The 111,174-nt window shown below is 67.2% G+C and carries 113 protein-coding genes and 1 other RNA gene (2 of these 114 cut by a window edge); 54 read left to right on the top strand and 60 right to left on the bottom strand.

Going from position 1 to position 111,174, the window contains the following annotated elements; all coding sequences use genetic code 11:
- The 3 genes from Q9235_RS12700 to Q9235_RS12690 all read right to left on the bottom strand — a co-directional run.
- Positions 1 to 27, bottom strand: the 5' end (the start) of a protein-coding gene (locus tag Q9235_RS12700; RefSeq protein ID WP_306227790.1) for an ATP-binding protein. The gene continues 534 nt to the left of window position 1, outside the view; 27 of the gene's 561 nt are visible here — the first part of the coding sequence; it begins with the start codon at positions 25 to 27; its stop codon lies off the left edge, out of view.
- Positions 28 to 32: 5 nt separating this feature from the next.
- The gene (gene typA / locus Q9235_RS12695) at positions 33 to 1,856 is read right to left on the bottom strand and encodes a translational GTPase TypA (protein ID WP_306227788.1); all 1,824 of its coding nucleotides are present in this window, start codon (positions 1,854 to 1,856) and stop codon (positions 33 to 35) included.
- A gap of 154 nt (positions 1,857 to 2,010) precedes the next feature.
- Positions 2,011 to 3,312, bottom strand: coding sequence for a TAXI family TRAP transporter solute-binding subunit (locus Q9235_RS12690; protein ID WP_306227785.1), 1,302 nt, complete (start codon positions 3,310 to 3,312; stop codon positions 2,011 to 2,013).
- 101 nt (positions 3,313 to 3,413) lie between these two features.
- On the opposite strand from Q9235_RS12690, the gene Q9235_RS12685 reads away from it, so the two are divergent.
- The 3 genes from Q9235_RS12685 (at position 3,414) to Q9235_RS12675 (ending at position 7,297) form a co-directional block, all read left to right on the top strand.
- Positions 3,414 to 4,097, top strand: coding sequence for a phosphoribosylanthranilate isomerase (locus tag Q9235_RS12685; protein ID WP_306227783.1), 684 nt, complete (start codon positions 3,414 to 3,416; stop codon positions 4,095 to 4,097).
- Positions 4,094 to 5,311, top strand: coding sequence for a tryptophan synthase subunit beta (gene trpB, locus Q9235_RS12680; RefSeq protein WP_306227781.1), 1,218 nt, complete (start codon positions 4,094 to 4,096; stop codon positions 5,309 to 5,311). Before Q9235_RS12685 ends, trpB begins: the two co-directional genes overlap by 4 nt.
- A gap of 123 nt (positions 5,312 to 5,434) precedes the next feature.
- Entirely contained in the window at positions 5,435 to 7,297 is a 1,863-nt protein-coding gene (locus Q9235_RS12675) for a glycosyltransferase family 2 protein (protein WP_306227780.1), read from the top strand.
- Between the two features lie 57 nt (positions 7,298 to 7,354).
- Here the strand turns inward: Q9235_RS12675 and Q9235_RS12670 are convergent, their stop codons facing one another.
- The 7 genes from Q9235_RS12670 to Q9235_RS12640 all read right to left on the bottom strand — a co-directional run bounded on the left by Q9235_RS12670 (position 7,355) and on the right by Q9235_RS12640 (position 15,023).
- Entirely contained in the window at positions 7,355 to 7,954 is a 600-nt protein-coding gene (locus Q9235_RS12670; protein WP_306227779.1) for an SCO family protein, read from the bottom strand.
- A gap of 97 nt (positions 7,955 to 8,051) precedes the next feature.
- A complete protein-coding gene (locus Q9235_RS12665) occupies positions 8,052 to 8,228 on the bottom strand; it encodes a hypothetical protein (RefSeq protein WP_293797176.1) in 177 nt (58 codons plus the stop codon).
- 127 nt (positions 8,229 to 8,355) lie between these two features.
- A complete protein-coding gene (locus Q9235_RS12660) occupies positions 8,356 to 9,789 on the bottom strand; it encodes an amidohydrolase family protein (protein WP_306227777.1) in 1,434 nt (477 codons plus the stop codon).
- Between the two features lie 74 nt (positions 9,790 to 9,863).
- The gene (locus Q9235_RS12655) at positions 9,864 to 11,453 is read right to left on the bottom strand and encodes an ABC transporter substrate-binding protein (protein ID WP_306227775.1); all 1,590 of its coding nucleotides are present in this window, start codon (positions 11,451 to 11,453) and stop codon (positions 9,864 to 9,866) included.
- A 43-nt stretch (positions 11,454 to 11,496) separates the two neighbouring features.
- Positions 11,497 to 12,420 carry an ABC transporter permease gene (locus tag Q9235_RS12650; RefSeq protein ID WP_306227774.1) on the bottom strand — a complete coding sequence of 308 codons (924 nt, stop codon included), beginning with the start codon at positions 12,418 to 12,420 and terminating at the stop codon, positions 11,497 to 11,499.
- A complete protein-coding gene (locus tag Q9235_RS12645; protein ID WP_306227773.1) occupies positions 12,420 to 13,361 on the bottom strand; it encodes an ABC transporter permease in 942 nt (313 codons plus the stop codon). Before Q9235_RS12645 ends, Q9235_RS12650 begins: the two co-directional genes overlap by 1 nt.
- Positions 13,362 to 13,376: 15 nt before the next feature.
- Complete coding sequence (locus Q9235_RS12640) at positions 13,377 to 15,023, bottom strand: amidohydrolase (protein WP_306227771.1); 1,647 nt, start codon at positions 15,021 to 15,023, stop codon at positions 13,377 to 13,379.
- Between the two features lie 325 nt (positions 15,024 to 15,348).
- On the opposite strand from Q9235_RS12640, the gene Q9235_RS12635 reads away from it, so the two are divergent.
- The 6 genes from Q9235_RS12635 to Q9235_RS12610 all read left to right on the top strand — a co-directional run bounded on the left by Q9235_RS12635 (position 15,349) and on the right by Q9235_RS12610 (position 22,333).
- Positions 15,349 to 15,927 carry a cupin domain-containing protein gene (locus tag Q9235_RS12635; RefSeq protein ID WP_306227769.1) on the top strand — a complete coding sequence of 193 codons (579 nt, stop codon included), beginning with the start codon at positions 15,349 to 15,351 and terminating at the stop codon, positions 15,925 to 15,927.
- A 107-nt stretch (positions 15,928 to 16,034) separates the two neighbouring features.
- Positions 16,035 to 16,901, top strand: coding sequence for a helix-turn-helix transcriptional regulator (locus tag Q9235_RS12630; RefSeq protein ID WP_306227768.1), 867 nt, complete (start codon positions 16,035 to 16,037; stop codon positions 16,899 to 16,901).
- Positions 16,902 to 17,065: 164 nt separating this feature from the next.
- Complete coding sequence (locus Q9235_RS12625) at positions 17,066 to 19,258, top strand: TonB-dependent siderophore receptor (RefSeq protein ID WP_306227767.1); 2,193 nt, start codon at positions 17,066 to 17,068, stop codon at positions 19,256 to 19,258.
- A gap of 8 nt (positions 19,259 to 19,266) precedes the next feature.
- Positions 19,267 to 20,106, top strand: a complete 840-nt coding sequence (locus tag Q9235_RS12620) for an alpha/beta hydrolase (RefSeq protein ID WP_306227765.1) — start codon at positions 19,267 to 19,269, stop codon at positions 20,104 to 20,106.
- A complete protein-coding gene (locus Q9235_RS12615) occupies positions 20,103 to 21,215 on the top strand; it encodes an ABC transporter substrate-binding protein (protein ID WP_306227764.1) in 1,113 nt (370 codons plus the stop codon). Before Q9235_RS12620 ends, Q9235_RS12615 begins: the two co-directional genes overlap by 4 nt.
- An 11-nt stretch (positions 21,216 to 21,226) precedes the next feature.
- A complete protein-coding gene (locus Q9235_RS12610; protein WP_306227763.1) occupies positions 21,227 to 22,333 on the top strand; it encodes a siderophore-interacting protein in 1,107 nt (368 codons plus the stop codon).
- Here the strand turns inward: Q9235_RS12610 and tam are convergent, their stop codons facing one another.
- From tam to Q9235_RS12565, 9 genes are all read right to left on the bottom strand, one after another.
- The gene (gene tam / locus Q9235_RS12605; protein ID WP_306227762.1) at positions 22,334 to 23,119 is read right to left on the bottom strand and encodes a trans-aconitate 2-methyltransferase; all 786 of its coding nucleotides are present in this window, start codon (positions 23,117 to 23,119) and stop codon (positions 22,334 to 22,336) included.
- A 53-nt stretch (positions 23,120 to 23,172) separates the two neighbouring features.
- The gene (locus Q9235_RS12600; protein ID WP_306227761.1) at positions 23,173 to 23,967 is read right to left on the bottom strand and encodes a class I SAM-dependent methyltransferase; all 795 of its coding nucleotides are present in this window, start codon (positions 23,965 to 23,967) and stop codon (positions 23,173 to 23,175) included.
- A gap of 89 nt (positions 23,968 to 24,056) precedes the next feature.
- Positions 24,057 to 24,842 carry an ABC transporter ATP-binding protein gene (locus Q9235_RS12595; RefSeq protein WP_306227758.1) on the bottom strand — a complete coding sequence of 262 codons (786 nt, stop codon included), beginning with the start codon at positions 24,840 to 24,842 and terminating at the stop codon, positions 24,057 to 24,059.
- A gap of 3 nt (positions 24,843 to 24,845) precedes the next feature.
- Entirely contained in the window at positions 24,846 to 25,889 is a 1,044-nt protein-coding gene (locus Q9235_RS12590) for a FecCD family ABC transporter permease (RefSeq protein WP_306227757.1), read from the bottom strand.
- A gap of 35 nt (positions 25,890 to 25,924) precedes the next feature.
- Positions 25,925 to 27,061: an ABC transporter substrate-binding protein gene (locus tag Q9235_RS12585; RefSeq protein ID WP_306227755.1), complete on the bottom strand. Its 1,137-nt coding sequence runs from the start codon at positions 27,059 to 27,061 to the stop codon at positions 25,925 to 25,927.
- A 175-nt stretch (positions 27,062 to 27,236) separates the two neighbouring features.
- Positions 27,237 to 28,274 (bottom strand): phosphotransferase family protein, encoded by a 1,038-nt coding sequence (locus Q9235_RS12580; protein WP_306227754.1) that lies wholly within the window; start codon positions 28,272 to 28,274, stop codon positions 27,237 to 27,239.
- Positions 28,275 to 28,278: 4 nt separating this feature from the next.
- On the bottom strand, positions 28,279 to 29,496 hold the full coding sequence (locus Q9235_RS12575; protein ID WP_306227752.1) for an acyl-CoA dehydrogenase family protein: 1,218 nt from the start codon (positions 29,494 to 29,496) through the stop codon (positions 28,279 to 28,281).
- Between the two features lie 8 nt (positions 29,497 to 29,504).
- Complete coding sequence (locus Q9235_RS12570; RefSeq protein ID WP_306227751.1) at positions 29,505 to 30,251, bottom strand: SDR family NAD(P)-dependent oxidoreductase; 747 nt, start codon at positions 30,249 to 30,251, stop codon at positions 29,505 to 29,507.
- A 128-nt stretch (positions 30,252 to 30,379) separates the two neighbouring features.
- Positions 30,380 to 30,586, bottom strand: a complete 207-nt coding sequence (locus tag Q9235_RS12565; RefSeq protein ID WP_199086832.1) for a CsbD family protein — start codon at positions 30,584 to 30,586, stop codon at positions 30,380 to 30,382.
- A gap of 160 nt (positions 30,587 to 30,746) precedes the next feature.
- Here Q9235_RS12565 and Q9235_RS12560 point away from each other — a divergent pair, with 160 nt between their 5' ends.
- On the top strand, positions 30,747 to 31,082 hold the full coding sequence (locus Q9235_RS12560) for a GIY-YIG nuclease family protein (RefSeq protein ID WP_306227750.1): 336 nt from the start codon (positions 30,747 to 30,749) through the stop codon (positions 31,080 to 31,082).
- A 193-nt stretch (positions 31,083 to 31,275) separates the two neighbouring features.
- On the opposite strand, the gene lepA is transcribed toward Q9235_RS12560, so the two are convergent.
- Complete coding sequence (lepA, locus tag Q9235_RS12555) at positions 31,276 to 33,081, bottom strand: translation elongation factor 4 (RefSeq protein ID WP_306227748.1); 1,806 nt, start codon at positions 33,079 to 33,081, stop codon at positions 31,276 to 31,278.
- A gap of 242 nt (positions 33,082 to 33,323) precedes the next feature.
- Between lepA and Q9235_RS12550 the strand changes: the two genes are divergently transcribed.
- Together Q9235_RS12550 and Q9235_RS12545 are read left to right on the top strand one after the other, a co-directional pair.
- Complete coding sequence (locus tag Q9235_RS12550) at positions 33,324 to 33,923, top strand: helix-turn-helix domain-containing protein (RefSeq protein ID WP_306227746.1); 600 nt, start codon at positions 33,324 to 33,326, stop codon at positions 33,921 to 33,923.
- Positions 33,920 to 34,456, top strand: a complete 537-nt coding sequence (locus Q9235_RS12545) for a GNAT family N-acetyltransferase (protein WP_306227745.1) — start codon at positions 33,920 to 33,922, stop codon at positions 34,454 to 34,456. Before Q9235_RS12550 ends, Q9235_RS12545 begins: the two co-directional genes overlap by 4 nt.
- A gap of 147 nt (positions 34,457 to 34,603) precedes the next feature.
- Here Q9235_RS12545 and Q9235_RS12540 read toward each other — a convergent pair whose 3' ends face one another.
- Together Q9235_RS12540 and hrcA are read right to left on the bottom strand one after the other, a co-directional pair.
- The gene (locus tag Q9235_RS12540) at positions 34,604 to 34,852 is read right to left on the bottom strand and encodes a DUF3297 family protein (protein ID WP_257733185.1); all 249 of its coding nucleotides are present in this window, start codon (positions 34,850 to 34,852) and stop codon (positions 34,604 to 34,606) included.
- An 89-nt stretch (positions 34,853 to 34,941) separates the two neighbouring features.
- Positions 34,942 to 36,027 carry a heat-inducible transcriptional repressor HrcA gene (hrcA, locus tag Q9235_RS12535; RefSeq protein ID WP_306227743.1) on the bottom strand — a complete coding sequence of 362 codons (1,086 nt, stop codon included), beginning with the start codon at positions 36,025 to 36,027 and terminating at the stop codon, positions 34,942 to 34,944.
- Between the two features lie 153 nt (positions 36,028 to 36,180).
- On the opposite strand from hrcA, the gene rph reads away from it, so the two are divergent.
- From rph to Q9235_RS12510, 5 genes are all read left to right on the top strand, one after another.
- Complete coding sequence (gene rph / locus Q9235_RS12530; RefSeq protein WP_061970926.1) at positions 36,181 to 36,897, top strand: ribonuclease PH; 717 nt, start codon at positions 36,181 to 36,183, stop codon at positions 36,895 to 36,897.
- A gap of 134 nt (positions 36,898 to 37,031) precedes the next feature.
- Positions 37,032 to 37,679 (top strand): RdgB/HAM1 family non-canonical purine NTP pyrophosphatase, encoded by a 648-nt coding sequence (rdgB, locus tag Q9235_RS12525; RefSeq protein ID WP_306227741.1) that lies wholly within the window; start codon positions 37,032 to 37,034, stop codon positions 37,677 to 37,679.
- Entirely contained in the window at positions 37,676 to 38,875 is a 1,200-nt protein-coding gene (gene hemW, locus Q9235_RS12520) for a radical SAM family heme chaperone HemW (RefSeq protein WP_306227739.1), read from the top strand. Before rdgB ends, hemW begins: the two co-directional genes overlap by 4 nt.
- A gap of 57 nt (positions 38,876 to 38,932) precedes the next feature.
- Positions 38,933 to 39,166, top strand: a complete 234-nt coding sequence (locus Q9235_RS12515) for a type II toxin-antitoxin system Phd/YefM family antitoxin (RefSeq protein WP_306227738.1) — start codon at positions 38,933 to 38,935, stop codon at positions 39,164 to 39,166.
- The gene (locus Q9235_RS12510; protein WP_306227736.1) at positions 39,163 to 39,549 is read left to right on the top strand and encodes a type II toxin-antitoxin system VapC family toxin; all 387 of its coding nucleotides are present in this window, start codon (positions 39,163 to 39,165) and stop codon (positions 39,547 to 39,549) included. The genes Q9235_RS12515 and Q9235_RS12510 overlap by 4 nt, the downstream gene beginning before the upstream one ends.
- Before the next feature lie 6 nt (positions 39,550 to 39,555).
- Here the strand turns inward: Q9235_RS12510 and Q9235_RS12505 are convergent, their stop codons facing one another.
- From Q9235_RS12505 to ugpB, 6 genes are all read right to left on the bottom strand, one after another.
- Positions 39,556 to 40,635: a sn-glycerol-3-phosphate import ATP-binding protein UgpC gene (locus Q9235_RS12505; RefSeq protein WP_306227734.1), complete on the bottom strand. Its 1,080-nt coding sequence runs from the start codon at positions 40,633 to 40,635 to the stop codon at positions 39,556 to 39,558.
- A gap of 7 nt (positions 40,636 to 40,642) precedes the next feature.
- On the bottom strand, positions 40,643 to 41,491 hold the full coding sequence (ugpE, locus tag Q9235_RS12500; RefSeq protein WP_306227732.1) for a sn-glycerol-3-phosphate ABC transporter permease UgpE: 849 nt from the start codon (positions 41,489 to 41,491) through the stop codon (positions 40,643 to 40,645).
- Complete coding sequence (locus Q9235_RS12495; protein WP_306227730.1) at positions 41,491 to 42,249, bottom strand: creatininase family protein; 759 nt, start codon at positions 42,247 to 42,249, stop codon at positions 41,491 to 41,493. Before Q9235_RS12495 ends, ugpE begins: the two co-directional genes overlap by 1 nt.
- Positions 42,246 to 42,776 carry a hypothetical protein gene (locus Q9235_RS12490; protein ID WP_306227728.1) on the bottom strand — a complete coding sequence of 177 codons (531 nt, stop codon included), beginning with the start codon at positions 42,774 to 42,776 and terminating at the stop codon, positions 42,246 to 42,248. The genes Q9235_RS12495 and Q9235_RS12490 overlap by 4 nt, the downstream gene beginning before the upstream one ends.
- Positions 42,776 to 43,657 carry a sn-glycerol-3-phosphate ABC transporter permease UgpA gene (gene ugpA, locus Q9235_RS12485; protein ID WP_306227726.1) on the bottom strand — a complete coding sequence of 294 codons (882 nt, stop codon included), beginning with the start codon at positions 43,655 to 43,657 and terminating at the stop codon, positions 42,776 to 42,778. The genes Q9235_RS12490 and ugpA overlap by 1 nt, the downstream gene beginning before the upstream one ends.
- Before the next feature lie 76 nt (positions 43,658 to 43,733).
- Positions 43,734 to 45,059 (bottom strand): sn-glycerol-3-phosphate ABC transporter substrate-binding protein UgpB, encoded by a 1,326-nt coding sequence (gene ugpB / locus Q9235_RS12480; RefSeq protein ID WP_306227724.1) that lies wholly within the window; start codon positions 45,057 to 45,059, stop codon positions 43,734 to 43,736.
- A gap of 198 nt (positions 45,060 to 45,257) precedes the next feature.
- Here ugpB and Q9235_RS12475 point away from each other — a divergent pair, with 198 nt between their 5' ends.
- The gene (locus tag Q9235_RS12475; RefSeq protein WP_306227722.1) at positions 45,258 to 46,436 is read left to right on the top strand and encodes a fumarylacetoacetate hydrolase family protein; all 1,179 of its coding nucleotides are present in this window, start codon (positions 45,258 to 45,260) and stop codon (positions 46,434 to 46,436) included.
- A gap of 222 nt (positions 46,437 to 46,658) precedes the next feature.
- Positions 46,659 to 48,302 (top strand): hypothetical protein, encoded by a 1,644-nt coding sequence (locus Q9235_RS12470; RefSeq protein WP_306227718.1) that lies wholly within the window; start codon positions 46,659 to 46,661, stop codon positions 48,300 to 48,302.
- Positions 48,303 to 48,314: 12 nt separating this feature from the next.
- On the opposite strand, the gene Q9235_RS12465 is transcribed toward Q9235_RS12470, so the two are convergent.
- On the bottom strand, positions 48,315 to 49,211 hold the full coding sequence (locus Q9235_RS12465; protein WP_306228247.1) for a methylated-DNA--[protein]-cysteine S-methyltransferase: 897 nt from the start codon (positions 49,209 to 49,211) through the stop codon (positions 48,315 to 48,317).
- Positions 49,212 to 49,524: 313 nt separating this feature from the next.
- On the opposite strand from Q9235_RS12465, the gene Q9235_RS12460 reads away from it, so the two are divergent.
- Positions 49,525 to 50,145, top strand: coding sequence for a class I SAM-dependent DNA methyltransferase (locus tag Q9235_RS12460; RefSeq protein WP_306227715.1), 621 nt, complete (start codon positions 49,525 to 49,527; stop codon positions 50,143 to 50,145).
- Here the strand turns inward: Q9235_RS12460 and Q9235_RS12455 are convergent.
- Positions 50,130 to 50,672: a DUF2244 domain-containing protein gene (locus Q9235_RS12455; RefSeq protein ID WP_306227713.1), complete on the bottom strand. Its 543-nt coding sequence runs from the start codon at positions 50,670 to 50,672 to the stop codon at positions 50,130 to 50,132. The genes Q9235_RS12460 and Q9235_RS12455 overlap by 16 nt on opposite strands.
- 20 nt (positions 50,673 to 50,692) lie before the next feature.
- Here Q9235_RS12455 and nth point away from each other — a divergent pair, with 20 nt between their 5' ends.
- Positions 50,693 to 51,394 (top strand): endonuclease III, encoded by a 702-nt coding sequence (nth, locus tag Q9235_RS12450; protein WP_306227710.1) that lies wholly within the window; start codon positions 50,693 to 50,695, stop codon positions 51,392 to 51,394.
- Between the two features lie 132 nt (positions 51,395 to 51,526).
- Here the strand turns inward: nth and Q9235_RS12445 are convergent, their stop codons facing one another.
- From Q9235_RS12445 to Q9235_RS12400, 10 genes are all read right to left on the bottom strand, one after another.
- Positions 51,527 to 52,888, bottom strand: a complete 1,362-nt coding sequence (locus Q9235_RS12445; protein WP_306227707.1) for an esterase-like activity of phytase family protein — start codon at positions 52,886 to 52,888, stop codon at positions 51,527 to 51,529.
- A 196-nt stretch (positions 52,889 to 53,084) separates the two neighbouring features.
- Positions 53,085 to 54,029: a 2-hydroxyacid dehydrogenase gene (locus Q9235_RS12440; protein ID WP_306227704.1), complete on the bottom strand. Its 945-nt coding sequence runs from the start codon at positions 54,027 to 54,029 to the stop codon at positions 53,085 to 53,087.
- Positions 54,026 to 55,351 (bottom strand): thymidine phosphorylase, encoded by a 1,326-nt coding sequence (gene deoA / locus Q9235_RS12435; protein WP_306227701.1) that lies wholly within the window; start codon positions 55,349 to 55,351, stop codon positions 54,026 to 54,028. The genes Q9235_RS12440 and deoA overlap by 4 nt, the downstream gene beginning before the upstream one ends.
- Positions 55,351 to 56,112, bottom strand: a complete 762-nt coding sequence (deoC, locus tag Q9235_RS12430) for a deoxyribose-phosphate aldolase (RefSeq protein ID WP_306227698.1) — start codon at positions 56,110 to 56,112, stop codon at positions 55,351 to 55,353. The genes deoA and deoC overlap by 1 nt, the downstream gene beginning before the upstream one ends.
- A 3-nt stretch (positions 56,113 to 56,115) precedes the next feature.
- Entirely contained in the window at positions 56,116 to 56,925 is an 810-nt protein-coding gene (locus Q9235_RS12425) for a purine-nucleoside phosphorylase (RefSeq protein ID WP_306227695.1), read from the bottom strand.
- A 35-nt stretch (positions 56,926 to 56,960) separates the two neighbouring features.
- Entirely contained in the window at positions 56,961 to 57,371 is a 411-nt protein-coding gene (locus Q9235_RS12420) for a cytidine deaminase (RefSeq protein WP_306227693.1), read from the bottom strand.
- A 1-nt stretch (position 57,372) separates the two neighbouring features.
- A complete protein-coding gene (locus tag Q9235_RS12415) occupies positions 57,373 to 58,347 on the bottom strand; it encodes an ABC transporter permease (protein ID WP_306227690.1) in 975 nt (324 codons plus the stop codon).
- A gap of 163 nt (positions 58,348 to 58,510) precedes the next feature.
- Positions 58,511 to 59,611: an ABC transporter permease gene (locus Q9235_RS12410; RefSeq protein ID WP_306227687.1), complete on the bottom strand. Its 1,101-nt coding sequence runs from the start codon at positions 59,609 to 59,611 to the stop codon at positions 58,511 to 58,513.
- A complete protein-coding gene (locus tag Q9235_RS12405) occupies positions 59,608 to 61,137 on the bottom strand; it encodes an ABC transporter ATP-binding protein (protein ID WP_306227683.1) in 1,530 nt (509 codons plus the stop codon). The genes Q9235_RS12410 and Q9235_RS12405 overlap by 4 nt, the downstream gene beginning before the upstream one ends.
- A 16-nt stretch (positions 61,138 to 61,153) precedes the next feature.
- Positions 61,154 to 62,158 (bottom strand): BMP family lipoprotein, encoded by a 1,005-nt coding sequence (locus Q9235_RS12400; RefSeq protein WP_306227680.1) that lies wholly within the window; start codon positions 62,156 to 62,158, stop codon positions 61,154 to 61,156.
- Positions 62,159 to 62,329: 171 nt separating this feature from the next.
- On the opposite strand from Q9235_RS12400, the gene Q9235_RS12395 reads away from it, so the two are divergent.
- Entirely contained in the window at positions 62,330 to 63,121 is a 792-nt protein-coding gene (locus Q9235_RS12395) for a HesA/MoeB/ThiF family protein (protein WP_306227678.1), read from the top strand.
- Positions 63,122 to 63,168: 47 nt separating this feature from the next.
- The gene (locus tag Q9235_RS12390; protein WP_306227676.1) at positions 63,169 to 64,884 is read left to right on the top strand and encodes a hypothetical protein; all 1,716 of its coding nucleotides are present in this window, start codon (positions 63,169 to 63,171) and stop codon (positions 64,882 to 64,884) included.
- Here the strand turns inward: Q9235_RS12390 and gshB are convergent.
- The 3 genes from gshB to rsmI form a co-directional block, all read right to left on the bottom strand.
- Entirely contained in the window at positions 64,881 to 65,825 is a 945-nt protein-coding gene (gene gshB / locus Q9235_RS12385; RefSeq protein ID WP_306227673.1) for a glutathione synthase, read from the bottom strand. The genes Q9235_RS12390 and gshB overlap by 4 nt on opposite strands.
- Before the next feature lie 185 nt (positions 65,826 to 66,010).
- Entirely contained in the window at positions 66,011 to 66,406 is a 396-nt protein-coding gene (locus Q9235_RS12380; protein WP_306227670.1) for a YraN family protein, read from the bottom strand.
- The gene (gene rsmI, locus Q9235_RS12375; RefSeq protein ID WP_306227666.1) at positions 66,403 to 67,311 is read right to left on the bottom strand and encodes a 16S rRNA (cytidine(1402)-2'-O)-methyltransferase; all 909 of its coding nucleotides are present in this window, start codon (positions 67,309 to 67,311) and stop codon (positions 66,403 to 66,405) included. The genes Q9235_RS12380 and rsmI overlap by 4 nt, the downstream gene beginning before the upstream one ends.
- Before the next feature lie 185 nt (positions 67,312 to 67,496).
- Between rsmI and Q9235_RS12370 the strand changes: the two genes are divergently transcribed.
- Positions 67,497 to 68,705, top strand: a complete 1,209-nt coding sequence (locus tag Q9235_RS12370; protein WP_306227663.1) for a penicillin-binding protein activator — start codon at positions 67,497 to 67,499, stop codon at positions 68,703 to 68,705.
- Between the two features lie 146 nt (positions 68,706 to 68,851).
- Here Q9235_RS12370 and Q9235_RS12365 read toward each other — a convergent pair whose 3' ends face one another.
- From Q9235_RS12365 to Q9235_RS12345, 5 genes are all read right to left on the bottom strand, one after another.
- A complete protein-coding gene (locus tag Q9235_RS12365; RefSeq protein WP_306227661.1) occupies positions 68,852 to 69,487 on the bottom strand; it encodes a thioredoxin family protein in 636 nt (211 codons plus the stop codon).
- 29 nt (positions 69,488 to 69,516) lie between these two features.
- On the bottom strand, positions 69,517 to 71,682 hold the full coding sequence (locus Q9235_RS12360; protein ID WP_306227658.1) for a protein-disulfide reductase DsbD family protein: 2,166 nt from the start codon (positions 71,680 to 71,682) through the stop codon (positions 69,517 to 69,519).
- Between the two features lie 161 nt (positions 71,683 to 71,843).
- The gene (locus Q9235_RS12355; protein ID WP_306227656.1) at positions 71,844 to 72,620 is read right to left on the bottom strand and encodes an ABC transporter ATP-binding protein; all 777 of its coding nucleotides are present in this window, start codon (positions 72,618 to 72,620) and stop codon (positions 71,844 to 71,846) included.
- A complete protein-coding gene (locus tag Q9235_RS12350; RefSeq protein ID WP_422678370.1) occupies positions 72,596 to 73,279 on the bottom strand; it encodes an ABC transporter permease in 684 nt (227 codons plus the stop codon). Before Q9235_RS12350 ends, Q9235_RS12355 begins: the two co-directional genes overlap by 25 nt.
- 73 nt (positions 73,280 to 73,352) lie before the next feature.
- A complete protein-coding gene (locus Q9235_RS12345; RefSeq protein WP_306227651.1) occupies positions 73,353 to 74,378 on the bottom strand; it encodes an ABC transporter substrate-binding protein in 1,026 nt (341 codons plus the stop codon).
- Between the two features lie 160 nt (positions 74,379 to 74,538).
- Between Q9235_RS12345 and Q9235_RS12340 the strand changes: the two genes are divergently transcribed.
- The 6 genes from Q9235_RS12340 (at position 74,539) to Q9235_RS12315 (ending at position 78,810) form a co-directional block, all read left to right on the top strand.
- Positions 74,539 to 75,006, top strand: coding sequence for an Lrp/AsnC family transcriptional regulator (locus tag Q9235_RS12340; RefSeq protein WP_061970980.1), 468 nt, complete (start codon positions 74,539 to 74,541; stop codon positions 75,004 to 75,006).
- A 92-nt stretch (positions 75,007 to 75,098) separates the two neighbouring features.
- Positions 75,099 to 76,373, top strand: coding sequence for a phosphopantothenoylcysteine decarboxylase domain-containing protein (locus Q9235_RS12335; RefSeq protein WP_306227648.1), 1,275 nt, complete (start codon positions 75,099 to 75,101; stop codon positions 76,371 to 76,373).
- 3 nt (positions 76,374 to 76,376) lie between these two features.
- Positions 76,377 to 76,853, top strand: coding sequence for a dUTP diphosphatase (gene dut, locus Q9235_RS12330; RefSeq protein WP_306227647.1), 477 nt, complete (start codon positions 76,377 to 76,379; stop codon positions 76,851 to 76,853).
- Positions 76,850 to 77,302, top strand: coding sequence for an RrF2 family transcriptional regulator (locus Q9235_RS12325; protein WP_306227644.1), 453 nt, complete (start codon positions 76,850 to 76,852; stop codon positions 77,300 to 77,302). The genes dut and Q9235_RS12325 overlap by 4 nt, the downstream gene beginning before the upstream one ends.
- Before the next feature lie 87 nt (positions 77,303 to 77,389).
- The gene (cysK, locus tag Q9235_RS12320) at positions 77,390 to 78,361 is read left to right on the top strand and encodes a cysteine synthase A (RefSeq protein ID WP_306227642.1); all 972 of its coding nucleotides are present in this window, start codon (positions 77,390 to 77,392) and stop codon (positions 78,359 to 78,361) included.
- Entirely contained in the window at positions 78,358 to 78,810 is a 453-nt protein-coding gene (locus Q9235_RS12315; protein ID WP_306227639.1) for a GNAT family N-acetyltransferase, read from the top strand. Before cysK ends, Q9235_RS12315 begins: the two co-directional genes overlap by 4 nt.
- 8 nt (positions 78,811 to 78,818) lie before the next feature.
- Here Q9235_RS12315 and Q9235_RS12310 read toward each other — a convergent pair whose 3' ends face one another.
- From Q9235_RS12310 to Q9235_RS12300, 3 genes are all read right to left on the bottom strand, one after another.
- On the bottom strand, positions 78,819 to 79,688 hold the full coding sequence (locus tag Q9235_RS12310; protein ID WP_306227636.1) for a VOC family protein: 870 nt from the start codon (positions 79,686 to 79,688) through the stop codon (positions 78,819 to 78,821).
- Between the two features lie 115 nt (positions 79,689 to 79,803).
- Positions 79,804 to 81,039 carry an NAD(P)/FAD-dependent oxidoreductase gene (locus Q9235_RS12305; RefSeq protein ID WP_306227634.1) on the bottom strand — a complete coding sequence of 412 codons (1,236 nt, stop codon included), beginning with the start codon at positions 81,037 to 81,039 and terminating at the stop codon, positions 79,804 to 79,806.
- A complete protein-coding gene (locus Q9235_RS12300; protein WP_306227631.1) occupies positions 81,039 to 82,088 on the bottom strand; it encodes a YihY/virulence factor BrkB family protein in 1,050 nt (349 codons plus the stop codon). Before Q9235_RS12300 ends, Q9235_RS12305 begins: the two co-directional genes overlap by 1 nt.
- A 180-nt stretch (positions 82,089 to 82,268) precedes the next feature.
- On the opposite strand from Q9235_RS12300, the gene Q9235_RS12295 reads away from it, so the two are divergent.
- Complete coding sequence (locus Q9235_RS12295) at positions 82,269 to 82,964, top strand: outer membrane protein (protein ID WP_306227630.1); 696 nt, start codon at positions 82,269 to 82,271, stop codon at positions 82,962 to 82,964.
- Positions 82,965 to 82,971: 7 nt separating this feature from the next.
- On the opposite strand, the gene recR is transcribed toward Q9235_RS12295, so the two are convergent.
- The 4 genes from recR to ffs form a co-directional block, all read right to left on the bottom strand.
- On the bottom strand, positions 82,972 to 83,577 hold the full coding sequence (gene recR / locus Q9235_RS12290; RefSeq protein ID WP_306227629.1) for a recombination mediator RecR: 606 nt from the start codon (positions 83,575 to 83,577) through the stop codon (positions 82,972 to 82,974).
- 162 nt (positions 83,578 to 83,739) lie between these two features.
- Positions 83,740 to 84,060 (bottom strand): YbaB/EbfC family nucleoid-associated protein, encoded by a 321-nt coding sequence (locus Q9235_RS12285; protein WP_306227628.1) that lies wholly within the window; start codon positions 84,058 to 84,060, stop codon positions 83,740 to 83,742.
- A 21-nt stretch (positions 84,061 to 84,081) separates the two neighbouring features.
- Positions 84,082 to 85,953 carry a DNA polymerase III subunit gamma/tau gene (locus Q9235_RS12280; protein WP_306227626.1) on the bottom strand — a complete coding sequence of 624 codons (1,872 nt, stop codon included), beginning with the start codon at positions 85,951 to 85,953 and terminating at the stop codon, positions 84,082 to 84,084.
- Between the two features lie 87 nt (positions 85,954 to 86,040).
- Positions 86,041 to 86,137, bottom strand: an RNA gene (gene ffs / locus Q9235_RS12275) — signal recognition particle sRNA small type.
- Positions 86,138 to 86,380: 243 nt separating this feature from the next.
- On the opposite strand from ffs, the gene rpmH reads away from it, so the two are divergent.
- The 20 genes from rpmH (at position 86,381) to Q9235_RS12175 (ending at position 101,759) form a co-directional block, all read left to right on the top strand.
- Positions 86,381 to 86,515, top strand: coding sequence for a 50S ribosomal protein L34 (gene rpmH, locus Q9235_RS12270; RefSeq protein WP_038364779.1), 135 nt, complete (start codon positions 86,381 to 86,383; stop codon positions 86,513 to 86,515).
- A 54-nt stretch (positions 86,516 to 86,569) separates the two neighbouring features.
- A complete protein-coding gene (gene rnpA / locus Q9235_RS12265; protein ID WP_306227617.1) occupies positions 86,570 to 86,986 on the top strand; it encodes a ribonuclease P protein component in 417 nt (138 codons plus the stop codon).
- A gap of 47 nt (positions 86,987 to 87,033) precedes the next feature.
- A complete protein-coding gene (gene yidC, locus Q9235_RS12260; protein ID WP_306228246.1) occupies positions 87,034 to 88,893 on the top strand; it encodes a membrane protein insertase YidC in 1,860 nt (619 codons plus the stop codon).
- Between the two features lie 34 nt (positions 88,894 to 88,927).
- Positions 88,928 to 89,575: a CatB-related O-acetyltransferase gene (locus tag Q9235_RS12255; protein WP_422678330.1), complete on the top strand. Its 648-nt coding sequence runs from the start codon at positions 88,928 to 88,930 to the stop codon at positions 89,573 to 89,575.
- A 10-nt stretch (positions 89,576 to 89,585) separates the two neighbouring features.
- Complete coding sequence (gene yihA / locus Q9235_RS12250; protein ID WP_306227613.1) at positions 89,586 to 90,251, top strand: ribosome biogenesis GTP-binding protein YihA/YsxC; 666 nt, start codon at positions 89,586 to 89,588, stop codon at positions 90,249 to 90,251.
- Positions 90,252 to 90,257: 6 nt separating this feature from the next.
- On the top strand, positions 90,258 to 90,626 hold the full coding sequence (locus Q9235_RS12245) for a DUF423 domain-containing protein (RefSeq protein ID WP_306227611.1): 369 nt from the start codon (positions 90,258 to 90,260) through the stop codon (positions 90,624 to 90,626).
- Between the two features lie 85 nt (positions 90,627 to 90,711).
- Positions 90,712 to 91,608 (top strand): acetylglutamate kinase, encoded by an 897-nt coding sequence (argB, locus tag Q9235_RS12240; protein ID WP_306227610.1) that lies wholly within the window; start codon positions 90,712 to 90,714, stop codon positions 91,606 to 91,608.
- A gap of 203 nt (positions 91,609 to 91,811) precedes the next feature.
- Positions 91,812 to 92,552, top strand: a complete 741-nt coding sequence (locus Q9235_RS12235; protein WP_306227608.1) for a pyrimidine 5'-nucleotidase — start codon at positions 91,812 to 91,814, stop codon at positions 92,550 to 92,552.
- Positions 92,553 to 92,669: 117 nt separating this feature from the next.
- Entirely contained in the window at positions 92,670 to 93,866 is a 1,197-nt protein-coding gene (metZ, locus tag Q9235_RS12230) for an O-succinylhomoserine sulfhydrylase (protein ID WP_306227606.1), read from the top strand.
- A gap of 189 nt (positions 93,867 to 94,055) precedes the next feature.
- Positions 94,056 to 94,643, top strand: coding sequence for an imidazoleglycerol-phosphate dehydratase HisB (gene hisB, locus Q9235_RS12225; RefSeq protein ID WP_306227604.1), 588 nt, complete (start codon positions 94,056 to 94,058; stop codon positions 94,641 to 94,643).
- A 9-nt stretch (positions 94,644 to 94,652) separates the two neighbouring features.
- On the top strand, positions 94,653 to 95,141 hold the full coding sequence (locus Q9235_RS12220) for a DUF2628 domain-containing protein (RefSeq protein WP_306227603.1): 489 nt from the start codon (positions 94,653 to 94,655) through the stop codon (positions 95,139 to 95,141).
- Positions 95,138 to 95,794, top strand: coding sequence for an imidazole glycerol phosphate synthase subunit HisH (gene hisH, locus Q9235_RS12215; RefSeq protein WP_306227601.1), 657 nt, complete (start codon positions 95,138 to 95,140; stop codon positions 95,792 to 95,794). The genes Q9235_RS12220 and hisH overlap by 4 nt, the downstream gene beginning before the upstream one ends.
- Positions 95,782 to 96,537 (top strand): 1-(5-phosphoribosyl)-5-[(5-phosphoribosylamino)methylideneamino]imidazole-4-carboxamide isomerase, encoded by a 756-nt coding sequence (gene hisA, locus Q9235_RS12210; RefSeq protein WP_306228245.1) that lies wholly within the window; start codon positions 95,782 to 95,784, stop codon positions 96,535 to 96,537. Before hisH ends, hisA begins: the two co-directional genes overlap by 13 nt.
- A complete protein-coding gene (hisF, locus tag Q9235_RS12205) occupies positions 96,534 to 97,298 on the top strand; it encodes an imidazole glycerol phosphate synthase subunit HisF (RefSeq protein ID WP_306227598.1) in 765 nt (254 codons plus the stop codon). Before hisA ends, hisF begins: the two co-directional genes overlap by 4 nt.
- A gap of 164 nt (positions 97,299 to 97,462) precedes the next feature.
- Positions 97,463 to 97,780, top strand: a complete 318-nt coding sequence (locus tag Q9235_RS12200) for a phosphoribosyl-ATP diphosphatase (RefSeq protein WP_306227596.1) — start codon at positions 97,463 to 97,465, stop codon at positions 97,778 to 97,780.
- A gap of 81 nt (positions 97,781 to 97,861) precedes the next feature.
- Positions 97,862 to 98,836, top strand: coding sequence for a type I pantothenate kinase (gene coaA / locus Q9235_RS12195; protein ID WP_306228244.1), 975 nt, complete (start codon positions 97,862 to 97,864; stop codon positions 98,834 to 98,836).
- A gap of 19 nt (positions 98,837 to 98,855) precedes the next feature.
- Positions 98,856 to 99,386 carry a DUF1697 domain-containing protein gene (locus Q9235_RS12190; RefSeq protein WP_306227595.1) on the top strand — a complete coding sequence of 177 codons (531 nt, stop codon included), beginning with the start codon at positions 98,856 to 98,858 and terminating at the stop codon, positions 99,384 to 99,386.
- Positions 99,383 to 99,829 (top strand): YqaA family protein, encoded by a 447-nt coding sequence (locus tag Q9235_RS12185; protein ID WP_306227593.1) that lies wholly within the window; start codon positions 99,383 to 99,385, stop codon positions 99,827 to 99,829. Before Q9235_RS12190 ends, Q9235_RS12185 begins: the two co-directional genes overlap by 4 nt.
- Positions 99,830 to 99,947: 118 nt before the next feature.
- Positions 99,948 to 100,298, top strand: a complete 351-nt coding sequence (locus Q9235_RS12180; RefSeq protein WP_306227591.1) for a RidA family protein — start codon at positions 99,948 to 99,950, stop codon at positions 100,296 to 100,298.
- A gap of 138 nt (positions 100,299 to 100,436) precedes the next feature.
- Positions 100,437 to 101,759: a hypothetical protein gene (locus Q9235_RS12175; protein WP_306227588.1), complete on the top strand. Its 1,323-nt coding sequence runs from the start codon at positions 100,437 to 100,439 to the stop codon at positions 101,757 to 101,759.
- A gap of 18 nt (positions 101,760 to 101,777) precedes the next feature.
- Here the strand turns inward: Q9235_RS12175 and Q9235_RS12170 are convergent, their stop codons facing one another.
- Complete coding sequence (locus Q9235_RS12170) at positions 101,778 to 102,926, bottom strand: aminotransferase (protein WP_306227586.1); 1,149 nt, start codon at positions 102,924 to 102,926, stop codon at positions 101,778 to 101,780.
- A 409-nt stretch (positions 102,927 to 103,335) separates the two neighbouring features.
- On the opposite strand from Q9235_RS12170, the gene Q9235_RS12165 reads away from it, so the two are divergent.
- The 3 genes from Q9235_RS12165 (at position 103,336) to Q9235_RS12155 (ending at position 107,670) form a co-directional block, all read left to right on the top strand.
- The gene (locus Q9235_RS12165; protein WP_306227584.1) at positions 103,336 to 104,820 is read left to right on the top strand and encodes a cobyric acid synthase; all 1,485 of its coding nucleotides are present in this window, start codon (positions 103,336 to 103,338) and stop codon (positions 104,818 to 104,820) included.
- A gap of 174 nt (positions 104,821 to 104,994) precedes the next feature.
- Entirely contained in the window at positions 104,995 to 105,591 is a 597-nt protein-coding gene (locus Q9235_RS12160; RefSeq protein ID WP_306227582.1) for a TetR/AcrR family transcriptional regulator, read from the top strand.
- A gap of 114 nt (positions 105,592 to 105,705) precedes the next feature.
- Positions 105,706 to 107,670, top strand: coding sequence for a nucleoside-diphosphate sugar epimerase/dehydratase (locus tag Q9235_RS12155; RefSeq protein ID WP_306227581.1), 1,965 nt, complete (start codon positions 105,706 to 105,708; stop codon positions 107,668 to 107,670).
- Here Q9235_RS12155 and Q9235_RS12150 read toward each other — a convergent pair.
- The 4 genes from Q9235_RS12150 to Q9235_RS12135 form a co-directional block, all read right to left on the bottom strand.
- Positions 107,594 to 108,523, bottom strand: coding sequence for an NAD-dependent epimerase/dehydratase family protein (locus tag Q9235_RS12150; protein WP_306227578.1), 930 nt, complete (start codon positions 108,521 to 108,523; stop codon positions 107,594 to 107,596). The two genes, Q9235_RS12155 and Q9235_RS12150, sit on opposite strands and share 77 nt — an antisense overlap.
- On the bottom strand, positions 108,516 to 109,529 hold the full coding sequence (locus Q9235_RS12145) for an MraY family glycosyltransferase (protein ID WP_306227577.1): 1,014 nt from the start codon (positions 109,527 to 109,529) through the stop codon (positions 108,516 to 108,518). Before Q9235_RS12145 ends, Q9235_RS12150 begins: the two co-directional genes overlap by 8 nt.
- Positions 109,530 to 109,610: 81 nt before the next feature.
- A complete protein-coding gene (locus tag Q9235_RS12140) occupies positions 109,611 to 110,060 on the bottom strand; it encodes a hypothetical protein (RefSeq protein ID WP_306227575.1) in 450 nt (149 codons plus the stop codon).
- 140 nt (positions 110,061 to 110,200) lie between these two features.
- Positions 110,201 to 111,174: the 3' portion of a GGDEF domain-containing protein gene (locus tag Q9235_RS12135; RefSeq protein ID WP_306227573.1), read on the bottom strand. The gene runs 289 nt beyond the window's last position; 974 of the gene's 1,263 nt are visible here — the last part of the coding sequence; its start codon lies off the right edge, out of view; its stop codon occupies positions 110,201 to 110,203.

Raw genomic sequence — 111,174 nt, 5'->3', positions numbered from 1 at the left:
GAGGATCTCGACGTCTGCGCCGGACAAGCCGCTCAGGCTACTTCGGCCTTCTGCTTCTGCGAGCGCTTGCGGTCGTTCGGGTCCAGAATGCCCTTGCGCAGGCGGATCGACTTCGGGGTAACCTCGACGAGCTCGTCGTCGTCGATCCAGGCCAGCGAACGCTCCAGCGTCATCCGGATCGGCGGGGTCAGGCGAACGGCCTCGTCCTTCGAGGTCGTGCGGATGTTGGTGAGCTTCTTGCCCTTGAGCACGTTCACCTCGAGATCGTTCTCGCGGGTGTGCTCGCCGACGATCATGCCCTGATAGACCTTCCAGCCGGGCTCGATCATCATCGGGCCGCGGTCTTCGAGGTTCCACAGCGCGTAGGCCACGGCCTCGCCGGTCTCCATCGCGATCAGCACGCCGTTGCGGCGCCCGCCGATCTCGCCCTTGTAGGGCAGATAGTCATGGAACAGCCGGTTCATGATCGCGGTGCCGCGCGTGTCGGTCAGCAATTCGCCCTGGTAGCCGATGAGGCCGCGGGTCGGGGCGTGGAAGACGAGGCGCAGGCGATTGCCGCCGGACGGACGCATCTCCAGCATGTCGGCCTTGCGCTCCGACATCTTCTGCACGACGACGCCGGAATGCTCCTCGTCGACGTCGATCACGACCTCTTCGATCGGCTCCAGAAGCTGGCCGTCCTCGCCGCGCTTCAGCACGACGCGCGGACGGGAGACGCCGAGCTCGAAGCCCTCGCGGCGCATGGTCTCGATCAGGATCGCGAGCTGCAATTCACCGCGGCCGGAGACGATGTAGCTGTCCTTGTCGGAAGCTTCCTCGATCTTCAGCGCGACATTGCCCTCGGCCTCCTTGAACAGGCGGTCGCGGATGACGCGGGTGGTGACCTTGTCACCCTCGGTGCCGGCGAGCGGGGAATCGTTGACCATGAAGGTCATCGACACGGTCGGCGGGTCGATCGGCTGGGCCGCGATCGGGTCGGTGACGGCGGGGTCGCAGAAGGTGTCGGCGACCGACCCCTTCACCAGGCCCGCGATCGAGACGATGTCGCCGGCGACAGCCTCTTCGATCGGCTGGCGCTCGAGGCCGCGGAAGGCGAGGATCTTCGAAATGCGGCCGGTCTCGACGGTCGAGCCGTCGCCGGAGAGCACCTTGACGGTCTGGTTCGGCTTGGCCGTGCCCGAGGTGACGCGGCCCGTGATGATGCGGCCGAGATAGGGGTTGGCCTCCAGCAGCGTGCCGATCATGCGGAACGGGCCTTCCTCGACCTTGGGCTCCGGCACGTGGGAGAGGATGAGGTCGTACATCGGCGCGAGGCCGTTATCCTGCGGACCTTCCGGCGAATGGGCCATCCAGCCCTGCTTGCCCGAACCGTAGAGGATCGGGAAATCGAGCTGCTCGTCGGTCGCGTCGAGCGCGGCGAAGAGGTCGAAGACCTCGTTGATGACTTCGGTGGTGCGGGCGTCGGGCTTGTCGACCTTGTTGATCGCCACGATCGGGCGAAGGCCGAGCTTCAGCGCCTTGGAGACCACGAACTTGGTCTGCGGCATCGGGCCCTCGGCCGCATCGACCAGCACGATGGCCGAGTCGACCATGTTCAGGATGCGCTCGACCTCGCCGCCGAAATCGGCGTGGCCAGGGGTGTCGACGATGTTGATGCGCGTATCCTTCCAGACGACCGAGGTCGCCTTGGCCAGGATGGTGATGCCGCGCTCCTTTTCGAGATCGTTCGAATCCATCACGCGCTCGATGACGCGCTGGTTGTCGCGGTAAGTGCCGGACTGCTGCAGGAGCTTGTCGACGAGCGTGGTCTTGCCATGGTCGACGTGCGCGATAATGGCGATGTTGCGCATGGACATGCGGGTCTGGGCCTTGCTTTCAAGGCCACGAGCCGGTCTGGAGCGATGCCCCGCCGGCGCAGCCTGTTTCACGTGAATCTGGAATTCGTTGCGCTGCACATAAACGCTGGCGGGCTTTTCGGCAACCGCAGACGCTGCCGAAAAGTAAATGCGCTCAGGTCTCGGCCAGCGCCCGCTGCCGTTCGGCGACCGCCCGGCCGACCTGATCGATCGCAAGCCGGTAGGCGGCGAGCGCAGCCGTATCGAGATCGCCCTTGGCGTAATCGGCGAGCACGCGCGTCAGGATCTGGTCAGCCTCGCGGCCGAGCCGCATCAATTCCACCTCATCTTCGCAAGAGCGGATGGCGTTGAGCAGCTCCAGCAATTCGTCGAGGCCCGACATGGCGCGCCGGCGCCGGTTGGCGCTCTCGCGGCCGAGCAAGGCGGCGCCGCCGGTGCCCACGGCCGAGAGCGCCATGGCGCCGATATAGAACCAGTCGCCATAGCGATCGAAGAAGGTCTCCTGCTCGCCGTCGATATAGGCGGCAGCGCCCGAATGGACCGGCAGGGGCGCGTCCTTGTCGGTCGAGGGCGTCTCCAGCGCCTGCACGGCCGGCAGTTCCGAGGCCAAGGTCAGACGCAGGCCCAGGATATCCTTGGTCAGTTCGCCGACGAGATTGTCGTCGAGGCTCTGCGCCGCGACGAGGCGCGAGGTGATCGAGATGGTCTGCAGGCTCTCGGCCGGGCGCGGCGGGTCGCCGCCCAAGGCCCCGCGCACGATCTCGCCGGATTCGATCGCGCGGTAATGGGCCGCCAGCGCATCGGCCTCGCGGACCGGGATCAGCACAGGATCGTTACCCCACGCCTCGCGCAGGCGGCGCAGGCCGTCATTATTGGTGTGGGAGCCGACCGAGCTGATCGAGAAGAAGACGTCGATGCGCTTCTCCTTGGCCGCCGGCACGATCTCCTCCTGACTCAGGCCGACGATCTCGACCTCCTCGGGCCGGACCTCGTATTGTGCCAGCACCCGCTTCAGCAGGGTGAGATTACCGGCCGGATTGCGGGACACGCCGATCCTGCGTCCGCGCAATTCGGCGATGCGGCCGATCGCCGTGTCGGCCCGGGTGATGAAGAAGGGGAAGGTCCGCCGCGTGATCAGGACCGTGTCGGCGGTCGAGGGCATGGCGATATCGGCGCGCAGCATGGCGAGATCGGCCTGGCCGGCATCGATCCGCTTGGCGCTGTCCTCAGAGCCCTCCGTCAGGACGAGGCGCAGGCGTACCGAGGCCTTGTCGCGGTTGAGGCCCTGCACGAAGGCGGCAGCCATGCGGGCATCCTCGGAGCCGAGCGGCCCGACCGCAAGGCGCAGGGTCCGCGGCTGGCCGATATAGTAGAACGCCGCCACGACGAGGCCGGAAACGGCGAGCAGCCCCGCCGTGATCGCCAGCCCGCGCCTGCCCATGCCAAGCCGGATCAATCAACGCCCCCTCTCTTCGCCCCGCGCAAGCATGGCTTCCTTCGACATCATGTCGCAAGTACGGCATGCACGCGCGAACAGACCGTGCTAAACGCCGGGCCATGTCCAATGGTTCGCCCTTCCTGATCAAGATCTGCGGCCTCTCCACCCCCGAGACGCTGGAGGCTGCGCTCGCGGCCGGCGCGGACATGATCGGGCTGAACTTTCATCCGAAGAGCCCGCGCTACGTCACGCTGGAGCGCGCCAGGGAACTGGCCGGGATCGCGCGCGGCAAGACGCAGGTCGTCGCGCTCGTCGTCGACTGGAGCGACCAGCAGGCGACCGAGCTTGCCGAGGCTCTCGAGCCGGACTGGTTCCAGTTCCATGGCCGCGAGACGCCCGAGCGGACCGCGGCGCTTCGCCGTGCCGTCAGCCGGCCGGTGATGAAGGCGCTCGGCATCGCCACGGCCGACGACCTCAAGGCCGTCTCGACCTATCGCGATGCCGCCGATCTCATCCTGCTCGACGCCAAGCCGCCGAAGGATGCGGCCTTCCCCGGCGGGCATGGCAAACCCTTCGACTGGAGCCTGCTGGGCGGTCTCGACCCCTCGCAGCGCTTCATGCTATCGGGCGGGCTCGATCCGGCGAATGTCGTGGGAGCCATCGGGATCACCAGGCCGGCGGGCGTCGATGTCTCATCGGGCGTCGAAAGCGCGCCGGGGGTCAAGGACCCCGCCCGGATCGCGGAATTCATCGCATCGGCCCGCAAGGCCGCCGCGGCACTGCAAGAAGGTTTGTCGGCATGAACGCCCCCTCCAGCCCGAACAGCTATCGCAACGGCCCGGACGAGAACGGCCGCTTCGGCCTGTTCGGCGGCCGCTTCGTCGCGGAAACGCTGATGCCGCTGATCCTGGAGCTGGAAGAGGCCTATAACGCCGCCAAGGCCGACCCGGCCTACCACGCCGAGATGACCAGCGGCCTGAAGCATTATGTCGGCCGGCCCTCGCCGCTCTATCTCGCGGAACGGCTGACGGAGCATTTCAACGGCGCCAGGATCTACCTGAAGCGCGAGGAGCTGAACCATACCGGCTCCCACAAGGTGAACAACGTGCTCGGCCAGATCCTGCTGGCGCGGCGCATGGGCAAGAAGCGCATCATCGCCGAGACCGGCGCCGGTCAGCATGGCGTCGCGACCGCGACGCTCTGCGCGCGCTATGGCCTCGAATGCATCGTCTACATGGGCGCGGTCGACGTCGCCCGACAGGCGCCCAACGTCTTCCGCATGCAGATGCTCGGCGCCACCGTCGTACCGGTCGAATCCGGTACCAAGACGCTGAAGGACGCGATGAACGAGGCGCTGCGCGACTGGGTGACCAATGTCGCGACGACCTTCTACTGCATCGGCACGGTCGCCGGCCCCCATCCTTATCCGGCGATGGTGCGCGATTTCCAGTCGATCATCGGCAAGGAGACCCGCGAGCAGATGCAGGAGGCCGAAGGCCGCCTGCCGGATTCGCTCGTCGCCTGCATCGGCGGCGGCTCGAACGCGATGGGGCTGTTCCACCCTTTCCTCGACGATCCCTCCGTCGAGATCTACGGTGTGGAAGCCGCCGGCCACGGCATCCCGAGCGGGCTGCATGCGGCCTCGCTCACCGGCGGGCGCCCCGGTGTGTTGCACGGCAACCGCACCTTCCTGCTGATGGACGATGACGGGCAGATCAAGGACGCCCATTCGATCTCGGCCGGGCTCGACTATCCCGGCATCGGCCCGGAGCATTCCTGGCTGCACGATGTCGGCCGGGCGACCTATCTCTCGGCCACCGACGAGGAGGCGCTCGAGGCGTTCCAGCTCATCTCAAGGTTGGAAGGTATCATTCCGGCCCTGGAGTCAGCGCATGCGCTCGCCCGCGTCGCCGATCTCGCCCCGAAGAAGCCGAAGGACCATCTGATGGTGGTCAACCTCTCCGGCCGCGGCGACAAGGACATCCCGCAGGTCGCGGAGATTCTGGCGGCGCGCTGACGCGGCCGGCCTCGTCCAAAGTTCTAGGCGCGGCCCCTCGACTCCCGCTACGTCAACTACCAGCATAGGTTGTTCCCGGCGCAGCCGCGCCGGGCATTGTCGCGTGGAGCGGGACCGGGGCCAGTGGGGGGCAGCGGTAACGACGACAGTCCGATCGAGGTCGGGCCCGGCTCAGCCGGCCTGCCGGTCGAACTCGCCTTCCTGACCCGGCATGGCCTGCCGCCCTCATTCCTCGCAGGCGTGGCCGCGGCATCCCGGCGTAACCGCACCGAACCGCTCCGTGAAGCGATCGCACGCGGCCTGATCGACGAAACCCGCTTTTACAGGGCGCTGGCCGCCGAGATGGGACTGGCCTTCGTGGCGCAACCTCCCCCACTCAGACCCGGCGGCAGGCACGAAGCCATCCTGCGCCAGAGCATCGCCCCGACCGACGGCGACGCGCGCTTCCGCTTCATCCTGGCGCCCGAGGGGCCGGCACTGCGACATATGATCGAGGCCGGGCCGCGCAACCGCAACGATATCGCGGTGACGACCCCACACCGCTTCGCCGACGCCCTGCGCCACAGCAATGCCGGCGCGCTGGCCGAGCACGCGGCCGGGCTCGACTCCGCCGGGCTCGCGCGCGACAGCGCCCGCACCGGCGCGAGCCGGGGGCAGGTGATCGCCGGCGGCCTGGGCGTCGCGATTGCCGCGATCGGCGGCGCCTTCGCGCCGCTCGAAACCTTCTTCGGGCTCGCGCTGCTGCTCGGCCCGTTCTTCCTCGGCCTGATCCTGCTGCGGCTGGCGGCCTCGATCGAGCGTTCGGCGCCAGATCTCTGGCGCAGCCATCGCTGGCGGATCGACGATGCCCGCCTGCCCGTCTACACGGTCGCCGTGCCGCTCTATCGCGAGCTTGCCGTGCTCACGCAACTGACCGATGCGCTCGGCGCGCTCGACTATCCGCCGGCCAAGCTCGATATCCGCCTGCTGATCGAAACCGACGATCAGGCCATGCGCGACGCGCTGGCGCAGAGGGCGCTGCCACCGCATTTCTCCGTGACCGTCGTTCCGCCCGGCTTTCCGCGCACCAAGCCGCGCGCGCTGAACCTTGCCCTGCTCGAAGCGCGCGGCGCGTTCTTCACGATCTTCGATGCCGAGGATATTCCTGATCCGCAGCAACTGCGGATGGCGGCGGCGCGCTTCCTCGGCGGCCCGAAGGAACTCGGCTGCCTGCAGGCGAGGCTCGTGATCGACCATGACGACGAAGGCGTGCTGCCTGCCTTGTTCGCGCTGGAATATGCCGGGCTGTTCGAAGTTCTGAATCCCGGACTGCTGCAGTTCCAGTTGCCGATCATGCTGGGCGGAACCTCGAACCATTTCCGGACGGAAGCCCTGCGCGCTGTGGGCGGCTGGGACGCCTGGAACGTGACCGAGGATGCCGATCTCGGCTTTCGGCTGGTGCGTGCCGGCTATCGGATCGGCGATCTGCCCTCCAACACGCGCGAGGAGGCGCCGGTCTCGATTCCTGCCTGGCTCAAGCAACGTTCGCGCTGGATCAAGGGCTATATCCAGACCCTGGTGACGCATTCGCGCGCGCCGGTGCGTCTGGCGCGCGAGGCGGGGCTGGCCGCGACATTCGCCTTCCTGTCGCTCGCCTTCGGCACCGTCGCGACGGCCCTCGGCTATCCCGCCTTCGCCGTCGCCGCCCTGATCGCCTGCTGGAACGGCTCCCTGTTCGAACCGGTGGGGACGCTTGCCACGGCGACCTCGATCATCGCGCTCGGTGTCTGGCTGCTCGGCAGCATCGCCCTGTTCGTGCCGCCGATCGTCGGCGCATTGCGCGGTGGTTCGCCGGGGCTGCTCCTGCTCGTACCCCTGCTCCCGCTCTATTACGCGCTCATCTCGGTCGCCGCCTGGATTGCCTTCTACGAATATCTCAGGCGCCCCTTCGCCTGGAACAAGACCGAGCATGGGCTCGCGCGCCGACGCCCTACCGGAACATTCTAGATGGTTGCTCCAGCGTCAGATCTTCCTCGCAGCGGATTCCGCTTCTGCGAGGTTGCTCTAGGAGTGGCGCAGCCATTCCGCCGCCGCCTGCGCCGGAGGCTGCTCGATATTGAAGGCGCCGACGAACTGGCCGTCCTTGCCCATCAGATAGACCAGCGCGGTATGGTCCATCGTGTAGTCGCCATCCTTGAGCGGGACCTTCTTCGAATAGGCGCGATAGGCCTTGATGACGGCGTCGATGGCCTGGCGATCGCCGCTCAGGCCGACGATGCGCGGATCGAAGGAGCCGAGATAGCTCTTCATCACGTCGGGCGTATCGCGCTCGGGATCGACCGTGATGAACAGGGCCTTCAGGCCCTTCGCCTTGGCGCTGTCCCCAGCCGCGCGCAGGGCCTCCGAAATCTCGAACAGTTTCGTCGGGCAGATGTCCGGGCAATGGGTGAAACCGAAGAAGACCAGGAAGGGCGAACCCTTCAGGTCGGTGTCGGAGAACGGCTTGCCCTCCTGCGTCGTCAGCGTGAACGGGCCGCCGACGCTGGCCGTGCCGCTGCCGCCGCCGCCCTGCCGGCCGGGCGAGAAGGTCAGGATCGCGGCTGCGGCGAGCGCGAGCGCCCCGGCGAGGAAGACGACGAGGGGCAGGACGAGACGGCGGTTCACGCAGGTATTCCCGGGCAGGCGGCAGCAGCCGCTAGACAGCGATTTTTCCAGGCATCGGCAGGATCCGAAAACCGGTTCCCACTCTTCGGACCGATGCCTAGAAGCATGCGACGATGGCGGCGATCAGACCGTCGGTGAAGAGGCGGTCGCCTTCGCGCCACCAGAGCAGCAGGCCGGTGAGGAACAGGGCGAAGAAGCCTCCGCCGATCAGCATAAGGCCAAGACGGCTCGAAGAGCCGGCCTCCGTCTGCGCTGTCTCGTCTGCCTGCGACATAGGCACATCCTATCGCCGGATCGCGCCGTCCGAAAGCGGGCGGCGTGACGCAGGGGCCTCACGATGCAGCGATGCGCCCCGAGTTGGGCGCATCGCCGATTTTCCGCTCATGCCGGTATCCGGCGGCTCACTTCACCGGGAAGGTCAGCGGCGAATAATCCGTCACAGGGCGCTTGATCCAGTCATTGCCCGGCGCCGCCGCTTCCGTCCGCTTCTGGCCTTCGTGGAGGCGCAAAGCCGCAGCCGGATAGTCCATGGTCAGGACGGTGCCGTCGCGGACGACGAGCTTGCCGTCGACATAGACGCGGTCGACGGCGCGTTCGGCGGCCGCATAGACCATGCTGCGAATGGGGTCGCGACGTGGCTGCATCATCGGATGCTTGAGGTCGACCAGGACGAGGTCGGCCTTGCAGCCGGCTTCCAGGCGCCCGATGTCGTCGCGGCCGAGTGCGGTGGCGCCGGCCGTGGTTGCGGCCTCGAAGATGTCGGTGGTGGTCAGCGTGCGCGGGTTCTCCGCCATCATGCGGGCGACATAGCCGACATGGCGCATCTCCTCGAGCATGTTGTGCGGGTAGGTGTCGGTGCCCATGCCGATGCGGACGCCGGCGCGGCGATAGCGGCCGAAATCGTCGAGCGCGATGCCGCGGCGCATGAAGACCGTAGGGCAATGTGCGACCATCGTATCGGTCTCGGCCAAGAGCGCGAGATCGCGGCGGCTGTGCCAGCCGACTCGCGGGTAGTCGTCGAGGAAGATGCCGTGGCCGACGATGCTGGTCGAGCCGAGCACGCCGAGCTTCTCCAGCCACTGGATCGGGGTCACGCCATGGCGGCGGGTGATCTCGTGGAACTCGACCGTCGACTGGGCCGCATGGATTTGCCAGGGCAGGCGGCGACGCTTCGCTTCGGCATGGCTGTCCTTGATCAGGCCTTCGCTGCAGGTGTCGATCTGCGCCGGGCAGACCATGCCGAAGAGCCGGCCGGACGGGTGCTTCTGCGCCTGCTCGATAACGTCGAAGGCGGTCTCCATGGCCGCCTCGCCAGCCTTCTCGTCCCATTCATATTCGACCACATGGCCGTTCTTCGTGTACCAGCGGGCCGAGCGGAACATCGGCGAGACGCAGACGCGCAGGCCGCTATTGGCGGCAAGATCGATCCAGCCGGGATGGGCGACCGAGAGATCGGCGAGCGTGGTGACGCCGGAAAGCAGCAGTTCGGAATAGGCGACCTGCACGCAATCCGGCACCGTCTCGGCATCGGGCCGCAGGATCGGCATGAACTCGTAGAGCGAGGAATTGTAGAGCGCGGGTGAGCCGAGTTCATCGAGGAAGCCCTTGTTCAGCGCCTCGCTCGAGGGATGCGAGTGGATATTGACGAGGCCGGGCATGACCATGCGCCCGCTGCCATCGACGGTCTCGTCGGCCTGCCCTTCGTAGCGGGGTCCTACATAAAGCAGCGTGCCGTCCTCGAAGGCGACATCGGCGCCATGCAGATAGACATGCCGAGATGCTTCCGCATCCCAGGCGACAACGACTTCGGCGTTCTTGATGACCGTGATCGTCATGACATTTCCTCCCTAGCTAGCCAGACATAGAAAAAAGCGCCGCGTGGCCTGGGGCCACGCGGCGCTGGAAAAGCTCAGCGCTTCAGCTTGAGGTCGAGCCCTTTGTAGAGGCCCGCTCCGTAGAGACCGTGGGCGCGCGCGCCTTCGACGCGGTCGGTCGCGACGACCCAGAGCGGCTGCGAGACCAGGGGCACCCAGACATTCGCCTCGGTGAGCTGGGTCTGGACCTCGGCCAGGGCCTGCTTGCGCTTGTCCGCATCGGTGGCCATCGACGCAGCCTTGAGCAGCTCGTCGGTCTTGGGGTCCTTCCAGTTCATCCGGTTAGGGGTCGGAGCCTGCTGGCTGCGGAAATAGAGGCTCATCGCCTCCGTCGCCGTCACATAGGGATAGGACATCAGGAAGGCGTCGAATTCCTGCGTCGCCAGCTTGCCCCAGGCGACGGTGGCGTCCCAGAGCTGGATCTTCATGTCGATGCCAACCTTGCGCAGATCCGCCTGCATCGCCTCGGCAATCCGCGGGTTCGAGTCGTTGCGGATTCCATAGACGGTGAAGGTCGCCTTCTGGCCGTCCTTCTCGCGAATGCCGTCGCTGCCCGGCTTCCAGCCGGCCGCGTCGAGCAGCTTGGCGGCGCCGGCCGGGTCATATTTCGGCATCTTGTCGGCCGAGGACTTGTCGTAGTCGACCACCGCAGGGTTCAGCAGCGAAGGCAGGGTCTGCCCCTTGCCGAAGAAGATCGCCTTGGCGATCGCCTCCTTGTTGGTCGCCATGTTCGCGGCCTCGCGAATGGCCTTGTCGCTCGCCACGGGCTTGTCGACCTTGAAGCCCATGAAGACGTCGTAGATGTAGTTCTCCTGCCGCTGCACGGTCATGCCGGGGATGCGCTGCATCGTGTCGAGCGCGATATAGGGCATGTAATAGGTCACGTCGGCCTGCTTGGCCTGGATCGCGGCCATCAGCGTGTTCGACTCGGGGATGACCTTCCAGACGATCTCGTCGATCTGCGGCTTCGGGTCCTTGTAGATCGGCGGGCCCCACGAATAATGCGGGTTCTTCTTGAGCACGAGCTCCTGGCGCGGGGTCCATTTCGACCAGCAATAGGGGCCGGTGCCGTTGAAGCCCTGGACGCCGAAATTGGGGCCGAGCTTCTCGACGATCGCCTTGTCGACCACCGAGGCAAAGGACAGGGCGAGCTGGAACATCAGATCGCTGTAGGGCTCCTTGAGCTCATAGATCAGCGTGGAATCGCCATCGGCGCGGATGTCCTTGACCGGGCCGCCGCGGAAGGAGACCGGCGACTTGTTGGCCGGGTCGGTCCAGCGCTTCAGCGAGTAGACGACGTCGTCGATCGTCATCGGCCGGCCGTCGCAGAACTTCACGTCCTTGCGGATCTTGAAGGTGTAGGTCGTGCCTTCGGGCGAGACCGTCCAGCTCTCGGCGAGGCCGGGCTTGATCGTCTTCATGTCGAAATCGACCGTCACCAGCGTGTCGGCCAGCATGTACATGACCTCGGCCGCCGCGGTCGCGGTGGTGCGGATCGGGTCGTAGTTGTCGGCATCGATGACGCGCAGGATCGAGAGCGGCGCCTTCTGCTGGGCGACCGCGGGCACGGCCGCGAAAGACGCGGCGGCCGCGCCGGCGAGAAGCAGAGTTGAGAGTTTCAGCATCGAACAAATCCCCTTTTTGACGCTTCTTGGTTGATATCGACTGCTATTTGCGCAGCTTCGGATCGAGGGCGTCCCGCAGGGAATCGCCGAGCACGTTGAAGGCGAGCACGACCGCGAAGATCACCAGGCTCGGCAGGACCGAGACATGCGGCGCGAAGAACAGGAAGTTGCGGCCATCCGCCGCCATGGCCCCGAGTTCCGCCGTCGGCGGCTGGGCGCCCAGCCCGAGGAAGGACAGGGCCGCGCCGAGCAGGATGACCTGGCCGAAGCGCAAGGTGACGAAGACGAAGATCGCCGAGAGGCAATTCGGCAGGACATAGCGAATGATGATGCGCAGGTCGCTCAGGCCGAGCGAGCGAGCCGCCTCGATATAGCCCTGTTGCAGCACGACCAGCGCCGAGCCGCGCACCACGCGCGCCATCAGCGGTACGGTCGCGATCGAGAGCGCGATGATCACCGCCGGCAGGCCCGGGCCGAAGATCGCGGCGATGGCGAGACCGAACAGGATCGCCGGGAACGACAGGAGGACGTCCATGAAGCGCATCAGCACGCCTGACGCCTTTGGATAATAGGCGGCAGCGAAGCCGATGACGCCGCCGATCGTGCAGCCGAAGGCGACGGAGGCGAGGCCCATCAGCAAGCTCGTGCGCAGGCCGAAGAGCAGGCGCGTGATCATGCTGCGCCCCTGCCCGTCGGTGCCGAGCAGGCCCATCTCGCCCGGCGGCTTCAGCGTGTTGGCGAGATCGTTGCCGAAGGGATCGGTCGGCGCGAGCCAGGGGGCGAAGGTCGCGCCGAGCACGGCGAGGACGACGAGCGCCAGCGCGACGCAGGAGCCGACATCGGACAGCAGCATCCGCAGCACGGTCTTGCGGCGGACGGGCGCGGCCGCGGCGACGCTCACCGCGGCCTCGACCGTCCTGGCGCCTGGCTGGAACGCATCGCGTTCGAGCTTCATGGGAGAGCTCATCAGGTGCCCCTCACGCGCGGATCGAGCACGGCATAGAGGACATCCACCGCGAGATTGACCAGGATGAAGCCAAGCGAGAGCATGATGATCGTGCCCTGCGCCATCGGCAGGTCACTCGACAGGATGGCGCCGACCGCGAGCCGGCCAATGCCCGGCCACGAGAACACAGTCTCGGTGACGACGGCACCGCCGAGCAGGAAGCCAATCTGCAGGCCGATCAGCGTGACGACCGGGACCAGCGCATTGCGCAAGGTGTGACGGAGCACGACCCTGCTCTCACTGAGCCCCTTGGCGCGGGCGGTGCGGACATGGTCGGCGCCAAGCTCGTCGAGCACCGAGGTGCGGGTCATGCGCGCGACCGGGCCGACGAAGACCCCGCCCAGCGTGATCGCCGGCAGAATGATCCCCTGGATGCCCTCCCAGGTCCAGAGCGGGCCGGTGCGGCCGGTGAAGGGCAGGATCGGATAGTAGAAGCCGAAGAGCCAGATCAGCCCGAGGCCGAGGAAGAAGACCGGCAGCGACACACCGGCAACCGAGACCGCCATGATCGCGCGGTCGATCAGCGAGCCCCGGTAATAGGCGCCGACGGTGCCGAGGAACATGCCGAGCGGGATCGCCCAGACCAGCGAAGCCAGCATCAGCTCCAGCGTCGGGCCGATGGTGTTGCCCAGCTCCTGCGTCACCGGGACGTTGTTGATGATGGAGACGCCGAGATCGCCCTGCGCGAGGCGCCCGATATAGATCGCGAACTGCTTCCAGAGCGGCTGGTCGAGCCCGAGCTCCTGGCGGATGGCCTGGACGACGTCCTGCGTCGCGGTCGGCCCGGCGCGGACCTGCGCGGGATCGGTCGGCACGACCTGCATCAACAGGAAGCCGATCAGCAGCACGCCGAGCAGGACCGGCAGGACCAGCAGCAGCCTTTGCAGCGTATGTTTGAGCATCGCGGAGGCCCCGACCTATTGCGCGGCAGCCGTGAATTGACCGTGCCGGTCGAAGACGACCTCGCCGCCGAGCAGGGTCAGGTCGCAGCGCACGTCGTTCTCGACCTCGCCAACGGGGATCGCGAAGATGTCGTGCGAGAGCACGGCGATATCGGCGAGTTGGCCCGGCACCAGCCGGCCGAGCTTGTCCTCGGCGAACTGGGTATAGGCGCCGAGCAAGGTATAGGCATGCACCGCCTCCTCCATGCTCAGCTTCTCGGCGCCGCCGATCTCGGTATGACGCTTGGTCTGGCGGGTGACCATCGTGAAGAGGTTCTTGAACGGGTCGGTGGCGCAGACCGGGGCGTCCGAGCTCGCCGCAGCGTGCAGGCCGCCATCGAGCCATTTGCGCATGGGATAGGAGGCGCCGGCGCGCTCCTCGCCGAGATTGATCACATAGAGATCGCCGAACTCGTAGATGAAGGCCGGCTGCGGCACCGGGTCGATGCCGGCAGCGGCCATGCGGGCGAGCTGGCCGTCGGTCAGGAAGCCGCAATGCTCGATGCGATGGCGGCGGCCCCTGATCGGATGCTCGGGGCTGTCGGCCTTCTCGATGCCGGAGAGCACCTGCTCGATCGCCGCGTCGCCGATGGCATGGATCGCGAGCTGGTAGCCGAGCTCGTGGTAGTGCCGGAGATAGCGATGCATGTCGGAATCGGAATAGATGAAGATGCCGCGATTATCGGGATCGCCGACGAGGTAGGGCTCGCTCATCGCGGCGGTCAGACCGCCGGCACTACCGTCGCCGAAGACCTTCATCGCGCCGTAGCGCAGGAGGCCGGTTTCGCGGCCGAAACGGTAGCCGGCCGCGTGGGCCTCGTCACCGATCCCATCCGCATTCCCGTAGATGCAGACCCAGGTGCGGACCGGCAGCGTCCCGGCGCGCGCGACCGCCTCGTAAGCCTCGATCTCGGCCATGCCGGCGCCCATGCCGACGCCGGCATCCATCACGCTGGTGAAGCCCTGCGCCAGCATGTAGTGACCGGCCTTCTCGATCGCAGCCTTCAGCTCCGCCTGGCTCGGCTTCGGCATCGCCTGGACGATCAGCCGCATCGCGCTTTCGGCCAGCAGGCCGGTGAGCTTGTTGTCGCGGCGTTCAATCAGGCCGCCATCGGGGCTCGGCGTGTTGTGGCCGATGCCGGCCGCCGCCATGGCGCGGCCGTTGACGACGCCGACATGGCCGCAGGTGCGCTTGATATAGACGGGGTTGTCGGGCGCGACGCGGTCGAGCTCCTCGGCGGTGGGGTGGCGGGCCTCGGCGAGTTCGTTATGGTCGTAGCCGCGGCCGGTGACCCATTCGCCGGGCTTCTTGCCCTTAACGGCAGCAGCGATGCGACGCAGGATCTCGTCGATGCTGTTGACGCCTTCCTCGGGGCGCAGATTGACCTCGCTCATGGCGAGACCGAGCGGCAGCAGATGCATATGCGCGTCGTTGAGGCCGGGAATCGCGACGCGGCCGGCGAGGTCGACAACCCTCGTCGCGGGCCCCTGCAGGGCGACGATCTCGGCGGCCGGGCCGGCCGCCAGCACCTTGCCATCTCCGATCGCGAGGGCTTCGACGAAGCCTTCCGCCAAGCCGCAGAAGATGCGGCCATTCAACAAAACGGTCTCGGCTTGCGTCATCGGCCCGGATTACCCTGCTTTCCCTGTTGAATTCTCGTCACGAGGCATTGGCGCGGCGATAGTCTTCGGCAAGCATCTCCCGTGCCATGCACGCGACGACGCGCGTTCATGCAGCCCTGTCGTATCGAATGGGGGATTTAGTCTGGGCGGTGAGCTTTGAACGCGAAAACTATGCCACTCCGCCGGTTCCCCATGACACTATTTTCTTATTGGCTTTCCGCCAGCATTGCTCAGAATATTGAACATGGCAAGGGCCGCCGAGCAGCCGGCCCCTGCATGACGCGCAGGAAAAACAAGGCGCGCGGAAGAGGGAAATGGAACGGCCATGAGCTTTGACGTCGGCGGAAGGCTGAAGGAAATCAGAGTCGCAGCCGGGCTTTCCCAGCGCGAACTCGCAGCGCGATCCGGCGTGACCCATAGCCTGATCTCGCTGATCGAGCAGAACCGGAACAGTCCCTCTGTCGCGTCGCTGCGCAAGATTCTCGGCGGCATCCCGATGACGATGGTGAGTTTTTTTGACGAGGAACGGACGCCGCGGGACAAGGTGTTCTTCGAGGCCTCGGACCTGCTCGACCTGACCTCGCGCCTGCACCAGGTCAATGGCGGCGAGAGCCGCGGCCAGATGTCCTTCCGCCAGGTCGGCGACGCCCAGGCCCACAACCTGCAGATCCTGCACGAATCCTACGATCCCGGCGCCGATACCGGCGCCGCCATGCTCAAGCACGAATCCCATGAGGGCGGGGTGGTGCTGTCGGGCGAGCTCGAGATCACCGTCGGCGATCAGGTCAAGGTGCTGAAACCGGGCGATGCCTATCTCTTCGACAGCCGCATCCCGCATCGCTACCGCAATATCGGGACGGAACGCTGCATCGTGGTCAGCGCCTGCACGCCGCCTTATCTTTGAACGGTCACGGCGCGGCCCTGCGATGCCAACTTAGAATCTATTTAAATTATTGATATTATTTGATTTTTACACCGCAACCGAGTAAGCGTCGCCTCTCATCAGAGGTCATGATGCACGCCAGTTCCAGCCCCGTACAGAAATCTGCCACGAGCCTGGAGCTGTTCTCGCGCAATCTCTCGCTCTCCGCCGGCACCTTCCTGATCCAGGAAGGCGAGCGGATCGTCGGCCCGATGCGGCCGGGCTTGAAGGTCGCTGTCATGCTCGAAGGCCGGCAGGCGCTGGAGCTCGACGATCGCCCGGCCGTGCTGCTGGACGGGCCGACCGTCCTCGTCGCCGCCAATGGCGGCGAGCATATGCAGCAGCGCACCGGCCTCGCCGATGGCGCGCTGCGCTGCGCGCTGATGCAGTTCGATTTCGATTTCGTCGCACGTGAGTTCGGGGCGGATGTCGCCAAGGCCGCGCGCCTCGCCTGCTCCGACGATGCCGGCTTCTGGGTGCGCCCGGCCGATGCGCCGATCCGCTCGCTCGCGCTGCAGATGGCGGAATGCCCGGTCGGCGAAGCGCTGCGCCCGCTCTACCTCGCCGGCAAGGCGCTGGAGCTCGGCGCGCTGGTGCTCGACCGCATGCTTGGAGAGCGGCCCGTCCGCCCGGCCCGGCTCAGCCCGCGCCTGCGCGAGCAGGTCCATGCCGCGCGCGACCGCCTGCTCGAAACCTTGCAGGAGCCTCTGAGCCTGGCGGAGCTCGCGCGCGAAAGCGGGCTCAACCCGACCAAGCTCACCTCCGCGTTCCGCACCGAGTTCGGCGCCAGCGTCTTCGAGTACCTGCAGGAGCAGCGCCTGCAGCAAGCCTATGCGCTGATCGCGAGCGGGGAAGCCAGCGTCGCGGTCGCCGCTTTCCAGGTCGGCTACAGCCCGGCGCATTTTTCCGGGCTGTTCCGTAAGCGTTTCGGCATCGCGCCCAGCGCCCTGCGCTGATTCACGCCTTGAATCCGCCCTGCCGTTCTTGCTTGGACGCGTTCGAAACGCGACCGAAAGAAATACTGCCGCGATCGAAAGCCAAGCGCGTTGCCGGCCTGGCAGCCTTCCTGAAAGAACCCCGCAGACGAGGGCGCGCAGGCGCCAGGGGCAGGAATATAGGCATGATCGGGATCAACGGCAGCAATCGCGCAATGTGGCAGGCCGGCGTGGCATTGGCCGCGCTCGTCGCCGGCGGAGCAGGCACGGCGCTGGCACAAGGCGCCCAGGCACAGCCCGCGGGCACCGCGATCGGCCTCGATACGATCGAGGTCCAGGGCGAGCGCGCCAGCGGCCCGGTCAACGGCTATGTCGCGCGCCGCAGCGACACCGCGACCAAGACCGACACGCCGATCATGGAGACGCCGCAGTCGGTCACCGTCGTCACCCGCGACCAGATGGACGACCAGGGTGCGCAGAATGTCAGCCAGGCGCTGCGCTACACCGCTGGCGTGCTCGGCGAGACCCGCCTCTCGATGGGGCGCTATGACAGCGTCTTCATCCGCGGCTTCGGCGGCTCGGGCGGCACGGCCGGCTTCGTCAACAATCTCGACGGCCTGCGCTACCAGCGCGGCATCAACTTCTTGGTACCGACCTACGAGTCCTGGGGGCTGGAGCGGGTCGAGGTGCTGCGCGGCCCGTCCTCGGTGGTGTTCGGGCAGGTCAAGCCCGGCGGCATCGTCAACATGGTCAGCAAGCGGCCGAAGGAGGAGCGCCACGGCGAGGTACAGCTCCAGTTCGGCAGCCATGAGCGCGCCCAGATGGCCTTCGATTTCGGCGGGCCGATCGATCCGCAGAAGACCTGGCTCTACCGCGTCGTCGGCCTCGGCCGGGCGGCCGACACGCAGGTCGACTATACCCGCGAGGAGCGCATCTTCATCGCGCCCTCGCTGACCTACCGGCCGAACGGCGCGACGAGCTTCACCCTGATGGCCTCGTTCCAGCGCGACCCGGAGACCGGCTTCTACGGCTTCATCCCGGCGGTCGGCACCGTGCTGCCGAGCCGCGCCGGCCGCATCCGCAGCGAATTCTTCCCGGGCGAGCCGCGTTTCGAGGGCTATAGCCGCAACCAGGCCAATCTCGGCTATGCCTTCGAGCACCGCTTCAACGACATCTTCACCTTCCGCCAGAACGTCCGCATCTCCGACCTGGAATCGCGCAACCGCACCGTCGCGGTCGGCGGCATCGCGGCCGACCAGAAGACGCTGACGCGCCGGGCCACGATCTCGAACGAGCATGCCCGCACGGCCGGCATCGACAACCAGATCCAGGCCGATTTCCGCACCGGACCGCTGACCCACAAGGTCCTGTTTGGCGTCGACGGCTACTGGACCGATGCCAAGGCCGCGACCGGCGCCGGCGGCACGGTGCAGTCGCTCGACTTCACCAACCCGATCTACGGGCGCCTGCCCTTCGTGCTGCCGGCCGTGCCGCGCACCACCCAGACCACCGCGCAGTACGGCATCTATCTGCAGGATCAGATCAAGCTCGACCGCCTCTCGCTGCTCGTCGGCGGTCGTTTCGACCGGGCCGAGGCCCGCACCCGCGCGCTGAGCACCGGCATCCTGACCAAGCAGGACGATACGGCGCGCACCGGGCGCGTCGCGCTGATGTACAATTTCGACAACGGCTTCGCGCCCTATGCCAGCTACTCGACCTCGTTCGAGCCGCAAGCCGGTACGGCCTTCGGCGGCACGCCGTTCAAGCCGACCGAAGGCGAGCAGTACGAGGCCGGCTTCAAATACGAACTGCCGGGCACCACGGCCTTCCTGCAGGCCTCGATCTACCAGTTGACCCAGACCAACGTTCCGACGGCCGACCTTGCTCACCCGACCTTCCAGATCCAGACCGGCGAGATTCGCGCCCGCGGCGTCGAGGTCGAGGCGCGCGCGACCGTGTTCGACAATCTCGATCTCGTCGCGGCCTATACCTATACCGATGCCGAGGTGACCAAGAGTGGCGGCGTCGACCTCGGCAAGCGCCCGCCGGTGGTGCCGCGCCACACCGCCGCGCTCTGGGGACATTACACCTTCCGGACGGGCGTGCTCTCGGGCCTCGGTCTCGGCGCGGGCGTGCGTTATGTCGGCGGCGGCGCCGGCGATCCCGGCAACACCTTCTCGACGCCGGCCTACACGCTTGTCGATGCCGCGATCAGCTACGATCTGGCGGCGGCCAGCCCGGCGCTCAAGGGCTGGAAGGTCCAGGTCAACGCCCAGAACCTGTTCGACAAGGAGTATATCTCCGGCTGCTACGGCACGACGCAGTGCTCCTTCGGCCTGCGCCGCACGGTCCTCGCGACGCTGTCCTATCGCTGGTGAGGTCGCCGATGCAGCCGGAAAACCGTCCCGACATCGGCCTCGCTCCCGTCACGCTGCCGCAGGCCTGGCAGCGCGACTTCGAGGCGCGGGACGGGTCGCGCTACCGGCTGCTGATCTCCGTGCCGGATTGCCCCGCTCCGGCACGCGGCTTTCCCTGCCTCGTGCTGGTCGACGGCCATGCCCTGTTCCCGGTGGCCGCCACAGCCGCCCGCCTGCAGGCGCAACGTCCCGAGGCGACCGGTGTCGGCCCTGCCGTCGTGATCGGGATCGGCTATCCCAATGAGCGGCCCTTCGATGCCGAGCGGCGCCAGCGCGACCTGCTGCCGGTCCCCGGCGGGGCCGATCGCTTTCTTGACATGATCGTCGACGAGGTGCTGCCGGCTGTCGCCGAGATCGCTCCGCTCGATCCGGCACGGCGCGCGCTTGCCGGCCATTCCTATGGCGGGCTGTTCGTGCTGCACACCTTGTTCACCCGGCCCGGCCTGTTCGAGTCCCTCGTCGCCGGCAGCCCCTCGATCTGGTGGCAGGACCGCGCCATTCTTACGAGCGAGGAAGCCTTCCGGCGTGGCGGCTCCGGCCCTGCCGGGCGGCTTCTGATCACGGTCGGCAGCCACGAGCAGGCCCCCACGCTCGCCGTCACCCCGCAACGTGCCGAACGGCTCGCGCAGGCGCGGATGCGCGACAATGCCGCCGAGATGGCCGAGCGCCTGGCTGCCTCAGGCCACGTCGCCTGCGACTTCACCGAATTTCCCGGCGAGAACCATGTCTCGGTGATCCCATCGATGCTCTCGCGCAGCGTGGCCTTCGCGCTCGCCGGCACGGCCCAGGACAAGGCGGCTGCCGCATGACGATCGACAGACGTTCGCTGATCCTGGCCGGCCTGAGCCTGCCCGTGCTGCCGGCCCTGGCTGCCGACCCGGTCGTCGCGATCGATGTGCTCGGCCGCACCGTCAAGCTCGCTGCCCCGGCGAAACGCATCGTGCTGGCGCAGGGGCGGCAGCTCAACGCGCTCGGCCTGATCCATCCCGACCCGGTCAGCATCCTCGCCGGCTGGGGCAGCGATCTCGAACGCCAGAACCCCGACGGGCTCGCCCGCTACCGGGCGCGCTTCCCGGCCATCAACGAACTTCCGCTGGTCGGCGACGGCGGCACGGCCGCCGGCTTCTCGCTGGAACAAGCGATCGCGCTCGGGCCCGATCTCGTCGTGCTCAGCAAGTCACTCGCCGGCACGCGCCGCGGCCCCGGCGATCTCGTCGAGAAGCTGGAAGCGGCGGGCATTCCCGTCGCAGTCGTCGATTTCTTCCTGGAGCCGCTGCGCGACACCGTGCCGAGCCTCCGGGCGCTCGGCATCCTCACCGGCCGCCAGGAACACGCCGAGCGGCTGATCGCCTTTTACGAGAACCGCATGAAGCGGATCGCGAGCCGGGTCGCGGATGCGAAACGCCCCTCCGTCTTCATCCATGCCCATGCCGGCGGCTACGATTGCTGCATGACGGCCGGGCAAGGCACGTTCAACGCCTTCATCGACGCTGCGGGCGGGCGCAATATCGCCGCCGCGATGCTGCCGGGCGCAACCGGGCAGATCGGGCTCGAACAGCTCATCGGCGCCGATCCCGACGTCTATATCGCGACCGGCGGCACGCATCTCGCCAAGCTCGGCGGGCTCGTGCTCGGCCTCGGCGTCGGCGAGACGGACGCAGCCGCGAGCTTCGCCAAACTCCTCGGCACGCCGACGCTCAGGATGCTCAGCGCCATCGAGAAACGCCGCGCCTTCGGCTTCTGGCACCTGTTCAACGATACCCCGCTGCATGTCGTCGCGATCGAGGTCCTCGCGAAATGGCTCCACCCGGAGCGCTTCGCCGATATCGACCCCGCCGCGACGCTTGCCGAGGGCGCCCGCTTCTCGGCGATCCCGCTCGACGGGACGCTCTGGATCGCGGCGCAGCCTAAGCCTTGACGGAGACCCTCATGCTGGCCACCTCGACCCGGATCGCGCTCGCCAACCCGGCTGATGTCCTGAAGCCGCTCTGCGAACATCTCGTCGAGCATGAGGCCGTCATCACCGAGCAGGGCGGGACAACGATCATCGCGCTTGATGGCAGCCGCGCGCGGATCGAGCTCACGACAGCCGCGCTCGATGTCCATGTCGAGGCGCCCGACCTCTCCACCCTGCTCGGCATGAAGCGCGCCATCGCCAGCCACGTCATCGAATTCGCCCCGAAGGACGCCACGCCGGAGATGCGCTGGACCGGCGACGGCACCGGCCCCGCCCTGCCGCCCGAATTCCGCATCCTGACGGTCACCGCCGTCGAGCGGATCACGCCGCATATGGCCCGCATCCGCTTCAAGGGCGAAAATCTCGCGCGCTACGACCATATCGACGCGCTGCATGTGCGCCTGTTCATCCCGCCAGTCGGCGTGAGCGAACCGAGCTGGCCGATGGTCGGCGACGACGGGCTGCTGCTGCCCTCGCCAGCCGAAACCCGGCCGCTGGTGCGCAAATACACGATCCGCGAGATCGACGTCACTGCCGGCACGCTCGCGCTCGATTTCGTGCTGCATGAGGATGCCGGCCCCGGCTCGGCCTTCGCCTTCCGGGCCAAGGCCGGCGACAGGATCGGCATGGCAGGCCCCGGCGGGCGCGGGCTCAAGCCGGCCGAGCGCTATGTCTTCCTCGCCGACGAGACCGGTTTGCCGGCCGTGGCGCGGATGCTGGAGAACCTGCCGGCCGAAGCCGTGGGCCAGGTCTTCATCGAAGTCGCCGATGCTGGCGAGGAACAGCCCCTGCGCCACCCGCCCAGGGTGGTGTTAGCCTGGCTGCATCGCGGGGACGCCGCGCCGGGCAGCCTGCCGCTATTGCAGGATGCCTTCGCGACGGTCGACTGGCCGGCGGACGGCCCAGCGACCTATCTCTGGGCTGCTGCTGAGCACGCCGCGTTCAAGGCGATCCGGGTGGCTTCGCGCGGCATGCTCAGGCCCGAGCGCGACCAGAGCCTCGTCGTCAGCTACTGGCGCACCGGAGCCTCCGACGAGGAACATGTCGCCGCCAAGAAGGCTGAAGCCGCGAAGGGCTGATCAGCCCTCGCGCACCGCAACCACGAACAGGCGCGGGAAGCGCAGCAGCACCTTCCCGTCGCTCTCGACGGGATAATGCGGCGCGATGCGTTCGAGATAGCGGGCGATGAAGCCCTGCTGCTCCTCGACCGACAGGCGGTCGAGATAGGGCTTCAGGCCGGTGCTCTTGAACCACTCGGCGATCGCTTCGAGATTGGCCAACGCATGGACATAGGTCGTCTGCCAGATATCGACGCGGCAGCCGGTCTCACCGAGCCAGCGCCGGTAGTCGCCGAAGGAGCCGATCGTCGCGCGCTCGGCCTTGGCGTTCGCGAGCTTCTCCGCCCAAGGGCCATCGGCCGCGACCTCGCGCATCGCGACATGCGAGGGCTCGTCGAGATTGTTCGGCATCTGCACGGCAAGGCAGCCGCCTGACGTCAGCGAGCGCGCCAGGCGCGGGAACAGCGCGGCATGGTCCGGCAGCCATTGCAGCACGGCATTGGCGAAGATCACGTCGTAGCCCGTCGCATCGGCCCAAGTGTTCACGTCGCCGAGGACGAAGGAGAGGTTCGGCAGGCGCTTACGCGCCTTCTCCAGCATGTCCGGCGAGGAATCGAGGCCTTCGTTGACGGCATCGGGATAGCGCGCGGCGACCAGTTCCGTGCTATTTCCGGGGCCGCAGCCGAGATCGATGCAGCGTTTCGGCGCGCTCAGCGGCACGCGGGCGAGCAGGTCGATCGAGGGCCGCGTCCGCTCGTCCTCGAAGCGCAGATATTGCGCGGCGTCCCAATCCGGCTTGGCGTTCATCGCTGGCTCCTGTCTCGCAACCCGCGCCGGGAGCAGCGGGCTATCGATCTCTTCTAGCGCGAAACGCCGGCGTCCGCAGGCTTGCTCGCAAGAAGGGCGAAACGGGTCGAGGAGGCCAGCCTGATCGCGTCATGCAGGGGGGCGGCGCGCTGCTGCTCGCGCACGACCTGATGGTAATCGGCCGGGACGATGTCGACGAAGCCGGCGGCGGTCAGCATTGCCTCGAGGTGCTGACGGCTCAGGCCGTCCTTGAAATAGAAGCGGCTGGTGATCGAGGCATGGGTGTCGGCGTCGATCTGGTGGACGGCCGCGCCGCGCTTCTCGCGCAGCCAGGTGCCGAAGCGATTGACCAGCGCCTGCCAGCGCGTGCGGTTGACCCAGTCGCCATCGATGACCAGCAAGCGGCCGCCGGGGCGCAGGACACGGAACCATTCGGCGAGGGCGGCTTCCGGATCGGTCAGGGTCCAGACGAGGTGGCGGGTGATCGCCGCATCGTAGCTCGCGTCCTCGTCCAGCAGATGCTCGGCATCGCCGAGGCGGAAGCGGGCCGCCTTGCCGTGCTTGGCACGGGCGCGCTCCAGCATCGCCTCGGAGAAGTCGAGCGCGGTGACGCGGTGGTTCAGCGAAAGTAGGGCGCGCGTGATCTCGCCGGTGCCGCAGGCGAGGTCGAGCACGTCGAGCGGCTGCGGGCCGAAGGAATCGCCGATCAGGCGCTGGAAGGCCTTCAGTTCGCGATCCGACTTGATCGCGTGGCCGAAGGAGAGATCGAAACTCTCGGCCCGCGCGGACCAATAGGCGCGGATCTCTTCCTTCAGGGTGAAATTGTCATGCGAGGCAGGTACGGACATGACGCTAGGAACTCTGCTTTCTCGCATATTCGCCGATGCGGACCTTCGGTTCTTGACGCGAACCAGTACCCACTTCGCTCGAAAATACTTCAGTGAACCTGGATATAGGGCTCGACCAGAAGCGTGCCCCGGGCCGAACGCTCGAGATGCACGCCGACCGCATATGTCTCCGAGACCGCCTCATGCGCAAGTACATCCGCAGGGGCACCCGCTTGCGCGATGCGCCCTGAATTCATCACCAGCACCCGGTCGGCGAAGCGGGCCGCCAGCGAGAGATCGTGGATCGCCACGACGGTGACGATGTCGCGCCGGCGCGTCGCCTCGCGGATCGTCGCCATGACGTCGAGCTGGCGGCGCACGTCGAGCGCACTGGTCGGTTCGTCGAGCAGGAGGACGTCGGGCTCGCGCACCAGCGCCTGGCCGATCGCCGCAAGCTGGCGCTGGCCGCCGGAAAGCGTGGCGATATCGCGCGAGGCGAAAGGCGAAAGGCCGAGCTCCGCGATCACCGCCTCGACGGCACGGGTATCCTCGGGCGAGGCCGCCAGTGCATAGCCGCGATGCAGGCTCTTGCGGGCGAGCAGGATGATGTCGAAGACCGAAAGCGCGACGCGCGCGCCGGTATCCTGCGCGAGATAGAAGACCTTGCGGGCACGCTCGCGCTGGGAGAGTGCCGAGAGGTCGTGCCCGTCGAGCGCCACCATGCCGCGCTCGGGACGCAAGAGGCCGGCGGCGCAGCGGAACAGGGTCGACTTGCCGGAGCCGTTGGGGCCGACCAAGGCGGCGAGTTCACCGCGTGGCAGGGCCTCCGTGCCGAGCCCCTGCAGGACCGGCGTCGTGCCATAGCGGAAGTCGAGATCGCGGATCAGCAGCGCCATCGCTCAGACTCCCCGTCCGCGGATCGACATCACCAGGCTGATGAAGAAGGGCACGCCGATCAGCGCCGTGATGATGCCGATCGGATAGATCACGCCCGGCGTGATGACCTTCGAGACGGTCGAGGCGAGCGAAAGCAGCACGGCGCTGGCGATCGTCGCGGTCGGCAGGAAGAAGCGCTGGTCCTCGCCGACCAGCAGCCGCGCGATATGCGGGCCGACGAGGCCGATGAAGCCGATGCCGCCGACGAAGGAGACCGAGACGGCGGCGAGCAGCGAGGTCGCGACCAGGATTTCCAGCCGCAGGCGGTCGACGCGGACGCCGAGGCTCTCGGCACGCTCGTCGCCGAGGCGGAGCGCCGTCAGCGCCCAGCCGCGCATCAGGAAGAACGGCAGGGCAAGCGCGATCAGGAGCGCGGCGACGCCGACCTTCTCCCAGCTCGCGCGGGCGAGGCTGCCCAGCGTCCAGAACACGATCTGGGTGAGCTGCACCTCGTTGGAGCGGTATTGCAGCAGGGCGGTAACGGCGTTGCAGGTGAAGAGCAGGGCGATGCCGACCAGAATCATGGTCTCGGCACTGACGCCGCGCAGCTTGGTCATGAAGAACAAAACCAGCGAGGCCGCCAGCGCGAAGACGAAGGCATTGGCCGTCACGATATAGGGGCCGGCGCCGGGGATGACGCTCCAGCCGAAGACGATCGCCACGGAGGCACCGACCGTCGCGGCGGCGGAGACGCCGAGCGTGAAAGGATCGGCCAAGGGATTGGCGAGAATGGTCTGCATGCCGGCGCCGCTGAGCCCCAGCATGGCGCCGACCGCCATCGCCATCAGCGCGATCGGCAGGCGCAGATCCCAGACGATGACGGAAAGGCGGGGCGTGGCCGATTGAGGATCGACCAGGGTGCGCAGGACGTCGCCGAGCGGCAGGTTGCCGGGGCCGATCGAAACGTCGAGCGCCAGCGCGACGGCGAGTGCGACGACGCCGAGGAGGACGAGCTTCAGCCGGCGCGCGTTGCGCCGGCGATAGTCCCCGGTGGCTGTTGCCGTCATGGGCAGGGTCGCGGCCATCGTCGCTCAGGCCGCCTTCACTGGAGCTTGGCCCAGAACACGCCGGAATAGGGGATCGGCAGGAATTTCTCGTGGAATTCCTTGAAGACCGCCTCCGGATCGACGTCCTTGAAGCGGTCCGGATAGAACTCCTTCGCCATGGCGAGCTCGGCGATGAAGTAATAAGGCATGTCGTAGAACTGATGGTAGAAGGCCATGACCTTCTTGCCCTGCACGGCCTTGAGCTGCTGGAAGCCGGGCCGGTTCATCAGCGCCACCAATTGCTTCTGAACCTGCTCCGGCGTCGCGTCATAGCCGAGGGCAACCGCGTTGCTGCCGGGATTGCTGCCGTACCAGTTGGCACCGGTGAGGAAATAGATATCCGGGTTGTCGGCGAGCACCTTCTCCTGCGCGGCCTGCGCCTGGAAGGCGGTGAAGAACTGGCTGCCCCAGTTGCGTCCACCGGATTCCTCGATGAAGCGGCCGAAATTGAACGGGCCGAAGGTGGCGCAGCAGGGCAGCAGGCCGGCGGCGCGCTCGACGAAGACCATCGGCTTCTGCTTGTCGGGGATCGCGCCGACGCGGGCATAGATGCTGCGGGTCTGGCGCATGTAATAGTCGGCGAAGGCGTTAGCTTCCTTCTCCCGGCCGAGAATGCGGCCGAGAAGCTGCACGCTCGGCAGCACGTTCTGGGTCGGGTCCTGGCGGAAATCGACGAAGACGGTGGTGATGCCAGCCTTCTCGAGCTTGGCGAGCAGGCCCGTCTCCTGCGCCTTGAAGTAGTTGGAGAGGTCGAGGATGTAGACCTCGGTGCCGAGCGAGGCGATCTTCTCCATGCTGACATCGGCGGCATAGGGGTTGCCCATGTTCGCGACATCCTTGGCCTTCGGGAACTTGGCGAGGTATTTCTGCCAGGCGCCCGGATCGTTCTCGATCAGATCGTTGCCCCAGCCGACGACGCGCTTGAACGGGTCCTCGCGATCCAGCATCGCCAGCGTATAGAGCTGGCGGCCCTCGCTGAGCACGATCTTCTGGGGATCGCGCGTGACGTTGACGACACGGCCGGCGAGATCGGTGACCTCGATCGTCTCGGCGGAGGCAGCGCCTGCAAACAGCACGGACGCGCCGAACAGGACAGCGGAAGACAGACGGGCAAGCCAAAGGGGAGCGGGCATCGGAAGAGCATCCTGCCGGGGGAAGATGCCCTCGCGCTAACACAGCCCGTCTTGGGACGGCAAAGCAATTCTGCTTGTTTTGAATCGATCTAAATTATGTCTATTCTAGAATTCATTGAGAGTAATATCGAGCAGCGAAGTCACTGCTATCGCGAATCCTGTCGTCGTCTTGCATTCAACCGAGGCGATCAGGCCCCTCCATCGCCTCACGCGCCCGTAAGGCGAAGCGCCGAGCCAGGGGCGCGACCTCGGCCGCATTGGCCGCGGCAGCCGTCCCTGAGCGAACCCGGTCGGCGATGCCGACGAAGATCACCGCGAAGCGAAACAGCGCGAAGACGCGATGGAAGCGCAGGAGCGGCGCCGTCGGCACGGCATGGACATGGTAATGCGCGAGGAACTCGGCCTCGGTCGGGATACCCAGCGCGGCACGGTCGAGCCCGAGGATGCCGCCATATTCGTCCGGCGCCGTATGCCAGGGCATGGCGCAATAGCCGAGATCGGCGAGCGGATGGCCGAGCGTCGACAATTCCCAGTCGAGAATGCCGATCACCTCGGGCTTTTCGGGATGGAACAGCAGGTTGCCGAGCCGGAAATCGCCATGGGCGATCGAGACATGGCCGTCGTCCGCAGGCAGATGCGCCGGCAGCCAGCCGGCAACGGCGTCCAGATCCGGGATCGGTTCGCCGGACGATTCCCGGAGCTGCCTGGTCCAGCGCGCGATCTGGCGCTCGAAATAATTGCCCGGCCGGCCGAAATCGCCGAGGCCGACCTCATCAGGCCGCACCGCATGGAGCTTCGCCAGCGCCTCGGCCATGCCGAGATAGAGGCCTCGCCGCTCGGCCGGCTCCAGGCCCGGCAAGGCGCAATCGTGGAAGACGCGGCCCTCCAATCGCTCCATCAGGTAGAAGGGCGTGCCGAGTGGCTCGGGATCGGCGTGAAAGAGCACCGCGCGCGGCACCGGCACATTCGTCTGTGACAATGCCTCAAGCACCCGAAACTCGCGGTCGATCGCATGGGCGCCGCGCAGGATCGGACCGCTGGGCTGCTTGCGCAGGACGAGGCGGCGCGCTCCCCAATCGACGAAATAGGTCGGGTTGGACTGGCCGCCGCCGATGCGTTCGAGCACGAGTTCGCCGGTGCCGAACTGCGCACGCAGAAGGTTTGTCAGGGCGGCCGGATCGAAATCGATAGCGGCGAGCGCGGGCGCTGCCATCGCCTCAGCCCTGCGCTTGCCCGGCCACGGGCCAGTGCCAGAAATCCCGGCCCTCCTGCGTCAGGAAGCGGTTCAGCACCATCTTGTGGACCTCGTCGGCGCCGTCGACCAATCGCGCCTGCCGGGCATAGCGATAGATCCATTCGAGCACGGTGTCCTTGGAATAGCCGCGCGCGCCATTGACCTGGATCGCGACGTCGGCAGCATCGTGCAGGACATTGGCGACCTGGACCTTGGCCATCGAGACTTCCTTGCGGGCGAAGCCACCGCGATCGAGCTCCCAGGCCGCCTTCATCACCAAGAGGCGGCCGATCTCGATGCGCATGGCGAGGTCACCGAGCTTGAGCTGGATGCTCTCGCGATCGGCGAGGCGCTGGCCGAAGCCGTAGCGCTCGGCGGCATAGGCCTGTGCGATCTCGATGCAGCGCTTCGAGAGACCAAGCCAGCGCATGCAATGGGTCAGACGCGCCGGCCCGAGACGGACCTGCGTCACCTTCATGCCCTTGCCTTCGCCTGCCAGCACGTTCTCGACGGGGATTTCCAAGCCGTCGAACTCGATCTCGCAATGGCCGCCATGCTCCTCCGGCCCCATGATCTCGATGCGGCGGAGGATGCGCCAGCCCGGCTGGTCGGCATGGAAGAGGAAGGCGGTGAGGCCGTTGCGCGGATCGTCCGAGGTGCGGGCGACCAGGATGAAGTGCTTCGCCTCCTCCGCACCAGTGATGAACCATTTGCGGCCGCTGACGACATACGTGTCGCCGCGACGCTCGGCCCTGGTCTGGATCATCGAGGGATCGGAACCGCCGCCCGGATGCGGCTCGGTCATGGCGAAGGCGGAGCGGACCCTGCCTTCGACGATCGGCTTCAGCCAGCGCTCCTTCTGCTCGGGCGTGCCGAGCGCCTCCAGCACCATCATGTTGCCGTCGTCAGGCGCGGCCGAGTTGAAGACGACCGGCCCGAAGATCGAGCGGTTCATCTCCTCGTAGCAAACCGCCATGCCCATCTTGCCGAGGCCAACGCCGCCTGTCTCCGGCTTGAGCTGCAGGCACCAGAGCCCCGCGGCACGCGCCTTGGCCCTGACGGTATCGAGCAGGGGCAGCGCGATATTGCCGTGAGCGTCGTAAGAGGCCCGGTCCGCTTCGAGCGGCAGGATCTCGCGTTCGACGAAGACGGCGATCCGCTCGCGATAATCCTCGATGCGGGGGGAAATCTCGAAATCCATGGGCGTGCTCACAAGGACGAAACGAGGTGGCCGCCATCGACCTCGATGGTGGAGCCGGTGATGTAGCTGCCGGCGCTCGATGCAAGCAGCAGCAAGGCGCCGTCCAGTTCCTCCGGTTGGCCGAGCCTTCGCTGCGGGATGCGCCTGATCAGGTTCAAGCCGGCTTCGGTCGCGAAGAAATCGCGGTTGATGTCGGTCTCGATATAGCCGGGGCAGAGCGCGTTGACGCGGAGGCGGTCTCGCGCCCATTCGAGCGCGAGCGCCTTGGTCAACTGGATCACGCCCGCCTTCGAGGCCGCATAGGCGCTGACGCCACCGGCGACGCGATGGCCGAGGATCGAGGCGATGTTGACGATGCTTCCGCCTCGGCCGGCTTCGCGCATGCCGCGCGCTACGGCCTGGGCGACGAGGAAGACGCCCTTGAGATTGGTGTCGAGCACCGCATCCCAATCCGCTTCGGAAAGATCGGCGGCCGGCCCGGCGCCGCTGACACCGGCATTGTTGATCAGGATGTCGAAATGCCGTCCGGCAAGAGCTTTCGCGATCGAGGCGGCGTCAGCCACGTCCAACACCAGATGCTTTGCGTTACCGCCGGCTGCGGCGATCTCTGCGCCGGCCTGATCCAATGCAGATTGCCGGCGGGCTGCGAGCGTGACCTCGGCGCCATGGCGCGCGAGGAGCTTGGCGAAATGCAACCCCAGCCCGCCAGAGGCTCCCGTCACCAGAGCGCTCTTCCCCGAAAGATCCTCGAACATCAGGCATCCCGCTTCGAACCGCCCAAGTCTCGGCCGGTTGCCGCCAGCGATCAAGGCGCCCAAACGTCGAAGAGCCCCAGCGCGAACGCCGGGGCTCCCTGTTTCATCTCCGCCGATTGACGGGCTGGTCACTGCCAGGTCTGGCGGCCGTACCAGGCGTCGACATCGCTGGTCGCCTTATCCTTGGCGAGGCCATAGCGCTCCTGAATCTTGCCTTCGAGCTGATCGCGCTTGCCGGCGATGACGTCGAGATCGTCATCGGTCAGCTTGCCCCACTGCTCCTTCACCTTGCCCTTGAGCTGTTTCCAGTTTCCTTCGACGCGGTTCCAGTCCATCGGGACCTCCTCATGCGAGTGTGGATTCCCTAAAACAACGCGCCGGCACCACGATTGTTCATCCGGAAATGCGGCCCTTCAAAAATTACCCGGATATAAATCTTGCCTTATTAAAATCCGGGTCTTATTGGAGCAGCCATCGAACAGATGGACAGCACCGATGCAGATCGCGGACAGGAAGGCGGCGACCGCCGCCTATAAGGAACGGAAAACGGTAACGGGCATCTTCGCCTTCCATTGCGAGGCGGCCGGCCTGACATGGGTCGGACGGGCGCCCGATCTTTCGACGATCGAGAACCGGCTGCGCTTCACGCTGCGCCATGGCAGCCACCGTCAGCGCTCGCTGCAGGCGGCCTGGAACGCGCATGGCCCCGAGGCCTTCCGCTTCGAGGCGCTGGAAAGGCTGGAAGACGAGGATATCGCCTATGTGCTGGACCGCGTGCTGAAGGAGCGCCTCGCCCATTGGCAGGCGAAGCTCGGTGCGGAGGCGCTCTAGGCACTCAATTTGCGGTCGCTACCCTTGTCATTCCGGGGCGCGCCATGGGCGCGAACCCGGAACCCACGGCCGGGTGAGACATTCAAGGCGCCATTGCGAGCCGCTCACCCAGTCGTGGCTTCCGGGTTCTTCGCTTCGCGAAGCCCCGGAATGACAAGAGGGGTTGTGACTCAGAATCGCGCGGCTGCGCCGCTCAATCGTCCATCTTGAGGGCGGCGATGAAGGCTTCCTGCGGGATTTCGACCTTGCCGAACTGCCGCATCTTCTTCTTGCCTTCCTTCTGCTTCTCCAGAAGCTTGCGCTTGCGGGTCGCGTCGCCGCCATAGCACTTGGCGGTGACGTCCTTGCGCAGCGCGCGGATGGTCTCGCGGGCGATGATCTTGCCGCCGATCGCGGCCTGGACCGGGATCTGGAACATATGCGGCGGGATCAGTTCCTTGAGCTTCTCGCACATGGCGCGGCCACGGGCATCGGCGCGCGAGCGATGGACCAGCATCGAGAGCGCATCGACGGGCTCGGCATTGACCAGGATCGACATGCGCACGAGGTCGCCCTCGCGATAATCGGTGATCGCGTAGTCGAAGGAGGCATAGCCCTTCGAGATCGACTTCAGCCGGTCGTAAAAGTCGAACACCACCTCGTTCAGTGGCAGGTCGTAGACGACCTTGGCGCGCGAGCCGACATAGGACAGGTCGGTCTGGATGCCGCGGCGGTCCTGGCAGAGCTTCAGGACGGAGCCGAGATATTCGTCCGGCGTGAAGATCGTCGCCTTGATCCAGGGCTCCTCGATGAATTCGATCTTCATCACGTCCGGCATATCGGCCGGGTTGTGCAGTTCGAGCGTCGTGCCGTCGCGCAGCTTGAGGTGGTAGACCACCGAAGGCGCGGTCGAGATCAGGTTGAGGTTGAACTCGCGCTCCAGCCGCTCCTGGATGATCTCCAGATGCAGCAGCCCGAGGAAGCCGCAGCGGAAGCCGAAGCCGAGCGCGGCCGAAGTCTCCATTTCATAGGAGAACGAGGCGTCGTTCAGGCGCAACCGGCTCATCGCGGCGCGCAGCACCTCGAAATCTGCGGCATCGACCGGGAAGATGCCGCAGAACACCACCGGCTGCACCGGTTTGAAGCCCGGCAGCGGTTCCGCGATCGGCTTCTTCTCGTCGGTGATGGTGTCGCCGACGGCCGTATCCGCGACCTCCTTGATCGAGGCGGTGAAGAAGCCGACCTCGCCGGGGCCGAGTTGCTTGACCTCAGTCATCTTGGGCTTGAACACGCCGACGCGATCGACGCCATAGGAGGCATTGGCCCGCATCATCCGGATCGTCATGCCCTTCTTAAGCACACCGTCGATGACGCGCACCAGCACGACGACGCCGAGATAGGCGTCGTACCATGAGTCGACCAGCAGGCACTTGAGCGGCGCATCGGGATCGCCCATCGGGGCCGGCAGCTTCTCGACGATCGCCTCCAGCACGCCCTCGATATTGAGGCCGGTCTTGGCCGAGATCGGCACGGCTTCGGAGGCATCGAGCCCGATCACGTCCTCGATCTGCTGCTTGATCCGCTCCGGCTCGGCGGCCGGAAGGTCGATCTTGTTGAGGACGGTGACGATCTCGTGGTTGGCGTCGAGCGCCTGATAGACGTTGGCAAGCGTCTGCGCCTCGACGCCCTGTGAGGCGTCGACGACCAAGAGCGAACCCTCGCAGGCCGCGAGCGAGCGCGAGACCTCATAGGCGAAGTCGACATGGCCGGGGGTGTCCATCAGGTTCAGGACATAGTCCTTGCCGTCCTTGGCCCGGTAGTCGAGCCGCACCGTCTGCGCCTTGATGGTGATGCCGCGCTCCTTCTCGATATCCATCGAGTCGAGGATCTGGTCGCTCATGTCGCGGGCGGCGACGGTGCCGGTCTGCTGGATCAGACGGTCGGCCAGCGTCGACTTGCCGTGGTCGATATGGGCAACGATCGAGAAGTTGCGGATATTGTCGATGGAACGGGTGCTCATGCGCGCGCCATAGCAGTGATGCCGCTTGGCGCCAAGCGGTTGACCCGGTTGAGCACCGCTCAGGGGCGTTTTTCCTGGAATCACTTCGTCATCCCGGACGGAGCGAAGTGGAGATCCGGGATCCATCGTTGAGCTCCGGAGCCCTCCGATGGATCCCGGGTCAAGCCCTGGATGACGACGAGGTTCACGCCGATAGCAAATGCAGCTTGCAAATTCCAATATCTGAGAATTATTCTCCATTCATGGAGTTTGAACATGACACCGAGATCGACCGCGTGCTCGGGCAGCGCCTCAAGGCGGCCCGCCAGCGCCAGGGGCTGACGCTCGACGCGCTTGCCGAGCGCAGCGGCGTCAGCCGGGCGATGATCTCGCGCGTCGAGCGCGGCGAATCGAGCCCGACGGCGGCCCTGCTGGTCCGGCTCGGCTCCGGGCTCGGCCTCTCGCTCTCGGCCTTGCTGGAGGAGGATGCAGGAAGCGGGCCGCTGGCGCGCCTGAAGACTCAGCCGGTCTGGCGCGATCCGGCGAGCGGCTATCTGCGCCGTAACGTCTCGCCGCGCGGGACGGGCTCGGGCTTCGAGATCGTCGAGGTGGAGTTGCCGGCCGGTGCCGAGGTCAGGCTCGACAACGCGACCGGTGCCCCAGTGCTCGACCAGCAGATCTGGGTGCTGCGGGGGAGGCTGGACCTGACCGTCGAAGGTATCCGCCACGAGCTTGCCGAGGGCGACTGCCTGCAGATGCATCTGCGCGGCCCGATCGTCTACCGCAATCCGGGCGACGCGCCCGTCCGCTACGCTGTCATCCTCGCTGCGAAAAGTGGCGCCTTCCCGGGACATATCGCATGAATGCGCGCGCTTTCACCGTCGCCATCGAAACGCTCGACGCCAAGGCTGCCGAGGCGGCCGTTCCGGCACTGGCCGAAATCCTGCGCGACAGCGTCGCCAGCGGTGCTTCGGTCGGCTTCATGGACTGGAACACGACGGCCGACTACGAGCGCTTCTGGCGCGATGTCGCGACGGGCGTCGCGGGCGGGCAGATCGTCCTGCTGGCCGCGCGGAACGAGGACGGCCTCGTCGGCACGGCCCAGCTTCACCTGATCGGCAAATCGAACCAGCCGCACCGGGCCGAGATCGCCAAGGTGCTGGTGCATTCGCGGGCCCGCCGGCAGGGCATCGGCGAGGCGCTGATGCAGCGGGCCGAGACGATCGCGCGTGAGAAGAGCCGCGACCTCCTCGTGCTCGACACCGACGAGCACGGCGCTGCGCGGCGGCTCTACAACCGGCTGGGCTGGACCGAAGCCGGAACCATCCCGCGCTATGCGCTGATGCCGGACGGAGCCGATTGCGGCTCGACGTTCTTCTACAAGAGCCTGGCTTGAACCACCCTTGTCATTCCGGGGCACGCCGCAGGCGTGAACCCGGAAACCACGACTGGGTGGGGCATTTGAGATCCAACGGCTGGCCGCTCGCCCGGTCGTGGATTCCGGGTTCTTCGCTACGCGAAGCCCCGGAATGACAGGAGGGGCTCAACCCTCGACCTTGCCGCGGATGTAAGGCTCGACCGGGCCCTTGAGCGTGATCGTCATCGGGCGGCCGAAACGGTCCTTGGCGTTGCCGGCGGAGACCTTCACCCAGCCTTCGGAGACGCAGTACTCCTCGACATTGGTCTTCTCGACGCCCTTGAAGCGGATGCCGATATCGCGGGCCAACACCTCTTCATTGTAGAAAGGGCTGTCCGGATTGACGGAAAGACGGTCGGGAAGCTGCTCGGACATGGGTCTCGCACCTAGACTGGAAAAGTGTTGCTTTGCCCGCTCGATAGCCGCTTCCGCCGGCAAAGCCAACTCAGGGCCTTGAGGCCGGCCTAGCGGCTGCCGTCCAGAAGGCGGCCGACGACCTTGGCGGTGTAATCGACCATCGGCACGATGCGGGCATAGTTCAGGCGCGTCGGGCCGATGATGCCGACGACGCCGACGATGCGCTGCTCGGCGTCGCGGAAGGGCGCGGCGACCATCGAGGAGCCCGACATCGAGAACAGCTTGTTCTCCGAGCCGATGAAGATGCGCACGCCGTCGCCATCCTCGGCCCGCGTCAGCAGGTCGATGACGTCGGTCTGTGTCTCGAGATCGCCGAAGAGCATGCGGATGCGCTCGAGGTCCTCCTGCGCGCGGAGATCGTCGAGCAGGTTGGCCTGGCCGCGCACGATGAGATGGCGGTCGCTGCCGGGGCCGGCCTGGGTCGCGATGCCGCTTTCGACGAGGCGGGCCGTCAGCGCATCAAGCTCGCGCTCCATCAGGGCGCGCTGCCCGCCGATCTCGCCGCGCAGTTCGGCAAGCGTCTTGCCGAGGATACGGGCGTTGAGAAAGTTCGCGGCCTCGCTCAGCGCCGAGGCCGGCAAGCCGGCCGGGAGCGCCAGCAGGCGGTTCTCGACCGTGCCGTCCTCGGACACGAGCACGACCAGAGCGCGGGCCGGATCGAGCCGGACGAACTCGATATGCTTCAGCCGGACATCGGCCTTGGTGGTGACGACGACGCCGGCGCCGCGCGACAGGCCGGACAGCAGCGCCGAGGCTTCGGTCAGCGTCTGGTCGAGATTGCGGTTGCTGGCGGCAACCCTGATCTGGGCCTCGATGCGCGCGCGCTCATCGGCCGTGAGGTTGCCGACCTCCATCATCGCATCGACGAAGAAGCGCAGGCCCCGTTCGGTGGGCAGGCGCCCCGCGGAGGTGTGTGGCGCGTAGATCAGCCCGGCCATTTCGAGATCGGTCATGACATTGCGCACCGTCGCGGGCGAGAGCGCCATCGGCAGCAGGCGGGCAATGTTGCGCGAGCCGACCGGCTCACCCGTCGTCAAATAGCCGTCGACGATCTGGCGAAAGATCTCGCGCGAGCGCTGGTCGGTCTCGACCAGGCTGCTCATCGTCTCGGGGCGGGGCGTATGGGCGCTCATGAACCTTTTTCAGGCGAACCGTCGTTCTCGTCCTATTGTCGTCATGCAAAGCGCGGGGATCAAGGGGCGTCCTTGCTCGTGCCTCGCCCGCGCCTTGCCGTGCGCGGCGCAAGCGCCTACAAGCCGCCACTTCCCCAGAGACAGGATCAATTCATGCGACCCTCCAAACGCGCCGCCGACGAGATGCGCAAGGTCACGCTCGAACGCGGCGTGGTGCGCTATGCCGAGGGTTCCTGCATGGTCACGTTCGGCGAAACCAAGGTGCTCTGCGCCGCGACCGTCGAGGAAAAGGGGCCGCCGTGGCTGCGCGGCACCGGCAAGGGCTGGGTCACCGCCGAATATTCGATGCTGCCGCGCGCCACGCATGAGCGCACGCGCCGCGAGGTCACCTCGGGCAAGCCCTCCGGCCGCACGCAGGAAATCCAGCGCCTGATCGGCCGCTCGCTGCGCGCCGTGGTCGATCTCACCGCGATCGGCGAGCGCCAGATCGTCGTCGATTGCGACGTGCTCCAGGCCGATGGCGGCACGCGCACGGCCTCGATCACCGGCGCCTGGGTCGCGCTGCACGACGCGCTGAAATGGATGGAAGGGCGCGGCCTGCTCAAGGGCACGAACCCGCTCAAGGACCATGTCGCCGCGATCTCCTGCGGCATCGTTGCCGGCAATCCGGTGATCGATCTCGACTATGTCGAGGATTCCGGCGCGCAGACCGACGCGAATTTCGTCATCACCGGCTCCGGCGGCATCGTCGAGGTGCAGGGCACGGCCGAAGGCGCCCCCTTCTCCGAGGAGGAGCTGCTCGCGCTGCTCAAGCTCGCCAAGGGCGGCGTCGCCAAGCTCGTCACGCTGCAGAAGGCGGCGGTGGCCTAGTTGCCGTCATAGAGCACAGCGTCATCCCGGACGCAGCGAAGCGGAGATCCGGGATCCATCGTAGAGCGCGGCGCCTTTCGATGGATCCCGGGGCAAGCCCGGGATGACGGCGTGGTTCCAGAGGACAAAAAGAGATGTCGGAGCACCGCCTCCTCACCGGCAAGGTCGTGATCGCGACCCATAACCAGGGCAAGTTGCGCGAAATGCGTGACTTGCTGGCGCCCTATGGCATCGAGCTCGTCTCGGCCGGGGAGCTCGGCCTGCCGGAGCCGGTCGAGGATGGCTACATGTTCTCGGAAAACGCGGCGATCAAGGCGGTCGCCGCGGCGAGCGCCAGCGGTTTGCCAGCGCTTTCCGACGATTCCGGCATCTGCATCGACGCGCTCGACGGCGCGCCCGGCCTGTTCTCGGCCAACTGGGCCGGACCGGGGAAGGATTTCGGCCCGGCGATCGGGCGCGTGCAGATGGAGCTCGCCAAGCGCGGCGCCATCACGCCGGAGAAGCGCAAGGCACATTTCGTCTCGGCGCTGGTGATCGCCTGGCCTGACGGGCACCAGGAGCTGTTCGAAGGCCGCGTCTTCGGCACCGTGACCGAGCAGGCGCGTGGCCTCGGCGGCTTCGGCTACGATCCGATCTTCCTGCCCGATGACCATGACAAGACCTTCGGCGAAATGACGGCCGAGGAGAAGCACGGCATTCCGGCCGATGGCTCGCCCGGCCTGTCGCATCGTGCGCGCGCCTTCCATGTGCTCGCCACCGCCTGCCTGAGGAAGCCGGCGTGAGCGCCCCGGCCGCCCTCGCCGCGCGGCCTTCAATCCTGCATCCGACGGCGGATGCGGGCTTCGCCGTCTATGTGCATTGGCCGTTCTGCCTGGCCAAATGCCCCTATTGCGACTTCAACAGCCATGTCCGGCTGCAGCCGCCGGACCAGCAGCGCTATATCGCCGCCTTCCGCCGCGAGATCGCGCATCGGGCCGCGCTGGCGCCCGGACGTACGGTCTCCTCGATCTTCTTCGGCGGCGGCACGCCCTCGCTAATGGAAGGGCGGACCGTCGGCGCGATCCTCGATGCGATCGGCGAGCATTGGGCGGTCGATCCGAACTGCGAGGTCTCGCTCGAAGCCAACCCGACCAGCGTCGAGGCCGGGCGCTTCCGCGATTTCCGGGCGGCCGGCGTCAATCGCGTCTCGCTCGGCGTGCAGGCGCTGAACGATGCGGATCTCAAGGCGCTGGGCCGGATGCATTCGGCCGAGGAGGCGCTCGCCGCCGTCGCGATCGCGCGCCAGTACTTCGAGCGCTATTCCTTCGACCTGATCTATGCCCGCTCGCCCTTGCAGACGCCCGCCCTGTGGCGCGCCGAGCTGGAACTGGCAATCAGTCATGCGGCCGAGCATCTCTCGCTCTACCAGCTCACGATCGAGCCGGGCACGGCGTTCGAGCGGCTGTTCCGCGCCGGCAAGCTCGCCATTCCCGATCATGATGCGGGCGCTGCGCTCTACGAGACGACGCAGGAGATCACGGCCAGGCACGGCCTGCCGGTCTACGAGATATCGAACCATGCGCGGCCCGGCGCCGAGTGCCGACACAATCTCGTCTACTGGCATTATGGCGAATATGCCGGCATCGGCCCCGGCGCCCATGGCAGGCTGGTGACGGCGGAAGGCCGCATGGCGCATTCGACCGAGAAGCGGCCGGAGGTCTGGCTGGAACGCGTCGAGGCCGAAGGCCACGCGCTGGTCGAGGACGAGCGCCTATCCGAAGAAGCGCAGGGCGACGAATATCTCCTGATGGGCTTGCGCCTCGTCGAGGGCATCGATCCGCAGGTGTTCAAGGCGCTCGCCGGGCGCGCGCTCAACGCCAAGCGTGTCGCCAGCCTGATCGAGCAGAAGCTCTTGATGGAACGCTCCGGCGGCCGGCTCGCGGCGACGCCGGATGGCGCGCTGCTGCTCGACGCACTGGTGGCCGATCTGGCGGCGTGACCACGGCTCTTGCCGGCCACGCACCCCTTAGCTATCTTTTTAGCTAAGGAGGCATTCATGGCCCAGTTCTCGGTTCACGAAGCCAAAACCAACCTGTCCAAGCTGATCGCAGACGCGCTTGAGGGCGGAGACGTGGTCATTGCCCGCGGCAACGTGCCGGCGGTGCGGCTCGTACCGGTCACACCACGCGGCAAGCGACAGTTCGGAGCCCTCAAGGGCAAGATCGCCATCGACGCGCGCTTCGACGAGCCGTTGCCCGAGAGCGAACTCGACGGGTGGAATCTCACGTGAGATTGCTGCTCGACACCCATGCCCTGATCTGGTGGCTTGCAGGTGACGAAGCGCTGAGCGGCCGTGCCCGCGAAGCGATCGGGGACGAGGTCAACAGCATCGCCGTCAGTGCCGCCTCGGCCATGGAAATCGCCACCAAATTCCGCATCGGCAAGCTGCCCAACGCGGCAGTGCTGGCGCAGAATTTCGAGGCGATCATAGCCGATCAGGGCTTTTCCGAACTGCCGATCTCCAACCATCATGCATTGCGGGCTGGTGGGATGAACATCGCGCACAAGGACCCGTTCGACCGCCTGCTGATCGCGCAGGCCCAGGCCGAGGACATGGTTCTGGTTTCGAACGAAGCCCTGTTCGACGGCTTCGCCGTCGAACGCCTCTGGTAGCGCGGTTCAGCCCTTCCCCAACCGCACCCCCGTCTTCGGATCGAAGACATGGACCTTGTCGGGATCGACGGTGATCCAGAGCCGGCCTTCCTGCGCCGCGACCTCGCCGGTCGCCGCCTGCATCACGAAGGGCTGGGCGGCAAGCTTGCCGTGGAATAGCTGGGTCGCGCCGAGTTCCTCGATGAACTCGACGTCGAAAGGCAGCGAACCCGCCTGCCCTTCCGAAGCAATCTCGACATCCTCGGGGCGCAAGCCCACTTCGACCGGGGCCTGCGCCGCCAGATCCTCGCGGAGGTCGCGAACCTCGATGATGGTGTCGCCAAGCGCGACGATGCCGGGGCCGTCGACGGCGCCGGGCAGGATGTTCATCGGCGGCGAGCCGATGAAGGTCGCGACGAACTTGCTCGCCGGCTTGCGGTAGACTTCGGCCGGCAGGCCGATCTGCTCGACCTGCCCGGCATTCATCACGACCAGCTTGTCGGAGAGCGTCATCGCCTCGACCTGATCGTGGGTGACGTAGATCGCAGTGACGCCGAGCGCGCGCTGCAGCTTCTTGATCTCGACGCGCATCTGGACGCGCAGCTTGGCGTCGAGATTCGAGAGCGGCTCGTCGAAGAGGAAGACCTGCGGCTTGCGTACGATGGCGCGGCCCATGGCGACGCGCTGGCGCTGGCCGCCGGAGAGCTGGCGCGGCCGGCGCTCCAGGAAGGGCTCGATCGCGAGGATGCGCGCGGCTTCCTTGACGCGCTTGTCGATCTCGTCCTTGGGCGTGCCGCGGTTGCGCAGGCCATAGGCCATGTTGTCGTAGATGTTCATATGCGGGTAGAGCGCATAGTTCTGGAACACCATGGCGATGTCGCGGTCGGCCGGCTCGACCTGGTTGACGACACGATCGCCGATCGCGACCTCGCCGGACGAGATCGTCTCAAGGCCCGCGACCATGCGCAGCAGCGTGGACTTGCCGCAGCCGGAGGGGCCGACGAGAACGCAGAAGCCGCCATCGGGGATGTCGAAGGAGACGCCCTTCACGGCTTCGACGCCGCCGGCATAGACCTTCTTGACGTTGCTGAGAGTGACCTGGGCCATTCGCGGATTACTTCTCGGTTTCGACCAGGCCCTTCACGAAGAGCCTCTGCATGGCGATGACGACGAAGACGGGCGGCAGCATCGCCAGCATGGCGGTGGCCATGGCGAGCTGCCATTCCGTCAGGGCGTCGGCGGTGACGATCATCTTCTTGATGGCGATGACGATGGTCTGCATCGAGTCCTTCGTCGTTACCAGAAGCGGCCAGAGATACTGGTTCCAGCCATAGATGAACTGGATGACGAAGAGCGCGGCGATCGTCGTCATCGAGAGCGGGATCAGCGTGTCCTTGAAGAACTTGAACGGGCCGGCGCCGTCGATCTTCGAGGCTTCCAGCAACTCGTCGGGGATCGTCATGAAGAACTGCCGGAAGAGCAGCGTGCCCGTCGCCGAGGCGATCAGCGGAATGGCGAGGCCCTGATAGGTGTCGAGCATGTTGAGATCGGAGACGATCTTGAAGGTCGGGAAGATGCGGACCTCGACCGGGAGCATCAGCGTGATGAAGATGATCCAGAACGCCGCCATGCGGAACGGGAAGCGGTAATAGACCACCGCATAGGCCGAGAGCACGGAGATGAAGATCTTCCCGAGCGCGATCGTGATCGCCATGATGAAGGAGTTTATCATCATCCCGATCACCGGCTCGCGCGTCGTGCTCGACGTGCCTACGAAGAGGATGCGGTTGTAGTTCTCCAGGAAATACGGGCCGGGATAGAGCGGCATCTGGCCGTTGATCACGGTCGCGGCGTCCCAGGTCGAGGCGACGAAGGTCAGCCAGACCGGGAAGGCGACGATCAATACGCCGATCGTCAGGATGATATAGGCGATCAGGTCGCCCAGGCGGCGGTCTTCGACCATCAGGCGGCCCTCCCCATCTCACGCAGCAATCCGGCCAGCGCATCCGCACAGGCATCGAGGCAGGCCTGGCCCTTGGCGGGCGTGGCACGGCGGGCATCGCCGACCACGCCGGTCTCGGTCATCTCCCGGAAGGAGCGGTGGCGCGAGACGGTCGGCCGCCCCGGCAAGCCGTCGCGGGCACCGAAGGCTTCCGGCAGACGCGGCTCGCGCACCGAGCCCGGCGCCAGCACCATCATCATCGAGGTCTCGACCTCGCAGGCATGCTGGACGCCCTTCTGGTCTTGCAGCAGCGGCGGGAACGCGTCCTGCGCCAGTATGAAATAGGTGGTCGCCTCGACATGCAGCCGGGTCTCGCGGGCGAAATCGGGCAGGAAGGCGGTGAGCGCGGCGATGTTGCCGCCATGGCCGTTGACGATCAGCACGCGGTGGAAGCCGTGGCGCTCGATGCTCTTCAGGAAGGAGAGCAGAACGGCGCGATAGGTCGGAATGTCGAAGGTGAAGGTGCCGCCGAAGGCCATGTGGTGCTCGGCCATGCCGCACCAGAGCGTCGGCGCCACGACGACCTCGACATCATCGGCGCGCTCGGCCGCGGCCTTGCAGACGCCACTGCACAGGATCGTGTCGACACCGACAGGCAGATGCGGGCCGTGCTGCTCGATCGACGCGACGGGCAGGACGACGATCGTGTCCGTCGCGGCCTTGGCGCGCAGTTCCTCGGCGGTGAGGTCCATCCAGAGCACGGAAGAGGATCGGGTCACGGCGCGGGCCTCAGCAGCGGGAAGAAGAAGGCTTCGGTCAGCGTCTTCGCCAGGAAGGGCGCGCGCGTGGCTGCTTCGCCCTCGTTGACGATGATCATCGGCGTGTGATTGAGAACCTTGTAGGGGCCGTCCTTGCGCCGCTCGACGAGCGAACCGGCATTCAGCGAGCGCAGGACGAGGGTCAGGTCCCGGCTCTTCAGGCTGCCGGTCGGCGGCGAGACGTCGAAGCGGACATGCAGCAGCCGGAACATGTCCAGCCCCTCCTCCGCGCCTCTCCGATCGAGCGCCGCGTCATCGGCGAAGGCCGGAACGGCGACGAAGCGGATATTCGCCTGCCCGGCCTGCTTGCGCATCTCGCCGATCAACTGATTGCAGACGCGCTCCGCCCAGGCCAGCGTCGTGTCCCGTCCGCAATTCAGCACGACGCCTGACCAGACGTCGATCCGGCGCGCCTGCGCGCCGGCCACCGCCGGCAGCAGCAGGAGGCCGATGAGCGCGACGGCGAAGGCGCTGGCCGGCAGCCGCATCAGTAGCTGACCTTGCGCTCGATGAAGCGGAACTGCACCGCGGTGAGCCCGATCACCATGATCAGCAGCAGCACCGACTGCGCCGCCGAACCGCCGAGGTTCGAGCCGCCCTTGCCGTCCGAGAAGACCTTGTAGACCAGTGTCTCGGTCGCGCCCGAGGGGCCGCCGCCGGTCACCGTGTCGATGATGCCGAACGTGTCGAAGAAGACGTAGACGATGTTGACGACGAGCAGGAAGAAGGTCGTCGGCGAGAGCAGCGGGAAGACGATGGTCCAGAAGCGGCGCATCGGCCTGGCGCCGTCGATCACTGCAGCCTCGATCACACTCTTGGGGATCGATTGCAGGCCGGCGAGGAAGAACAGGAAATTGTAGCTGATCTGCTTCCAGGTCGCCGCGAGGATGACCAGCAGCATGGCATGGTTGCCGTTGAGGCGCGGGTTCCACGGAATGCCCAGCGATTGCAGGCCCCGCGCGAGCATGCCGAGCGAGGGATCGAACATGAAGATCCAGAGCACGCCGGCAATGGCAGGCGCCACCGCATAGGGCCAGATCAGCAGGGTCTTGTAGATCTCGGCGCCGCGGATCTGCCGGTCCGCCATCACGGCGAAGAGCAGCGCGATCGAGAGCGAGAAGACGCAGACGAAGGTCGAGAAGATCGCCGTGTTGATGAAGGCCTTGAGGTAGCCGGGATCGGCGAAGAGCATCTGGTAGTTCTCGAACCAGACGAACTGCGTCGAGGTGCCGAAGGCGTCCTCGAGCAGAAAGCTCTGCCAGACCGCCTGGCTCGCCGGCCAGTAGAAGAACACGATGGTGATGGCGAGCTGCGGCAGAAGCAGCAGGAAGGGGATCGTCAGCCCCTTGAAGTATGCGTTCTTCTGCATCGGCTTCCCTGGAACGAGACGGCCATCCCGGACGGAGAGTGTCCGGGATGGCCTTGGGTTTGCAAGCGCGAACGGCTCAGCGGGCCGCGGTACGCTCGAACTGGCGGAGCATCTGGTTGCCGCGCTCGACCGCCGCATCGAGTGCCGCCTTGGGGGTCTTCTGACCGTTCAGAGCGGATTCCAGCTCCTCCGACCAGACGTCACGGATCTGGACGAGGCTGCCATAGCGCAGGCCCTTGGAGTTGTCGGTCGGAGGCTTGTTGGTCAGCTCGAGGATCGGGGTCTCGAGATAGGGCTTGTCCTTGTAGAAGCCGGACGCCTTGACCTTCTCATAGGCCGCCTTGGTGATCGGCAGGTAGCCCGACTCGGTGTGCAGCTTCACCTGCCGGTCGACATCGGAGAGGAAGGAGAAGAACTTGGCCACGCCCTTGTACTCGGCCGGCTTCTTGCCGCCCATGACCCAGAGCGAAGCGCCGCCGATGATCGAGTTCTGCGGGGCGCCGGCGGCCTCCGGATAATACGGCATCGCCGCATTGGCCCAATCGAACTTGGCATTCGCGCGGACATTGCCGAAGAAGCCCGAGGAGGTCAGGAAGATCGGGCATTCGCCCGAGGTGAAGCGACCTTCGCCATTGTTGGTGCGGCCGGAATAGTCGTAGGTCTTGTCCTTCTGCAGCTCGACCAGATTGGTCCAGTGCTTCAGGAAGAGCGGGCTCTGGTTGAAGTTCATCACCGCGTCGGCCCCGGCCATGCCGTTGACCTTGGTCGAGAGCGGGATGTTGTGCCAGGCACCGAACTGCTCGATGTTCGCCCAGGGCGCCCAGGCGTTCGAGACACCGCACTTGTCGTAGCCGGCAGCCTTCAGCTTCTTGGCGGCCTCGAAGGTCTCGGGCCAGGTCTTCGGCGGCTTCTCCGGGTCGAGGCCCGCCTTCTTGAAGGCGTCCTTGTTGTACCACATCACCATCGACGAGGAGTTGAACGGCATCGAGAGCATCTCGCCCTTGGCCGTGGAATAGTAGCCGCTGATCGCCGGGAGATAGGCGGCCGGATCGAACTTCTCGCCGGCTTCCTTCATCATCTCGTGGACGGGCTTGATCGCGCCCTTGGCCGACATCATCGTGCCGGTGCCGACCTCGAAGACCTGCAGGATATGCGGCGCCTGGCCGGCGCGGAAGGCGGCGATGCCGGCGTTCAGCGTGTCGGGATAGGAGCCCTTGTAGACGGGGACGACCTTGTAGTCCTTCTGCGAGGCGTTGAAATCCTCGGAGAGCTTGACGACGACGTCGTTATTGGCGCCGGTCAGCGCATGCCACCACTGGATCTCGGTCTGCGCCAGCGCAGGCGAGGCGCCGGCGAGCGCAAAAGCCGCGACCGACATCAGGATGCGGGATTTGATGCTCATGGAATGTCTCCCTTCCGCGGGCGAGCGCCGCCGCGGTTCTTGTCGTTGGTGCGCAAGCTAGCATGAAGCGCAGGCGACATTTCAATGACAAATCGATGACGACCGGCGCAATGCGCCTATGGTCTGGGTCCGGCTTGCGCCGTCGCGCGGAACAAGGTGTTCTCCATCTCCCGACGATTTCGTTTCCGGACCGGTGCCATGCCTGATTTCACGCTTTCCGCCGCTGCGGCCCTGCCCGTTGACGCCGGCGCCGCTGCGCTCGCCGGCCGCGTCTGGCGCCCCGATCTCGGCGGGCCTGCCGTGGTGACGCTCCGCGACGGGCAGGTCATCGACGTGACCCGGAGCTTCGCGACCAGCCGCGACCTCTGCGAAAGCGCCGATCCGGCCGCCGCGCTGCGGGCTGGCGCCGGTGATGCGGTCGGCTCGCTTGCCGACATCCTGGCCAATACGCCTGTGGATGGCCGCGATCCGCAGCGGCCCTGGCTGCTGTCGCCGCTGGACCTGCAGGCGGTGAAGGCGGCGGGCGTCACCTTCGCCGTCTCGATGCTGGAGCGCGTGATCGAGGAGAAGGCGCGCGGCAACCCGGCCGCCGCCGCGACGATCCGCGAGGAGATCGGCAAGCTGATCGGCGACGACCTGTCGAAGCTGAAGCCCGGCTCGTCCGAGGCGATGCATCTCAAGGACGTCCTGATCAAGCAGGGTGCCTGGAGCCAGTATCTCGAAGTCGGGATCGGGCCGGATGCCGAGATCTTCACCAAGGCACCGCCGATGTCGACGGTCGGCACCGGGGCGGATGCCGGCCTGCACCCGGCCTCGAGCTGGAACAATCCCGAGCCGGAAGTCGTGCTGATCGTCGCCTCCGACGGACGGATCGTCGGCGCCACGCTGGGCAACGACGTCAACCTGCGCGATGTCGAGGGCCGCTCGGCGCTGTTGCTCGGCAAGGCCAAGGACAACAATGCGGCCGCCGCGGTCGGCCCCTTCATCCGCCTGTTCGATGCCGGCTTCACGCTCGACCATGTCCGCAAGACCACGGTGACGCTGACCGTCGAGGGCGAGGACGGTTTCCGGCTGGAAGGCTCCTCCTCGATCGCCAGGATCAGCCGCGACCCGGCCGATCTCGCAGCGCAGATGATCGGCCCGCACCATCAGTACCCGGACGGGGCCGCGCTCTATCTCGGCACCATGTTCGCGCCGATCAAGGATCGCGATGCGCCCGGCGGCGGTTTCACCCACAAATACGGGGACATCGTCACCATCGCCGCGCCCGAGCTCGGCAGCCTGGTCAACCGGATGAAGCGCACCGACGAATGCGCGCCCTGGACCTATGGCGCCTCGCATCTGATGCGCCATCTCGCCGGGCGCGGGCTGCTGTGACCCGACGCCAGAACGGGCGGGCTGAAACGTAACCGCGCCTCGAAATCCCGGGTTCTTACCGAAATTCGGCGAGAGCCCGCCTTTCCGTCAGGCTGCTGGTAAGTTTTTTCTGCCAGAGAGCGGGCTGGACCAGGAGGGTTCGGCGTGGCGATGAGTGAGATCGGGAGACAGAGCTCCCAGGTCGGCACCAAGAGTGTGAGCGGCAAGGGCGCGATGGCAAGGATGGCCGGCTCACCCCTTGCCTGGATCATGGCGTTCGCGCTGGCGGCCGTCGCCGGCCTGATATTGCCGCTGCGCCTGCCGCTCGGGCCAAATGCCTGGGATACGGTGGTCTATCTCGACGCGATCCAGCGCATCGAGCTCGGCCAGGTCCCGACCATCGATTTCTTCGCGCCGATCGGCCCGCTCGGCTTCTATTTTGCCGCGGCGCTCGACATCGCTTTCCCCCAGGCGCAGCCGATGCTGCTGATCAACTGGGCGCTGCTGCCGGTCATGCTTCCGGTGCTGGCGCTTATCGCCGCCGAGGTCTCCCGGCGCTCCCGCCCGCAGGCGCTGGCGCTCGTTCTGCCCTTCCTGCTGTTCGCGGCGCTGCCGATCAACCTGCACGGGCTCTACCCCTCGCCCGGCTTCGACGGCTACGGCTTCTACAACCGCCATGTCGCGCTGCTGCTCTATCTGCTGATCGCCACCCTGATCTTCGTGCAGCGGCGCGGCCTCCGGATCGGGCTCGTCGCCGTGCTGATGCTGGCGCTGTTCCTGACGAAGGTCACCGGCGCCGTCTCCGGCACGCTTCTCGTTGGCTATGCCACGCAGAGCGGACGGATGCGATTCCGCGATGCGGTCATCGCAGCGGGCTTCGTCATCCTCGCGCTCGGCGTTCTGGAGCTCGCGACCGGGCTGTGCTCCGCCTATGTCCAGGATATCCTGACCCTGCTCGGCCTTAACACCGATACGCTGCTGCCGCGCTTCCTGACCGTGGCCTCGGTCAAGTTCAACGTGATCGGCCCGTCGCTGCTGCTGCTCGCCGCACTGGCCTATGCGTCCTGGCGCGACGGCCTGCCGACGACGCTGGCCGACTGGCGTGCCATGGCCGATGCCCCGATCGGCTGGTTCGCCGTGGGCCTGTTCGCACTCGCTCTGTTCGAGACGCAGAACACAGGCTCGCTCGAATTCATCGGGCTGTGGCCGATCGTCCTGCCGCTGCTGCTCGACTGGTGGGAGCGGCGCGAAGACCGCATGCGGCCAGTGGTTCTCGTGCTCGTGCTCGCGGTCACGCTGCCGAGCGCCGTGATCTGCCTGGAGCGAGGCATGCGCGCGATGATGGGTGCGGCGACCTATGTCGCGCTCGACGTGCCCGATCTCGGTCCGCTCGGCCGGATCAGCGTGAAGCGCGACATTGCCGCGCGCGCCACCGCGATGCTCGACCACTACGCGACGCAGCCGGAGGGCTATCGCGACCTGATCCGGCGCGACATCCTGCCCTCCTACACGCTCTATTCGGAGATCGACTATCAGGCGACATGGATGCTGGAGATCCAGCAGGCGATCACCGCGATCAAGGCCTGGGAGAGCGCCAACAAGCGCGAGCTCAACGGCTTCTTCACCTTCGATTTCGTCGATCCGCTGAACCGCCTGCTGGAACGCGCGCCGCCGCGGGTCGTGCCGGTCGGCGTCGATCCCGGCCGCAGCACGCCGGACCTGCAGCCGGGGACCATCGAAGCCCTCAGGCAGACCGACGCGATGCTGATGCCGAAATGCCCGGTGACGACGCCGCGCGAGATGATCCGCAGTCATTTCGCTGCCGCGCTCGAAGGGCGCGAGCGGATCGCGCTCGCGCCCTGCTGGGACATGTATCTGAGGAAATAGACCGGACCGGGATCAGCCGACCGCAGTCTGACCGGCTTCCCAGCCGAGGATGGCGCGCTTGCGCGTCAGGCCCCAGTGATATCCGGTCAGCGCGCCCGACTTGCCGATGACGCGGTGGCAGGGCACCACGAAGGAGATCGGGTTCTTGCCGACCGCCATGCCGACGGCGCGCGCGGCGCTGGGCTTGCCGATATGGTTGGCAACCTCGCCATAGGTCGTGGCGCAACCGACGGGGATGCGCAGCAGCGTCTCCCAGACCCTAACCTCGAAGTCGGTGCCGATCAGCACGACCCGCAGCGGCGTTTCGGCCGACCAGGCCTTCGGCTCGAAGATGCGGCCGGCATAGGGCGCCGTCAGCACCGGGTCGTAATGGTAATCGGCATGGGGCCAGCGCCGCATCATGTCGGCCAGCGCCTCGGCCCGGCCACCGACGACCTTGCCGCCATCGGCACTGTTCGAGACCCAGCCGAGCCCGGCAAGGCCGCGATCGGTGATGACCACCAGCGCCTCGCCGAAGGGCGATGCGTGGAAGCCGTAGGAGAGCTTCAGGCCCTCGCCGCCGGTCTTCCATTCGCCGGGCGACATCGCCTCATGCGTCACGAAGAGGTCGTGCAAACGGCCGGGGCCGGAAAGGCCGACTTCCAGTGCCGTATCGAGGATGCTGGCCGAAGACGACAGCAGTCCCTTGGCATGGTCGAGCGTGATCGCCTGCAGGAAGGCCTTCGGCGTCAGCCCGCACCAACGCCGGAAGAGATGATGGACATCGGTTGGGGTCGCGCCGGCGGCCTCCGCGATCGCCTCGATCGTCGGCTGTTCGCGCCAGTTATGGGTGATGAAGGAGAGGATGCGCCGGACGGTGTCATAGTCCGAGCCGGGGGCGACGGCCGGGAAATCGGCCTCGCTCGGCATCGCATCGGTGGCGCGCGCCAGCACCGCATTGGAGAAGCGCGTCGGGGTCATCGCCGTTTTCATGGAAGCGTGAGCGTTCATGGGAGCCTCGCATCATTCGTCATGATGCGAATCTAGGGTCTCCACCATGCCGTTCCCACCCGAAAGCTGGCAAGGGCGAGGTTGCCCTTCACATCGTCCCCATCCTCAGCCCGCATCCTGAGGAGCCGCATCAGCGGCGTCTCGAAGGATGCTCCAGATGGTTCCGGAGCCCCCCGGATCATCCTTCGAAACGGCCCTTGCGGGCCTCCTCAGGATGAGGGCTCATAAGGTCATGACTTCTCCCGCCGATGCCGTCATCGATCTCTACCAGCGCCATGCCGCCACCTATGACGGCCTGCGCGGCAAGCTGCTGATGGAAGGCCCCTGGCTCGCCCGTTTCCGGGACTTGCTCGCGCCCGATGCCACGGTCCTCGATATCGGCTGCGGCACCGGCCAGCCGATCGCACGCTACTTCATCGAGCAGGGCCATGCCGTCACCGGCGTCGATTCCGCCGCGGCGATGATCGCATTGTGCCGGGCCCGCTTTTCGGGGGGCGGCTGGGAGGTTGCCGACATGCGCAAACTCGCGCTCGGCCGCCGCTTCGGCGGGCTGATCGCCTGGGATTCGTTCTTCCACCTGACGCCCGAGGACCAGCGGGGGATGTTTCCGATCTTCGCAGCCCATGCCGCGCCGGGTGCGGCCCTGCTCTTCACCAGCGGCCCGGCCCATGGCGAAGCGATCGGCAGTTTCGAGGGCGAGGCGCTCTACCATGGCAGCCTCGACCCCGGGGAATACCGGGCCGTGCTGGCGGAGAACGGCTTTTCCGTCGTCGACCATGTCGTCGAGGACCCGAGCTGCGGCGGCCATACGATCTGGCTCGCTCAGGCCGGGCCTGCTCAGGGCGCGTTGTAGTCCGGGCCGCGGCGGGCGCTTGACAGGGCCGAACCCAGTGCATCGGCAAAGCCGGCGCGCTCATGCGGCGACAGGGCGGAGGCGACCGCGACGCTCTGCCCGCGCGAGACCAGATTCAGGCCGAGCAGGCCGTAATCCTCGTCATTCTGGCGTTCGAGCCGCGTCCAGATCGGATTGAAGCGCCAGACCGTCTCGCGGCCATGATGCGAGACCTTGCGCAGGAAGACCTCCAGCGGCGTCACCACGATGCGCTCGAACGAGCGCGCGTGCCGGAAATTGACGTGGAAGGCGACGAAGAGCGCCACGATGTCGATCCCGAAGAAACCCGCGACCGGCCAGGCGCCGAGCACGACGAAGGGGATCGAGGAGACCACGCTCGCCAGACAGATGAGCGTCATCACGATGCGGAACCCGTTCTGGCCGAGTGAGCGATGCGGCGTGATCGTCGCGTCGAAGACCGGCCGCTGCGACGCGTCCGCGATCTCGTTGCCAGGGCTCTCACTGCCGGTGCTCTTGCCGGGGTTCATCCGCGGATTATAACGCCGTCATGGATCAGCGGAACAGGCCCCCTCTTGTCGCGGCGCCGACAAAGCGCATCACGTTGCCGCGCGCCCGCAAGCCGGCGGAAATCTACGAGATCTTCCGCCGTTTCCAGGCAGCCAATCCCGAGCCCAAGGGCGAGCTGGACTACGTCAACGCCTTCACGCTGCTGGTCGCCGTCGTCCTGTCGGCTCAGGCGACCGATGTCGGGGTGAACAAGGCAACGCGCCCGCTCTTCGCCATTGCCGACACGCCGGAGAAGATGCTCGCGCTCGGCGAGGAGACCGTGCGCGAATACGTCAAGACGATCGGCCTCTACCGCACCAAGGCGAAGAACGTGATCGCACTCTGCGAGAAGCTGATCGCCGAGTATGGCGGCGAGGTGCCGGCGACGCGCGAGGCGCTGGAGAGCCTGCCCGGCGTCGGCCGCAAGACCGCCAATGTCGTGCTCAACATCGCCTTCGGCGAGATCACCCACGCCGTCGACACCCATGTCTTCCGCATCGCCAACCGCCTGCGCATCGCGCCGGGCAAGAACGTGCTGCAGGTCGAGCTCGGTCTGGAGAAGGCGGTGCCGCCCGAATTCGGACGGCACGCCCATCACTGGCTGATCCTGCACGGGCGCTACACCTGCAAGGCACAGCGCCCCGAATGCGTCCGCTGCATCCAGAACGACCTCTGCGATTCGGCCGACAAGCGGATCGCCTGAGGTCACTGGCAGCACCACGCTCGCGTCATGGTCGGGCTTGTCCCGACCATCCACGTCTTCACTCGTCGAGTGCCGTGTTCAAGACGTGGATGCTCGCCACAAGGGCGAGCATGACGGCGGTGCTCCCTCCCCTCACTTCGCGTCGAGCAAGTCCTTGACCGAGAGCAGGACGAGTTCGTTGTCGTCGGCCTTCTTCGGATCGCGCGAGGAGGAGAAGGGCAGGTTGTTGTCATTGCCGACGACGATGATGCCATTGATGCGATCGACCACGTCGACATTCTCGATGGTGAAGAAGGGGAAGGGCAGCACGCCATCGATGGCGCCCTGCTTCGCCTTGCCATCGGGGTCGGCGATCTTCAGGAGGTCGATGAAGCCGACCTTGCGCACCGGCTTGCCGACATTGGCCTCGTTCATCTCGATCTTCACGACGCGCTTGAACTTGGCGAGGTCTTGGAAGCAGTCCGGGCCCTTCTGGCCGGTGGCGCAGGCCTTGTCGGCGGTGCCCTCGCCGTTATCGCGCTCGATGATCAGCGCGGTCGTGGCGTCGATCATGTTGAAGTCGCCGATGGCGTTGCCCTTCTGCTCCAGCGGGTAGAGCCAGGAGCGGCCGGTCCATTTCTCGTTGGCGACGTCGAATTCGAGGATGCGCAGGACTTCCTTGCCGTCGACCTCCTCGTTGCCCTTGGTCTCGGCGTTCCAGAGCGGGCCTTCGAGCAGCGGATAGAGGAACCGGCCGTCCGGCGACTGCGCCATGCCCTCATAGCCCTTGGAGCGGCGCACATTGAAGGCCGGCATCGGCGCATCCGGCGCGCCGGGCGTGCTGATGGCATAGTGATCCGGCGAGCGGGCCGGCTTGCCGTCGACCTGCGTCTCGAACACGGCCTCGACCTTGCCGCTGGGATCGACGCGGATGAGATAGGGGCCGAATTCCTCGCCGATCCAGAACTTGCCGCCGATCGGCTGGATCGACTCGGGATCGAAATCCGCGCCGGTCAGATAGCGCTTCTCGGTGCCCTCATGGACGATGCGGAAGGGGACCTTCTTGTCGGGATCGTGCAGGAAGGTGGTCGAAAGGCGTTCGACCGCGCCCTTGCCGAAATCCGCCTTGAGTCGGTGGAAGAACAGCATCGCGTCCGGCGAGTTCGCCTTGGCACCGAAGCCGTTGTCGGTCAGCACCAGAAACTCGCCATTTCCCAGCGAGCGGATACCGGAAAAGCCCTGCAAGGGCTGGCCGGCGAAGGGTGTCGAGAGCCCGGTCGGGCGCCCGCCCGAGGTGCCCATCACCGTCCCGACCGCCTCGACGCGCTTGCCGGGCGTGACGAACTTGCCGGAGACCTTGAAATCGGCAGGCGCATCGGCCGGCGCCGGAATGATCGTGTTCGCCGGCAACAGGGCATGGCCGACGAGCTTCGCGGGGAATTCCTTCTGTGCGTCCTGCGCCCCTGCGAGGATGGTCGAGGACAACAACAGGGCGGCGATGAGCGGCAGGCGCATGGATGGCTCCGGGATTAAGGCGAAGCCTTCGCTTCACCCGCCGGGATTGCGCCCCGACGACAGCCCGGCGACCGTTCCATGACGGCTGCCAGCCAGATCATCCGACTGATTATTCAGTCCGATGATCTGGTTCTTTGATTTTGCATCGGCTGCTTCCGAAAACCGCGCTCCACTTTTCGGGCCGATGCTCCCCCGCTCAGTAGCCCCGCGCCGGATCGACCACGTTGATCAGCGGCTCGCCCGCTTCCAGCCGCCCGATCTGAGCGGCAACTGCCGTGGCGATCGCCTCGGGCTCCGACATCGCCGAGTTATGCGGCGTCACCGTCACGCCCGGATGGTTCCAGAGTCGCGATTCCACCGGCAGCGGCTCGACCTCGAAGACATCGAGCGTCGCACCCTTCAGCGTGCCCGCGTCGAGCGCGGCGAGGATATCGTCCGCGACCTGCAGGCCGCCGCGCCCGGCATTGATCAGGAACGGGCCGCCGAGGCGCCCGCCCTGCGCGAGGCCGGAGAGCATTTCGGCATTGATGATGCCGCGCGTGTCCGGCGTCAGCGGCAGGAGGCTGACGAGGATATCGGTGCGCGCGAGGAAGGCCTTCATGCCGTCCTCGCCGGAGAAGGTCTGAAGGTCTTCGATGGTCTTGGGCGAACGGCTCCAGCCGGCGACGTCGAAGCCCATGACGGCAAGCTTGCGGGCGGCGTCCTGACCGAGTTCGCCGAGCCCCATGATGCCGACGCGGACCGAACGGGCAGCCGGCTGGTTGCGATCGTCGTCCCAGCGCTTCTCGCGCTGCTGGCTGTCATAGCGGCGCTGCTGGCGCAGATAACTCAGGCAATGCAGGACGATATATTCGCTCATCCGCGTCGTCAGGTCGGGATCGACGATGCGCGCGATCGGCGCGGCCGGCAGTTTGTCGTCGGCGAAGAGGAAATCGACGCCCGCACCCAGCGAGAAGATCGCGGCGAGATTGGGCAGGCCGGTCAGGCTGCCGGGCGGGTGCTTCCAGCTCGCGACATAGTGGACGGCGCGACGGTCGAAGGGCTCGCCGAGGACGACGATCGGCATATCCGGCAGCAGCGCCTGGAAGCGCGCGCGCCAATCCTCGACATGCCAGCCCGTCATGGCCAGAAGCAGACTCATCCCGTAACCCTCTCCGTCAACCGTTCCACAACCAGCGGGCCGCGCGCCGCACCCTCTCCGATCCGGTATGCCTTGCGCAAGCGCTCGCTTGCCGCTTGGTAACCCGCATCGTCACGAGCATGGACGATGCCGAGCGGCCGATCGCGCCCGACCGCGTCGCCGATCCCCGCCAGTGCGACGATGCCGACGGCGTGGTCGATCGAGTCCTGCGGGCGCACGCGGCCGCCGCCGAGCGCCACGACGGCAAGCCCGACGGCGCGCGTATCGATGGAAGCGACCTGTCCGGGCGTTTCGGGATAGACCGGCTTCACGACCGGCGCAGCGACAAAATGCTTCTGCGGTGCCTCCAGCAGGTCGGCCGGGCCACCAAGCGCCACGATCATGCGGGCGAAACGCTCGGCCGCGGCGCCGGAGGCGAAGGCCTGCTCGATCTTGGCGCGGGCGGTGTCGATATCCGGCGCAAGCTTGCCGAGCAGCAGCATCTCCGCGGCGAGCGCGACCGTAACCTCGTGGAAGCGCGGCTCGCGATGGCGCCCCGTGAGGTGATCGAGCGCATAGGCGACCTCGAGCGCATTGCCGGCGGCCGAGGCGAGCGGCTCGCTCATGTCGGTGAGCAGGGCGGTGGTCGGCATGCCCGCGCCGTTGGCGACGCCGACCAATGCCTGCGCCAGGGCCTGCGCCTTGCCGTAATCCGGCAGGAAGGCGCCGGAGCCGAACTTCACGTCCATGGCGAGGCCGTGCAGGCCGGCTGCGAGCTTCTTGGACAGGATCGAGGCTGTGATCAGCGGCAGCGATTCCACCGTCGCGGTGACGTCGCGGATGGCATAGAGGCGCTTGTCGGCCGGAGCGAGATCGGCGGTCTGGCCGATGATGGCGCAGCCGGCCTCGCGCACGACCTTGCGGAAGAGTTCGATGCCGGGCTGGGTGACATAACCCGGCACCGCATCGAGCTTGTCGAGCGTGCCGCCGGTATGGCCGAGGCCGCGGCCGGAGATCATCGGGACATGGCCGCCGCAAGCCGCGACCGCCGCCGCCAGCGGCAGGCTGACGGTATCGCCGACGCCGCCGGTCGAATGCTTGTCGAGGGCGGGGCCCGGCAGGTCGTCCCAGCGCAGCACCGTGCCGGAATCGCGCATGGCCAGCGTCAGCGCGACACGCTCGCGTTCGCTCATGCCGTTGAAATAGACCGCCATGGCGAAGGCCGCGGCCTGGCCTTCGCTGACCGAACCGTCAGGCAAGCCGGCGATGAGCTGGCGGATATCGGCCTCGGGCAGTTCCGCACCGTCGCGCTTGGCGGCGATGATCTCCTGGGTCAGGCGCATCAATAGCTCCCACGCGGCGCGGCATCGGGCGCGGCACCGTCAATGGCCGTGACGAGCGCGCCATAGAGCCCGCTGGCGCCGAAGCGGAAGGTCGTTGGTGTCGCCCAATCCTCTCCCATGATCGCATCGGCGAGATCGAGATAGCGCGTGGCGTCGGCCAATGTCCTGATCCCGCCGGACGGCTTCAGCCCGACGGGGCGGCCCATTTCCGCGATGACGCTGAGCATCACGCGCGCCGCCGGGATGCTGGCCGAATTCGCGGTCTTGCCGGTCGAGGTCTTGATGAAATCGGCGCCGGCCGCGATCGCGAGCTCGGACGTGGTCCTGACCTTGTCGAGATTGGGATATTCGCCGGTTTCCAGGATCACTTTCAGCCGCCTTTCGCCGCAGAGCGACTTGACGTTGCGCACCATGGCGGCCGCCGCCGTCGTCTGGCCCGCCAGAACCACCCGCCAGGGCAGGACGAGGTCGATCTCGTCGGCGCCCGCCGCGAGCGCCTCCTCCGTCTCGCGCATGGCCGGGGCGATCGGGGTGTCGCCACCGGGAAAGTTCACGACGGTCGCGATGCGGACCGGGCCGTCGCCGAGCTCGGTCCGCGCCGCCGCGACGAAGCGCGGCCACAGGCATATGGCAGCGACCGGCACGGGGCCGGAGACGGCGCGCAGGCAGAGATCGCGCGTGCCCGCTTCCGTGGCATCGTCGGCGAGATCGGTCAGATCGAGCAGCGCGAGCGCGCGCCGGGCGAGATCGGCATCGGACATGGCTTACAGCTCCGACAGGAAGGCGCGTACCAGGCGCTTGAGCGCGCCCGCCGCGAGGCCCGCGACATCGCGCGTCTCGGTATGGTGCGGCGTGCCGCCATGCAGCCCCGCGCCCATATTGGTGACGATGGACAGGCCGGCAACGCGCAGGCCGTGGCGGCGCGCCAGGATCACCTCCGGCACGGTCGACATGCCCACGAGATCGGCGCCCAGGACCTTCGCCATGCGGATCTCGGCCGGCGTCTCGAAGCTCGGCCCGGTGAACCACATGTAGACGCCCTCACCGAGCGGGATCGCCGCCCGCTGCGCCGCGCGCTTGAAGCGGCCGCGCAGATGCGGGTCATAGGCATCGACCATCGGCACGAAGCGGCCATCGCCCGTGTCGCCGATCAGCGGGTTGGGGCCGTTCAGGTTGATATGATCGGTGATGAGGGCAAGGCTGCCGGGGCGCATCTCGGCCGAGAGCGAGCCCGCCGCATTGGTCAGGATCAATGGCGGCGAGCCGAAGGCGGTGAGCACGCCGAGCGGCACGCGCATCACCGCAGAATCGCCGCCCTCATAATAATGGGCGCGGCCTTCGTAGATCAGCATCTTGCGGCCATGCAGCGTGCCATAGCAGAGCTGACGGGCATGGCCCGAAACCTCGCCGCGCGGAAAGCCCGGCAGATCGGCATAGGGAATCCGGATCGCGTCCTGGATATCCTCTGCGACGGCGCCGAGGCCGGTGCCGAGCACGATCGCGCAATCGATCGCATCGACGCCCCGTTCCGCCAGAATCGACGCCACCTTGTCGAAGGCCGGATCGGCCGCCATCGCACGTTCCCTTCCGGCTGCCGCAGCAGCCCAAATCACCGCGGCAAATTGGCCGGTCCGAAGGAGGCTGGCAACAGCTCCTCCAGGGTGAAGCGCGCGCGGATGCCTTCGGGGCCGGCGATCGCGACCGGCGTTTCCGGCGCAGCGAATTCGCGGATGCGCTGGCGGCATGCGCCGCAGGGCGTGACCAGCTCGGCGCCCTCGCCGAAGACCAGCACGGCCCGGATCGCCTTGCCGCCAGCCGCGATCATCGCCGCGATCGCCCCGGCCTCGGCGCAGGAACCGACGGGATAGGCGGCGTTCTCGACATTGCAGCCGGCATGGACCGTGCCGTCATCGCCGAGCAGCGCGGCCCCGACCTTGAAGCGCGAATAGGGCGCATAGGCCCGCTTCTGGATCGCGGCGGCAGCGGCGAACAGGGCCTCGAAATCGGGTTCGGCCGGCAATTCAGCGTTCCTTGACATAGGGCAGGCCGGAGGCCCTGGGCGGGGTCGCCTTGCCGATGAAGCCGGCGAGCAGGACGATCGTCATCAGATAGGGCAAGGCCTGGATCGCTTCCACCGGCACGAGGCCGATGCCGGGCAATGTCACGCCCTGAAGCCGGATCGCAACGGCATCGAGCAGGCCGAAGAGCAGGCAGGCGCCGAGCGCCGGCCAGGGCCGCCAATTCGCGAAAATCACGGCCGCGAGCGCGATGAAGCCGCGCCCCGCCGTCATATGCGGCAGGAAGCCGGCCGATTGCGCGACGGCGAGATAGGTGCCGCCGATGCCGCAGAGCACACCGCAGATCGCAACGGCGCCGTAGCGCAGGCCGGCGACCGAGATGCCGGCCGTGTCGACCGCTGCCGGGTTCTCGCCGACGGCGCGGATGCGCAGGCCGAAGCGCGTGCGCTTCAGCACGAGCGCGGTGACGAGGACACCGAGAAAGGCGAGATAGGCTGGAGCGGCATGGCCGGAGACGACCTCGTCATAGATCAGGCCGAGCCCGGGCACGTGCTCGCGCGCCCAGCGGGCGAAGGGCAAGGTGATCTCGCCGAAGCGGGCCGGGCCTTCGAGCGAGGGGGTGCGCCCGCCCTGCGCATACCAGGCATTGCCGAGGATGACGGTGAGACCCGCCGCCAGCATGTTGATGGCGACCCCGGAGACGATCTGGTTGCCGCGCCAGGTGATGGCGGCGAAGCCATGGACCAGCGCCAGCGCCAGAGCGGCGAGGATGCCGGCACCAAGCCCGATCCAGGCCGAGCCGGTGACGAAGGCCGCGACCGCCGAGGCGAAGGCGGCGACAAGCATCTTGCCCTCGAGCCCGATATCGACGACCCCGGCCCGCTCCGACCACAAGCCCGCCATCGCCGCGCAGATCAGCGGGATCGAGAGCCGGATCGTCGAATCGAGCACGACGGCGATGGTCTGGAGCAGGTCCATCGTCAGCCGCCCCGCCTTGTCATTCCGGGGCCCTGCGCAGCGAAGAACCCGGAACCTACGACTGGGTACGCGCTTTCGCAACGACGACGAACGGTCTCACCCGGTCGTAGGTTCCGGGTTCGGTCCTGCGGACCGCCCCGGAATGACAAGGTTGCGGATCCTGTCATGACGCGCGTCCCATCCCGAGCGCCCCCGCCACCAGCCGCCGGAACAGCCCGTCGAGCGCGCCGGCAAACAGCACGAGCACGCCGCCGATGACCACGACCATGTCGCGGGTGATCGCCGGCTTGTCGAAGGAAAGCTCGGCGCCGCCCTGATAGAGCACGCCAAAGAGGAGGGCAGCGAGCCCGACGCCCGCCGGGTGGCCACGCCCCATCAGAGCGACGGCGATGCCGACGAAACCGTAGCCGGCGGTGAAATCGAGCACGAGCCGGTGCTGGACACCCAGCGCCTCGTTGACCGCGAGCCCGCCGGCAAGCGCGCCCGAAATCGCCATCGCGATCATGGTGACGGCGGCCGGTGAGATGCCGGCATAGGCGGCGGCGCGCGGATTGGCGCCGACGGTGCGGATCGCATAGCCCAGTCGCGTGCGCCAGATCAGCAGCCAGACCGCGACGAGCGCCATCAGCGCGAGGAAGAAGGCGCTGTTCAGCGGGGTCGAGGGCAGCTTCAGGCCAAACGGCGCAAGCAATTGATGCATCGGCGTCAGGATGGCGCCGGCCGGGAAATCCAGCGTCTCGGGCTGCATCGAGCCCGGCTTCCCGATGACCTCGCGCAGCAGATAGACGATCAGCGTCGCGGCGACGAAGTTCAGCATGATCGTGGTGATGACGACATGGCTGCCGCGCTTCGCCTGAAGCCAGCCGGGAATGAAAGCCCAGAGCGCGCCGCCCGCCGCCGCGCCGAGGATCGCGAAGGGCGCGGCAAGGAAGCCGGGCAGGGCGGGAAGCGCGAGGCAGGCGATCGCCATGGCAATGCCGGCGACCGTCGCCTGCCCCTCGCCGCCGATGTTGAACAGGCCGGCATGGAAGGCGACGGCGACCGCGAGCCCGGTGAAGACGAAGTTCGTGGCGTAGTAAAGCGTGAAGCCGATGCCCTCAGTGCTGCCGAGCGCACCGCGCAGCAGCAGCGCCGTCGCCTCCAGCGGATTCTCGCCGATGCCGACGACCACGAGCCCGGCGACGAGCAGGGCCGCGATCACCGAGACGAGCGGCACCAGCGCGACATCCGCCCAGCGGGGCAGTTCGACGGGGGCGGCGCTCATGCGGCCTCGTCCGTCACGCCGGCCATCAGCAGGCCAAGATCGCGTTCGTCGGCCGCTTCGGCGACACGCTCGCCGGTGATCCGACCGCCGCACATGGCGATGATCCGGTCGGAGAGCGCCATCACCTCCTCCAGCTCGACCGAGACGAGCAGGATCGCGACGCCTTGATCGCGCAAAGCCACCAGCCGGCGATGGATGAACTCGATCGCGCCGATATCGACGCCGCGCGTCGGCTGGCCGACGAGCAGGACTTTCGGGCCGCGCTCGATCTCGCGGGCGAGCACGATCTTCTGCTGGTTGCCGCCGGAGAATTTCGCCGTCTTCAGCGCCGGATCGGGCGGGCGCACGTCATAAGCCGTGAAAGCCTCGCGGGCATGGGCCTCGATGCGGGCCGGCGAGAGCAGCGGGCCGGCGCCGAAGGCGGGGTCGTGCTGATAGCCGAGGATGGCGTTCTCGGCGGCCGAGAAGGCGGTGACGAGACCGCTGCGATGGCGATCCTCGGGGATATGCATCAGCCCGAACTTGCGCAATCGCGCCGGATGGCGATCGGCAGCGGCCAATATCTGCCCGCCCAACCGGATCACGCCGCGGCTCGGCTGGATCAGGCCTGCCAGAACCTCCAGCAATTCGCTCTGGCCGTTTCCGGCGACACCGGCGATGCCGACGATCTCGCCTTCATGGAGCGTGAGATTGACGTCCTTCAGGGTTTCGGTGCCGCGCCCGTCGCGGCAGGTGAGGCCGACCGCCTCCAGCGCCGGCGCTCCGCGCTCGCGCGGCTGCTTCTCGACCCGGAGCAGCACGCGCCTTCCGACCATCGCCTCGGCCAAAGCCGGCGGCGAGGTTTCGGCGGTGGCGACATGGGCGACCATCTCGCCGCGGCGCATCACCGAGACCCGGTCGGTGACGTCCATGATCTCGCGCAGCTTGTGGGTGATCAGTATCACCGTCTTGCCCTGCGCCTTCAGCGCCCGGAGCAAGGCAAAGAGCTGGTCGGCCTCGGCCGGGGTCAGCACCGCCGTCGGCTCGTCGAGGATGAGGATCTCGGCACCACGATAGAGCGCCTTGAGGATCTCGACGCGCTGCTGCAGGCCGACGGAGAGCTCGCCGACGATGGCATCGGGATCGATCGCGAGGCCGTAATCCTGCGAGAGTTTTGAAAGCGCGGCGCGCGCCTTGCCGATGCCGCCTTTCAGAAAGGCCCCGCCCTCGGCGCCGAGCACGACGTTCTCGACGACACTCAAGGTCTCCACCAGCATGAAATGCTGATGGACCATGCCGATGCCCGCCGCGATGGCGTCAGCCGGGGAGCGGATGCGGCGCGGCTCGCCTGCTATCCTGATCTCGCCGGCATCGGCCTCGTAGAAACCGTAGAGGATCGACATCAGCGTCGACTTGCCGGCGCCGTTCTCGCCGACGATGCCGTGGATCGAGCCGGCCGCGACCGAGAAGGACACGTCCCTGTTGGCGGCGACCGGGCCGAAGCGCTTGGAGATGCCAGTGAGCTCGATGGCGGGCGCGGAACTCAAGGGAGCCGCCCGCGCCTCACATCGTGCATTTCTGGTCGGACATGTAATCGTGGACCTTGACCGTGCCGGCGATGATGTCGGCCTTGGCCTTGTCGGCGGCGGCCTTCATCTCCGGCGTGATCAGGGCCTTGTTGGCATCGTCCAGCGCCCAGTCGATGCCCTCTTCCTTCAGGCCGAGCACGGAGACACCGGGCTTCCAGGAACCGTCCTGCGCCGCCTTGAAGGAGTTGTAGGCGGCGATGTCGACGCGCTTCAGCATCGAGGTCAGCACCTTGCCGGGATGCAGCGCGTTCTGGTTGGAATCGACGCCGATGCCGAGCTTGCCGGCATCGGCCACCGCGCGGAGCACGCCGATGCCGGTGCCGCCGGCGGCGTGATAGACCACGTCGGCGCCGCGATCGATCTGCGACTTCGCGAGCTCGCCGCCCTTGACCGGGTCGTTCCAGGCGGCAGGCGTCGAGCCGGTCATGTTCTGGAAGATCTCGGCATCGGCCTTGCCGGCCTTGACGCCCTGGACATAGCCACAGGCGAATTTGCGGATCAGCGGGATATCCATGCCGCCGACGAAGCCGACCTTGCCCGATTTCGAGGCCATCGCCGCGAGCAGGCCGACGAGATAGGAGCCCTCATGCTCCTTGAAGACGACCGACTGCACGTTCGGCAATTCGACGACCATGTCGATGATCGTGAATTTCAGGTTGGGGAACTCGGCCGCGACCTTCTGCAGGGCGGTGGCCTGCGAGAAGCCGACGGCGATGATCGGCGAATGGCCGTCGCGGGCGAAGCGGCGCAGGGCCTGCTCGATCTGGGCGTCGTTGGTCGGCTCGAAATCGCGGAAGTCGACATTCGTTTCCTTCTTGAACTTCTCGGCACCGATGAAGACGCCCTCGTTGAAGGATTTGTCGAACTTGCCGCCCTTGTCATAGACGATCGCGGGCTTGATCGTTTGCGGCTGCGCCAGGGCCGCCACACCGGAAAGCGCAACGGCGGCGAGCACCGCCGCGAAAGAACCCAAACGCATGGAAGCGATCCCCTGTTGCAGCCGGGCGCCGTTGTCCGGCCCTCGATGGCGGCACGATGGCATGGCCCGGGCGCGCGGCCAAGCTGGCGAAAGGTCATGTTCATGACGACGGCACGGTCGTGCAGGCATGGCGATTGCCGAGGGGCCGCTCCCGGCCTTAGGCTGCCGGCCATGATGCTGAACGACGACGAGATCGAGCGCTATGCGCGCCACATCGTCCTGCCGGAAATCGGCGGGCCGGGCCAGCAGCGGCTGAAGAACGCGCGCGTTCTGGTCGTCGGCGCCGGCGGGCTCGGCGCGCCCCTGATCCAGTATCTGGCGGCGGCCGGGGTCGGCAAGATCGGCATCGTCGACGATGACATCGTCTCGCTCTCGAACCTGCAGCGCCAGACCATCTTCACGACCGAGGATATCGGCGCGCACAAGGCGGTGGCTGCGGCCCGCTTCGTGCGCAATCTCAATCCGAATGTGGTGGTCGAGGAGCATGTCACGCGGCTCGACCCACATAATGCCCGCGCGCTGATCGCCTTCTACGACGTCGTCGCCGAAGGCTCCGACAATTTCGCGACGCGCTATGCCGTGACCGATTCCTGCTTCCACGAGCGCAAGCCGGTGGTGATGGGCGCTCTCGGCCGTTTCGACGGCTCGCTCACCACGATCCGTGCCCATGAGGCAGGGCCTGACGGGCGGCCCAACCCGACCTGGCGCTGCCTCTTCCCGGAAGCGCCGCCGCCGGGCGCGATCCCGACCTGCGCGGAGGCCGGGGTGCTCGGCGCCCTGCCCGGCGTGATCGGCTCGCTGATGGCGCTGGAGGTGGTGCGCACTGTTACCGGCTTCGGCGAGCCGCTCGTCGGCAAGCTGCTGCTGGTCGATTCGCTGACGATGCGCTTCGAGACGCTGCGCTATGGCTGGGACGAGGCCAATCCGCTGAACGGCACGGGCTCAAGCGAAGGCCGATCTTAACCGATCCCTGCTAGCAAGCCCCATCGAGAACGATGGGGAAGGGCGCCATGCAGGCTGGCGGCACGATCGGAGCGGGAGTTTCGACGCGAGCGACCTGGCTCCCGAACCTGCCGCTCGCCCTGCTCGGCATCGCCATCCTCGCCTGCGCGTTCTTGCTGACGCTGCCCCTGACGCTGCCGCTCGGGCCGATGTACTGGGACCTCGTTCTCTATCTCGACGCGGCCAATCGCATCGGCGACGGGCAGGTGCCGTTGATCGACTTCATCGCGCCGGTCGGCCCGCTTGGCTACTGGCTCTTCGCCGGGTTCGACGCGCTGTTTCCGCGTGCCCATCCCCTGCTCACGGCGCAATGGTGCCTGTTCGCCGTGACGGCGCCGGCCATGGCGCTGATCCTGCACAAGGTCGGCCAGCAGTCACGCGCCAGAGCGTTGGCGCTGCTCCTGCCCTATCTCGCCTTCCAGATCCTGCCGATCAATGTCGAGCATTACTCGTTCTTCCCGGGCACCGACGGCTTCGGCATCTACAACCGGCATGTCAGCATCGTGCTCTACGTGCTGGTCGCAGGCCTCGTCTTCCTGCGCGGCCCCGCGCTCGGCGCCATCATCGGCTGGACGCTGACCGCCCTGTTCCTGATCAAGATCACCGGCTTCCTCGCTGGCGGCCTCGTCACGGCCTTCGCCTTCGCGGCCGGGCGGATCGGCTGGCGCCAGAGCCTCCTGATCGCCGCGGCGGCAGGGATCGGGCTGTTCGGGCTCGAACTCACGACCGGGCTGGTCAGCGCCTATCTCGGCAGCATCCTCGCGCTGATCGCAATCAATGCCGGTGGCATCCTGCCGCGCTTCGTCCAGGCGGCCTCGCTGCATCTCGACATCGTTGGCGCCGGGACGGCGCTCGGGCTCGCCCTGCTCTGGCTGGATCGGCGGGGCATCGCGGAGGCCGCGCTAGCGCTGCGCCGGCAGCCTTCCGCTGCGGGTTTCGCCCGTCTGCTCGACCGCGACGTCGCCTGGCTTGCGGTCGCCCTCGCGGCGGGGCTGTTCTTCGAAACCCAGAACACCGGCGGGCAGGCCTTCATCTTCATCTGGCCGGTGCTTCTGGTGATCCTGTCACACTGGCTCGGCAGCGGGCGTCGCGGCGCGCTCGTGGTCTGCGGCCTCGTCGCGGCGACGGCAATCCCGCCGGCCGAAACCGTGCTCCAGCGCGGCGCGCGGGCGCTGATGGCGCAGGCGGGCTATGCCGCCCTGCCGAACCAGCATCTCGGCCGGCTCGGCCAGGTTTCACAGCATGCCGACGTCATGAACCGCGCCAGCGCGATGCTCGACATCTATGCGACCCATCCGGCGACCTTCCGGGAATTCACCGCCCGCGAGATGCTGCCGAATCCGCAGCTCTATTCCGAGCTCGACTTCCAGGCCTCCTGGCTGCTGGCGGTCGACGAGGGCGTCTCGGCGATCCTGGCGCATGAGCAGGCGAGCGGGCGGCGCTTCGAGACGATCATGAGCCTCAACTTCGTCAACCCGTTCCCCGCCGTGATGGGCCGCAGCGCGCCACGCGGAATCGCCATCGGCGCCGACCCGTTCCGCGCCGTGCCGAAGCCGGATTCCGAGGAGATCGCGCTCGCCCGCGAGGCCGACCTCGTGCTCTATCCGCTCTGCCCGATCACGGTCGCGAACGAGGCCCTGCGCAAGATCTACGCGCCGGTCCTGACGGGCCGGCGGGAGATCGCGCTCGGACGCTGCTGGAAGGGCTATGTGAAGCCGGATTAGCGCCCGCGCTTCGCCTCGATCACGTCGAAGAGCTGCGCCGCGAGGTCCGGGCCGCCGAGCTTCTTGATCGCGCGCACGCCGGTCGGCGCGGTGACGTTGATCTCGGTGAGCTTGCCATGGATCACGTCGATGCCAACGAGCAGCAGGCCGCGCTCGCGCAGCGTCGGGCCGATCGCCTCGCAGATCGCCAGCTCCTGCTTCGACAGGTCGGTCGGACGCGCCGCCCCGCCCCGCACCATGTTGGCGCGAAGATCGCCCACCGCCGGGACGCGATTGACGGCGCCCGCCGCCTTGCCGTCGATCAGGATGATGCGCTTGTCGCCCTCGGTGACCTCCTTGATGAAGCCCTGCACCACCCAGGGCTCGCGGAAGAGGTTGCTGAACAGGTCGAAGAGCGAGCCGAAATTCGGGTCGGTCTTGCTGGTCTTGAACACCGTCGCGCCGCCATGGCCGTAGAGCGGCTTCATGACGATCTCGCCATGCTCGTCGCGGAAGGCCTCGATCTCCGCCTTGTCGCGGGTGATCAGCGTCGGCGGCATCAGCTCCGGGAAATGGGTGACGAGGATTTTCTCGGGCGCGTTGCGCACCGAGGTCGGGTCGTTGACCACCAGCGTCTTCGGGTGGATGCGCTCCAGCATATGCGTCGTGGTGACATAGGCCATGTCGAAGGGCGGGTCCTGCCGGAGCAGGACTACATCGAGGGTCGACAGGTCGACCTTTTCCTCGGCGCCGGCGGTGAAATAGTCGCCCTCGGCATCGCGCACCTTCACCGGGCGCATCGGCGCCGTGACCTTGCCGTCGCGCATCGAGAGCTTGTCGGGCGTGTAGGTATAGAGCGTGTGGCCGCGCGCCTGCGCTTCCAGCATCAGCGCGAAGCCGGTATCCCCGGCGATCCGGATGCGCTCGATCGGGTCCATCTGGATGGCGACGTTGAGGCTCATGACAGGCTTCCTGTTGCAGGCCGTCCTTATCGGGCCGCGGGCGGGGTTCCTGCAAGTGGGTGGCATCGACCACGTCGTCTTCTGACGAAATCGTCAGAAGACGAAAAACGTGATCGATTCTAAAATCTTAGAGCATTGTTTCAGCAAAAAAACCGGTACCCACTTTTTTGCACAATGCTCTTGCGTCAGAGGACAAGCGCGAAGGCGGCGGGAACATGATGCGGCCGGCGCCAGGGCGCCAGGAATACCGCATCGGCCCTCAAATAGTGGCTGCCGGCCCAGGGATTGCGCGAAAGCCAGTGCCGCACGCGCCGCTCGACCAGGCGCTGCTTTTCCGCGGTGATCGCGATCATGGCATCGTCGAGCCGGCCGCGCGCCTTGACCTCGACGAAGGCGATGGTGCGGCCGCGCTTCATCACGAGATCGATCTCGCCGCCCTTGCCGCCGAAGCGCCGATCGAGCAGGCGATAGCCCTTCGCCGTCAGCCAGAGAATAGCGAGCCATTCGGCGCGGCGCCCGGTCAGGCCGGAGCGGCGTGCCCTATGGCTGCGCCCGTCCGGATCGGCGCCTGCCTTGCTCACGGGTCGTCGCGCGTGAGTTCGAGCGCGCGGGCATAGACCTTGCGACGCGGCTGGCCGGTCTCGGCCGCGACCTGCGCCACCGCCTCTTTCAGCGAGACCTTGGCCATGGCCGCCCGCAAGCGCTCGTCGATCGCCTCGTCGGAGGTGACGAGATCGGCGGCGCCGGGTGGACCGATGATCACGACGATTTCGCCGCGCGCCTCTTCCTCGCTCTCGTAATGGGCGGCGAGTTCCGGAAGCGTGCCGCGCCTCACCGTCTCGTAGAACTTGGTGAGCTCGCGCGCGACGGCGCCCGGTCGCGCACCGAGCACGGCGGCGGCGTCCGCCAGCATCTCGGCGAGGCGGCGCGGCGATTCGAAGAAGACCAGCGTGCCGGGGATGGCAGCGAGTTCGGTCAGGCGGGTGCGGCGCCCGCCCGATTTCGGCGGCAGAAAGCCCTCGAAGAAGAAGCGGTCGGTCGGCAGGCCGGCCAGCACCAAAGCCGCCAGCACGGCGGACGGGCCGGGAATGCCGGTCACGGGCAAGCCTTCCGCCACCAGCTCGGCCACGAGCTTGTAGCCGGGGTCGGAAACGAGCGGCGTGCCGGCATCCGAGATCAAAGCGAGCTTGCCGCCCTCGCGCAGCTTCGCCAGCACTTTGGGGCGCATCTGCGCGGCGTTGTGCTCGTGATAGGGCAGGAGCGGCGTCGATATGCCGTAATGCGCCAGCAGTGTCTTCGACGTCCGGGTGTCCTCGGCCAGGATCGCATCGGCGGCGGCGAGCGTCGCCAGCGCCCGGAACGAGATGTCGCGCAGGTTGCCGATCGGGGTCGCGACGATGTGAAGGCCCGGCGCCAGCGGCTCGGCCTCGGCTTTCAGGCCGAAGGCGGTGTAGCTGGAAGAGCGGGCGGGAGGATTGGTCGACATCCAGTTACGCTGCCACAGCCGCCCTGCCCGCGCCATGGCAAGGCGCGCCCGCGCCTGTGCAACCCATAGTTAACAACTTGAAAATAGGCTTCCACACTGGCACGAGAGGTCCGGGGGCATATCGGTTCCACAGGACCCATCGCCGGGTAGCGTCTCGCCGGCCCGGTCACGACTGGAGATCGCCCGTGTTTGTTCATCGGCACCTCACACCGATCCTGCGGTTCAAGGCACGGGCCTTCGCCATCATGCTGCCGCTAGCGCTCGCGGCTTGCGGTGGCGGCACCTCCGGCATGCCGGGATTCGATTCGGGCGCGCCGGCCGCCGGCGGCGCCGCGCCGACCGGGCAGACCATCGGCACCGGCAAGGTCAAGGTCGGCCTCATTCTGCCGCTCACGGCCGAGGGCCAGGGCGCCGTCGTCGGCAATTCCCTGAAGAACGCCGCCGAGATGGCGCTGGCCGAATTCCCCAACGCCGACCTGACCCTGCTGGTCAAGGACGATCGCGGCACGCCGGACGGCGCCCGCGCCGCCGCGCAGGAGGCCCTGTCCGAGGGAGCCGAACTGATCGTCGGCCCGCTCTTCGCGCCTTCGGTCCAGGCGGCGGGCCAGGTCGCGCGCGGCGCCAACAAGCCGGTCATAGCCTTCTCCAGCGATTCCAACGTCGCCTCGCGCGGCGTCTACCTGCTCTCGTTCCCGCCCGAGAACGACGTCAACCGGGTGATCGGCTATGCCGCCCAGCAGGGCCGCAAATCCTTCGCCGCACTCGTGCCGGATACCGCCTATGGCAGGGTGGTCGAAGCCGCCTTCCAGCAGGCCGTCGCCAATCGCGGGGTGCGCGTCGCCGCGATCGAGCGCTTCAGCTCCGATCCGGCCGCGATGAAATCCGCGATCCAGCGCCTGATGCCCTCGCTCGCCCAAGCCGATGCGCTGTTCGTGCCGGCCGCGGCCGACACGATGCCGACGCTCGGCCAGCTCCTGCAGGAGGCCGGCTACAACCCGGCCAAGGTGAAGCCGCTCGGCACCGGCGTCTGGAACGATGCGGGGATCGCGCGCGTGGCGGGCATCCAGGGCGGCTGGTTCGCCTCGCCCGATACGGCCGGGTTCAATGCTTTCGCCGGGCGCTACCAGCAGCGCTTCAACAGCGCACCGACCCGCACCGCGACGCTGGCCTATGACGCCATCTCGCTGGCGGCGGCGCTGGCCCGTACGCAAGGCTCGCAGCGCTTCTCCGAGGCTGTTCTGACCAACAACTCGGGCTTCGCCGGGGCGGATGGCGTCTTCCGCTTCCGCCCGGACGGGCAGGTCGAGCGCGGCCTCGCCGTGCTGGAGCTGCGCAACGGCCAGATCGTCACGATCAACGCCGCGCCGCGCGATCTCGGGCCGAGGTCGCAGTAAGGAAATACAATCCTCTCCGTCATTCCGGGCGACCGAAGGGAGACCCGGAATCCATCATGGAGCGCAGTGCCTTTCGATGGATTCCGGATCGGCGCCGCTTACGCGGCTTGTCCGGAATGACGGCGCGTTTGGAGGGCGGCGTTTCGTCAGCTCAGCGGGGCGTATTTCACCACGCAGCCATAGGCCTTGGTGCTGGCTTCCGAGACCGGCTTGCCGGCCTTGAGTTCGGCAACGGCCTGGCGGACATAGCTCTTGGCGCCCTCAAGGCTCGATGCAGCCGAAGTCGGCTTGTCGTCGATCGCGCCCATATAGGCGAGCGTGCCCTTGGGATCGATGATGTACATGTGCGGCGTCGTCTGGGCGCCATAGGCCCGCGCCATCACACTCTTGGGATCGAGCAGGATGCCGGCCGGCGCGGCATTGCGCTGGACCGTCAATTCCTTCGCCCTGGCGGCATCGACATGCCCCTGTTCGCCCTGCGGCGAGGAGATCACCGAGAGCCAGACGACGCCTTCCTTGGCCATGTCCTTCTGCAGGTTCTGCATGGTCGCGCTGTTATAGTGCTTCCGGACATAGGGGCAGTCATGGTTGGTCCATTCGAGGATCACCGTCTTGCCGGCGAATTCCTGGAGATTGCGAGTTTTGCCCTCGACATCGACCGCCTGGAAGGCGGGGGCGGGCGCGCCAACCTTGGCCGCGCCTTGCGCGAAGGCGGCCGCCGGGAAGGCGAGGCCCGCGAGGGTGAGGCCGGCGATGAAAGTCTGTCTGGTCAGGCTTTGCATGTCTGTCTCCCTTGGTTGATGTCGAAAACCTATGGCAGTGCCGCCGTCTTAGCGTTGCGCCCGGCCGCACGCTCGGCCGCGGCGATCAGCTCGTCCACGGTCAGGAGCTGCGGCAGGATCTCGGCCTGCGCCTCCTTGCGGGCGGGGTAGAACAGATAGAGCGGCACGCCGGCCCGGCCCTGCTCGGCCAGCGCCTTCGCGATGCGGCTGTCGCGATTGGTCCAGTCGGCCTTGAGATAGACGACGCCGAGCCTGGCGAAAGCGTCCTTCACCTCCTGCCGGGACAGCGCGACGCGCTCGTTCGCGATGCAGGTGATGCACCAGGCGGCGGTGAAGTTGACGAAGACCGGCTTGCCCTGCGCCTGCAGGGTCGCGACGCGCTCGGGCGACCAGGCCTCGATATCGCCGGCCCGCGCCTCGGTCGCTGCGCCGGGAATGGCGTTCTGCACGGTGAACCAGCCGGCGCCGAGCACGACCAGCGCCGCAAGAACCGAGCCGAAGGCGCGGCGCAAGAAAGAGCCGCGCGTGACGCCGACGAGCCAGACGGCGAACCCCGCCGCCAGCACTGCGACCAAAGCTGCCAGCACGCCCTGCGGGCCGCTCTGCACCGAGGCGACCCAGATCAGCCAGATCGCGGTCGCGAACATCGGGAAGGCGAAAGCCTGCTTCAGCACCAGCATCCAGCGGCCGGGCTTCGGCAGCAGGCGCAGCAGGCCGGGCGCGAAGGAGAGCGCGACCACCGGCAGGGCGAAGCCGAGCGCCAGCGCCATGAAGACCGACAGCGCCACCGCCGGCGGTTGCGTCACCGCATAGCCCATCGCCGCGCCCATGAACGGCGCCGTGCAGGGCGTCGCGACGACGACCGCGAGCACGCCGGTCATGAAGGCGCCGAGGCGTCCGCCGCGGCTGGCGAGACCGTCGCCGAGGCCGGTAACCGAGGTGCCGATCTCGAAGGCGCCAAGCAGGTTGAGGCCGATCAGGACCATCACCACCGCAAACGCGATGACGAGCGGCGGGGACTGGAGCTGGAAACCCCAGCCAACGCTGCTGCCGAGCGCGCCCAATGCGATCACCGCGCCGGCCAGCACCATGAAGGTGACGAGCACGCCGCCCATGAAGAGCAGGCCCTGCTCGCGAACCTCGGAGCGGCTGCGATGGGCGAGTTGCGCGAAGCCGAGCGCCTTGATGAACAGAACCGGCAGGACGCAGGGCATCAGATTGAGGATCAGACCGCCCGCTAGGGCAAAGGCCAGCGCCGCCCAGAGCGTCAGATCGGCGCCCTCGACGGGCATCGGAATCCGCACGACCGCAGGGCGGGTTTCCGACTCCGTGGCTCCTCCGGCCGCCATCAAGGCAGAATCGGCATCGGCAAGCAGCGTGATGGCCGTCGGCAAGCCATTTTCAGTGAAGGTGAGGACGCCGGAAACCTCCGGCTTCGCCAGCTTGAAGGCACTGGAACGGATCAGCGTCAGGGCGGGCTTGTCGCCGGCCGCGAAGGGCTGCTCGGCGGCATGCTCGATCAGCGTATCGGAAACAGGAAAGAAGCGCAGATCGGCGGCACCTGCCGGCAAGCCCGGCAGGTCGAGGACGAGCTTGCCGGCATCGTCGCGGAGCTTGCCGCGGAAGGCGGCCGGTTGCGGCAGCGATGCGATAGCCGCGTCGATGCGCGCTTCGGCAACTTCATCGGCAGTGCTTGCTGCCGCGATGGGCAGGTCGAGCGAGAAGGAGCCTTCCTCGGGAATGCAGATTTTCTCGCAGACCAGCCAGGTCGCCTCCGCCTTCAATGCGAAAGTCTCGCCGGGCTTGGCATCCGCCGGCACGGTGATCTCGAGCGGCAGCAGCAACGTGCCCTCGAAACCGAAATTGACGAGCGGCTCGACCCGGATCGCCTTGGGCGCCGGCCACTGGATCTCGCCCGCGCTCGCGCCGACCGGCAGATCCCACTTGATCTGGGTCGGCTCGCCGGAATCGCCGGGATTCAGCCAGTAGGTATGCCATTGCGGCGCAAGCTTCTGGACGAGCGCCACCTTGAAGCGTTCACCGGGCGCGACCGCATCGCGGCTCGACAGCAGGGTCGCGTTGACGCGCGGCGAGGTAACGGCAGCGGATTCCGCGGCAAGAGCAAGGCCGGGCGCAAACAGTCCCAGCGCCAAAGCCGCCCCACGTAGGAAACGCTTGCCGAAATAAAGCCGCATGGCCCCGCCGCAATCCCTGATCATCCCGACCCCATGCCTCAGTCCGCCCTCATCTGCCAATGACAAGGCAGTGAGGCGGGGTCAGGGGCATTCTGGGTGATCCGTGATCGGGAGGCAGCGTGCCATGTTGTCGCCGCTCCTGATGCAGGCGGCGCGATGGGTCAGATCGCGGCGCCGTCCGTGACGATGTCGGCGCCAAGCCCCTGGCGAACCGCGCGCACGATCTCGGCCTCCGCCGCCGCGCCGCGCTTGCGCGGGCGGCTCGCGTCGATGCGATGCTCGGCGATGATCTGGCCGGGTGCTCCCGACAGCACGACGACGCGGTCGGCGAGATAGGCGGCCTCGTCGATATCGTGGGTGACGAAGAGCACGGTCTTAGCCGTCCGCTGCCAGACGCGGATCAGCTCGTCCTGCAGGTTCTCGCGGGTGAGTGCGTCCAGCGCCGAAAAGGGCTCGTCCATCAGCAGGATTTCCGGCTCGACGGCGAGCGCCCTCGCAAGAGAGACGCGCTGACGCTGGCCGCCCGAGAGCTGATGCGGCCAGCGTTGGGCCAGCGGCGCGAGCCCGACGAGATCGAGCATCGCTCCTGCCTTGGCGAGGCGCTCGGCGCGGGGCGCGAGGCCTTCGAGCCCGAAGCCGACATTCGAGACCACCTTGCGCCAGGGCAGCAGGCGCGAATCCTGAAAGACCAGTGCGACCGGACGGCGCGCCTTGTCCTTGGCGTTGATGACGACCTCGCCGCCGCTCGGCCTGGCGAGGCCTGCGATGACGCGCAGCAAGGTCGACTTGCCGACGCCGGAGGGGCCGACGATGGCGAGGAATTCGCCGCGCCCGACATTGAGGTCGAGCTTGCGCAGGACCTCCGTTTGCTCGCCGTCGCGGGTGAAGGTCAGCGACAGGCCCTTGATGTCGATCACGCTTTCCAACGCAGCACCCATTTCTGGAAGGCGACGAAGCCGGTGTCGAGCAGGCCGTAGAGCGCCGCCATCGTCAGCATGTAGACCACGACGATATCGGTCGCGAGCAGGCTCGAGGCCTGCATCATGCGCTGGCCGACACCGGCGACGCCGAAGATTTCGGCCGCGACCACCGCCATCCAGGCCTGGCCGAGCGCGGTACGGATACCGACGAGGATGCCCGGCAAGGCCGCCGGCAGCAGGATCTTGAACAGGCGAGCCCAAGGCGAGCGGAAGCCGAAGGCATCGGCGACCTCGATGAGATCGCGGTCGACGCCGCGGATCGCGCCCTGCGCCGCGAAGAAGACGATCCAGAACACGCCGATGGCGATGATGAAGACCGCCGCGCCCGGCGTGACGCCGAACCAGATGATGGCGAAGGGCACCCAGGCGAGGCCGGGAATCGGGCGTAATACCCGGACGACCCAGGCGGTCGCCTCCTCGGCGATGCGAGACATACCGACAGCCACGCCGAATGCGATGCCGAGACCGGCGCCGACGAACAATCCGACGAAGTAGTGCCAGAGCGAACCGAGTATGGCCGAGAGCCAGGCGCCCGAGGTCAGCTCCCGCATGAAGGCCTTCGGCAGGGCGCTCGGCCCCGGCAGGAAAGCCGGATTCACCAATCCGAAGAAAGGCATCGCCTCCCAGAGCAGGAGGAAGGCGACGAGGCCCAGCAGGGCGAGGGCCGGGGCCCGGAGTCTAGCCACGATCTCAGCCGCCCGCCTTGACCGCGCGCTCGTAGTACTGGGTCTCGAACAGCCCGTCGAAGGGCAGTTCCTTCTCCAGCGAACCGAGTTTGACCTGGTAGGCCTGCATGGCGCGGGCGGGCTCGATGATCTTGCGCGGATCGATCTCGAACTGGCTCGCCGGCGAGACCAGCGCCTTCTGGATCAGTTCGGGGTCGACGATGCCCTTGCCGAGCGCGGCGCCGACATGGGGAGCGGCTTTCTTCGGGTCGGCCTTGATCATCGCCGCAGCCTTGACCAGGCCGGAGACGAGGTTCTGCACGGCCTGCGGATTCTTGGTGACGAAGGCGCCGGAGACGGCGACGACCGTGCCGGGCTGGCCCGGGAAGACCTCCTCGCCGCCGGCGACGAGCTTGATCTGCGGGTTGCGGGTCTGGAGGATCGTCAGCGCCGGCTCGCGCACGGAGCCGCCATCGACCGCGCCGGCCAGGATCGCCTGCTGGGTCGCGTCGATACCCATCGGCACGATCTCGACATCGGCCTTGTCGACCTTCGCGACCTCCCAGAGCCAGTATTGCAGCGTCGTGTTGGGCACCGAGCCCGCCGGCTGGGTGGCGAGGCGCGCGGCCTTGCCGTTGGCGGCGCGGAAGGCCTTGAAGGCGGCGGCTGCATTCGTGCCGGCCGTGAAGAACTTGGTGAGCGAGGGCGCGCTGACCACGACGTTCTCGCCGATCGCGGTCGAGGCGACGACGCGGATATCGATGCCGCGCGAGCGGGCGACGGCGAGCGGCGCGACGCCCGCGACATAGACGTCGATCGTGCCCGAGGCGAGCGCCTGGATCATGTTCGGGCCGGATTCGAAGACGGTCACGGCAACGTCGACACCGCCCTGCTTCAGCCAGCCCTCGCCATTGGCGACGAAGAACGGCGCCGTGCCGACGATCGGGATATAGCCGACGCGCGCCGCGACGCTCTGGGCGCGCGCCGGACCGGCGAAGGGCATGGCCGCCGCGAGGCTCGACCCGGCAATGAGGAACTGGCGGCGATCCATCGTTCAAATCCTTCTCGAAAGCAGGCCCGAAAGAGCCCCCATTGACAGATTGAGAAAAGGATTTTCTATCTGGATGCAATAGATTGGCTCGAAAAAGATATTCCATCTCTTTCCTGCAAAACCTGCGAAACGAATTTCTCCAGATAGCGAGCTTGAGAGAATGGACGCCATCGACCGCAAGATCCTGACCGTGCTGCAGGCGGACGCGAATATCTCGATCGCAGAGCTCGCCGATCGCGTCGGGCTCTCGCAGACCCCGTGCTGGAAGCGCATCCAGAAGCTGGAGCAGGCCGGCGTGATCCTGAAGCGGGTCGCACTGGTGGCGCCGGAGAAAATCGGGCTCGGCCTCACCGTCTTCGTCCAGATCGAGACGGCCGACCATTCCGGCCCCTGGCTCGACAAATTCGCCCAGATGGTCGCGGCGATGCCGGAGGTGATGGAGTTCTACCGGATGGCAGGCGATGTCGACTACATGCTGCGCGTCGTCGTCGCCGACATGGCCGCCTATGACGGCTTCTACAAGAAGCTGATCGAGACGATCCCGCTCAAGAACGTGACCTCGCGCTTCGCGATGGAGCGGATCAAGGCGACGACGGCCTATAAGGTGCCGGACCTGCCCCGCACCTGAGGAGCGGACGACGACGCGCGGCGCATGACAGCGCGGCGTGGCTGGTGCTACGTAACGGGCAGTTCGCCAATCGCGCTGCCCGAGGAGCCGTCTTGTCCGCTTCCCGCTCCGTCCTGCTGATCATCGGTGGCGGCATCGCCGCCTACAAGATGCTGGAGGTCATCCGGCGATTGAAGGATCGCGGCATCGCCTCGCGCTGCATCGTGACCAAGGCGGGCGAGCAGTTCGTCACGCCGCTCACCGTGTCCTCATTGGCCGGCGAGCGCTGCTTCACCGACATGTTCTCGCTGACGGACGAGGCCGATATCGGCCATATCCAGCTCTCGCGCTCGACCGATCTCGTCGTGGTCGCGCCCGCCACCGCCGACCTGATCGCCAAGATGGCGAACGGGCTCGCCGACGACCTCGCCTCGACGGCGCTGCTCGCGACCGACAAGCGCGTGCTGATCGCGCCGGCGATGAACCCGCGCATGTGGCAGCACCCGGCGACGCGCCGGAACATGGCACAGCTCGAAAAGGACGGCATTCTGGTCGTCGGCCCCAATGTCGGGGCGATGGCCGAACGCGGCGAGAGCGGGCCGGGCCGCATGGCCGAGCCACCGGAAATCATCGCCGCGATCGAGCTCGCGCTTGCCGGCGAGAAGCCCAATGCCCAGCGGGCCATCGGCTTCCTCGGCCGGCTGCCGGGCGGGGAGCATGCGACCGGCTCGCTCGCCGGGCAGCATGTGCTGATCACCTCGGGACCGACGCATGAGCCGATCGACCCCGTGCGCTACATCGCCAACCGCTCCTCCGGGAAGCAGGGCCATGCCATCGCCGCCGCAGCAGCGGCAGCCGGCGCGCGAGTCACGCTGGTGAGCGGGCCGGTCAGTCTCCCCGATCCGGCCGGTGTCGAGACCATCCATGTCGAATCGGCCCGCGAGATGCTCGCCGCCGTCGAGACTGCGCTACCGGCCGATATCGCGATCTTCGCCGCCGCCGTCGCCGACTGGCGCGTGGCTGACGCGGCCTCCGACAAGCTGAAGAAGGACGGCAAGGCCCTGCCGCCGCTTTCGCTGGTCGAGAACCCCGACATCCTCGCAACGATCGCGCATCGCAAGAACGGGCGCCCGCCACTGGTCGTCGGTTTCGCGGCCGAGACGCAGAACGTGATCGACTATGCCCGCGCCAAGCTCGCCCGGAAGGGCTGCGACCTGATCGTCGCGAACGATGTCGGCGGCACGGGCGTGATGGGCGGCGACGCCAATACCGTGCATCTGGTCACGGCCACGGGCGTCGAGACCTGGCCGACCCTGCCGAAGGGCGAGGTCGCGGCGCGGCTCGTCGCCCATATCGCCGGGCTGGCGTCGGTCCGGCAGGCGGATTGAGAGATGGCCAACGTCCTACTGCTACGCCTCCCGCATGGCGCCGACCTGCCCTTGCCGGCCTATGAGACGGAAGGCGCGGCGGGGCTCGACCTGCGCGCCGCCATCGCCGAGCCGATCATGCTCGCGCCCGGCGCGCGTGCGCTTGTGCCCACCGGCCTCATGATGCAATTGCCGGAGGGCTTCGAAGGGCAGGTGAGGCCGCGCTCGGGGCTGGCACTGCGCCACGGCGTCACCGTCCTCAACGCGCCCGGCACGGTCGACAGCGACTATCGCGGCGAGGTCTCGGTCGTGCTGATCAATCACGGCAACGAGCCTTTCACGGTCACGCGGGGCGACCGCATCGCACAGCTCGTCATCGCGCCGGTAACCCATGCCCGGCTTTCGGAGGTCGGGACGCTGAGCGAAACCGCGCGTGGTGCCGGCGGCTACGGCTCGACCGGCGTCAGCGGCGGCGGGACACGCGTGGGAGGCGGCGCATGATCCTGCTCTCGCGCCGCAGCCTGCTCGCCATCGCCGCCGTGGTCGATATCGCCCTGCATGCAAGGCCGCAGCCGGTCGCCGCCAAGCTACTCGCCGCGCGCCATGCGCTGCCACCGCGCCATCTCGAAACCCTGCTGCAGACGCTGGTGCGCGTCGGCATCCTCAAGGGCGTGCGCGGGCCGCGCGGCGGCTACGAACTCGCGCGCGAGCGGCGCAAGATCACCGCCGGCGACATCGCCCGCGCCGCGATGCAGGAAGTGATCGAGGATGGGCTCGGGCCGGAGCCGCAATCGCGCCTGGTCGACGAGGTCATCGGGCCGGAAGTGGAGCAGGCCTCGGCCGCGTTCCTCGCCGCGCTCGATACGGTCACCGTCGAGGAATTGTGCCGCAGGGCGCAGGCCAAGGCCGTCTTCAATGAGCCAGGCTCGAAACCTGATTTTACGATTTAGATATGTGATTTATTTATTTAATCGACAAATTCTGTGAATTTATCTAGCCTCGCGACTGAACGGTCTCTCGTCCAGAGGAGTCATGTCATGGCCGAAGCACAGAAGACGACGAAGGCGCCCGGACGCGGACGCATCTACAACTCGATCACCGACACGATCGGCGATACGCCGCTGGTCAAGCTCAACCGCCTGCCGGCCGAGCGCGGCGTCAAGGCGACGATCCTGGCCAAGCTCGAGTTCTTCAACCCGATATCGAGCGTGAAGGACCGTATCGGCGTCAACATGATCGACGCGCTGGAGGCTTCCGGTGCGCTCAAGCCCGGCGGCACGCTGATCGAGCCGACCTCGGGCAATACCGGCATCGCGCTCGCCTTCGTCGCAGCCGCGCGCGGCTATCGCCTGATCCTGGTCATGCCCGAGACGATGTCGCTGGAGCGGCGCAAGATGCTCGCCCTGCTTGGCGCCGAGCTCGTGCTGACGCCCGGCCCCGGCGGCATGCGCGGCGCGGTCGCCAAGGCCGAGGAGCTCAAGGCCGAGATTCCGGGCTCGATCATCCCGCAGCAGTTCGAGAACCCGCACAACCCCGAGATCCACCGCAAGACCACGGCGGAGGAGATCTGGAACGACACCAATGGCGCGGTCGATATCGTCATCTCCGGCGTCGGCACCGGCGGCACCATCACCGGCGTCGGCCAGGTGCTGAAGGCGCGCAAGGCGAGCGTGAAGATGGTCGCGGTCGAGCCGGAGGATTCGCCGGTTCTGTCCGGAGGCCAGGCCGGCCCGCACAAGATCCAGGGCATCGGCGCCGGCTTCGTGCCGGGCATCCTCGATCGCGGAATCATCGACGAGGTCGTCACCGTCGGCAACCAGACGGCCTTCGAGACGGCGCGTGCGCTCGCCAAGAGCGAGGGCATCCCGGCCGGCATCTCGTCGGGCGCAGCGGTCGCGGCAGCGCTCGAGGTCGGCGCCAAGCCGGAAAATGCCGGCAAGACCATCGTGGTGATCATCCCCTCCTTCGCCGAGCGCTACATCTCCAGCGCGCTGTTCGAGGGTCTGTGACAGCTACGGCCATCCAGATCGTCCGGCTGGCGGAAAGCCTGCCGGACGACTTCGAGGCCTTGCGCCAGGAAGCAAGCGCGGAAAGCTACCGCTTCGTCGAGGGACTGCGCGAGGAATGGCTCGCCGGCCGTTATGACGGCGCGGACGAGCGCTTCGTCACCTTCGCCGCCTATCATGAGGGCGAACTCGCCGGGATCGGCGCGCTGACGCCCGATCCTTACGACCCGGCGCCGGATCTGTTGCGCGTCCGGCATGTCTATGTCCGGCCGCTGCATCGCGGCGCCGGTATCGGGCGCGTTCTGGCCGCCGCGCTGATCCAACAGGGTCTGGATCTGGCGCCACGATTGTCATTACGCGCAGCCGACCCGCGCGCGAGCGCCTTCTGGGAGTCGATCGGCTTCACGCCCGACACGGGCGGAACGCGCCGCTCGCATCTGCTGACGCGTTAAAGCGCGTCTCAGCGCACCAGAACCAGCCGGTTGTTCCAGGGGTCGGTGACCGTCGGCGCGCCGTCGCTCTCGCTGCCGCCGGCCGCCAGGATGCGCTGGCGCATCGCTGCGAAATCGGCCTCGTCGTGCGCAACCAGCTCGAAGCGATCGAGCCCCGCTTCGCCCGGCCGGCGCGGGCCGGCACCGCGGCTGCCCCAGATATTGCCGGCGATGTGATGATGGTAGCCGCCGCTTGAGAGGAAGCTCGCGCCGGGATAATGCACCATCAGGTCGAAGCCGAGCAGGTCGCGATAGAAAGCTTCCGCCGCCAGGGTGTCGCCGACGCGCAGATGGATATGGCCCATCCCCGTGCCTTCCGGCATACCGGCATAGGCGGCCTCGTCGGCCTCGCTCAACAGCTTGTCGAGATCGAGCCGCTCGGTCGCCATGGCGATGCTGCCATCGGGCTTGCGCGGCCATTCATCCCGCTTGCGATCACGATAGATCTCGATGCCGTTGCCTTCGGGATCGGAGAGATAGAGCGCCTCGCTGACGAGATGGTCGGAAGCGCCTTCGAGCGGAATGCGCGTGACCGCGGCATGCCGCAGCCAGTTCGCGAGATCGCGCCTGGACGGCAGCAGGATGGCGAGATGGAACAGGCCGGTGGTGGAGGTCGGCCGCGTCGCGCCAGCTTCCAGGCGAACGAGCACGTGCCCGCCGATACCGAGATCGGCGCTCGTCGCATCCTGCCGGATCAGGCGAAGGCCGATCGCGTCACGATAATAGGCCGTCAGGGCGGGAAGATCATGCGCCCGCAGCGTCACAGCGCCGATGAAGACCGGCGCCTTGTGGGCTTCGAGGGTGACGGCGGATGCCGTCCGTTCGATCGTTGCGACCATGGGAAATCCTTTCGCGGCGGCCATGCCGGCCGCATCCCTAAAATGGCGCTTCCCCCCGGTCTTGTCGCCCACCCGGCCGGCAAGGCTGCGATTGCAGGCTTGCAATGACGCGCGCTCAGCCGGGGCGGGCACGGTCGATGGCGAATTGGTGGAACCAGCGCTTCTCCCGCCCGCTCACCAGCGCGCCGATCAGGCGCGAGGCCATGAAGCTGAAGGTGATGCCGTTGCCGCCATAGCCATAGGCCGCGAGCAGGCGCGGATGGCCGGGCACGCGCCCGATCAAGGGCAAGCCGTCTTCGGTCTGGCCGAAGGCTCCGGACCAGGCATGGTCGAGATCGAGACCGGCATGCGGGACCAGCGCATGCAGGCGCTCTTGCAGCGCCTTCGTCTTTTCCGGACCGAGCGCCTCGCGCCGGCCGGGATCGTCGAAAGCCTCGTCCTCGCCTCCAAAGACGATGCAGCCATCCGCAGTCGTGCGGCAGTAGCAGTAATCTGCCGACGCCTCCCAGACGAGCGCGGGGCCGGGCCAGAGTGCCTGCGGCGCTTGCGGGACCGTCGCGATCGCCCAGCTCGACGCGACGCGGTGCAGGTCGTCGCTGACGATGTCCGGCATGACATAGCCGGTGGCGAGCACGATCCGATCGGCCTCTACGACCCGCCCACTGGCGAGTGTGACGGCCGCCGAACGGCCAGCGCCGTCGAAGCCGACCGCCTCGTCGCGGATCAGCCTCGCTCCACGCTGCACATATGTCGCGAGGAGGCCGTGGCAGAGGCTGAGCGGATCGGCCTCGGCCGAGCCCGGCGAGACGATAGCCGCCGCCCGGTCGAAGCCGAAAGCCTCGCGCAGGGCGGCATGCTCGACGAAGCTGCCGGGCAGGCCAGCGCGCTCGCGAAGCCGCATTTCGTCGAGCAGTTCGCGCGGACCGCTCTCGCCCGCCGCGAGATAGACGGTCTGCCGCGGCGCGAAGCCGCAGGATAGCGCGAGATCGCCGACCAGCCTGCGCAAGCCTTCGACGGCCTGGAAGCTCAGGCGATAGACCTCTGCCGCGGCGGCAAAGCCGTAGAGCGCCGCAAGTTCGGACAATCCGAGGTCGATCTCCCATTGCAGCATCGCGGTCGAGGCTGCCGTGCTGCCAAAACCCTCGCGCTCCCGGTCGATCAGGATGACGTCCAGGCCCATCGCCGTCAGGTGCTCGGCGACGAGGGCACCGGTGATGCCGCCGCCGACGATCGCGACGTCGCAGCGCGTATCCGCTTCAAGCGCCCGCCCCATGGGGCGCTGCAGAAGCGGACGCCACGGTCCCTTGCCGCTGCGCAGGTCCTCGTGGCGCGTGTCCTGCGGATCGAGCATCAATCCGCCCTTGCCGGGCCGACCCTGTCGGCCATGGCGGCGCCGCGCTGGCCGAGCGGCTTCGGCCGGCCGGTCGTGGTGTCGTGCGCCGTCTGGTGCTCCAGCTCGGCATTGAGCTCGGCCCCGGCCAGCACGATCGTCGCCGAGAGCCAGAGCCAGGTCATGAACACGACGACGGTCGCCAGCGAGCCATAGGCCGCCGTGTAATTGCCGAGCGTCGAGACATACCAGGAGAACAGGTAGGAGGCGGCCCCCCAGAACAGGGCCGCCGCGATGGCGCCGGGCATGACCCAGACGAAGCGCACGCGCTCGCGGCTGGGGCCGATCCAGTAGAGGATCGCGATCGAGAGTGTCGCCATGACGAAGAAGGACGGCCAGCGGACGAGGCGGATCAGGCGCTCAAGCTCGGAATGGAAGGGAAAGAGAGCGGTCACCACCGGCAGGCTGGCGATGGCGACCAGCGCTGCCGCGAGCAGGACGACGCCGCTGACCGTGGTGAAGAGCGAGATCGCGTTGAGCTTGAGGAAGCTGCGCTTCTCGCCCTCGCGATAGATGATGTTGAGTGCGTCGAAGAGCGCCTTCACCGCCGCATTGGCCGACCAGATCGCGACGCCGAGACTGATCCAGAAGGTCAGCGACAGGGTGAAGCCTGACTGGGTCGAGAGCCGCATCGCCTGCTCGTGGATGAGCTCGCGCGCCGCCTGCGGAAACATGGTCGTCACCGTGTCGAGCTGCTCGGCGATGGTCGCTGGATCGGTGAAATAGCGGTAGATCGTGACCAGCAGCGACAAAGCCGGCACCAGCGAGAGCAGCGTGAAGAAGGCGACCGCGCCGGCAAGCGAGGACAGGCGATTCTCGGCGACATTGCCGATGAAGCGCAGCAGCACGTCCTTCCAGCCGAGCCAGGTCATCTGCAGCGGCGTCTTCGCCAGCCGGCCGCGCACGGCCTCCGCCTGGCGCCGCCCGAGCTTGTCCGCCACCACTCCCGACAGATAGCCGAGCGCGACCCCGATCCCGGCCGCGCCCGTGATCCGTTTGAGGAAAGCCATCTCGGGTTTCGCGCTCCGCCTGCCGTTTCTGCCACAGCTTGCGAGCAACGGGCCGCATTCGCAATCGTTCCGGCCGGGAACCCACGCTAGGGCGGCTTAGCCGATTGTTAACCTTAATGCTTCGTTATGACGGGGCGCAGCCGAGCGGCAGGCGCTTCCCTGTCCCTCCGGATAAGCCCGATGACGAAGCTGTTCAGAACCGGCCTGACGGGCCTCGCGATCCTGCTGTCGGGCGCGGCCTATGCGGCCGACCCGCGCAAGGTCGCCTTGCCGCCGGCTCCGGAACTGCCGGCGCTCTATTCCTGGACCGGCTTCTATGCGGGTCTCCAGGGCGGCTATGCCTGGGGTGACAGCCGCGTGCGGATGGGTAGCGGCTTCGCACCCGTCAGCTTCCGCGTCGGCGCGGATTCGGCTTTCGGCGGCGCCCATGCCGGCTTCAACTATCAGCTCGGCGGCATCGTTCTCGGCGTCGAGGGCGATGTCGAAGCGCTGAACAGCCGCAGCCGCTTCGACGGGATCGGCCTCTCCGCCCGCGTCAGCCAGGACTGGCAGGGCTCGGCCCGCGCCCGCCTCGGCCTCGCCTTCGACCGCTGGATGGTCTACGGCACCGGCGGCGTCTCCTTCACGGAATACGAGCGGCGCGTCTTCGCGCCCGGTGCCGGCTTCGGCGAGCGGCTGACCAGCGCGCGGACCGGCTGGACGATCGGTACCGGCGTCAATTTCGCCTTTACCGACAACCTGATCCTCGGCGCCGAATATCGCTACACCGATTTCGGGCGGAACCGCTTCGCCAGCTCCGGCGCCTTCCCGGGCCTGACCGGCTCGCAGGACCTGACGAGCCACAGCGCCCGCGCCAGCGTCGCCTATAAATTCTGAGACTTCCTCAGAATCCCGTGCGCTGGCGGATGGCGGCGGCGAGCGTGCCGTCGTCGAGATAGTCGAGCTCGCCTCCGACAGGCACGCCATGGGCGAGCTTGGTCACCTTCACCGGCAGATGCGCGAGGAGATCGGTGATGAAATGCGCCGTGGTCTGGCCGTCGACCGTCGCGCTCAGCGCGAGGATGACCTCCTTCACCGCTGGGTCCGACGCGCGCGCCACCAGCGCGTCGAGCAAAAGGTGTTCAGGGCGCACGCCGTCGAGCGCCGAGAGAACGCCGCCCAGCACATGGTAGCGGCCGGAGACCGCGCCCGAACGCTCCAGCGCCCAGAGATCGGAGATGTCGGCGACGACGACGATCAGAGAATCGTCGCGGCGCGGATCAGTGCAGAGGCCACAGGGGTCGCTGGTATCAACATTGCCGCAGCGGGCGCAGACGACGATGCGTTCGCGCGCGACCGCCATCGCTTCCGAGAGCGGGCCGAGCAGTTGCTCGCGCTTCTTGACGAGATGCAGCGCCGCACGCCGGGCCGAGCGCGGCCCGAGCCCCGGCAACTTGGCCAGGAGCTGGATCAGCCTCTCGATCTCGGGACCGGCAATGGCGCGGGGCATGGCACTACCTTGTCATTCCGGGGCGGCCGCAGGCCGAACCCGGAAGCCACGACCGGGTGAGCGCGGCAGGATGCATTGTCACGATAGAACCGGCTAAGTCGTGGGTTCCGGGTTCTTCGCTTCGCGAAGCCCCGGAATGACAAGGGGCGGCTCCTCTCGCGATCAAAACAGCTTCATGCCCGGCGGGATCGGCAGGCCCTTGGTGATCTCGGCCATGCGCTCCTGCATGACGCGCTCGCCGCGGGTGCGGGCGTCGTTGGCGGCGGCGACGATCAGGTCCTCGAGGATCTCGCGCTCGTCCGGCACCATCAGGCTCGGATCGATCTTCACGCCCTTGAGCGCGCCCTTTGCCGTCATCGTCACCGTGACCATGCCGCCGCCGGCGCCGCCTTCGACCTCGATCGAGTCGAACTCGGCCTGCATGTCGGCCATCTTCTGCTGCATCTGCTGCGCCTGCTTCATCAGGCCCATCATGTCACGCACGGGAAATCCTCCTCGGGATCGTCAGAAATCGATGCCGTCGAAATCCGGTTCGGAATCGTCGAACAGGGGCTCGGCATCGGGCAGGTATTCGTCTTCGGTCGGTGTCACGGCAGCCATTTCGGCCGCGGCGATGGCGCGGGGATCGCGGACATCGACGATGCGGGCGCCCGGAAAGCGCTCCAGCACCGCCTTGACGGAAGGGTGAGCCGCCGCGTCGCTCTCGCGCTGGTCCTTCGCGGCCGCCGCCTGCTCCCGCATGGTGGCGCCACCTTCGTCATTGACGACGGCGACCATCCAGGTCTGGCCAGTCCATTCCTTGAGACGTCGCGACAGATCCTGCGCAAGGGTGCGCGAGGCTCCCTCGGCCAGCGAGAATTCGATGCGGCCGGGCTCGAAGCGTACCGGCCGGATATCGCGCTCCAGCGCGATCTTGAGCGTGATGTCGCGATGCTGGGATGCCAGCGCGACGACATCCTCCAGCGAGGCTACGATCGCCATCGGCGCAGCAACAGCGCGTGCGACCGGAGCGGGCGCCGGATTGGCGCTAGCGAGGATCGGGCGGGCGGCGAGCGCGGTGTTGCCGCCACCGGAGGGCGGGCGCGGCATGCCCATGCCATTGCCGCCGCCATTGCCGGCAGGGACGGAGCCCATGCCGTCGCGTAGCATCTTCAGGGCCTCGTCGGGCGTCGGCAGGTCGGCGGCGTGCGCGAGGCGAACGAGGACCATCTCGGCGGCCATCACCGGCCGGTCGGCCTGCTTCACCTCGGCAATGCCCTTGAGCAGCATCTGCCAGGTGCGGGCGAGGATGCGGACCGAGAGGCGCTGGGCGAAATCGCCGCCGCGCACGCGCTCGGCCTGGGCGAGGCTGTTGTCCTTCACCGCCTCGGGCACGAGCTTGAGGCGCGTCACGAGATGGGTGAATTCGGCGAGGTCGTTCAGCACCACGACCGGGTCGGCGCCGGCATCGTATTGCGCGCGCAATTCGCCGAGAGCCGAAGCGATGTCGCCCTTCATCACAGCCTCGAAGAGATCGATGACGCGGGCCCGGTCGGCGAGGCCGAGCATCGAGCGGATGTCGTCGAGCGTGATCCGGCCGGCGGCATGCGCGATGGCCTGATCGAGGATCGAGAGCGAGTCGCGCACCGAGCCCTCGGCGGCGCGGGCGATCGCCGCGAGCGCCTCCTGCTCGGCATCGACGCTCTCGGCCCGGCAGATATTGGCGAGATGATCGACCAGCGCGTCGGATTCGACGCGGCGCAGGTCGAAGCGCTGGCAGCGCGACAAGACCGTGATCGGCACCTTGCGGATTTCCGTCGTCGCGAAGATGAACTTCGCATGCGGCGGCGGTTCCTCCAGCGTCTTCAGGAACGCGTTGAAGGCGCCGGTCGAGAGCATGTGCACCTCGTCGACGATATAGACCTTGTAGCGCGCGGAGACCGGCGCATAGCGCACGGCGTCGTTGATCTGGCGGATATTGTCGACGCTGTTGTTGGAGGCGGCGTCGATCTCCATCACGTCGATATGGCGGCCCTCGATGATCTCGCGGCAATGGATGCCGAATTCGCGGAGATCGGTGGTCGGGGCGCCCTGCCCGTCGGGCGTCTGGAAGTTCAGCGCGCGCGCCAGGATGCGGGCGGTCGTGGTCTTGCCGACGCCACGGACGCCGGTCAGCATCCAGGCCTGCGGGATGCGGCCGGCCGCGAAGGCGTTGGTCAGCGTGCGCACCATCGCTTCCTGGCCGATCAGGTCGCCGAAATGCGCCGGCCGGTATTTTCGCGCCAGCACGCGATAGGGCGCGGGTGCCCCATTGGCGGAAGCTTGCGGCGCAGGCGCCGGATCGAACCCGGCGAATCCCGGTTCGTCAGCAGAGGCGGCGTCGTTCGGATCGATCATGGAAACTGGTTTCGCCAATCGGGAGGCGATGAGTCAATGGCGCAACGCCGGCCCCGTGTTCGGTCCGGCGCTTTCAGACGCGCATGAGGTGGGAGGCTGGACGAAGACCCGTTCGGTCTCGTTAGGGCTGCTTCCTTCCGGACCTGACCCGGTTGGCGAGTGAGACGTCCCTCGCCAACCTCCCGCCCGCTATATCGGGGATGTCTCGGAGAATCGCAAGCCGGCATCTCGGCAACCGCGAAGCTTCGTCGCAGTCAGGCCTGAAGCTGCCAGTTTGGCGTTGACTTGGTGTCGTCCATCCGTCATAAGCCCGCGACCTGCGCAGCCGAAAGGCGGCGCCGACCCTTATCGCATGACAGGCTCGGTTGGCCATGCTTTCCCCGGAAAGCCGCGGCCGTCGTGCTCATAAAGGCCCCGGAGACGGACCGTGAAGAGAACCTATCAACCCAGCAAGCTGGTTCGCAAGCGCCGCCACGGCTATCGCGCCCGCATGGCGACCAAGGGTGGCCGCAAGGTCATCGCCGCTCGCCGCGCCCACGGCCGCAAGCGCCTGTCGGCCTGACGAGCCCTGGCGCGTCACGACAGCGCGCCGGTTTCGGAAGACAGGCCAATCGCCATGCGCCTCGCCCGTCTGACGCAACGCAAAGAATTCCTGGCGGCGGCCGAGCACGGCCGCCGTTTTCGTTCGTCCGCCTTCATGGCGCAGGTGCGCGACGCCGCGCCCGACGAGCCCCGCAAGGGTGGCGAACCCGTGGCCTTGAGGCTCGGCCTCACGGCCTCGCGCAAGACCGGCAATGCCGTGAAGCGCAACCGCATCCGCCGGCGCCTGCGCGAAGCGGCGAAGCTGGCGCTCGCCAGCCAGGCCGAACGGCCCTGCGACATCGTGGTCGTCGCGCGCTCCGACGTGCTGACGGCGCGATTTAAGACGCTCGTCACCGATCTTTCGATTGCCATCGACCGGGCAAAGCCTCACAAGCCGCATGCTGACAGGCGCCGCCCGCATCCCAAGCGCGGCACGCCTTCGCAAGCCTGAACCCGCCGCGCCCCTGCCGGACCAAGCGAGATCCGTTTCCGACCATGATGAAAGAAGACAACCGAAATCTGCTTCTCGCGATCGTCATGTCCGTGGTCGTGCTGCTCGGCTGGCAGTTCTTCTACGGCGTGCCGCAGATGGAAAAGCAGAAGCAGGCCGCTCAGCAGAACCAGCAGGCGCAGAGCCAGCAGGTCCCCGGCGCATCCGGCTCCACTCCGGCTCCCGCCACGCCCGGTCAACCCGCCGGCTCCGCCGTGCCCGGCACCGCTGCTCCGCAGCAGATCGGCACCCGCGAGCAGGCGCTGGCCGCGAGCCCGCGCGTCAAGATCGACACGCCCAAGATCGCCGGCTCGCTCTCGCTGACCGGCGCGCGCATCGACGACGTCTCGCTCAAGGCCTATCGCGAGACCGTCGATCCGAAGAGCGCGAACATCGTCCTGCTCTCGCCGATCGGCGGACCGAACGCCTATTATTCCGATTTCGGCTGGGTCGCGGCGCCTGGCACGACTGTCGCCCTGCCGAACGCGACGACGGTCTGGACCGCCGACGATCAGGTCCTGACCCCGGCCAAGCCGGTCACGCTGAGCTGGGACAACGGCCAGGGCCTGACCTTCAAGCGCGTCGTCAGCGTCGACGACAACGCCATGTTCACGATCCGCGACGAGGTCGAGAACAAGGGCGGCGCCGCCGTCACCCTGTTCCCCTATGGCCAGATCGTCCGCCAGGGCAAGCCGGCGACACTCGGCTATTACGTGCTGCACGAGGGCCTCGTCGGCAATCTCGGCGAGCAGGGCCTGCAGGAATACACCTACGACAAGCTCGACAAGGAGCCGCTGCTCTCGCCGGGCACCGCCGGCAGGACCTGGAAGGACGCGGTCGGCGGCTTCCTGGGCATCACCGACAAGTACTGGGCCGCCGCGGTCATCCCCGACCAGCAGCGCAAGTACGAGGGCCGCTACTCCTCAGTCCAGACCGGCACCGGCCGCACCTACCAAGCCGATTTCCTCGGGGAAGGCGTTGCAGTCGCGCCGGGCGCCACGGCCTCCTCCAGTGCCCGGATGTTCGCCGGCGCCAAGGAAGTCGCGGCCATCGACGGCTATGAGAAGAATCTCGGCATCAAGCGCTTCGAGCTGCTGATCGACTGGGGCTGGTTCTATTTCATCACCAAGCCGCTCTTTTTCGTGCTCGACTGGATCTACAAGCACATCGGCAATTTCGGCGTCGCGATCCTGATCGTCACGGTGCTGCTCAAGATCCTGTTCTTCCCGCTCGCCAACAAATCCTACGCCTCGATGGCGAAGATGAAGGCGATGCAGCCGGAGATGACGGCGATCCGCGAGCGCTACGCGGACGACAAGATGAAGCAGCAGCAGGCTCTGATGGAGCTGTACAAGACGCAGAAGATCAACCCGGTCGCCGGCTGCTGGCCGGTGCTGCTGCAGATCCCGGTGTTTTTCGCGCTCTACAAGATCCTGTTCATCACCATCGAGATGCGGCACGCGCCGTTCTTCGGGTGGATTCACGATCTCGCCGCGCCGGACCCGAGCAATATCTTCTTCTTCCTGCCGGCGGCGATGACGAGCTATCTGCACCTCGGCATCTGGCCGATCATCATGGGCATCACGATGTTCATCCAGATGAAGATGAACCCGGAGCCGCCGGACCCGGTCCAGAAGATGATGTTCACCTGGATGCCGGTGTTCTTCACCTTCCTGCTCGGCTCGTTCCCGGCCGGCCTGGTGATCTACTGGAGCTGGAACAACCTGCTCTCGGTGCTCCAGCAGGGCTACATCATGAAGAAGAACGGGGTGAAGATCGAACTCTTCGACAACCTCAAGGGCATGTTCGGCAAGAAGCCGGCAGCCGCAGGCGGAGCGCCCAACCCCGCCAACAGCAACAAGAAGTGAGTGATCGAAGGGCGGGGTTTCCCGCCCTTCGCTTTTGAAGGCCGACCCGATGCCATTGCCCGATCCGAGCACGCGCCATCCGATCCCCGGCTGGAAGGGCACGGCCTTCCTGAAGGCGGTGGTCGACCATCCGCTCATCGAAATCGGCGATTACAGCTATTACGACGACTCGCGCGGACCGGAGCATTTCGTCGCCCGCTGCGTGCGCTATCATTTCGACTTCATCGGCGACCGCCTGATCATCGGGAAATTCGTCGCGATCGCGCAGGCGGCGCAGTTCATCATGAACGGCGCCAACCATCCGATCGGCGGGTTCTCGACCTTCCCCTTCCAGATGTTCGGCCTCGGCGATCCCGAGAGCCTGAAGCGCCCCGGCCCGAACAACCGCGGCGACATGGTGATCGGCAACGATGTCTGGATCGGGCGCGAGGCGGTGATCATGCCGGGCGTGACGATCGGCGACGGCGCGATCATCGGCACGCGGGCGCAGGTGACCAAGGACGTGCCTCCCTATGCGGTGGTCGCCGGCAATCCCGGCCGGATCGTCAAGATGCGCTTTGCGCCGGAGATCGTGTCCGAGTTGCTGGCGATCCGCTGGTGGGACTGGCCGGCGGACAAGATCGCGCGCCATATCGACGCGATCCAGGGCGCCGATATCGACGCGCTGCACAGGGCCGTGTAGGCAGGACGCCATGACCACATCGACGACAAAGCCCTATGACGCCGAGGAGATCGAGGCCGCCCGCAAGCTCTTCGAGGGCCCGTGGGATTTCGTCTGGGCCTCGACCAAGATCGACGACCTGCCGCCGATGGTCGGCCAGGAGATCGCCTTCGCCGGGCGCTCCAATGTCGGCAAGTCGAGCCTGATCAACGGGTTGACGCGGCGCAACGCGCTGGCGCGCACCTCGCATACGCCGGGCCGGACGCAACAGCTCAATTTCTTCCGCCAGGTCGACCATGACGAGCGCCTGACCATCGTCGACATGCCCGGCTACGGCTATGCCGCCGTCGGCAAGGAGAAGGTCGCGGCCTGGACCAGGCTGATCCACGAATACCTACGCGGCCGCTCCAACCTGATGCGCGTCTATGTGCTGATCGATGCCCGCCACGGCATCAAGGATGTCGATGGCGCGGTGCTGGAGACGCTCGACAAGGCCGCCGTGTCCTATCAGGTCGTGCTGACCAAGGGCGACGCGTTGAAAAAGGCCGACCAGACCTTCATGACCGAAGCGACCTTCGACGAGATCAAGCGCCGCCCGGCCGCCTTCCCGGAAGTGCTGCTGACCTCCAGCGAAACCGGCATGGGCATCCCGGAATTCCGCGCCGCGATCGGCCGCGTGCTGGGCGAACACGGCTGAAGCGCGATGACCGCGACGAAAATCCATCTAGCCCTCGCCGCGCTGATGGGCTTTGCCGGCGTCGCCCTGCTGGCGGCTGCCGCGCACATCACGGGCACGGCGAATGTCCAGACCGCCGGCCAGATGCTGCTGTTCCATGCCTCGGTCGTGATCGGCGCCACGGCCGCGCGCAGGGGCGGACATCTTCATGACGTCATCGCTCGTATCGCGCTCTCGGCCGCCATCCTCGGCGCGGCCCTGTTCGCGGCCGATCTCGCCCGGCGCGGCTTCGCCAATGAAGGGCTGTTCCCGCGCGCGGCCCCTATCGGCGGCTGGTTCATGCTCGGCGGCTGGCTCGGGCTTGCAGTCGCCGCCGTGACCGCGAAGCGCGGCTGAACGGCGTCAGCGTTCTTCCGCCTCGCTCGATCTTGGGCTAGAAGCGCCCCGCATCTGTCCTTGCGGCCGCGCGGAGCCTGCCCGAATGACCGACCATCCCCACCTGACGCCGTCGCAATCCGCAGAACTGCTGGTGCAGGCGCTGCCGCATATGCAGCGCTACGACCAGGAGATCATCGTCATCAAGTATGGCGGCAACGCCATGGGCGACGCGGCCACCGCCGAGGATTTCGCCGAGGATATCGTGCTGCTCGAGCAGTCCGGCCTTAAACCCGTCGTCTGCCATGGCGGCGGCCCGCAGATCGCGGCGATGCTGAAGAAGCTCGGCATCCAGTCCGAGTTCAAGCAGGGCTTGCGCGTCACCGACGAAGCCACCGTCGAGGTCGTCGAGATGGTGCTGGCCGGCTCGGTCAACAAGGAGATCGTCGGCTACATCACCCGCGAGGGCGGGCGCGCCATCGGGCTCTGCGGCAAGGACGGCAACATGGTCACCGCCCGCAAGGTGACGCGCACCGTCGTCGATCCCGATTCCAAGATCGAGGAGGTCCTGGACCTCGGCTTCGTCGGCGAGCCCGAGAAGGTCAATACCACCGTGCTCGATGCGGTGCTCAAGGCCGAGCTGATCCCGGTCCTGGCGCCGGTCTGCGCCGCCGCCGACGGCCAGACCTACAATGTCAACGCCGACACTTTCGCGGGCGCCATCGCCGGGGCGCTCAACGCCAAGCGCCTGCTGCTGCTGACCGACGTGCCGGGCGTCCTGAATAAGGACAAGCAGCTCATCTCCGAACTCACGATCGAGGAATGCCGCCACCTGATCGCCGACGGCACGATCTCCGGCGGCATGATCCCGAAGATCGAGACCTGCATCTACGCGCTGGAAAAGGGCGTGGAGGCCGTCGTCATCCTCGACGGCAAGGTGCCGCATGCGGCGCTGATCGAGCTCTTCACCGATACCGGCGCCGGCACGATCATCCGGCGTTGAGAGGAGCTTTCACGCCGTCATCCCGAGCGGAGCGAAGCGCAGACCCGGGATCCATTCCGGAACGGTTCGGGCATGGATCCCGGATCGGCGCGGCTTCGCCGCTTGTCCGGGACGACGGCGTCGAGCGTTTCAAGGATTGCCCCGATTAAGCCTTGCCCAAGGACTTGCGGCGCAGACTCCGGCTCGCCACATCTCGGAGTCCAATGAAAATACTCGCAGACACACCTGCCGCGACCCCGCCCCTGACGGCGGAAAGCTTCGCGCATGTCGACCACTGGATCTTCGATCTCGACAACACGCTGTACTCGCACGAGAGCCGCGTCTGGCCGCAGGTCAACGAGCGCATCACTCTGTTCCTGCAGGAGCTGTTCGGGCTCGACGGCCTGTCCTCGCATGCCCTGCGGCAGTACTACTACCACCGCTATGGCACGACGCTGAAAGGGCTGATGGAGGAGCACCAGATCGACCCCGATCAGTTCCTCGACTTCGCTCATGACATCGACCTGACGCTGCTTGAGCCCAATCCGGAGCTCGGTGCGGCGCTCGAGGCTTTGCCCGGCCGCAAGCTGATCCTGACCAACGGCTCGGTCGGCCATGCCAGGAACGTCGCCGGCAAGCTCGGCATCCTCGACCAGTTCGAGGATATCTTCGACATCGTCCATGCCGGCTTCCTGCCGAAGCCCGAGCGCGCGACCTACGAGAACTTCCTCGCCAAGCACTCCGTCGATCCCGGCCGCGCCGCGATGTTCGAGGATATCGAAAAGAACCTGATCGTGCCGAGCGACCTCGGCATGAAGACCGTGCTGATCATCCCGCAGACGCCCGATCCCTTCCGCGAGGCCTGGGAACAGTCCGCGATCGAGGCCGGCCATGTCCACCATGTCACGGCCGATCTCACCGGCTTCCTCAGGCCGCTCGGACGGTCCGACGAACGGCAGACCTGAGCAGGAGGCGTTTCCTCCCGCTCAGCTTCCCTGAAAAAGGAAATTCCGTTCTTCTTTACGAACTCCTTGGGAGCTGATACTGCTCCTGTCCGTTATAAAGAACGGATCGAGAGTTCCATGCCGTCACCGGACAAAGCCGCAGCCAAGCTGCATCCCGAGACCCGCCTCGTCCATGACGGCATCCAGCGATCCCAGTTCGGCGAGACCTCGGAAGCGCTCTACCTGACGCAGGGCCATGTCTACGACAATGCCGCGCAGGCCGAGGGCCGCTTCCTGAACACCGATCCCGGCTTCCAGTACGGCCGGCTCGGCAATCCGACGACGGCGATGCTGGAGGCCCGCATGGCCTCCTTCGAGGGCGCCGAGGCCTGCCGCGCCACCGCGACCGGAATGGCGGCGGTGACCGCGGCGATGATGGCGCCGGTCAGGGCCGGCGACCATGTCGTGGCGGCGAGCGCGCTGTTCGGTTCCTGTCGCTACATCATCGAGGACCACCTGCCGCGCTACGGCGTCGAGACGACGCTGGTCGAGGGCACCGATCTCGATGCCTGGCGCAAGGCGGTGCGTCCCAACACCAAGCTGTTCTTCCTGGAATCGCCGTCGAACCCGACGCTGGAAGTTCTCGACATCGCCGCCATCGCCAGGATTGCGAAGGGAGCCGGCGCCAAGCTCGTGGTCGACAATGTCTTCGCCACGCCGCTCTACCAGCGCCCGCTGGAGCTCGGCGCCGATATCGTCGTCTATTCCGCGACCAAGCATATCGACGGCCAGGGCCGCTGCCTCGGCGGCCTCATCCTCGGCTCGAAGGAACTGATCGAAGCCGATATCCAGAACTACCTGCGCCAGACCGGCCCGATCCTCTCGCCCTTCAACGCCTGGGTGATGCTGAAGGCGCTGGAAACGCTGCCTTTGCGCGTCGGCAAGCAGGCCGAGAACGCGACCAAGGTCGCCGACTGGCTGGCGGCGCAGGCGAAGCCGACCAAGGTGATCTTCCCCGGCCACAAGAACCATCCGCAGGCCGAGATCATCAAGCGCCAGATGAGCGGCCCCTCGACCATGATCGCGTTCGAGGTTCCCGGCGGCAAGGAAGGCGCCTATCGCCTGCTCGACGCCTGCAAGCTGATCCGCATCTCCAACAATCTCGGCGACGCCAAGAGCCTGATCGTCCATCCGGCGACGACGACGCATCAGCGTTTCACGCCGGAGGTCCGCGCCGCGATGGGCGTCAGCGACGGCCTGATCCGCCTTTCGATCGGGCTGGAGCACCATGACGACCTGATCGCCGACCTGGAGCAGGCGCTGGCGAAGGTGTGAGCCACCCCGTTTCCGTCATGTTCGGGCTTGTCCCGACCATCCACGTCTTCGCTGGTACAAGGCCGTGTTCAAGACGTGGATGCTCGCCACACGGGCGAGCATGACGGCGGAGACTCCCGCCCCTGTGGCCATCCCCGCCCGCCCCTGCTAAAGCGGGGCCGTTTCCCGCTAAAGGCTTGAGAGGCCAACATGCGTTCGGGCGAAGTGAAGCGCCGCACCAACGAGACCGATATCGCGGTCTCGCTCCTGATCGACGGCACCGGCAAGGCCGAGATCGCCACCGGCGTCGGCTTCTTCGACCATATGCTCGACCTGTTCGCCCGCCATTCGCTGATCGATCTCACGGTCAAGGTGAAGGGCGACACCCATATCGACGACCATCACTCGGTCGAGGATGCCGGCATCGCCATGGGCGAGGCCCTGAAACAGGCGCTCGGCTCGAAGAAGGGCATCCGGCGCTATGCCGATGTCCACCTGCCGATGGACGAGACCCTGACCCGCGTCGCCGTCGACGTCTCCGGCCGGCCGTTCCTGGTCTTTCGCACCGAGTTCAAGGCGCAGAAGATCGGCACCTTCGATACCGAGCTGGTGCGCGAGTTCTTCCAGGCCTTCGTGATCAATGCGGGCATCACGCTGCATGTCGAGACGCTCTACGGCGACAACGCCCACCATATCGCCGAGAGCTGCTTCAAGGGGCTGGCGCGGGCGCTGCGGCAGGCGCTGGATGTCGATCCGCGCGAGGGCGACCGCGTCCCCTCGACCAAGGGCGCGCTGTAGGAGGTCCCGATGCCGTTCTACACCGTCATGACGCCACCGCCCGTTGGCGGCGACCGGCGCGAAGAGATCGAACAGGCGCGGCTGATCCCCGAGCATTTCGCCTGGGGCGCCTTCCTGCTCACCGGCCTCTGGCTGCTCGGCAAGCGGCTCTGGCTGGCGACGCTGCTCTTCGTGCTGGTCTGGGGCCTGCTGATCTGGCTGAACAGCCGCTTCGGCCTGCATGCCAGCGCGCTCTCGCTGATCTACTGGTCGATCGCGCTGTTCCTCGGCGTCGAGGGCAACAACATCGTCATGCGCAAGCTGACCCGGCAGGGCTGGCGGCTCGCCGATGTCGTCGAGGCGCGCAACCTGGCCGAGGCCGAGCGCCGCTATTTCGAGCGGGCTCTGGCCGGCGAAGCGGCGCTGCCGCGCGTCGAGGCCGCGCCGGCCACGACCACGGCACGGCCGAGCGGGCCGCTGCCGATCATCGGCCTGTTCCCGGAGGCCCGGGGCCGATGAGCCAGAGCGTCGCGATTATCGATTACGGCTCGGGCAACCTGCACTCGGCCGCGAAAGCCTTCGAGCGGGCGGCGACTGAGGCCGGCATCCCCTCGACCATCCACGTCACCAGCGACACCGACGTTGTGCGCGCGGCCGATCGCATCGTGCTGCCGGGCGTCGGCGCCTTCGCCGATTGCAGGCGCGGGCTCGATGCGGTGCCGGGCATGGTCGAGACGCTGGAAGAGGTCGTGCAGGCCAAGGGCCGGCCCTTCCTCGGCATCTGCGTCGGCATGCAGCTCCTCGCCTCGCGCGGGCTGGAATATACGGTGACGCAGGGGCTCGGCTGGATTCCCGGCGACGTCATGCTGATCGAGCCGAAGGACGACGCCCTCAAGATCCCGCATATGGGCTGGAACACCCTGCACAAGCAGGACGAGCACCCGCTGCTCGACGGCATAGAGACCGGCCCGCAGGGATTGCACGCCTATTTCGTGCATTCATACGCGCTGTCGGCGGCGCGCCCGCAGGACGTACTGGCCCTGACCGACCATGGCGGACCGGTCACCGCGATGGTCGCGCATGGCAACGTTGCCGGCACGCAATTCCACCCTGAGAAGAGCCAGAAGCTGGGGCTGAAGCTCATCACGAATTTCCTGAGCTGGGCACCATGATCCTCTTTCCCGCGATCGACCTGAAGGAAGGCCGCTGCGTCCGGCTGAAGCAGGGCGACATGGCGCAGGCCACGATCTTCAACGATGATCCGGCTGCCCAGGCCGCCGATTTCGAGGCGCAAGGGTTCCAGTGGCTGCATGTCGTCGATCTCGACGGAGCCTTCGCCGGCAAGCCGATGAACGCGGCCGCGGTCGAAGCGATCCTGAAGCGCGTCGCGTTTCCGGTGCAGCTCGGCGGCGGCATCCGCGACATGAAGACGGTCGCCGGCTGGCTGGAGAAGGGCATTCGCCGCGTCATTATCGGCACGGCGGCGGTGCGCGATCCCGGCTTCGTGCGCGAGGCGGCGAAGGCCTTTCCGGGCCAGGTCGCGGTTGGAATCGACGCGCGCGACGGCTTCGTGGCCGTGGAAGGCTGGGCCGAGACCTCCTCGCTGGCGGCGGCCGATCTCGGCAAGCGCTTCGAGGATGCCGGCGTCGCCGCGATCATCTACACCGACATCGCACGCGACGGCATGCTCCAGGGTATCAACTGGGACGGCACGATCGCGCTGGCGCAGGCCGTCTCGATCCCGGTCATCGCCTCGGGGGGCTTAGCCTCGATGACCGATATCGAGCGCCTCTGCGCCGATGACGCCGCGATCCTGGAGGGTGCGATCACGGGCCGGGCGCTCTATGACGGGCGCATCGATCCGGCGGTGGCGCTGAAGCGGCTGGCTACAGCCGGCACGGGAGCGACGGCATGACGCTGAAGACCCGCATCATCCCCTGCCTCGACGTCAAGGACGGCCGCGTCGTCAAGGGCGTGAAGTTCCTCGATCTCGTCGATGCCGGCGACCCCGTCGAAGCCGCCAAGGCCTATGACGCGGCCGGCGCCGACGAGCTCTGCTTCCTCGACATCACAGCGAGCCACGAGGATCGCGGCATCCTGTTCGACGTGGTCACCCGCACGGCCGAAGCCTGCTTCATGCCGCTCACCGTCGGCGGCGGCGTGCGCAAGGTCGAGGATATCCGCGCGCTGCTGCTCGCCGGGGCCGACAAGGTCTCGATCAACACGGCCGCCGTGACCAACCGCCAGTTCGTCAGGGAAGCAGCCGAGAAGTTCGGCGCGCAGTGCATCACCGTCGCCATCGATGCCAAGCAGGTGACGCCCGGCCGCTGGGAGATCTTCACCCATGGCGGGCGCAACGCCACCGGGATCGAGGCCGTCGCCTTCGCCCGCGAGGTCGTCTCGCTCGGCGCCGGGGAACTGCTGGTCACCTCGATGGATCGCGACGGCACCAAGGTCGGCTACGATCTCGGCCTGACGCGCGCGATCGCTGATGCGGTCTCGGTCCCCGTCATCGCATCGGGCGGCGTCGGCGATCTCGACGATCTCGTCGCCGGCGTCGCGCAAGGCCATGCCTCGGCCGTGCTCGCCGCCTCGATCTTCCATTTCGGAACCTACACGATCGGCCAGGCCAAGGCGCATATGGCGGAAGCCGGGCTCAGGATGAGGCTGGACTGAAACATGGCGGGGCTCCTTTCCCTTGTCATTCCGGGGCGCGCCGCAGGCGCGAACCCGGAACCCACGACCGGGCGCGCCGCTCGCAACTGGGCATCGGATGTCTCACCCCGTCGTGGGTTCCGGGTTCTTCGCTCCGCGAAGCCCCGGAATGACAGAGGTTCAGCATGACCTTCACCCTCTCCGATCTCGAAGCCCGCGTCGCCGAGCGCGCCGCCGCCTCGCCCGAGGAATCCTGGACGGCGAAGCTGCTCGCCGCCGGGCCGGAGCGCGCCGCCAAGAAATTCGGCGAGGAGGCGGTCGAGGCCGTCATCGCCGCGGTGAAGGGCGACCGGGCCGAACTGATCGCCGAGAGTGCCGACGTGCTCTATCATCTTTTGGTTGTGCTTCGGGCGCGCGATGTTGCATTGCAAGACGTCTTGAGCCAGCTTGAGGCCCGCACGGCCCGCTCCGGACTGGCGGAAAAGGCGGCCAGACCCCGGTAATCGGCCGGTTGAGTTGCGTGAGGATGGACCCGGCAGGATGACCCTCCCTTGAACCTCGAAGCCTGGATTGCGGGTCGCGTCATGGACCAGCGCCTGATCTCCACTCCCCCGGAACGCGACCTCGTCTCGCCCTACCGCGCCTTCTCGCGGGACGAATGGGCGCACCTGCGCGCCGACGCCCCGCTGACGCTCTCGGTCGACGATCTCACCAAGCTGCAATCGCTCAACGATCCGATCTCGCTCGATGAGATCGTGGCGATCTATCTGCCGCTGTCGCGCCTGCTCTCGCTCTATGTCGCGGCGACGCAGGGGCTGTTCAAGGCGACGCAGCGCTTCCTGATGGCCGAGGCAGAGGCCAAGGTGCCCTATGTGATCGGCGTCGCCGGCTCGGTCGCGGTCGGCAAGTCGACCACGGCGCGCGTGCTCAAGGCGCTGCTCTCGCGCTGGCCGAACACGCCGAAGGTCGAGCTCGTGACCACCGACGGCTTCCTCCTGCCCAATGCCGAGCTGGAGCGGCGCGGCCTGATGGGACGCAAGGGCTTCCCGGAGAGCTATGACGGCGCGGCGATCCTGCGCTTCCTCTCCGACGTCAAGGCCGGCAAGCCGCAAGTGACCGCGCCCGTCTACTCGCATCTCGTCTATGACGTCGTGCCCGGCGAGACGGTGACGGTCGAGCGGCCGGATATCCTCATTCTGGAAGGGCTCAACGTCCTGCAGCCGAGCCGGATGCCGAAGGACGGCACGGTGATCCCCTTCGTCTCCGATTATTTCGACTTCTCGGTCTATCTCGATGCCGACGAGAACGACCTGCACCGCTGGTACGTCAACCGCTTCATGACGCTGCGCCAGACGGCCTTCCGCGATCCGCGCTCGTTCTTCCGCAAATATGCGGAGATCGGCGAGGAGGAGGCGCTCACCATCGCCGAAAAACTCTGGACCGGGATCAACCTGCCGAACCTGCAGGAGAACATCCTGCCGACGCGCCAACGTGCCAGCCTGATCCTGACCAAGGGCGCGAGCCACCGCATCCAGCAGGTCGCGCTGCGGCGGCTGTAGCGCGGGCTCCGGGACTGCGATGACGATCTATGTCGCCCTGCTGCACTCGATCGTGCTCGGCCCCGGCAAGCGATTGGTCATGGCCGACCTGAAGGCGATGGCGACGGAGCTCGGCTTCGCCAATCCGCGAACCTGGGTCGCAACCGGAAACCTGATCTTCGAGGGCGAGGACGCGCCGATCGCCGAGATCGAGAGCCGGTTGGAGGCGGGTTTCCGCGCCCGTTTCGGCAAACCTGTCGATATCATCCTGCGCACGGCACCGGCCTGGGGAAGACTGGCGGCGCAAAACCCCTTTCCGGACGGGGACGGCGCCGATATCGGCATCCGCGTCATGCGCCAGCCGCTCGGCCCGGACGTCCTGCCCAGGCTGGAGGCGATCGCGGCGCCGGGCATGAGCCTCGCGCTCAGGGACGGCGATCTCTGGATCGATTTCGCGGGTAAGCCCAGCGAAGCCAGGCTGCTCTCGCAACTGACGACCAAGAAGCTCGGCATCGGCACCTTGCGCAACGCCAATACGGTCAAGGCGCTGGCCGCCATGCTCGACCGATGACCGGCCTGTCCGCCCTCGCCGCGATGGCGGCTGCGGCCTTCGTCGCCGCGACGCTACTGCCGGCGCAGTCGGAAGCCGTCTTTGTCGGGCTGCTCGCGGCCAAGAGCGTCGATCCGCTCGCCCTGTTCATGACGGCGAGTCTCGCGAACACCGCCGGCTCGATCCTGAACTGGTGGCTCGGCCTGATGATCGCGCGCCACGGCGTCGAGAAGCTGCCGGTGCGCGTAAGGCCCGATCCGAAGCGCTTCGCCCAGGCGCAAGGCCTGTTCGCCCGCTTCGGCTGGCCCTCGCTGCTGCTGGCGTGGGTCCCGATCGTCGGCGATCCGCTGACTTTCGTCGCGGGAACGCTGAACTACCCGTTCTGGCGTTTCACGCTGCTCGTCCTGATCGGCAAGGCCGCGCGCTATGCGGCGCTCTGGGCCGGCTGGGCGAGCCTCGCCTGACCGTAGCGGCCTCACCGCGCGGCTTCCGCGAAAACTTCCCTTTGGTCAGGCGCATACCATTTGCGAAACCGGCCGGGCCGGGCTACCAGCGAAGATGTCCGTCCAAGGAGATTTGACTATGAGCATTCAGCGTATCGGCGTCGGCCCGCGTATGTCCAAGGCCGTCGTGCATGGCAACACCGTCTATCTGGCCGGCCAGGTCGCGGCCAACGCCGCCGGCAAGAGCGTCGGCGAGCAGACCGCCGACATCCTCGGCATCATCGACGGCATCCTGGCCGAAGCCGGCACCGACAAGACGAAGCTGCTGATGGTCAACATCTGGCTTTCCGACATCTCGACCTTCGCCGAGATGAACGCGGTCTGGGACAAGTGGGTCGTCGCCGGGGCCACGCCAGGCCGCGCCACGGTCGAGGCCAAGCTCGCCGCGCCGCAGTACACCGTCGAGATCGCGGTCATCGCCGCGAAGTAATCACCCCGGATCGCCGCTCGTCAAAACCGACGCGCGGCGATCCCTATCACCGGACCGGAGCGGGAGGCGACCATCAGCCAGACCGACCAGATCGCTCCGCTCCTGGCGCGCGTCGCCGGACGCCGCGGCCTACCGCCGATGGCTCTGGCGGCAATGATCGCCGATTGGCTGCGCCGCCCCGGTTCCGCCTTGCCGGGCGAAACCCTGCTCGACCGCAAGGCCAACGACTTCCTCGCGCTGGCGAAGCGCCTCGCGGCGCCCCTGGGCGGCGCGGAGGTCCAGAAGCTACGCAGCGAAGCGGCAGGCGCGATCGCCGCCGGGCGCTTCGCCGAGGCCGACAAGAGCCTCGCACAGGCCGAATTGCACGCCATCGGCGGCCTGACCGACCTGTCCGCCCTTCCGCCCGAAAGCCGGCTGCTGATCGGCGAGAACCGCGCCGACCGCGCGGCCATCAGCTTCCTGCGCACCACGGCCGAGGCCTATCGCGAGGCCGCCGCCCGCCATGGCGAGGCCTCCGCCCTGATCGGCCTCGCCGATGTCGACCGCAGCAGGGACGCTGCCCTCGACCAGGCGAAAGCCCTGGCCCGGATCAGCGACGATTTCGGCGGCCGCGAAGGTTATGAAGCCGCCATCCCGGCGCTGCGCCGGTTGCTGGAAGGGCTAGACAGCCTGGCGGATACCGTCGCTTTTGCCGCAGCCCAGGAGGCATTGGCCGCCTCGCTCGACAAACTCGCCGGGCTCAGCGGCGACAGCAAGCTGCTCGACGAAGCTCTCGCCCATTGCCGGGCCGGGCTGGAGGATCTGCGCCATGACGAGGCGCCCGCCCTCTGGCGCGCCCTGAAGCTGCGCTTCGGCAAGCTCGCGGTGAATCTCGGGGTGTCCCAGAAGGACGACAACCTGCTCGAAGAGGCGGTGGCGACCTATGCCACGGCGCTCGCTGTCTGGAAGCGCAGCGACGACGAGGCCCGCTGGCTCGAGGCGGAGCACATGATCTCGCGTGCGCGTGCCACGCTCGGCCGGCGCCGCAGCGATCTGGCCCTGCTCGAACGGGCCTTCAACGGGCTCAACCGTGTCTCCCAGGCGATCGACCGCAGCCGCGATCCGATGCGCTGGGCCGAGCTTCAGGACCAGATGGGCGGCGTCCTCGCCGCCATGGGCGAGCGCTACAGCGAGCCCGTCGTGATCGAGGAAGCCATTGCAGCCTTCGCCGCCGCACTGGAGGAGTATCGCCAGGAGCGCGCCCCGCTGCTCTGGGCGCAGACGCGGGCTAACCAGGCCGAGGCGATGCTTCAGCTCGCGCGGCGCAGCAAGGACAAGACGCTGGCGCAGCAGGCGCTCGCCCAGTTGATGGCGGCGACCGAAGCCGCCAAGCAGGCGCCGAATGGCGGTGCTGTCGCTACCGACATGCAGAAGCGGCTCGGAGCCGCCGGCGCAACAGCCGCCAAGCTGATCGCCGGCTGAAACATTCGGCGCGGAGCGTCAGCGCGGGCGACGCGCCGCCAGCCGCTCCAGCGCCGCATCGAGCGTCGCATCGCGCTTGGCGAAGCAGAAGCGGACGACGTTCTTCACCGCCCTCTCGGCATAGAAGGCGCTGACGGGAATCGCGGCGACACCATTCTCGGTCACCAGCCGGCGGCAGAAATCGACATCGTCGCTCTCGCCGAGCGGGGCGATGTCGACATTGAGGAAATAGGTCCCGGCGCTCGGCAGCACGGCGAAACCGAGATCGCGCAGGCCTGCCGCGAAACGATCACGCGAGCGCTGGAAATCGGCGCGCATGCCCTCGTAATAGCCGTCATCCTTGCCAAGGCCATAGGCGACCGCGGCCTGCAGGTTCGGCGGGGTGGTGAAGGTGAGAAACTGGTGCGCCTTGGACAGCACGCGCATGATCGCCGGCGCCGCCATGACGAGCCCGACCTTCCAGCCGGTCAACGAGAAGATCTTGCCGGCGGACGAGATCTTGACGGTGCGCTCGCGCATGTCGGGCCGTCCGAGCACCGAAGCGTGGCGATGTCCGTCGAAGACGACATGCTCCCAGACCTCGTCGCAGATCGCGATCGCGTCGTGACGGACGCAGAAATCGGCGAGCAGGTCGAGATCGGCCCTGCCGAAGATCGTCGCCGTCGGATTGAGTGGATTGTTGAACAGCACGACCTTCGTCTTCGGCGAGAAAGCCTTTGCCAGCGCCTCCTCGGTCAGGCTGAAATGCGGCGGGGTCAGCGTCACGAATTTCGGAATGCCGCCGGCGCGCCGCACCAGCGGCAAATAGGCGTCGTACATCGGCTCGAACAGCACGACCTCGTCGCCCGGCGTGATCAGGGCCATCAGCGCGCCCGCAATGGCTTCGGTCGCGCCCGAGGTCACCATGATCTCGCTGTTCGGATCGAGATCGAGCCCCTGCCAGTGCTTGTAATGCTTCGCCGCGGCCTCGCGCAGCTCGGGCAGCCCCATCATCGGCGGATACTGGTTCCAGCCGTCGATGACCGCCGCGGCAGCCTTCTGGCGGACGTCGAGCGGGCCGGGATCATCCGGGAAGCCCTGGCCGAGATTGACCGCGCCGGTCTCGCGCGCGAGCTGCGACATCACCTCGAAGACGGTGGTGGGAAGGGCGGAGAGGATCGGATTCATCGCGGTCGGATCGGCTCGGCAAAGGCGGGAACCGTGGCTTTAGCATGCCGGACCGGGGCGCGCACCCGATGGAAAAGCGATCTTCAGACGGAGCAAGAAATAGCGAATGATGAATGTTGACATTCGTCATCAATCAGTGTCTATTGAGTCTCAGCCGGTCCTCGGCGGACGCCCGTTGCGACTTCGCCCCTTTGGCGCAGCAGGATGCCGCAGAGGACCGGCGAACCTTGTCAGGAGGGTGCCGCCCCCGACGCGCGAAATCCGCGCCAGATTCTTCCATCCCCCTTGCATGAAGATTGCCGCTCCGATCTGGAGTCTGCGGAATCTGTCCGTCATCGCCATCATAGCGAAGCAATGACGGCGCGGGCGGCGCGCTTCCCTCGCAATCCGGCAGGCTCTAAGCAGGCGCATGGCCCGCTCCCCCGTTCCCGCGATCATGATCCTCGGCACCGGCTCCAATGTCGGGAAGTCGCTGATCGTCGCCGGGCTATGCCGGCTTTTCGCGAATCGCGGGCTGAAGGTGCGGCCGTTCAAGCCGCAGAACATGTCGAACAATGCCGCCGCGACCAGCGCCGGCGAGATCGGCCGGGCGCAGGCGCTCCAGGCCCGCGCCGCCCGTGTCGAACCGCATCCCGACATGAACCCCGTCCTGCTCAAGCCGGAGGGCGAGCAGGGCAGCCAGATCATCCTGCAGGGCCGCGTCGCCGGGCGCCTCGCCTCGCGTGATTTCGCCCGGCGCGGCGATTTTCTGCCGCAGGTGCTCGACAGCTTTACCCGGCTGGGCGAGGGCGCCGATCTCGTCCTCGTCGAAGGCGCGGGATCGCCGGCCGAAACCAACCTGCGTGCCCGCGACATCGCCAATCTCGGCTTCGCCCGCGCCGCCAACGTTCCCGCCGTGCTGATCGGCGATATCGACCGCGGCGGCGTGATTGCGAGCCTCGTCGGCACTCACGCAGTGCTCGACAGGGAAGACCGGGCGATGATCCGCGCCTTCGCGATCAACCGGTTCAGGGGCGCCGTCGAGCTGTTCGCGCCCGGCGTCGCGACCATCGCCGAGACAACCGGCTGGCCCTGCCTCGGCGTCGTGCCCTGGTTTGCCGACGCGGTGCGCCTGCCGGCCGAGGACGGGCTGGACATCCGCTCGGGGCGTAAAGCCGGAGCCCGGATCAGGATCGCCGTGCCGGTGCTGCCGGGCATCGCCAATTTCGACGATCTCGACCCGCTCAAGCTGGAGGCGGATGTCGACCTCGCCATGATCGGGCTGGGGCAGCCGCTGCCGGGCGATGCCGATCTCGTTATCCTGCCGGGCTCCAAGACGACGCTGCGCGACCTCGCGGCCCTGCGCCGGGAAGGCTGGGATATCGACATCCTCGCCCATCGCCGCCGCGGCGGCCGCGTTCTCGGGCTCTGCGGCGGCTACCAGATGCTCGGCCGGGTGGTGCGCGACCCGCTCGGGCTGGAAGGGCCGCCGGGAGAGGCGCCGGGGCTCGGCCTGCTCGATGTCGAAACCACGCTCGATGCCGACAAGACCGTGCGCGAGGTCACTTTCGTCGATGCCGGCAGCGCGGCCGAAGGCCGTGCCTACGAAATCCATCTCGGCCGGACCGAGGGCCTCGACACGATCCGTGCTCCGTTCCGCGTTGAAGGTCAGCCGGAAGGCGCCGCGAGCCCGGACGGCCGGGTCGCCGGCAGCTACCTGCATGGCGCCTTTGCTTCGGACGCAGTGCGCGGCGCCTGGCTCGGAGCCGTCGATCGCCAGCGGCACGAGCCGTCAGGCCTGCATTATGAGGATGCGGTCGAGGCGACCCTGGATCGGCTCGCCATGCATTTGAACGATCATTTCGATACGAAAACCCTGCTCAATCTCGCGAGGGACCGCCATTCCGCGGTTTGAGCCGGCCGGGAACCTCGCACGCCCCGATCCGTTCCTTCAGCAGGACTCCAGCCGGAGATTGATGCACATCAAGGCAAAAGTCTTTATTCGCCATAATGTTGACGAATGACGAAATTCGTCATAATGATCAATTCTTCACCGCTTTTCGTTTGAAACAACCCAGCCGACGACGCCGTGAGCAATCCCGAACGCGATACCAGGCAGACCATCGTCGACACCGCCGAGCGCTTCTTCCGCGATATCGGGTACCAGAAGACGACCGTGGCGGACATCGCCAAATCCCTGCGGATGAGCCCCGCCAACGTCTATCGCTTCTTCGATTCCAAGAAGTCGATCAACGAGGCCGTGCTCGAGCGCTACAAGCGCGAGCAGGAAGAGGCGATCGCCGCCATCGCCGATGAAGACCGCTCCGCCGCCGAGCGCCTGCGCGACATCCTCGCGACGTCCTATCGCCTGAACGCCGCCCGCTTCGCCGGCCACGCCCGCATGCAGGAGATGGTCTGCGCCGCGATGGAGGAGAGCTGGGACGCGATCATCGCCCATATCGAGCGCTTCGACGTCGTGCTGCGCCGCGTGGTCGCGGACGGTATCGCCCGCGGCGAATTCCGGCCGATGGAACCGGCCCATGCCACCGGCTGCATCCGCACCGCGATGATCCGCTTCATGCACCCGCTATTGATTACGCAATGCGAGTGCATCCCCGGCCCGACGCCGGACGAGATGATCGCCTTCGTGCTAAGCGCGCTGGAAGCCCGGCCGCAAACCCGCTGAGCGATCCTCCAGATTTTGACCGGCATCGGCCTTCCCGAAAACCGCGCTCCGCCTTTCGGACAGATGCCCCCACCGCGTTGACAAGCCGCCGAGGGAGCGGGATACCGCCCTTACATGGCCGCCCTCCCGAAACAGAACCTCAAGAAGCTCGCCGTCGTCCTGCATGACCTCGCGGTCACGGCGCTGGCGATCTGGCTCGTCTTCGTCGTGCGGTTCGAGGGGGCGCAGCTCACCGAGCACCTGCGTTACCTCCCGCGCTTCCTGCCCTTCTTCGTCGCCTATGCCGGGCTGATCTACTGGCTGTTCTCGCTGTACCGCTCGAAATGGCGCTTCGCCTCGCTGCCGGACCTCTCGAACATCGTCAAGGCGGTCTCCGTCCTGACGGTCTCGCTGCTCGCCGTCGACTACGTGCTGGTCGCGCCGAATTTCTACGGCGCCTTCTATTTCGGCAAGATCTCGATCGCCCTGTACTGGCTCGTGCAGGTCTCCCTGCTCGGTGGCCCGCGGCTGGCCTATCGCTACTTCAAATATGCGCGTTCGCGGACCAGCGCCGTGCGCGAGGCGAGCCTGCCGACGCTACTGCTCGGACGAGGCGTCGAGGTCGAAATGGTGATCCGCGCCATGGAAGCCGGCACGATGCGGCGCCTGCGGCCTGCCGGCATCCTGTCGCCGCGCCCCGACGATCTCGGCCAGTCGATCCGCGGCGTGCCGGTGCTCGGCCTGCTCAGCGATCTCGAACGCGTCGCCGGCGAAGCGATCGAGCGCGGCGAAGCCTATCGCCGCATCGTCGCCACGCCGGCCGCCCTCGTGCCGGAAGCGCAGCCGGAGAAATGGCTGGCCCGCACGCGCAAGCTTGCTTTGCCGATCTCGCGCATCGATAGCTTGGGCGAAGGCGTGCGCGACACCGAAGTCGCGCCGCTCGAGATCGAGGACCTGCTGGTACGCTCGACCGTCACGATCGACCGCTACCGGCTGGGCACGTTCCTGAAGGGCAAGCGCGTCATCGTCACCGGCGGCGGTGGCTCGATCGGCTCCGAGATCTGCCTGCGCTGCGCCGCCTTCGGCGCGGCCGAACTGCTCATCGTCGAAAGCTCGGAACCGGCCCTGTTCCAGATCAGCGAGCAACTCTCCGTTCAGGCACCGGACACCGCCGTCTCCGGCGTACTGGCCGATGTGCGCGACCGCGAGCGCGTCATGCCGCTCTTCGCCGGCTTCAAGCCCGACATCGTCGTCCACGCCGCCGCGCTCAAGCACGTCCCCTATCTGGAGGCGGACTGGAGCGAGGGTATCAAGACCAATATCTTCGGCTCGGTGAACGTCATGGACGCCGCCGTCGCGGCCGGTGCCCGGACCTTCGTGATGATCTCGACCGACAAGGCGATCGAGCCCGTCTCGATGCTGGGCGCGACCAAGCGCTTCGCCGAGATCTATGCGCAGTCGCGCGATGCCGAGCTGGTGGCCGCCGATTCCGGCATCCGTCTCGTCGCGGTGCGCTTCGGCAACGTGCTGGGCTCGGCCGGCTCGGTGGTGCCGAAATTCAAGGCGCAGATCGCCCGCGGCGGACCGGTCACGGTCACCAGCCCCGATATGATCCGCTATTTCATGACGATCCGCGAGGCTTGCGACCTCGTGCTGACCGCCGCCTCCCATGCCCGCGCCGGGGAAGCGGAAGCCGATCGCGCCGCCGTCTATGTGCTCAAGATGGGCCAGCCGATGCGGATCATGGATCTGGCCGAGCGGATGGTCCGCCTCGCCGGCTTCGAGCCCGGCGAGGATATCGAGATTGTCGTCTCCGGCGTCAGGCCGGGCGAGCGCCTGCACGAAATCCTGTTCGCCCATGACGAGCCGATGGCCGAAACCGGGCTCGACGGCGTGATGGCGGCCAAGCCGATCTTCGCCGGCCGCGTCCGGATCGAAGCCTGGCTGGCGCGGCTGGCTGCGGCCGTGAAGGCCAATGACGAGACAGCGGCCAAGGCCGTGCTCGACGAGGCGATCCCGGATTTCAGCCGGCGCGACTCGAAGCGGCCAGACGCGCCAGCGCCGCCTTCGTCTCAACCTGCGGCCGCCAGCCAGCCCTGAGCAGACGCTCCGGCCGGGCGACGACACTCCCCGCCAGCTTCAGGAAGGTCTCCTCGCGGCCGGCGAGGCCCGCCAGTCGGCGCAGCCACGCCTCCGGCACCGGCAGCAGGCCGGGACCGCGGCCGAGCCCGGCGCGCATCGCAGCCAGCATATCGGCAACGCTGATCGGCTCGGGATCGGAGAGGGTGTAGCTCTGCCGCACCGGACAGGCGGGCGTCAGCGCGAACAGGATGGCGCTGGCCAGATTCTCGACGGCGAGCAGCGAGCGCGGTGCCTTCAATCCGCCCAGCGGCAGCGGCAGCGGCAGGCGCGCCAGCTTGAGCAAGGCGGCCATATTGGCCTTCACGCCCGGCCCGTAGATCAGGACCGGACGCAGTGCGACCCAGTCGAGGTCGCGCGCGGCGAGGCCCTGTTCGGCCGCGAGCTTGGAGCGGCCATAGGGATCGCCGGGCGCCGGCGGGCTATCCTCGGTCAGCGGCGGGCCGTCGAAGACGCCGGTCAGCGCCTTGATCGAGGACAGGTATACGAAGCGCCGTATGCCCGCCTTTTCGGCGGCGCGTGCGAGCTCCAGCGTCGCCTCGGTGTTGATCCGCCGGTAGAGCGCCTCGTCGAGCCCCGGCCCGGCATGGGCGAGGCCGGCCATATGCACGACATGGTCGACGCCCTCCAGAGCAGGGCGCCAGTCGACGGGGCCTGACAGATCACCGGTCTCCACGCTCTCCGCTCCGGCAGGGACGGGCCGGGGATTGCGCAGGGCGAGGCGCGGGACGTAGCCGGCCTCAAGCAAAGCCGCGACGACATGCGGCCCGACGAAGCCGCTCGCGCCGGTGACGAGGACGCGCTGGTCAGCCATGCCGGGGGCCGGTCGCGAAGCGGTGCAGGAGGAAGCCGGTGAGCAAGGCGGCAGCGGCCAGGCAGACGAACTGGACCGGGAGCGCCGGCCAGGCCAGCGAAATGCCCGCGATCACGGCAAGCGCGAGATTGAGCAGGGCGACGCGGCCGACCACGGCGAGCACGCTGAAGCCGTTCGTCGTCGCCTGCTGGTAGAAATGCGAGCGATGCGCCTCCCAGACCTTCTCGCCACGGGCGAGGCGACGCAGCAGCGTGATCGTCGCGTCGGCGATGTGGTAGAGCGGCAGGATCAGCGCCGCGGCGAAGGCGCCGGTGCCGGCCAGACGGTAGAGCAGATAGGCGGTGACCAGCCCGATCGGCAGCGAGCCGACATCGCCGAGGAAGAGTCGCGCGACCGGCCGGTTGAATGGTGCGAAGCCAAGAAGGCCGCCGCCAAGCGCGGCCGCGAGCCAGCCCGTCACCGGGTCGATCGTGCCGCTCATCCCGGCGAGCGCCAGAGCCGCCGCCAGCGGCACCATGCCGGCGACCGTGATCCAGTCGAGCCCGTCCATGAAATTGACGAGGTTGACGAACCAGACCCCTGCAAAGAGCGCGAGGGCGCGTTCGACCGAGAGCGGCAGCAATTCGGGAAACAGGCGCAATTCCGGTGCGGCGCGAAACAGCACGAAACCGACGCAGGCTGCCTGAAGCACGAGCCTGACGCTCGCCGGCAAGGGCCGGATGTCATCCCAGGCGCCGACGATGCCGAGCCCTGTCACCGCAAGCGCGAGCACCAGCACGGCACGTGCCGCCTCGCCCTCGACCGGGGCGAGCCAAAGCGATGCGCCGAGCGCGAGGAAGGCGCCCGCGAGAACGGCGATGCCGCCGCCCTGCGGGGTCGGAATTTTGTGGCTGGACCGGGCATTCGGCCGCGCGAGCGCATAGCGCAACAGGAGCGGGCGCAGGGCCACGCACAGCACCGCCGCCAGAACGGCGGCGGCAGCACAGATCGTCAGGGGGCGGAGCACGCTTTCCAAAGTGCCCGCACCATAGTCGAGGCGGCGCAAAAGCCTAGAGGCTACTGCTTGATGCGCCCAAAGCGTCCCGGCCTAGTTCCGGAAACCGATCAGCACGCCGTCGGCGCCGAGCTGGAGCTGAAGCCCCTGGCGGCGGGTGGCGAGCCTGAGCGTCACGCCCTTGTCGTTGCGCAGCCAGGTGGTGCCACGGCCCGCGGCACCGACGGCCCAGCCCTCCTTGAGCTGGACATAGGGGCCCGCGAAGTCGGAGACGCGGCGCAGCCCGTAGACCGTGCCGGAGGCGACCGAGCGTGAAGCGCCGATCGAGCCGATGCCGAGCCCGCCGACCGTGATCGGGTAGGAGCGACCCTGGTAGCGCAAGGTCCCGCCCCCAGCCTCGCCCGAGGCGATGAAGCCGGCCTGGACCTGCTCGAGGCGAACGGTGCCGGTCGAGGGGCCGAGCGAGCGCTGCTGGGCCATGGCCGGCGCAGCCAGCATCAGAACGGCGGCGATGGTGGTGGTTGTCTGCCTGATCGTCATCATATCCTGCTCCTTGCGCCACATCGGCGGCGTAGCGGATCAACCCGCGAGACGCGGATTCGATCCCGCGAGGGAGCGGGATTGCGGGGCGGGTCAAGATCCGGACGGACGAATCGCGTCGCGAGGGCGCTTCAAAGGATACTTCACTTGCCGACCTTCTCGTTGCGCAAGGCGTTGGCGACCTGGTCGACGAGGCGGCGCGGATCGGGATGGCCGTCATATTCGATGACGCCGACATTCAGCGTGTTCTTCAGGACGGTCTGGCCGTCGATCGAGAAATGCGTCGCCGCATAGCTTTCGACGATGCTGCGGGCGAAGACCGCCGCTTCCCTGCCATCCGTCCCGACCCGGATGATCAGGAAGGTCTCCCGGCCCATGCTGAAGACGGTGTCGCTCGAGCGCACGGCGTTGAGCAGCATCGCGGCCGTCTGCTGGACGACCGTATCGGCACCTGCCTCGCCGAGGCGAGCCCGCAGGGTCTCGAACTGCGAGATCTCGAGCATGATCATCGAGAACGCACGGCTCGTCCGCCGGCGCAGCGCGATCTCGCGGGAGATCGCGGCCCTGAGGAACCGCCGATTCAGCAGCCGCGACAGCGGGTCCCTGGCGCTGCCCATGTCGAAGGAATGGCTGAACTGGACACTCAGGAGGTTGTTGATCTGGCCGACGATCTGCCGGATCTCGCGCAGATGCTCCTGGCTGCGCGACGCAGCCCCACCGTCGCGCAGTTGCCGGATATGGGTGTCGGCGTGATCGACGAGCCGGGCGATCGAGGCATATTCCGCGGTCCGGCCGAACAGCAGGTTCGCCCGATGGGAAAACCACAAACCGAATTCGGAGCGGCTGAGCGGCAGGACGCCATCGGCCTCGCCGACGATATGGGAACCGAAAAAGACGGCCTGCGCCCATTCAGCGAGCGACGCCTTCTGCTTTTCCCGCTCGGCACGGAAATCGTGGTCGATCGAGACCTGTCGAAGCGCTTCCTCCGCACGCAGGTTGCGGTCGAGCCCGCTGATATGGGCGGCGGTGATCGCCGCCGTCGCGATATCGACGACACCTGAGACATAGAGCGCGGCCTGGGCGAATTCGTCGCGCGACAGCCGGGTATGCTTGAGAT

The organism is Bosea beijingensis (genome assembly GCF_030758975.1).
Classification (GTDB): domain Bacteria; phylum Pseudomonadota; class Alphaproteobacteria; order Rhizobiales; family Beijerinckiaceae; genus Allobosea; species Allobosea beijingensis.
Note: the sequence above shows the minus strand (reverse complement) of the source record. Positions and strands in the feature narration are given on the sequence as shown.

Bases quoted from the DNA above. Each gene is read 5' to 3' on its own strand.
- typA (WP_306227788.1), bottom strand. From the start codon at position 1,856: ATGTCCATGCGCAACATCGCCATTATCGCGCACGTCGACCATGGCAAG.
- Q9235_RS12685 (WP_306227783.1), top strand. From the start codon at position 3,414: ATGTCCAATGGTTCGCCCTTCCTGATCAAGATCTGCGGCCTCTCCACC.
- trpB (WP_306227781.1), top strand. From the start codon at position 4,094: ATGAACGCCCCCTCCAGCCCGAACAGCTATCGCAACGGCCCGGACGAG.
- Q9235_RS12665 (WP_293797176.1), bottom strand. From the start codon at position 8,228: ATGTCGCAGGCAGACGAGACAGCGCAGACGGAGGCCGGCTCTTCGAGC.
- Q9235_RS12660 (WP_306227777.1), bottom strand. From the start codon at position 9,789: ATGACGATCACGGTCATCAAGAACGCCGAAGTCGTTGTCGCCTGGGAT.
- Q9235_RS12655 (WP_306227775.1), bottom strand. From the start codon at position 11,453: ATGCTGAAACTCTCAACTCTGCTTCTCGCCGGCGCGGCCGCCGCGTCT.
- Q9235_RS12650 (WP_306227774.1), bottom strand. From the start codon at position 12,420: ATGAGCTCTCCCATGAAGCTCGAACGCGATGCGTTCCAGCCAGGCGCC.
- Q9235_RS12645 (WP_306227773.1), bottom strand. From the start codon at position 13,361: ATGCTCAAACATACGCTGCAAAGGCTGCTGCTGGTCCTGCCGGTCCTG.
- Q9235_RS12640 (WP_306227771.1), bottom strand. From the start codon at position 15,023: ATGACGCAAGCCGAGACCGTTTTGTTGAATGGCCGCATCTTCTGCGGC.
- Q9235_RS12635 (WP_306227769.1), top strand. From the start codon at position 15,349: ATGAGCTTTGACGTCGGCGGAAGGCTGAAGGAAATCAGAGTCGCAGCC.
- Q9235_RS12630 (WP_306227768.1), top strand. From the start codon at position 16,035: ATGATGCACGCCAGTTCCAGCCCCGTACAGAAATCTGCCACGAGCCTG.
- Q9235_RS12625 (WP_306227767.1), top strand. From the start codon at position 17,066: ATGATCGGGATCAACGGCAGCAATCGCGCAATGTGGCAGGCCGGCGTG.
- Q9235_RS12620 (WP_306227765.1), top strand. From the start codon at position 19,267: ATGCAGCCGGAAAACCGTCCCGACATCGGCCTCGCTCCCGTCACGCTG.
- Q9235_RS12615 (WP_306227764.1), top strand. From the start codon at position 20,103: ATGACGATCGACAGACGTTCGCTGATCCTGGCCGGCCTGAGCCTGCCC.
- Q9235_RS12610 (WP_306227763.1), top strand. From the start codon at position 21,227: ATGCTGGCCACCTCGACCCGGATCGCGCTCGCCAACCCGGCTGATGTC.
- tam (WP_306227762.1), bottom strand. From the start codon at position 23,119: ATGAACGCCAAGCCGGATTGGGACGCCGCGCAATATCTGCGCTTCGAG.
- Q9235_RS12600 (WP_306227761.1), bottom strand. From the start codon at position 23,967: ATGTCCGTACCTGCCTCGCATGACAATTTCACCCTGAAGGAAGAGATC.
- Q9235_RS12595 (WP_306227758.1), bottom strand. From the start codon at position 24,842: ATGGCGCTGCTGATCCGCGATCTCGACTTCCGCTATGGCACGACGCCG.
- Q9235_RS12590 (WP_306227757.1), bottom strand. From the start codon at position 25,889: ATGACGGCAACAGCCACCGGGGACTATCGCCGGCGCAACGCGCGCCGG.
- Q9235_RS12585 (WP_306227755.1), bottom strand. From the start codon at position 27,061: ATGCCCGCTCCCCTTTGGCTTGCCCGTCTGTCTTCCGCTGTCCTGTTC.
- Q9235_RS12580 (WP_306227754.1), bottom strand. From the start codon at position 28,274: ATGGCAGCGCCCGCGCTCGCCGCTATCGATTTCGATCCGGCCGCCCTG.
- Q9235_RS12575 (WP_306227752.1), bottom strand. From the start codon at position 29,496: ATGGATTTCGAGATTTCCCCCCGCATCGAGGATTATCGCGAGCGGATC.
- Q9235_RS12570 (WP_306227751.1), bottom strand. From the start codon at position 30,251: ATGTTCGAGGATCTTTCGGGGAAGAGCGCTCTGGTGACGGGAGCCTCT.
- Q9235_RS12565 (WP_199086832.1), bottom strand. From the start codon at position 30,586: ATGGACTGGAACCGCGTCGAAGGAAACTGGAAACAGCTCAAGGGCAAG.
- Q9235_RS12560 (WP_306227750.1), top strand. From the start codon at position 30,747: ATGCAGATCGCGGACAGGAAGGCGGCGACCGCCGCCTATAAGGAACGG.
- lepA (WP_306227748.1), bottom strand. From the start codon at position 33,081: ATGAGCACCCGTTCCATCGACAATATCCGCAACTTCTCGATCGTTGCC.
- Q9235_RS12550 (WP_306227746.1), top strand. From the start codon at position 33,324: ATGGAGTTTGAACATGACACCGAGATCGACCGCGTGCTCGGGCAGCGC.
- Q9235_RS12545 (WP_306227745.1), top strand. From the start codon at position 33,920: ATGAATGCGCGCGCTTTCACCGTCGCCATCGAAACGCTCGACGCCAAG.
- Q9235_RS12540 (WP_257733185.1), bottom strand. From the start codon at position 34,852: ATGTCCGAGCAGCTTCCCGACCGTCTTTCCGTCAATCCGGACAGCCCT.
- hrcA (WP_306227743.1), bottom strand. From the start codon at position 36,027: ATGAGCGCCCATACGCCCCGCCCCGAGACGATGAGCAGCCTGGTCGAG.
- rph (WP_061970926.1), top strand. From the start codon at position 36,181: ATGCGACCCTCCAAACGCGCCGCCGACGAGATGCGCAAGGTCACGCTC.
- rdgB (WP_306227741.1), top strand. From the start codon at position 37,032: ATGTCGGAGCACCGCCTCCTCACCGGCAAGGTCGTGATCGCGACCCAT.
- Q9235_RS12515 (WP_306227738.1), top strand. From the start codon at position 38,933: ATGGCCCAGTTCTCGGTTCACGAAGCCAAAACCAACCTGTCCAAGCTG.
- Q9235_RS12505 (WP_306227734.1), bottom strand. From the start codon at position 40,635: ATGGCCCAGGTCACTCTCAGCAACGTCAAGAAGGTCTATGCCGGCGGC.
- ugpE (WP_306227732.1), bottom strand. From the start codon at position 41,491: ATGGTCGAAGACCGCCGCCTGGGCGACCTGATCGCCTATATCATCCTG.
- Q9235_RS12490 (WP_306227728.1), bottom strand. From the start codon at position 42,776: ATGCGGCTGCCGGCCAGCGCCTTCGCCGTCGCGCTCATCGGCCTCCTG.
- ugpA (WP_306227726.1), bottom strand. From the start codon at position 43,657: ATGCAGAAGAACGCATACTTCAAGGGGCTGACGATCCCCTTCCTGCTG.
- ugpB (WP_306227724.1), bottom strand. From the start codon at position 45,059: ATGAGCATCAAATCCCGCATCCTGATGTCGGTCGCGGCTTTTGCGCTC.
- Q9235_RS12475 (WP_306227722.1), top strand. From the start codon at position 45,258: ATGCCTGATTTCACGCTTTCCGCCGCTGCGGCCCTGCCCGTTGACGCC.
- Q9235_RS12470 (WP_306227718.1), top strand. From the start codon at position 46,659: ATGGCCGGCTCACCCCTTGCCTGGATCATGGCGTTCGCGCTGGCGGCC.
- Q9235_RS12465 (WP_306228247.1), bottom strand. From the start codon at position 49,211: ATGCCGAGCGAGGCCGATTTCCCGGCCGTCGCCCCCGGCTCGGACTAT.
- Q9235_RS12460 (WP_306227715.1), top strand. From the start codon at position 49,525: ATGACTTCTCCCGCCGATGCCGTCATCGATCTCTACCAGCGCCATGCC.
- Q9235_RS12455 (WP_306227713.1), bottom strand. From the start codon at position 50,672: ATGAACCCCGGCAAGAGCACCGGCAGTGAGAGCCCTGGCAACGAGATC.
- nth (WP_306227710.1), top strand. From the start codon at position 50,693: ATGGATCAGCGGAACAGGCCCCCTCTTGTCGCGGCGCCGACAAAGCGC.
- Q9235_RS12445 (WP_306227707.1), bottom strand. From the start codon at position 52,888: ATGCGCCTGCCGCTCATCGCCGCCCTGTTGTTGTCCTCGACCATCCTC.
- Q9235_RS12440 (WP_306227704.1), bottom strand. From the start codon at position 54,029: ATGAGTCTGCTTCTGGCCATGACGGGCTGGCATGTCGAGGATTGGCGC.
- deoA (WP_306227701.1), bottom strand. From the start codon at position 55,351: ATGCGCCTGACCCAGGAGATCATCGCCGCCAAGCGCGACGGTGCGGAA.
- deoC (WP_306227698.1), bottom strand. From the start codon at position 56,112: ATGTCCGATGCCGATCTCGCCCGGCGCGCGCTCGCGCTGCTCGATCTG.
- Q9235_RS12425 (WP_306227695.1), bottom strand. From the start codon at position 56,925: ATGGCGGCCGATCCGGCCTTCGACAAGGTGGCGTCGATTCTGGCGGAA.
- Q9235_RS12415 (WP_306227690.1), bottom strand. From the start codon at position 58,347: ATGGACCTGCTCCAGACCATCGCCGTCGTGCTCGATTCGACGATCCGG.
- Q9235_RS12410 (WP_306227687.1), bottom strand. From the start codon at position 59,611: ATGAGCGCCGCCCCCGTCGAACTGCCCCGCTGGGCGGATGTCGCGCTG.
- Q9235_RS12400 (WP_306227680.1), bottom strand. From the start codon at position 62,158: ATGCGTTTGGGTTCTTTCGCGGCGGTGCTCGCCGCCGTTGCGCTTTCC.
- Q9235_RS12395 (WP_306227678.1), top strand. From the start codon at position 62,330: ATGATGCTGAACGACGACGAGATCGAGCGCTATGCGCGCCACATCGTC.
- Q9235_RS12390 (WP_306227676.1), top strand. From the start codon at position 63,169: ATGCAGGCTGGCGGCACGATCGGAGCGGGAGTTTCGACGCGAGCGACC.
- gshB (WP_306227673.1), bottom strand. From the start codon at position 65,825: ATGAGCCTCAACGTCGCCATCCAGATGGACCCGATCGAGCGCATCCGG.
- rsmI (WP_306227666.1), bottom strand. From the start codon at position 67,311: ATGTCGACCAATCCTCCCGCCCGCTCTTCCAGCTACACCGCCTTCGGC.
- Q9235_RS12365 (WP_306227661.1), bottom strand. From the start codon at position 69,487: ATGCAAAGCCTGACCAGACAGACTTTCATCGCCGGCCTCACCCTCGCG.
- Q9235_RS12360 (WP_306227658.1), bottom strand. From the start codon at position 71,682: ATGCGGCTTTATTTCGGCAAGCGTTTCCTACGTGGGGCGGCTTTGGCG.
- Q9235_RS12355 (WP_306227656.1), bottom strand. From the start codon at position 72,620: ATGGGTGCTGCGTTGGAAAGCGTGATCGACATCAAGGGCCTGTCGCTG.
- Q9235_RS12350 (WP_422678370.1), bottom strand. From the start codon at position 73,279: ATGCCTTTCTTCGGATTGGTGAATCCGGCTTTCCTGCCGGGGCCGAGC.
- Q9235_RS12345 (WP_306227651.1), bottom strand. From the start codon at position 74,378: ATGGATCGCCGCCAGTTCCTCATTGCCGGGTCGAGCCTCGCGGCGGCC.
- Q9235_RS12340 (WP_061970980.1), top strand. From the start codon at position 74,539: ATGGACGCCATCGACCGCAAGATCCTGACCGTGCTGCAGGCGGACGCG.
- dut (WP_306227647.1), top strand. From the start codon at position 76,377: ATGGCCAACGTCCTACTGCTACGCCTCCCGCATGGCGCCGACCTGCCC.
- Q9235_RS12325 (WP_306227644.1), top strand. From the start codon at position 76,850: ATGATCCTGCTCTCGCGCCGCAGCCTGCTCGCCATCGCCGCCGTGGTC.
- cysK (WP_306227642.1), top strand. From the start codon at position 77,390: ATGGCCGAAGCACAGAAGACGACGAAGGCGCCCGGACGCGGACGCATC.
- Q9235_RS12310 (WP_306227636.1), bottom strand. From the start codon at position 79,688: ATGGTCGCAACGATCGAACGGACGGCATCCGCCGTCACCCTCGAAGCC.
- Q9235_RS12305 (WP_306227634.1), bottom strand. From the start codon at position 81,039: ATGCTCGATCCGCAGGACACGCGCCACGAGGACCTGCGCAGCGGCAAG.
- Q9235_RS12300 (WP_306227631.1), bottom strand. From the start codon at position 82,088: ATGGCTTTCCTCAAACGGATCACGGGCGCGGCCGGGATCGGGGTCGCG.
- Q9235_RS12295 (WP_306227630.1), top strand. From the start codon at position 82,269: ATGACGAAGCTGTTCAGAACCGGCCTGACGGGCCTCGCGATCCTGCTG.
- recR (WP_306227629.1), bottom strand. From the start codon at position 83,577: ATGCCCCGCGCCATTGCCGGTCCCGAGATCGAGAGGCTGATCCAGCTC.
- Q9235_RS12280 (WP_306227626.1), bottom strand. From the start codon at position 85,953: ATGATCGATCCGAACGACGCCGCCTCTGCTGACGAACCGGGATTCGCC.
- rnpA (WP_306227617.1), top strand. From the start codon at position 86,570: ATGCGCCTCGCCCGTCTGACGCAACGCAAAGAATTCCTGGCGGCGGCC.
- yidC (WP_306228246.1), top strand. From the start codon at position 87,034: ATGAAAGAAGACAACCGAAATCTGCTTCTCGCGATCGTCATGTCCGTG.
- yihA (WP_306227613.1), top strand. From the start codon at position 89,586: ATGACCACATCGACGACAAAGCCCTATGACGCCGAGGAGATCGAGGCC.
- Q9235_RS12245 (WP_306227611.1), top strand. From the start codon at position 90,258: ATGACCGCGACGAAAATCCATCTAGCCCTCGCCGCGCTGATGGGCTTT.
- argB (WP_306227610.1), top strand. From the start codon at position 90,712: ATGACCGACCATCCCCACCTGACGCCGTCGCAATCCGCAGAACTGCTG.
- Q9235_RS12235 (WP_306227608.1), top strand. From the start codon at position 91,812: ATGAAAATACTCGCAGACACACCTGCCGCGACCCCGCCCCTGACGGCG.
- metZ (WP_306227606.1), top strand. From the start codon at position 92,670: ATGCCGTCACCGGACAAAGCCGCAGCCAAGCTGCATCCCGAGACCCGC.
- hisB (WP_306227604.1), top strand. From the start codon at position 94,056: ATGCGTTCGGGCGAAGTGAAGCGCCGCACCAACGAGACCGATATCGCG.
- Q9235_RS12220 (WP_306227603.1), top strand. From the start codon at position 94,653: ATGCCGTTCTACACCGTCATGACGCCACCGCCCGTTGGCGGCGACCGG.
- hisH (WP_306227601.1), top strand. From the start codon at position 95,138: ATGAGCCAGAGCGTCGCGATTATCGATTACGGCTCGGGCAACCTGCAC.
- hisF (WP_306227598.1), top strand. From the start codon at position 96,534: ATGACGCTGAAGACCCGCATCATCCCCTGCCTCGACGTCAAGGACGGC.
- Q9235_RS12200 (WP_306227596.1), top strand. From the start codon at position 97,463: ATGACCTTCACCCTCTCCGATCTCGAAGCCCGCGTCGCCGAGCGCGCC.
- coaA (WP_306228244.1), top strand. From the start codon at position 97,862: ATGGACCAGCGCCTGATCTCCACTCCCCCGGAACGCGACCTCGTCTCG.
- Q9235_RS12190 (WP_306227595.1), top strand. From the start codon at position 98,856: ATGACGATCTATGTCGCCCTGCTGCACTCGATCGTGCTCGGCCCCGGC.
- Q9235_RS12185 (WP_306227593.1), top strand. From the start codon at position 99,383: ATGACCGGCCTGTCCGCCCTCGCCGCGATGGCGGCTGCGGCCTTCGTC.
- Q9235_RS12180 (WP_306227591.1), top strand. From the start codon at position 99,948: ATGAGCATTCAGCGTATCGGCGTCGGCCCGCGTATGTCCAAGGCCGTC.
- Q9235_RS12175 (WP_306227588.1), top strand. From the start codon at position 100,437: ATGGCTCTGGCGGCAATGATCGCCGATTGGCTGCGCCGCCCCGGTTCC.
- Q9235_RS12170 (WP_306227586.1), bottom strand. From the start codon at position 102,926: ATGAATCCGATCCTCTCCGCCCTTCCCACCACCGTCTTCGAGGTGATG.
- Q9235_RS12165 (WP_306227584.1), top strand. From the start codon at position 103,336: ATGGCCCGCTCCCCCGTTCCCGCGATCATGATCCTCGGCACCGGCTCC.
- Q9235_RS12155 (WP_306227581.1), top strand. From the start codon at position 105,706: ATGGCCGCCCTCCCGAAACAGAACCTCAAGAAGCTCGCCGTCGTCCTG.
- Q9235_RS12150 (WP_306227578.1), bottom strand. From the start codon at position 108,523: ATGGCTGACCAGCGCGTCCTCGTCACCGGCGCGAGCGGCTTCGTCGGG.
- Q9235_RS12140 (WP_306227575.1), bottom strand. From the start codon at position 110,060: ATGATGACGATCAGGCAGACAACCACCACCATCGCCGCCGTTCTGATG.